Annotated in this window: 109 protein-coding genes and 6 pseudogenes (1 of these 115 cut by a window edge); 62 read left to right on the top strand and 53 right to left on the bottom strand. The window is 69.8% G+C overall.

Annotated elements, in window-relative coordinates:
- Window positions 1-455 (top strand): EamA family transporter (locus C4V41_RS12695; RefSeq protein ID WP_160150290.1); only part of this gene is annotated, 455 nt, incomplete at its 5' end.
- Complete coding sequence (locus C4V41_RS12700; protein WP_103956027.1) at window positions 443-1,423, top strand: aldo/keto reductase; 981 nt, start codon at window positions 443-445, stop codon at window positions 1,421-1,423. The genes C4V41_RS12695 and C4V41_RS12700, both read left to right, overlap by 13 nt.
- Before the next feature lie 275 nt (window positions 1,424-1,698).
- Here the strand turns inward: C4V41_RS12700 and C4V41_RS12705 are convergent, their stop codons facing one another.
- The 4 genes from C4V41_RS12705 to glgX all read right to left on the bottom strand — a co-directional run bounded on the left by C4V41_RS12705 (window position 1,699) and on the right by glgX (window position 8,902).
- A complete protein-coding gene (locus C4V41_RS12705; RefSeq protein ID WP_103956028.1) occupies window positions 1,699-2,679 on the bottom strand; it encodes a hypothetical protein in 981 nt (326 codons plus the stop codon).
- A gap of 305 nt (window positions 2,680-2,984) precedes the next feature.
- Complete coding sequence (gene treZ, locus C4V41_RS12710) at window positions 2,985-4,694, bottom strand: malto-oligosyltrehalose trehalohydrolase (protein ID WP_103956029.1); 1,710 nt, start codon at window positions 4,692-4,694, stop codon at window positions 2,985-2,987.
- The gene (treY, locus tag C4V41_RS12715) at window positions 4,684-6,816 is read right to left on the bottom strand and encodes a malto-oligosyltrehalose synthase (RefSeq protein WP_103956030.1); all 2,133 of its coding nucleotides are present in this window, start codon (window positions 6,814-6,816) and stop codon (window positions 4,684-4,686) included. Before treY ends, treZ begins: the two co-directional genes overlap by 11 nt.
- The gene (glgX, locus tag C4V41_RS12720; protein ID WP_103956031.1) at window positions 6,809-8,902 is read right to left on the bottom strand and encodes a glycogen debranching protein GlgX; all 2,094 of its coding nucleotides are present in this window, start codon (window positions 8,900-8,902) and stop codon (window positions 6,809-6,811) included. Before glgX ends, treY begins: the two co-directional genes overlap by 8 nt.
- A gap of 206 nt (window positions 8,903-9,108) precedes the next feature.
- Here glgX and mscL point away from each other — a divergent pair, with 206 nt between their 5' ends.
- From mscL to pip, 3 genes are read left to right on the top strand one after another with little or no spacing between them, the layout of a single operon-like run.
- Window positions 9,109-9,528 (top strand): large conductance mechanosensitive channel protein MscL, encoded by a 420-nt coding sequence (gene mscL, locus C4V41_RS12725; RefSeq protein WP_103956032.1) that lies wholly within the window; start codon window positions 9,109-9,111, stop codon window positions 9,526-9,528.
- A gap of 41 nt (window positions 9,529-9,569) precedes the next feature.
- Window positions 9,570-10,145 carry a hypothetical protein gene (locus C4V41_RS12730; protein ID WP_235030088.1) on the top strand — a complete coding sequence of 192 codons (576 nt, stop codon included), beginning with the start codon at window positions 9,570-9,572 and terminating at the stop codon, window positions 10,143-10,145.
- Window positions 10,142-11,107, top strand: a complete 966-nt coding sequence (gene pip / locus C4V41_RS12735) for a prolyl aminopeptidase (RefSeq protein ID WP_103956033.1) — start codon at window positions 10,142-10,144, stop codon at window positions 11,105-11,107. The genes C4V41_RS12730 and pip overlap by 4 nt, the downstream gene beginning before the upstream one ends.
- On the opposite strand, the gene C4V41_RS12740 is transcribed toward pip, so the two are convergent.
- Window positions 11,038-11,682 carry a phosphatase PAP2 family protein gene (locus C4V41_RS12740; protein WP_103956034.1) on the bottom strand — a complete coding sequence of 215 codons (645 nt, stop codon included), beginning with the start codon at window positions 11,680-11,682 and terminating at the stop codon, window positions 11,038-11,040. The two genes, pip and C4V41_RS12740, sit on opposite strands and share 70 nt — an antisense overlap.
- 153 nt (window positions 11,683-11,835) lie before the next feature.
- Here C4V41_RS12740 and C4V41_RS12745 point away from each other — a divergent pair, with 153 nt between their 5' ends.
- Entirely contained in the window at window positions 11,836-12,630 is a 795-nt protein-coding gene (locus tag C4V41_RS12745) for a universal stress protein (RefSeq protein ID WP_235030089.1), read from the top strand.
- Between the two features lie 11 nt (window positions 12,631-12,641).
- On the opposite strand, the gene C4V41_RS12750 is transcribed toward C4V41_RS12745, so the two are convergent.
- Window positions 12,642-13,760 carry a glycosyltransferase gene (locus C4V41_RS12750; RefSeq protein ID WP_103956035.1) on the bottom strand — a complete coding sequence of 373 codons (1,119 nt, stop codon included), beginning with the start codon at window positions 13,758-13,760 and terminating at the stop codon, window positions 12,642-12,644.
- On the bottom strand, window positions 13,757-14,731 hold the full coding sequence (locus tag C4V41_RS12755) for a glucosyl-3-phosphoglycerate synthase (protein WP_200823930.1): 975 nt from the start codon (window positions 14,729-14,731) through the stop codon (window positions 13,757-13,759). Before C4V41_RS12755 ends, C4V41_RS12750 begins: the two co-directional genes overlap by 4 nt.
- 108 nt (window positions 14,732-14,839) lie before the next feature.
- Between C4V41_RS12755 and C4V41_RS12760 the strand changes: the two genes are divergently transcribed.
- The gene (locus C4V41_RS12760; protein ID WP_103956036.1) at window positions 14,840-15,781 is read left to right on the top strand and encodes a Gfo/Idh/MocA family protein; all 942 of its coding nucleotides are present in this window, start codon (window positions 14,840-14,842) and stop codon (window positions 15,779-15,781) included.
- Window positions 15,774-16,913 (top strand): zinc-dependent alcohol dehydrogenase, encoded by a 1,140-nt coding sequence (locus C4V41_RS12765; protein WP_103956037.1) that lies wholly within the window; start codon window positions 15,774-15,776, stop codon window positions 16,911-16,913. The genes C4V41_RS12760 and C4V41_RS12765 overlap by 8 nt, the downstream gene beginning before the upstream one ends.
- A 9-nt stretch (window positions 16,914-16,922) precedes the next feature.
- Here C4V41_RS12765 and C4V41_RS66065 read toward each other — a convergent pair.
- From C4V41_RS66065 to C4V41_RS12780, 3 genes and pseudogenes are all read right to left on the bottom strand, one after another.
- Window positions 16,923-18,167, bottom strand: a pseudogene (locus C4V41_RS66065) (MGH1-like glycoside hydrolase domain-containing protein); the annotation flags it as partial.
- Window positions 18,098-18,883, bottom strand: coding sequence for a sugar phosphate isomerase/epimerase family protein (locus tag C4V41_RS12775; RefSeq protein ID WP_103956038.1), 786 nt, complete (start codon window positions 18,881-18,883; stop codon window positions 18,098-18,100). The gene C4V41_RS12775 and the pseudogene C4V41_RS66065, both read right to left, overlap by 70 nt.
- On the bottom strand, window positions 18,880-19,914 hold the full coding sequence (locus C4V41_RS12780) for a zinc-binding dehydrogenase (protein WP_103956039.1): 1,035 nt from the start codon (window positions 19,912-19,914) through the stop codon (window positions 18,880-18,882). The genes C4V41_RS12775 and C4V41_RS12780 overlap by 4 nt, the downstream gene beginning before the upstream one ends.
- A gap of 113 nt (window positions 19,915-20,027) precedes the next feature.
- Between C4V41_RS12780 and C4V41_RS12785 the strand changes: the two genes are divergently transcribed.
- The 5 genes from C4V41_RS12785 (at window position 20,028) to C4V41_RS12805 (ending at window position 25,304) form a co-directional block, all read left to right on the top strand.
- The gene (locus tag C4V41_RS12785) at window positions 20,028-20,915 is read left to right on the top strand and encodes a sugar phosphate isomerase/epimerase family protein (protein WP_103956040.1); all 888 of its coding nucleotides are present in this window, start codon (window positions 20,028-20,030) and stop codon (window positions 20,913-20,915) included.
- A 31-nt stretch (window positions 20,916-20,946) separates the two neighbouring features.
- A complete protein-coding gene (locus C4V41_RS12790) occupies window positions 20,947-22,317 on the top strand; it encodes an ABC transporter substrate-binding protein (protein WP_103956041.1) in 1,371 nt (456 codons plus the stop codon).
- A gap of 88 nt (window positions 22,318-22,405) precedes the next feature.
- A complete protein-coding gene (locus C4V41_RS12795) occupies window positions 22,406-23,320 on the top strand; it encodes a carbohydrate ABC transporter permease (RefSeq protein WP_103956042.1) in 915 nt (304 codons plus the stop codon).
- Window positions 23,307-24,152: a carbohydrate ABC transporter permease gene (locus C4V41_RS12800; protein WP_235030090.1), complete on the top strand. Its 846-nt coding sequence runs from the start codon at window positions 23,307-23,309 to the stop codon at window positions 24,150-24,152. Before C4V41_RS12795 ends, C4V41_RS12800 begins: the two co-directional genes overlap by 14 nt.
- A gap of 3 nt (window positions 24,153-24,155) precedes the next feature.
- On the top strand, window positions 24,156-25,304 hold the full coding sequence (locus C4V41_RS12805) for an ROK family transcriptional regulator (RefSeq protein WP_103956043.1): 1,149 nt from the start codon (window positions 24,156-24,158) through the stop codon (window positions 25,302-25,304).
- Between the two features lie 4 nt (window positions 25,305-25,308).
- Here the strand turns inward: C4V41_RS12805 and C4V41_RS12810 are convergent, their stop codons facing one another.
- Window positions 25,309-26,055: a helical backbone metal receptor gene (locus C4V41_RS12810; RefSeq protein ID WP_103956044.1), complete on the bottom strand. Its 747-nt coding sequence runs from the start codon at window positions 26,053-26,055 to the stop codon at window positions 25,309-25,311.
- 86 nt (window positions 26,056-26,141) lie between these two features.
- On the opposite strand from C4V41_RS12810, the gene C4V41_RS12815 reads away from it, so the two are divergent.
- The gene (locus C4V41_RS12815; protein ID WP_103956045.1) at window positions 26,142-26,966 is read left to right on the top strand and encodes an SAM-dependent methyltransferase; all 825 of its coding nucleotides are present in this window, start codon (window positions 26,142-26,144) and stop codon (window positions 26,964-26,966) included.
- On the opposite strand, the gene tpx is transcribed toward C4V41_RS12815, so the two are convergent.
- Both tpx and icmF read right to left on the bottom strand, forming a co-directional pair.
- Complete coding sequence (gene tpx / locus C4V41_RS12820; RefSeq protein ID WP_103956046.1) at window positions 26,959-27,459, bottom strand: thiol peroxidase; 501 nt, start codon at window positions 27,457-27,459, stop codon at window positions 26,959-26,961. The two genes, C4V41_RS12815 and tpx, sit on opposite strands and share 8 nt — an antisense overlap.
- A gap of 59 nt (window positions 27,460-27,518) precedes the next feature.
- A complete protein-coding gene (icmF, locus tag C4V41_RS12825; protein WP_103956047.1) occupies window positions 27,519-30,707 on the bottom strand; it encodes a fused isobutyryl-CoA mutase/GTPase IcmF in 3,189 nt (1,062 codons plus the stop codon).
- Window positions 30,708-30,811: 104 nt separating this feature from the next.
- Between icmF and C4V41_RS12830 the strand changes: the two genes are divergently transcribed.
- Window positions 30,812-31,861 (top strand): glucose 1-dehydrogenase, encoded by a 1,050-nt coding sequence (locus C4V41_RS12830; RefSeq protein WP_103956537.1) that lies wholly within the window; start codon window positions 30,812-30,814, stop codon window positions 31,859-31,861.
- A 1-nt stretch (window position 31,862) separates the two neighbouring features.
- Here C4V41_RS12830 and C4V41_RS12835 read toward each other — a convergent pair whose 3' ends face one another.
- Together C4V41_RS12835 and C4V41_RS12840 are read right to left on the bottom strand one after the other, a co-directional pair.
- Window positions 31,863-32,708, bottom strand: coding sequence for a CHAP domain-containing protein (locus C4V41_RS12835; RefSeq protein WP_103956048.1), 846 nt, complete (start codon window positions 32,706-32,708; stop codon window positions 31,863-31,865).
- Between the two features lie 181 nt (window positions 32,709-32,889).
- Entirely contained in the window at window positions 32,890-33,660 is a 771-nt protein-coding gene (locus C4V41_RS12840) for a PP2C family protein-serine/threonine phosphatase (RefSeq protein WP_103956049.1), read from the bottom strand.
- Window positions 33,661-33,736: 76 nt separating this feature from the next.
- On the opposite strand from C4V41_RS12840, the gene C4V41_RS12845 reads away from it, so the two are divergent.
- Together C4V41_RS12845 and C4V41_RS12850 are read left to right on the top strand one after the other, a co-directional pair.
- A complete protein-coding gene (locus C4V41_RS12845) occupies window positions 33,737-35,587 on the top strand; it encodes an HsdM family class I SAM-dependent methyltransferase (RefSeq protein ID WP_103956050.1) in 1,851 nt (616 codons plus the stop codon).
- 38 nt (window positions 35,588-35,625) lie between these two features.
- Window positions 35,626-36,516: a serine/threonine-protein kinase gene (locus C4V41_RS12850; protein WP_103956051.1), complete on the top strand. Its 891-nt coding sequence runs from the start codon at window positions 35,626-35,628 to the stop codon at window positions 36,514-36,516.
- Window positions 36,517-36,789: 273 nt separating this feature from the next.
- On the opposite strand, the gene C4V41_RS12855 is transcribed toward C4V41_RS12850, so the two are convergent.
- Window positions 36,790-37,758 carry an alpha/beta hydrolase-fold protein gene (locus C4V41_RS12855; protein WP_103956052.1) on the bottom strand — a complete coding sequence of 323 codons (969 nt, stop codon included), beginning with the start codon at window positions 37,756-37,758 and terminating at the stop codon, window positions 36,790-36,792.
- 198 nt (window positions 37,759-37,956) lie between these two features.
- Between C4V41_RS12855 and C4V41_RS12860 the strand changes: the two genes are divergently transcribed.
- Genes C4V41_RS12860 through C4V41_RS12885 form a run of 6 tightly spaced genes read left to right on the top strand, consistent with a single transcriptional unit; the run spans window position 37,957 to window position 44,293 of the window.
- On the top strand, window positions 37,957-39,258 hold the full coding sequence (locus C4V41_RS12860) for an ABC transporter substrate-binding protein (RefSeq protein WP_103956053.1): 1,302 nt from the start codon (window positions 37,957-37,959) through the stop codon (window positions 39,256-39,258).
- A complete protein-coding gene (locus C4V41_RS12865; protein ID WP_103956054.1) occupies window positions 39,255-40,217 on the top strand; it encodes a carbohydrate ABC transporter permease in 963 nt (320 codons plus the stop codon). The genes C4V41_RS12860 and C4V41_RS12865 overlap by 4 nt, the downstream gene beginning before the upstream one ends.
- Entirely contained in the window at window positions 40,214-41,017 is an 804-nt protein-coding gene (locus C4V41_RS12870; protein ID WP_103956055.1) for a carbohydrate ABC transporter permease, read from the top strand. Before C4V41_RS12865 ends, C4V41_RS12870 begins: the two co-directional genes overlap by 4 nt.
- Window positions 41,014-42,384 carry a GH1 family beta-glucosidase gene (locus C4V41_RS12875; protein ID WP_103956056.1) on the top strand — a complete coding sequence of 457 codons (1,371 nt, stop codon included), beginning with the start codon at window positions 41,014-41,016 and terminating at the stop codon, window positions 42,382-42,384. The genes C4V41_RS12870 and C4V41_RS12875 overlap by 4 nt, the downstream gene beginning before the upstream one ends.
- 32 nt (window positions 42,385-42,416) lie before the next feature.
- Entirely contained in the window at window positions 42,417-43,412 is a 996-nt protein-coding gene (locus tag C4V41_RS12880; protein ID WP_103956057.1) for a LacI family DNA-binding transcriptional regulator, read from the top strand.
- The gene (locus tag C4V41_RS12885; protein ID WP_103956058.1) at window positions 43,409-44,293 is read left to right on the top strand and encodes a phosphotransferase; all 885 of its coding nucleotides are present in this window, start codon (window positions 43,409-43,411) and stop codon (window positions 44,291-44,293) included. Before C4V41_RS12880 ends, C4V41_RS12885 begins: the two co-directional genes overlap by 4 nt.
- Here C4V41_RS12885 and C4V41_RS12890 read toward each other — a convergent pair.
- Window positions 44,290-44,826, bottom strand: a complete 537-nt coding sequence (locus C4V41_RS12890) for a carboxymuconolactone decarboxylase family protein (RefSeq protein WP_103956059.1) — start codon at window positions 44,824-44,826, stop codon at window positions 44,290-44,292. The two genes, C4V41_RS12885 and C4V41_RS12890, sit on opposite strands and share 4 nt — an antisense overlap.
- A 52-nt stretch (window positions 44,827-44,878) precedes the next feature.
- Between C4V41_RS12890 and C4V41_RS12895 the strand changes: the two genes are divergently transcribed.
- The 3 genes and pseudogenes from C4V41_RS12895 to C4V41_RS62870 all read left to right on the top strand — a co-directional run bounded on the left by C4V41_RS12895 (window position 44,879) and on the right by C4V41_RS62870 (window position 46,631).
- The gene (locus C4V41_RS12895; protein WP_160150258.1) at window positions 44,879-45,346 is read left to right on the top strand and encodes a GNAT family N-acetyltransferase; all 468 of its coding nucleotides are present in this window, start codon (window positions 44,879-44,881) and stop codon (window positions 45,344-45,346) included.
- A gap of 24 nt (window positions 45,347-45,370) precedes the next feature.
- A pseudogene (locus C4V41_RS66070) lies at window positions 45,371-45,799 on the top strand (hypothetical protein); the annotation flags it as partial.
- A 112-nt stretch (window positions 45,800-45,911) separates the two neighbouring features.
- Entirely contained in the window at window positions 45,912-46,631 is a 720-nt protein-coding gene (locus tag C4V41_RS62870) for a nitrilase-related carbon-nitrogen hydrolase (protein WP_200823933.1), read from the top strand.
- Here C4V41_RS62870 and C4V41_RS12905 read toward each other — a convergent pair.
- The 5 genes from C4V41_RS12905 to C4V41_RS12925 all read right to left on the bottom strand — a co-directional run bounded on the left by C4V41_RS12905 (window position 46,578) and on the right by C4V41_RS12925 (window position 52,332).
- Window positions 46,578-48,092, bottom strand: coding sequence for a glycoside hydrolase family 13 protein (locus C4V41_RS12905; protein ID WP_103956061.1), 1,515 nt, complete (start codon window positions 48,090-48,092; stop codon window positions 46,578-46,580). The genes C4V41_RS62870 and C4V41_RS12905 overlap by 54 nt on opposite strands.
- 3 nt (window positions 48,093-48,095) lie before the next feature.
- Window positions 48,096-49,028, bottom strand: coding sequence for a carbohydrate ABC transporter permease (locus C4V41_RS12910; protein WP_235030091.1), 933 nt, complete (start codon window positions 49,026-49,028; stop codon window positions 48,096-48,098).
- Complete coding sequence (locus tag C4V41_RS12915) at window positions 49,025-49,891, bottom strand: carbohydrate ABC transporter permease (protein ID WP_103956062.1); 867 nt, start codon at window positions 49,889-49,891, stop codon at window positions 49,025-49,027. Before C4V41_RS12915 ends, C4V41_RS12910 begins: the two co-directional genes overlap by 4 nt.
- 5 nt (window positions 49,892-49,896) lie before the next feature.
- Window positions 49,897-51,216: an ABC transporter substrate-binding protein gene (locus C4V41_RS12920; RefSeq protein WP_235030092.1), complete on the bottom strand. Its 1,320-nt coding sequence runs from the start codon at window positions 51,214-51,216 to the stop codon at window positions 49,897-49,899.
- A gap of 126 nt (window positions 51,217-51,342) precedes the next feature.
- A complete protein-coding gene (locus tag C4V41_RS12925) occupies window positions 51,343-52,332 on the bottom strand; it encodes a LacI family DNA-binding transcriptional regulator (RefSeq protein WP_103956064.1) in 990 nt (329 codons plus the stop codon).
- A gap of 238 nt (window positions 52,333-52,570) precedes the next feature.
- On the opposite strand from C4V41_RS12925, the gene C4V41_RS12930 reads away from it, so the two are divergent.
- Window positions 52,571-55,828: a discoidin domain-containing protein gene (locus C4V41_RS12930; protein ID WP_200823934.1), complete on the top strand. Its 3,258-nt coding sequence runs from the start codon at window positions 52,571-52,573 to the stop codon at window positions 55,826-55,828.
- A gap of 39 nt (window positions 55,829-55,867) precedes the next feature.
- On the opposite strand, the gene C4V41_RS12935 is transcribed toward C4V41_RS12930, so the two are convergent.
- The gene (locus C4V41_RS12935; protein ID WP_103956066.1) at window positions 55,868-56,740 is read right to left on the bottom strand and encodes a PfkB family carbohydrate kinase; all 873 of its coding nucleotides are present in this window, start codon (window positions 56,738-56,740) and stop codon (window positions 55,868-55,870) included.
- A 188-nt stretch (window positions 56,741-56,928) separates the two neighbouring features.
- Here C4V41_RS12935 and C4V41_RS12940 point away from each other — a divergent pair, with 188 nt between their 5' ends.
- The 3 genes from C4V41_RS12940 (at window position 56,929) to C4V41_RS12950 (ending at window position 59,230) form a co-directional block, all read left to right on the top strand.
- Window positions 56,929-57,663 carry a hypothetical protein gene (locus tag C4V41_RS12940; protein WP_103956067.1) on the top strand — a complete coding sequence of 245 codons (735 nt, stop codon included), beginning with the start codon at window positions 56,929-56,931 and terminating at the stop codon, window positions 57,661-57,663.
- 141 nt (window positions 57,664-57,804) lie between these two features.
- A complete protein-coding gene (locus C4V41_RS12945; RefSeq protein ID WP_160150259.1) occupies window positions 57,805-58,509 on the top strand; it encodes a DUF4344 domain-containing metallopeptidase in 705 nt (234 codons plus the stop codon).
- 16 nt (window positions 58,510-58,525) lie between these two features.
- The gene (locus C4V41_RS12950; protein ID WP_103956069.1) at window positions 58,526-59,230 is read left to right on the top strand and encodes a maleylpyruvate isomerase family mycothiol-dependent enzyme; all 705 of its coding nucleotides are present in this window, start codon (window positions 58,526-58,528) and stop codon (window positions 59,228-59,230) included.
- Window positions 59,231-59,261: 31 nt separating this feature from the next.
- Here the strand turns inward: C4V41_RS12950 and C4V41_RS12955 are convergent, their stop codons facing one another.
- Window positions 59,262-59,501 (bottom strand): DUF3040 domain-containing protein, encoded by a 240-nt coding sequence (locus C4V41_RS12955; RefSeq protein ID WP_103956070.1) that lies wholly within the window; start codon window positions 59,499-59,501, stop codon window positions 59,262-59,264.
- A gap of 124 nt (window positions 59,502-59,625) precedes the next feature.
- On the opposite strand from C4V41_RS12955, the gene C4V41_RS12960 reads away from it, so the two are divergent.
- Window positions 59,626-60,297: a TetR/AcrR family transcriptional regulator gene (locus C4V41_RS12960; protein WP_103956071.1), complete on the top strand. Its 672-nt coding sequence runs from the start codon at window positions 59,626-59,628 to the stop codon at window positions 60,295-60,297.
- Here the strand turns inward: C4V41_RS12960 and C4V41_RS12965 are convergent.
- The 5 genes and pseudogenes from C4V41_RS12965 to C4V41_RS66080 all read right to left on the bottom strand — a co-directional run.
- Entirely contained in the window at window positions 60,294-61,241 is a 948-nt protein-coding gene (locus C4V41_RS12965; protein WP_103956072.1) for a DUF1152 domain-containing protein, read from the bottom strand. The genes C4V41_RS12960 and C4V41_RS12965 overlap by 4 nt on opposite strands.
- Window positions 61,242-61,244: 3 nt before the next feature.
- Window positions 61,245-61,490 (bottom strand): type B 50S ribosomal protein L31, encoded by a 246-nt coding sequence (locus C4V41_RS12970; RefSeq protein WP_103956073.1) that lies wholly within the window; start codon window positions 61,488-61,490, stop codon window positions 61,245-61,247.
- A gap of 28 nt (window positions 61,491-61,518) precedes the next feature.
- Entirely contained in the window at window positions 61,519-61,734 is a 216-nt protein-coding gene (locus tag C4V41_RS65295; protein ID WP_268808589.1) for an SDR family oxidoreductase, read from the bottom strand.
- Window positions 61,735-61,740: 6 nt separating this feature from the next.
- Window positions 61,741-61,788 (bottom strand): annotated as a pseudogene (locus C4V41_RS66075) (hypothetical protein); the annotation flags it as partial.
- Window positions 61,789-61,855: 67 nt separating this feature from the next.
- Window positions 61,856-62,248 (bottom strand): annotated as a pseudogene (locus C4V41_RS66080) (SDR family NAD(P)-dependent oxidoreductase); the annotation flags it as partial.
- 48 nt (window positions 62,249-62,296) lie between these two features.
- Here C4V41_RS66080 and C4V41_RS12980 point away from each other — a divergent pair.
- The 3 genes from C4V41_RS12980 to C4V41_RS12990 all read left to right on the top strand — a co-directional run bounded on the left by C4V41_RS12980 (window position 62,297) and on the right by C4V41_RS12990 (window position 65,721).
- The gene (locus C4V41_RS12980; RefSeq protein ID WP_235030093.1) at window positions 62,297-63,505 is read left to right on the top strand and encodes an MFS transporter; all 1,209 of its coding nucleotides are present in this window, start codon (window positions 62,297-62,299) and stop codon (window positions 63,503-63,505) included.
- Window positions 63,506-63,654: 149 nt separating this feature from the next.
- Window positions 63,655-65,466, top strand: coding sequence for a DNA helicase RecQ (gene recQ, locus C4V41_RS12985; protein WP_103956074.1), 1,812 nt, complete (start codon window positions 63,655-63,657; stop codon window positions 65,464-65,466).
- 54 nt (window positions 65,467-65,520) lie between these two features.
- Window positions 65,521-65,721, top strand: coding sequence for a hypothetical protein (locus tag C4V41_RS12990; protein ID WP_103956075.1), 201 nt, complete (start codon window positions 65,521-65,523; stop codon window positions 65,719-65,721).
- Here the strand turns inward: C4V41_RS12990 and C4V41_RS64145 are convergent.
- Window positions 65,718-66,140 (bottom strand): DinB family protein, encoded by a 423-nt coding sequence (locus tag C4V41_RS64145; RefSeq protein WP_146103635.1) that lies wholly within the window; start codon window positions 66,138-66,140, stop codon window positions 65,718-65,720. The two genes, C4V41_RS12990 and C4V41_RS64145, sit on opposite strands and share 4 nt — an antisense overlap.
- Window positions 66,141-67,200: 1,060 nt before the next feature.
- On the opposite strand from C4V41_RS64145, the gene C4V41_RS13005 reads away from it, so the two are divergent.
- Window positions 67,201-68,835, top strand: coding sequence for a CocE/NonD family hydrolase (locus C4V41_RS13005; protein WP_103956078.1), 1,635 nt, complete (start codon window positions 67,201-67,203; stop codon window positions 68,833-68,835).
- 451 nt (window positions 68,836-69,286) lie between these two features.
- Window positions 69,287-69,595 carry a hypothetical protein gene (locus C4V41_RS13010; RefSeq protein WP_146103636.1) on the top strand — a complete coding sequence of 103 codons (309 nt, stop codon included), beginning with the start codon at window positions 69,287-69,289 and terminating at the stop codon, window positions 69,593-69,595.
- A gap of 351 nt (window positions 69,596-69,946) precedes the next feature.
- Here the strand turns inward: C4V41_RS13010 and C4V41_RS13015 are convergent, their stop codons facing one another.
- A complete protein-coding gene (locus tag C4V41_RS13015) occupies window positions 69,947-70,753 on the bottom strand; it encodes an alpha/beta hydrolase (RefSeq protein ID WP_103956080.1) in 807 nt (268 codons plus the stop codon).
- A 118-nt stretch (window positions 70,754-70,871) separates the two neighbouring features.
- Between C4V41_RS13015 and C4V41_RS13020 the strand changes: the two genes are divergently transcribed.
- From C4V41_RS13020 to C4V41_RS13035, 4 genes are all read left to right on the top strand, one after another.
- Window positions 70,872-71,360, top strand: coding sequence for a methylated-DNA--[protein]-cysteine S-methyltransferase (locus tag C4V41_RS13020; RefSeq protein WP_103956081.1), 489 nt, complete (start codon window positions 70,872-70,874; stop codon window positions 71,358-71,360).
- Between the two features lie 241 nt (window positions 71,361-71,601).
- Window positions 71,602-72,204: a 2OG-Fe(II) oxygenase gene (locus C4V41_RS13025; protein ID WP_200823936.1), complete on the top strand. Its 603-nt coding sequence runs from the start codon at window positions 71,602-71,604 to the stop codon at window positions 72,202-72,204.
- Window positions 72,201-72,926 (top strand): Ada metal-binding domain-containing protein, encoded by a 726-nt coding sequence (locus C4V41_RS65305; protein WP_268808591.1) that lies wholly within the window; start codon window positions 72,201-72,203, stop codon window positions 72,924-72,926. Before C4V41_RS13025 ends, C4V41_RS65305 begins: the two co-directional genes overlap by 4 nt.
- Window positions 72,923-73,552 (top strand): alpha-ketoglutarate-dependent dioxygenase AlkB family protein, encoded by a 630-nt coding sequence (locus tag C4V41_RS13035; protein ID WP_235030095.1) that lies wholly within the window; start codon window positions 72,923-72,925, stop codon window positions 73,550-73,552. Before C4V41_RS65305 ends, C4V41_RS13035 begins: the two co-directional genes overlap by 4 nt.
- Here C4V41_RS13035 and C4V41_RS13040 read toward each other — a convergent pair.
- The 3 genes from C4V41_RS13040 to C4V41_RS13050 are packed head-to-tail and all read right to left on the bottom strand — an operon-like array spanning window position 73,544 to window position 76,510.
- The gene (locus C4V41_RS13040) at window positions 73,544-74,218 is read right to left on the bottom strand and encodes a helix-turn-helix domain-containing protein (protein WP_235030096.1); all 675 of its coding nucleotides are present in this window, start codon (window positions 74,216-74,218) and stop codon (window positions 73,544-73,546) included. The genes C4V41_RS13035 and C4V41_RS13040 overlap by 9 nt on opposite strands.
- 34 nt (window positions 74,219-74,252) lie before the next feature.
- On the bottom strand, window positions 74,253-75,284 hold the full coding sequence (locus C4V41_RS13045; RefSeq protein WP_103956083.1) for an alpha/beta hydrolase: 1,032 nt from the start codon (window positions 75,282-75,284) through the stop codon (window positions 74,253-74,255).
- Between the two features lie 11 nt (window positions 75,285-75,295).
- Window positions 75,296-76,510 carry an amidohydrolase family protein gene (locus C4V41_RS13050; RefSeq protein ID WP_103956084.1) on the bottom strand — a complete coding sequence of 405 codons (1,215 nt, stop codon included), beginning with the start codon at window positions 76,508-76,510 and terminating at the stop codon, window positions 75,296-75,298.
- Between the two features lie 103 nt (window positions 76,511-76,613).
- On the opposite strand from C4V41_RS13050, the gene C4V41_RS13055 reads away from it, so the two are divergent.
- Window positions 76,614-77,060, top strand: coding sequence for an SRPBCC family protein (locus tag C4V41_RS13055; RefSeq protein ID WP_103956085.1), 447 nt, complete (start codon window positions 76,614-76,616; stop codon window positions 77,058-77,060).
- A gap of 3 nt (window positions 77,061-77,063) precedes the next feature.
- Here the strand turns inward: C4V41_RS13055 and C4V41_RS13060 are convergent, their stop codons facing one another.
- Window positions 77,064-80,249 (bottom strand): BTAD domain-containing putative transcriptional regulator, encoded by a 3,186-nt coding sequence (locus C4V41_RS13060; protein ID WP_103956086.1) that lies wholly within the window; start codon window positions 80,247-80,249, stop codon window positions 77,064-77,066.
- A gap of 35 nt (window positions 80,250-80,284) precedes the next feature.
- Entirely contained in the window at window positions 80,285-80,638 is a 354-nt protein-coding gene (locus C4V41_RS13065) for a nucleotide pyrophosphohydrolase (protein ID WP_103956087.1), read from the bottom strand.
- A gap of 40 nt (window positions 80,639-80,678) precedes the next feature.
- Here C4V41_RS13065 and C4V41_RS13070 point away from each other — a divergent pair, with 40 nt between their 5' ends.
- The 4 genes from C4V41_RS13070 (at window position 80,679) to C4V41_RS13085 (ending at window position 84,418) form a co-directional block, all read left to right on the top strand.
- The gene (locus C4V41_RS13070; protein ID WP_200823938.1) at window positions 80,679-81,119 is read left to right on the top strand and encodes a MarR family winged helix-turn-helix transcriptional regulator; all 441 of its coding nucleotides are present in this window, start codon (window positions 80,679-80,681) and stop codon (window positions 81,117-81,119) included.
- A gap of 132 nt (window positions 81,120-81,251) precedes the next feature.
- Window positions 81,252-82,700: a serine/threonine-protein kinase gene (locus C4V41_RS13075; RefSeq protein ID WP_200823939.1), complete on the top strand. Its 1,449-nt coding sequence runs from the start codon at window positions 81,252-81,254 to the stop codon at window positions 82,698-82,700.
- Window positions 82,701-82,790: 90 nt separating this feature from the next.
- Window positions 82,791-83,756: a sensor histidine kinase gene (locus C4V41_RS13080; RefSeq protein WP_160150260.1), complete on the top strand. Its 966-nt coding sequence runs from the start codon at window positions 82,791-82,793 to the stop codon at window positions 83,754-83,756.
- Window positions 83,753-84,418, top strand: a complete 666-nt coding sequence (locus C4V41_RS13085; protein WP_103956090.1) for a response regulator — start codon at window positions 83,753-83,755, stop codon at window positions 84,416-84,418. The genes C4V41_RS13080 and C4V41_RS13085 overlap by 4 nt, the downstream gene beginning before the upstream one ends.
- Before the next feature lie 75 nt (window positions 84,419-84,493).
- Here C4V41_RS13085 and C4V41_RS66085 read toward each other — a convergent pair.
- The 5 genes and pseudogenes from C4V41_RS66085 to C4V41_RS13110 all read right to left on the bottom strand — a co-directional run.
- A pseudogene (locus C4V41_RS66085) lies at window positions 84,494-85,042 on the bottom strand (phosphatase PAP2 family protein); the annotation flags it as partial.
- Window positions 85,043-85,171: 129 nt separating this feature from the next.
- Window positions 85,172-85,693, bottom strand: coding sequence for a hypothetical protein (locus C4V41_RS13095; protein ID WP_103956091.1), 522 nt, complete (start codon window positions 85,691-85,693; stop codon window positions 85,172-85,174).
- Window positions 85,694-85,816: 123 nt separating this feature from the next.
- On the bottom strand, window positions 85,817-86,431 hold the full coding sequence (locus C4V41_RS13100; protein ID WP_103956092.1) for an MSMEG_1061 family FMN-dependent PPOX-type flavoprotein: 615 nt from the start codon (window positions 86,429-86,431) through the stop codon (window positions 85,817-85,819).
- Window positions 86,428-87,057, bottom strand: coding sequence for a TetR/AcrR family transcriptional regulator C-terminal domain-containing protein (locus C4V41_RS13105; RefSeq protein ID WP_103956093.1), 630 nt, complete (start codon window positions 87,055-87,057; stop codon window positions 86,428-86,430). The genes C4V41_RS13100 and C4V41_RS13105 overlap by 4 nt, the downstream gene beginning before the upstream one ends.
- A 62-nt stretch (window positions 87,058-87,119) precedes the next feature.
- Window positions 87,120-88,088 (bottom strand): helix-turn-helix transcriptional regulator, encoded by a 969-nt coding sequence (locus C4V41_RS13110; RefSeq protein ID WP_103956094.1) that lies wholly within the window; start codon window positions 88,086-88,088, stop codon window positions 87,120-87,122.
- Between the two features lie 60 nt (window positions 88,089-88,148).
- Between C4V41_RS13110 and C4V41_RS13115 the strand changes: the two genes are divergently transcribed.
- The 3 genes from C4V41_RS13115 to C4V41_RS13125 all read left to right on the top strand — a co-directional run bounded on the left by C4V41_RS13115 (window position 88,149) and on the right by C4V41_RS13125 (window position 90,360).
- On the top strand, window positions 88,149-88,736 hold the full coding sequence (locus tag C4V41_RS13115) for a DinB family protein (protein ID WP_103956095.1): 588 nt from the start codon (window positions 88,149-88,151) through the stop codon (window positions 88,734-88,736).
- Window positions 88,733-89,194, top strand: a complete 462-nt coding sequence (locus tag C4V41_RS13120; RefSeq protein ID WP_103956096.1) for a VOC family protein — start codon at window positions 88,733-88,735, stop codon at window positions 89,192-89,194. Before C4V41_RS13115 ends, C4V41_RS13120 begins: the two co-directional genes overlap by 4 nt.
- Before the next feature lie 212 nt (window positions 89,195-89,406).
- Complete coding sequence (locus C4V41_RS13125) at window positions 89,407-90,360, top strand: GNAT family N-acetyltransferase (RefSeq protein WP_103956542.1); 954 nt, start codon at window positions 89,407-89,409, stop codon at window positions 90,358-90,360.
- Window positions 90,361-90,446: 86 nt separating this feature from the next.
- On the opposite strand, the gene C4V41_RS13130 is transcribed toward C4V41_RS13125, so the two are convergent.
- The 3 genes from C4V41_RS13130 to C4V41_RS13140 all read right to left on the bottom strand — a co-directional run bounded on the left by C4V41_RS13130 (window position 90,447) and on the right by C4V41_RS13140 (window position 93,083).
- On the bottom strand, window positions 90,447-91,343 hold the full coding sequence (locus C4V41_RS13130) for an RNA polymerase sigma-70 factor (RefSeq protein ID WP_103956097.1): 897 nt from the start codon (window positions 91,341-91,343) through the stop codon (window positions 90,447-90,449).
- Between the two features lie 100 nt (window positions 91,344-91,443).
- Entirely contained in the window at window positions 91,444-92,622 is a 1,179-nt protein-coding gene (locus tag C4V41_RS13135) for an NAD(P)/FAD-dependent oxidoreductase (protein ID WP_235030097.1), read from the bottom strand.
- A gap of 134 nt (window positions 92,623-92,756) precedes the next feature.
- Window positions 92,757-93,083 carry a rhodanese-like domain-containing protein gene (locus tag C4V41_RS13140; protein ID WP_103956099.1) on the bottom strand — a complete coding sequence of 109 codons (327 nt, stop codon included), beginning with the start codon at window positions 93,081-93,083 and terminating at the stop codon, window positions 92,757-92,759.
- 119 nt (window positions 93,084-93,202) lie between these two features.
- On the opposite strand from C4V41_RS13140, the gene C4V41_RS13145 reads away from it, so the two are divergent.
- Both C4V41_RS13145 and C4V41_RS66090 read left to right on the top strand, forming a co-directional pair.
- The gene (locus C4V41_RS13145; RefSeq protein WP_103956100.1) at window positions 93,203-94,429 is read left to right on the top strand and encodes a GNAT family N-acetyltransferase; all 1,227 of its coding nucleotides are present in this window, start codon (window positions 93,203-93,205) and stop codon (window positions 94,427-94,429) included.
- 185 nt (window positions 94,430-94,614) lie between these two features.
- A pseudogene (locus C4V41_RS66090) lies at window positions 94,615-95,067 on the top strand (SMI1/KNR4 family protein); the annotation flags it as partial.
- A 690-nt stretch (window positions 95,068-95,757) separates the two neighbouring features.
- Here C4V41_RS66090 and pafA read toward each other — a convergent pair.
- Window positions 95,758-97,116 carry a Pup--protein ligase gene (gene pafA, locus C4V41_RS13155; RefSeq protein ID WP_103956102.1) on the bottom strand — a complete coding sequence of 453 codons (1,359 nt, stop codon included), beginning with the start codon at window positions 97,114-97,116 and terminating at the stop codon, window positions 95,758-95,760.
- 291 nt (window positions 97,117-97,407) lie between these two features.
- Between pafA and C4V41_RS13160 the strand changes: the two genes are divergently transcribed.
- From C4V41_RS13160 to C4V41_RS13165, 3 genes are all read left to right on the top strand, one after another.
- Window positions 97,408-98,301: a hypothetical protein gene (locus C4V41_RS13160; protein WP_146103638.1), complete on the top strand. Its 894-nt coding sequence runs from the start codon at window positions 97,408-97,410 to the stop codon at window positions 98,299-98,301.
- A gap of 85 nt (window positions 98,302-98,386) precedes the next feature.
- On the top strand, window positions 98,387-98,557 hold the full coding sequence (locus C4V41_RS61785) for a hypothetical protein (RefSeq protein ID WP_160150261.1): 171 nt from the start codon (window positions 98,387-98,389) through the stop codon (window positions 98,555-98,557).
- A 61-nt stretch (window positions 98,558-98,618) separates the two neighbouring features.
- Complete coding sequence (locus tag C4V41_RS13165) at window positions 98,619-99,095, top strand: DUF6461 domain-containing protein (protein ID WP_103956104.1); 477 nt, start codon at window positions 98,619-98,621, stop codon at window positions 99,093-99,095.
- 15 nt (window positions 99,096-99,110) lie between these two features.
- Here the strand turns inward: C4V41_RS13165 and C4V41_RS13170 are convergent, their stop codons facing one another.
- The 6 genes from C4V41_RS13170 to C4V41_RS62880 form a co-directional block, all read right to left on the bottom strand.
- Window positions 99,111-99,398 carry a hypothetical protein gene (locus C4V41_RS13170; protein ID WP_103956105.1) on the bottom strand — a complete coding sequence of 96 codons (288 nt, stop codon included), beginning with the start codon at window positions 99,396-99,398 and terminating at the stop codon, window positions 99,111-99,113.
- A complete protein-coding gene (locus C4V41_RS13175; RefSeq protein ID WP_103956106.1) occupies window positions 99,395-99,868 on the bottom strand; it encodes a response regulator transcription factor in 474 nt (157 codons plus the stop codon). Before C4V41_RS13175 ends, C4V41_RS13170 begins: the two co-directional genes overlap by 4 nt.
- Window positions 99,869-99,938: 70 nt before the next feature.
- The gene (locus C4V41_RS61790) at window positions 99,939-100,088 is read right to left on the bottom strand and encodes a hypothetical protein (protein ID WP_160150262.1); all 150 of its coding nucleotides are present in this window, start codon (window positions 100,086-100,088) and stop codon (window positions 99,939-99,941) included.
- A 244-nt stretch (window positions 100,089-100,332) separates the two neighbouring features.
- Window positions 100,333-101,235 carry a hypothetical protein gene (locus tag C4V41_RS13185; RefSeq protein WP_103956107.1) on the bottom strand — a complete coding sequence of 301 codons (903 nt, stop codon included), beginning with the start codon at window positions 101,233-101,235 and terminating at the stop codon, window positions 100,333-100,335.
- Entirely contained in the window at window positions 101,232-101,777 is a 546-nt protein-coding gene (locus C4V41_RS13190; protein ID WP_103956108.1) for an RNA polymerase sigma factor, read from the bottom strand. The genes C4V41_RS13185 and C4V41_RS13190 overlap by 4 nt, the downstream gene beginning before the upstream one ends.
- A gap of 179 nt (window positions 101,778-101,956) precedes the next feature.
- Window positions 101,957-102,124: a hypothetical protein gene (locus C4V41_RS62880; RefSeq protein WP_200823940.1), complete on the bottom strand. Its 168-nt coding sequence runs from the start codon at window positions 102,122-102,124 to the stop codon at window positions 101,957-101,959.
- Between C4V41_RS62880 and C4V41_RS13200 the strand changes: the two genes are divergently transcribed.
- The 5 genes from C4V41_RS13200 to C4V41_RS13225 all read left to right on the top strand — a co-directional run bounded on the left by C4V41_RS13200 (window position 102,105) and on the right by C4V41_RS13225 (window position 105,558).
- The gene (locus C4V41_RS13200; protein WP_103956109.1) at window positions 102,105-102,587 is read left to right on the top strand and encodes a DUF6879 family protein; all 483 of its coding nucleotides are present in this window, start codon (window positions 102,105-102,107) and stop codon (window positions 102,585-102,587) included. The genes C4V41_RS62880 and C4V41_RS13200 overlap by 20 nt on opposite strands.
- Window positions 102,588-102,632: 45 nt before the next feature.
- Window positions 102,633-103,499 carry a helix-turn-helix domain-containing protein gene (locus tag C4V41_RS13205; RefSeq protein ID WP_103956110.1) on the top strand — a complete coding sequence of 289 codons (867 nt, stop codon included), beginning with the start codon at window positions 102,633-102,635 and terminating at the stop codon, window positions 103,497-103,499.
- A gap of 320 nt (window positions 103,500-103,819) precedes the next feature.
- On the top strand, window positions 103,820-104,242 hold the full coding sequence (locus C4V41_RS13210) for a hypothetical protein (protein WP_146103639.1): 423 nt from the start codon (window positions 103,820-103,822) through the stop codon (window positions 104,240-104,242).
- On the top strand, window positions 104,239-104,535 hold the full coding sequence (locus C4V41_RS13215) for a hypothetical protein (RefSeq protein ID WP_146103640.1): 297 nt from the start codon (window positions 104,239-104,241) through the stop codon (window positions 104,533-104,535). The genes C4V41_RS13210 and C4V41_RS13215 overlap by 4 nt, the downstream gene beginning before the upstream one ends.
- A 705-nt stretch (window positions 104,536-105,240) precedes the next feature.
- A complete protein-coding gene (locus tag C4V41_RS13225) occupies window positions 105,241-105,558 on the top strand; it encodes a hypothetical protein (RefSeq protein ID WP_103956114.1) in 318 nt (105 codons plus the stop codon).
- On the opposite strand, the gene C4V41_RS61795 is transcribed toward C4V41_RS13225, so the two are convergent.
- Both C4V41_RS61795 and C4V41_RS13230 read right to left on the bottom strand, forming a co-directional pair.
- Window positions 105,559-105,705, bottom strand: a complete 147-nt coding sequence (locus tag C4V41_RS61795) for a hypothetical protein (RefSeq protein WP_160150263.1) — start codon at window positions 105,703-105,705, stop codon at window positions 105,559-105,561.
- A gap of 346 nt (window positions 105,706-106,051) precedes the next feature.
- A complete protein-coding gene (locus C4V41_RS13230; protein ID WP_103956115.1) occupies window positions 106,052-107,062 on the bottom strand; it encodes a LacI family DNA-binding transcriptional regulator in 1,011 nt (336 codons plus the stop codon).
- A 143-nt stretch (window positions 107,063-107,205) separates the two neighbouring features.
- Here C4V41_RS13230 and C4V41_RS13235 point away from each other — a divergent pair, with 143 nt between their 5' ends.
- The 4 genes in view from C4V41_RS13235 to C4V41_RS13250 are tightly spaced (at most 7 nt apart) and all read left to right on the top strand, a layout consistent with a single transcriptional unit that may run on beyond the window.
- On the top strand, window positions 107,206-108,489 hold the full coding sequence (locus C4V41_RS13235; protein WP_235030099.1) for an extracellular solute-binding protein: 1,284 nt from the start codon (window positions 107,206-107,208) through the stop codon (window positions 108,487-108,489).
- Window positions 108,486-109,442: a carbohydrate ABC transporter permease gene (locus tag C4V41_RS13240; protein ID WP_103956116.1), complete on the top strand. Its 957-nt coding sequence runs from the start codon at window positions 108,486-108,488 to the stop codon at window positions 109,440-109,442. The genes C4V41_RS13235 and C4V41_RS13240 overlap by 4 nt, the downstream gene beginning before the upstream one ends.
- Window positions 109,442-110,266: a carbohydrate ABC transporter permease gene (locus tag C4V41_RS13245; RefSeq protein ID WP_103956117.1), complete on the top strand. Its 825-nt coding sequence runs from the start codon at window positions 109,442-109,444 to the stop codon at window positions 110,264-110,266. The genes C4V41_RS13240 and C4V41_RS13245 overlap by 1 nt, the downstream gene beginning before the upstream one ends.
- Before the next feature lie 7 nt (window positions 110,267-110,273).
- Window positions 110,274-111,502: the 5' portion of a glycoside hydrolase family 5 protein gene (locus tag C4V41_RS13250; protein WP_103956118.1), read on the top strand. Its footprint extends 139 nt past the window's final position; only the first 1,229 of its 1,368 coding nucleotides appear in the window; its start codon is at window positions 110,274-110,276; its stop codon lies off the right edge, out of view.

A 111,502-nucleotide genomic window follows, 5' to 3' on the forward strand; every position in this document is an offset into this window, starting at 1 on the left:
ATGCCCACGATGCCCACGATGCACACGATGCCCACGATGCCCACGATGGCCGTGACACCCTAGGCGGCCGAGGTGGGCTCGATCGCATCGATGGCATCGACGGGCTGGCTGTGGCCATGCTTGTGGCCTGTGTGTTCGTCGTACCGGTCGGGGTCTGGCAGGTCGCCCCTGCGGTGATCGACCCGGTCACGCTCGCTGCGGGGGCCGGGGTCGGGATCTGTTCGTCGGTGATCCCGTACGTGTGCGACCAGCTCGCCATGGCACGTATGGCGCGCGCCACGTACGCGCTGCTGGTGGCATTGCTGCCCGCCACGGCCACGGTGATCGGTGTCGTGGTGCTGCGGCAGTTGCCCTCACTCTCCGAACTCGCCGGTATCGGGCTGGTGGTGCTCGCGGTCGGGCTCCATCGCTCGCAAGAAGGCTCACAGAAAGGCATGAAGCAATGCGATATGTGAACTTGGGCTCGTCCGGGCTGCGGGTCTCCCGGATCTGCCTGGGCATGATGACGTACGGCGATCCGGGTTCCTCGGCGTGGATGCTGCGCGAGGACGCCGCCGAGCCGATCGTCCGGCGTGCCGTCGAGGCCGGGGTGACGTTCTTCGACACCGCCGATATGTACTCGAAGGGTGCGAGCGAGGAGATCACTGGACGACTGCTCGCCAAGCTCTTCGGTCGCCGCGACGACTACGTTCTCGCCACGAAGGTCTACTTCCCGATGGGGCCGGGCCCGAACGACCGTGGGCTGGGCCGCAAACATGTGATGGCCGCCATCGACGCCTCCCTCACCCGGCTCGGAACCGATCATGTCGATCTGTACCAGATCCACCGCTGGGACCCCGAGACGCCGATCGAGGAGACCATGGAGGCCCTGCACGACGTGGTACGGGCCGGCAAGGCGCGGTATGTCGGAGCCTCCAGCATGTACGCCTGGCAGTTCGCCAAGGCGCAGCACATCGCTCAGGCGGCCGGTTGGACCAGGTTCGTGTCGATGCAGAACCACTACAACCTGGTGTACCGGGAGGAGGAGCGGGAGATGCTGCCGCTCTGCCTGGACCAGGGGGTGGGCGTCATCCCGTGGAGCCCTCTGGCGCGCGGCCTGCTCACCGGCAGCCGCCACCGCGACGGCCGGCACCGTACGGTCCGCTCCGGCAGCGACTCCCTGGCCGACACCATGTACGAGGACACTGACTTCGATGTCGTGGATGTGGTGTGCGCGATCGCCGAAGAACGCGGTCTGCCGCCGGCGCAGATCGCGCTCGCGTGGCTGCTCGGGCGAGCCGGGGTGAGCGCGCCGATCGTCGGGGCGAGCAAGGTGGGTCAGTTGGAGGACGCGGTGGCGGCGGTGGGGGTCACGCTGAGCGAAGAGGAAACGACCCGCCTGGAGGCCCCATACCGGCCGCACCCGGTAATCGGACACTTCTGACCGCGCCCGGGTCCGAAATTGGAGTGGGTTCGAGGCCGGGCTGGGACTGAGTTCAGAGCTGAGGCCAGCTTCGGGCTAGGTTCGGGGCTGGGGCCGGATTCAAGGCCAGGCTCGGGACGCAGGTCGGGACCAAGGCCCGGAGCCGGGGACCCTGAAGCCCGAAACCCCGGGGGCCAAAACCCGGGGCCCAAAGTCCGCAGGCCCGAGGTCCGCAAGCCCGAGGTCCCGGGGTGGGGCTGGAAGCTGAGGTCCGGGGGTTCGGGGTGGGGTGGTTGTTAGGCGGCGAGGGCTCGGGCTGGGTCCAGGGGGCGGCTTTCGGCCAGGGTGAGTGGGGTTTGGTCGACTGCTTGGGTTGCGCACAGCCAGTCGTTGAGGGAGCCGGTGAAGCCCGATGGTGGGCCGACCTTGAGGCAGGTGATCTGGCCTGTGCCTGGGGCGGGGCCTACCTTGAGGCGGCGGATGCTGCCTGTGCGGCCCAGGTCGCCCGTGTCCGTGTCGTATGGAGTCAGGTGGACGCCGAAGGGGAGGCCGCCGTCGGGCTGGTCCGAGGGCTGGATCTGGAGGTAGTCGTCGATCTTGCGTTCGGTGGCTTCCGGGTGGGTGGCGAGGTAGGAGAGGTGATCCGTCACCAGGCGGGTGGCCACTGTGCGCAGGAGGTTCGTGGCGCACAGGTTGTGGGCGCAGGCGGCGCCGTCGAGGGTGATCTCCGGGAGGGCGAAGCGGTGCAGGCCGCGGGAGGTTACGCGGAGGCAGGCGCACACGCCCGTGTCGGCCGGGTCCCAGGGTGGGCAGGTGGCGGCGTCGTGGACCTGGACGTCCCAGGCCAGCCAGTCGTCGGTGAGGCGGAAGTCCGCGGGCTCCCCGGCGCATCTGCCGCAGGTGAGGATGGTCGCGGCGGTCATGGGGTCGATCAGGAGGCCGTCGCACTCCCTGGCTAGTGCCCTGGCCGTGGCGCGGGTCAGTTGGACGGCGGCTGGGAGGCGGTGCGGGGGTGCGGTGGAGGAGATCACGATGTGTTGCTTCGTACGGCGTAGGCGGCGTCTCTCGTCGTCCGTGAGGGTGGTGCCGGGTTGTTTCCAGGGGGTGGGGTGGTGGGTGGCGGTCAGCAGGCCCTTGTCGGCCGCGCTGATCACGGCCTTTCTGTACGGGCCACCGACGCGCCAGGGCACGAACGAGTCGAGGTCGAAGGGGAGATGTTCCATGGCGACGATGAAGAGGGTGGTGAGGGTGGCGGGCAAAGGGATGGTGATCTTCATGGGAAAGTGCCTCCAAGTGAGTCGTCAGGTTGAGCAGTCCTGAGGGAGGCACTCAGGATGTGTGATGGTGCGGGTTGCTGGAGGGGTGGAACGGGGTTCTGTGGATGGGGAGAGGGAGGGGGCGTCCCTCTGTGGATAACTGCTCGACGGGTAACCGCCCCCTGGGCAACAGCCTGTGGAGGATGTCCTTGGGCAGGCAGTTACCTATAGACCACGGCCGGGAAACCGACCGGGAAGATGCCGGTCGGGCAGAGCGGCAGACGGCCGTGAGGGTGCTGGTCGGGCAGGGGTGTGAGGGTGGTTGGTCAGGTGGGGCGGCAGATGGCCATGGATTGGGCCGGGAGGCGGAGGCCGTCCTCGACCGCCGTTACCGGATCGTCCGAGGCCAGGAGGACCGTTCCCGGCGACAGTGGCAGCGTCACCGACTCCAGCGAGAAGTTCACCGTCACCGCCAGCGTCCCCCGCCACACCAGCAGCCACTTCCCCAGCGGATCCACCTCCACCCGCACCCGGTCCAGGCGCGGGTCCGACAGTTCGGGCAGGGCCTTGCGGAGGGCGATCAGGTCGCGGTACCAGCACAGCAGTGACCAGTGCGCCTCATCCTTCAGCTCGCTCCAGTCCAGCTTCGAGCGTACGAAGGTCTCCTCCTCCGACGGATTCGGCGCCTCCCATACGTACCCGAACCCGTCGAACTCCCGCTCCCGCCGCACCCCCTCGCTCTCCCGCAGCTCCGTCTCCACGTGATCGGAGAAGAACAGGAACGGCGTCCGCGCCCCCCACTCCTCCCCCATGAACAACATCGGCGTGAACGCCGAGGTCAGCAGCAACCCGGCGCCCAGTTTGAGTGAGACGATCGGGAGCCGGTCGCCCGCCGGGCGGTTGCCGATCTGGTCGTGGTTCTGCAGGCAGGCCACCAGCCGGTGGCCGGGCACCCCGGCGAACGAGCGCCCGTGCCGGCGGCCGCGGAAGCTGGAGTAGGTGCCGTCGTGCAGCACGCCGTTGGTCAGCACCTTGGCCAGCGCGGTGAGCTGCGCGAAGTCCTGGTAGTAGCCGTGGCTCTCGCCGCTGACGGCGCAGTGCAGAGCATGGTGTACGTCGTCGTCCCACTGCGCGGTCATGCCCAGCCCGCCGGCGTCGAGAGGACGTACCATGCGCGGGTCGTTGAGGTCGGACTCGGCGATCAGGGACAGCGGCCGCCCGACCGAGCACGCCAGCGCGTCGACCTCCTCCGACAGCTCGGCCAGCAGGTGGGTGGCGCGCTTGTCGTGCAGCGCGTGCACGGCGTCCAGCCGCAGCCCATCGATGTGGAAGTCGCGCAGCCACTGCACGGCGTTGCCGATGAAGTACCGCCGCACCTCGTCGGAGTCCGGTCCGTCCAAATTGACGGCATCGCCCCAATAACTGCCCTTAAATCCGGAAAAATAGGGGCCGAACGGGTGCAGGAAGTTCCCCGACGGCCCCAGATGGTTGTAGACCACGTCCAGGATGACCCCGATCCCGGCCCGATGACACGCGTCCACGAACGACTTGAGCCCGTCAGGCCCTCCATAAGTCTCGTTCACCGCGTACAGATCGACCCCGTCATACCCCCAGTTCCGCCCCCCGGGCACCGGCGCGACCGGCATGACCTCCACGAAGTCGACGCACAGCTCGACCAGGTGCGGCAGCCGCTCGATGGCCGCCGCGAACGTCCCCTCCGTCGTGAACGTCCCCACGTGCAGCTCGTAGATCACGCCCCCACGCAGGTCCCGCCCCTTCCAGTCGTGGTCCGACCAGGTGAAACGAGCGTGCTCGTACACCATGCTGGGCCCGAAGACCCCCTCGGGCTGCCGCCGCGACCGCGGATCCGGGTACGGCCCGTCGCCGTCGACCACGTACGCGTACGAGGAGCCGTGCCCGGCCCCCTCCACCTCGCCCGACCACCAGCCCCCCTCGCCGGGCGACATCGCCCGCCGCTCCCCCGAGACGAGTACCTCGACGAGCGTGGCCTTCGGTGCCCAGACCTCAAAGATCATGTCGCTCCAGGAGTGAGACCGGATACTGACCGAGCAGGTGCGCGAGCGGGATCCGCCCGGTGTGGGAGGCACCGGTGATCAGGTCGCGCCAGGTCCCCGAAGGCAGGGTGAGCGTCGTGCCGCCCCACCCGGAGGCGGCCAGCCGCACGGGCAGCCGGGTCGCGACGGCGACCGCCTGCGGCCGCTCCCCGCGGGCGAAGGCGATCACGTGCTCCGCCGCCTCCCCTTCCGCGGCCAGCGGCGTGTACGGCGCCGCGCCCCCGAGCCGTCGCCGCAGCCGCAGCGCCTGGGTCGTCACCAGCAGCTTGGCCGCGTCCCATGAGGTCTCGGGCTTGCGCGGGTAGGTCACGGGCCGGCGGTTGTCCGGGTCGACCAGCGAGAAGTCCGTGGTCTCGTTCCCCTGGTAGACGTCCGGCACCCCCGGCATCATGAGCTGCACGAGCTTGGCCCCGAGCGAGTTCGACTGCGCGAAGGGGTCGATCCGCTCGGTGAACCCGCCGATCGGCAGCCGCACGGCGGCCGCCGCGAACTCCCGCAACCGCCGCTCATAGGACGGATCCGGATTTATCCAAGAAATGGCGGTCTTAGCCTCCCGAGCGGCCTTCAACAGATAGTCCGTGAACCGCTCGGCCGAGATCGGCCACGCCGCCATCAGGTTCTGCCAGGCCAGGTAGTCGAGGTGCGGATCGAAGCTCACCTGCGCCGACCACTCCGCCACCGCCGCCGCCCACTCCCCGGGGATCTCCGACAGCACCGACAGCCGCGCCCGCACGTCCTCGGAGCGCTTGGTGTCGTGCGTGGACAGCGTGGTCATCGTGTACGGTGCCATCTCCGCGCAGAACTCGTGGAACTCCGCCACCCCCACCCCGAACACGTCCGGCTCCCCGCCCACCTCGTTGAGGCACGCCAGTGGGAACCACCGGTACAGCGCCGTGTCCTCGACCCCCTTGGCCATCACGGGCCCGCAGGTCTGCTGGAAACGCACGATCGTCTCGGCGGAGCCGTACAGGACCTTGCGGACCAGCGGCTGCACGTCCGGCGAGCAGGACTCGGCGGCCAGCTCGACGATCTCCACCGACTCGGGCGGCGGCCGCTCCCCCGGCACCACGTACGCGCGATAGACCGGCATCGCGGCGAGCAGCTCCCGCACGGCCTCGGGAGACCACGAGGCGGCCCTGGCCAGCCGGTCCACCTCGGCCCCGAAGAACAGGTCGAGCACCTCCCGCTTGGCCTGCGCCATCACCGGCCGGTAGTCGGACGGCTGCCCCGTCATGTCCGCAAAAATCTGGATCAGTGGTTGCTTGCCGGCCGGATCCACGAACAGGCCGTTGACCCGGTTGAGCACCTCATAACCGCTGGTCCCGTCGCACGCCCAGTCGCCCGGCAACCGCTCGGAACCGATGAGGATCTTCTCCACCACCGTCCACGCGCCCCCCGTGCGGTCGCGCAGCCGGTCAAGGTAGCCGCGCGGATCGGCGAGCCCGTCGGGATGATCGACCCGCAGCCCGTCGACCAGCCCCTCGTCGAGCAGCCAGAAGATCACCTCGTGCGTGGCGAACAGCACCGCCGGATCCTCGACCCGCAACCCGATCAGCGACGACACGTCGAAGAAGCGCCGGTAGCCGGGCCCCTTACGCCAGTCGACCAGCCGATAGTGCCCGGGATGAGGGTAGGCGTGCTCGTGGTAGCGCAGCACGTCGCCGTCGACCACCGGCTCGGTGTCGTCGCCCAGCACGGGCAGCGCCACCTTCCCGTCGGCGGACCAGTCGATGTCGAACCAGCTCGCGTACGGCGAGTCGGGCCCCTCCTTCAGCACCGACCAGAACTGCGCGTTCACCGTGTTCATGTGGTTGGGCACGATGTCCACCACGATGCCCAGATCCTGGGCGGCGAGCTGCTGGGCCATCTCCCTGAACCCCGTGGCCCCGCCGAACTCCTCCCTGATCCTGGAGTGGTCGGTGACGTCGTAGCCGTGCCACGACCCGGGCGTGGCCTGCAGGATCGGCGAGAGGTAGACGTGGCTCACGCCGAGGTCGCGCAGGTAGCCGGCGATCTCGGCCACCTGGGCGAAGCCGAAGTCCGGGGTGAGCTGCACCCGGTAGGTCGAGATGGGCCTAGACACGGCGCAGCACCCGTACGCTGCGGCCCGGCACCGCGATGGCTTCGCCCGCCTTGCACATCCGCGCGTCGAGCCTGATCGGCATCGCCGTGTCGATCTCCGTGTGCCACATCTCGCCGTAGTCCTGGGGGATCGTGAACTTGATCGTCTCGTAGTGGGCGTTGAACAGCAGCAGGAACGAGTCGTCCCTGATCGGCCGGCCGCGCCGGTCGGGCTCGGTGATGGCGTCGCCGTTGAGGAAGACGGCCAGCGACTTGGCGTATCCCACGTTCCAGTCGCCGTCGTTCATCTCCTCCCCGGACGGGGTGAGCCAGGCGATGTCGTTCAGCCCGCGTACCGGCTTGCCGTAGAAGAAGCGCCTGCGCCGGAAGACCGGATGTCGTTTGCGCAGCTCGGCCAGGCTCTGGGTGAACTCCAGCAGCAGCCAGTTCTCCCGGACGTCCGACCAGTCCACCCAGGTCAGGTCGTTGTCCTGGCAGTAGCCGTTGTTGTTGCCCCGCTGGGTGCGGCCCAGCTCGTCGCCGTGCGAGAGCATCGGCACGCCCTGCGACAGGAACAGCGTGGTGAGGAAGTTGCGTTTCTGCTGCTCGCGCAGCGACTCGATGGCGATGCCCGCCGGGCCCTCCTCGCCGCAGTTCCAGGACCTGTTGTCGTCGGTGCCGTCGCGGTTGCTCTCCTTGTTGGCCTCGTTGTGCTTGCCGTTGTACGAGACCAGGTCCTGCAGGGTGAACCCGTCGTGGCAGGTCACGAAGTTGATCGAGGCGGCGGGACGGCGGCTGTCGTCCTTGTACAGGTCGCTCGACCCGGTGAACCTGGACCCGAACTCGGGCAGCGTCGCCGCCTGCCCCCGCCACAGGTCGCGGATCGTGTCGCGGTAGCGCCCGTTCCACTCCGTCCACCGCGACGGGAAGTTCCCGACCTGGTAGCCGCCAGGACCCACGTCCCACGGCTCGGCGATCAGCTTGACCTGCGACAACACCGGGTCCTGCTGCACCAGGTCGAAGAACGCGCTCAGCCGGTCGACCTCGTGCAGCTCACGCGCGAGCGTCGAGGCCAGGTCGAACCGGAACCCGTCCACGTGCATCTCGATGACCCAGTAGCGGAGCGAGTCCATGATCATCTGAAGGACGTGCGGGGAGCGCATGAGCAGGCTGTTGCCGGTGCCCGTGGTGTCCACGTAGTAGCGCTTGTCGTTCTCGACCAGCCGGTAGTAGTTGACGTTGTCGATGCCCCTGAACCCGAGCGTCGGCCCCAGGTGGTTGCCCTCGGCGGTGTGGTTGTAGACGACGTCGAGGATGACCTCGATGCCCGCCTCGTGCAGCGAGCGCACCATCGCCTTGAACTCCAGCACCTGCCCGCCGCGCTGCCCCTGACTGGAGTAGCGGTTGTGCGGCGCGAAGAACCCGATCGAGTTGTAGCCCCAGTAGTTGGACAGGCCGCGCTGCTCCAGGATGTGGTCGGTGACGAACTGGTGCACCGGCATCAGCTCCAGCGCCGTCACACCCAGCCTGGTGAGGTGGTCGAGGATCTCGGGGTGGCCGAGCGCCGCGTACGTGCCGCGCAGGTGCTCCGGGATCTTGGGGTGGCCGATCGTCAGCCCCCGCACGTGGGCCTCGTAGATCACGGTGTCGTGGTACGGCGTCGCGGGCGGCCGGTCATGCCCCCAGCCGAAGAACGGGTTGATCACGATCGAGCGCGGGACGTAGGGGGCTGAGTCGTGATCGTTCCTGGTGTCCGGATGGCCGAAGCGGTAGCCGTATACCGCCTCGTTCCAGTTCACACCCCCTTCGATGGCCATCGCGTACGGGTCGAGCAGCAGCTTGGCCGGGTTGCTCCGCATCCCGTGCGCGGGATCGTAGGCCCCGTGGACGCGGTAGCCGTAGCGCTGACCCGGGTTGATCCCCGGCAGGTAGCCGTGCCAGATGAACCCGTCCACCTCCGTCAGCGGCACCCGCGTCTCGACGCTCTTGTCATCGAACAGGCACAGCTCGACCAGGTCGGCGACCTCGGTGTAGAGCGAGAAGTTGGTGCCGGCGCCGTCATAGGTCGCCCCGAGCGGATAGGGGTCTCCCGGCCAGACTTCGATCATCGAGGCTCCCTTGCGGTCTCTCCCCATGTTCTGTTCCCCCGCCTCACCCGACAAGCCCGAGCCCTGTCGATCACTCTGTTCATTCCCTGGCGGCCCTGGTCAAACAGGGTGAACCGCCCCCGGCGGCGCGGTACCGGAGGCGATCCACGCATTCAGCATGCTCCTGATCCGTTTGCGGGCGCCGTTCCGGGCTACATGCGGTTGTCATGGGTGGTTTCAAGCAGTTCTTACTCCGGGGCAACATCGTCGAACTGGCCGTGGCGGTGATCATCGGTGCCACGTTCAGCGGCCTGATCCAGGCGCTGGTCACCGACCTCATCACGCCGCTGATCGGCGCGATCACCGGCGGGCGGCAGCCGGACTTCGCCCAATACTCGTTCACGATCAACGGCAGCCGCTTCAAGTACGGCGACTTCCTCAACCATCTGCTCAGCTTCCTGATCGTCTCGGCCGTGGTCTACTGGCTGGTCGTGACGCCGATGACCCGGCTGATCAGCCTGTTCGAACGGGACAAGGCGACTACCACGAAGCAGTGCCCCGAATGCCTGTCCGACATTCCCACCGAGGCGCGCCGGTGCGCGAACTGCACCGTCGAGCTGGTGCCGAATTCGGAAAAACCCAGGTAGTAGCGTGCGCGGCAGCGGTACGGGTCCGTCAAGATGGACCGATGAGCGTTGAGTTGATGGTCTGGGACGAGCCGGTGCCGATCAGCGGGGACCAGGCGCGCGCGACGTACCTGGCGGTCAAGCGGACCGAGCCGGGCGGCGACGACCTGCCCGACGTCGCCAAGGAGCTGCCGGGGGAGGTCACGCTCTATCCGGGCCACGTGCTGGTCACGATGGACCTCGACACGATGGACGAGACCTCCGCGCAGGTGTTCACCATCGCCAGGGCCCACGGCCTCGTCTGTTACGACCCCCAGCGCGACCTGGTGCACAACGTCGCTCCGCTGGGGGTCTACGAGGGCATGCAGCTCCACACGGGCGACGGCCTGATCGTCAACGACCCCGACCTGGGCCTGGTCCACGACGTGCTGGCCACGCTGTCGCCGCAGAACCCGTTCGCGGCCCTGGTCAACTTCGGCCGCCACTTCCTGCAGGTGTCGCCCGGCTACGAGCTGGAATACAAGGAGGGCGCGCTGGTCAGAGCCATGGTGCCGGAGCTGGCGGAGGTGCGGCGGAGCTTCCACGAGTACGCCACGGGTGAGCGCGCGTTCCTGAACCGCTATGAATGGGGTTCATGAAAACCCTGTATCCGCCCATCGACCCCTATGACTCCGGCCTGCTCGACGTGGGTGACGGAAACCGGATCTACTACGAGGTCTGTGGCAACCCCGACGGCAAGCCGGCCGTCATGCTGCACGGCGGTCCCGGCGGCGGGTGCAGCGCCAAGCACCGCCGCCAGTGGAACCCCGAGCTCTACCGCATCGTCCTGTTCGACCAGCGCAACTGCGGCCGGAGCCTGCCGCACGCCTCCGACCCCGCCACCGACCTGAGCGCCAACACCACCTGGCACCTGGTGGCCGACATGGAGCGGCTGCGCGAGCACCTGGGCATCGACCGGTGGCAGGTGTTCGGGGGGTCGTGGGGCAGCGCGCTGGCGCTCGCGTACGCGCAGACGCACCCGGACCGGACGACCGAGCTGGTGCTGCGCGGCATCTTCACGCTGCGGCCCCAGGAGCTGCGCTGGTTCTACCAGGAGGGCACCGCGCAGCTCTTCCCTGACCTGTGGGAGCGCTACATCGCCCCGATCCCGGAGGAGGAGCGCGGCGACCTGATCGCGGCCTTCCGCAGGCGGCTGGAGGGGCCGGACGACGACGCCCGGCTGGCGGCGGCCAGGGCGTGGGCCCAGTGGGAGGGCGGCACGGTCACGCTGCGGCCCGATCCCGCGCTGGTCGCGGAGTTCGGTGAGGAGAAGATGGCCATCTCCTTCGCCAGGATCGAGAACCACTACTTCACCCATAGCGGCTGGTTCGAGCCCGAGCAGCTCATCAGGGACGTGGACAAGATCCGGCACATCCCGGCGGTGATCGTGCAGGGCCGCTACGACGTCTGTACGCCCATGGCCACGGCCTGGGCCCTGCACAAGGCGTGGCCCGAGGCCGAGTTCCACGTGGTGGACGACGCCGGGCACGCCTACTCCGAGCCGGGGATCCTGGACCGGCTCATTGGGGCGACAGACGGCTGGGGTGGATCCGCGGCGTAGCGAGGAGATCCACCTCGGCCCGCCGAGCGGAGCTCGGCCAAATAGGCACGGGCGAGGCGCACGGCAGGGGTGACGGCGCCCACCACCAGCAGGGCGAACAGCGGGGCGAGCGCCGTACCGAGGAGGAAGCCCGCGGCCACGTCGTGCGGGTAGTGCACGCCGACGAACACCCGCGAGAACGCCATGACCAGCGCCAGCGGGAACACCACCCAGGCCAGCGAGCGCCAGACCAGCACCAGCGTGGCCGCCGCGCCCGCCGCGATCACCGAGTGGTTGCTGGGAAAAGACCAGTCCTCCGGGGGCGGGCAGACGGCGATCGTCGTGATCCCGCCCCGGCACGGCCGGTCCTCCCTGATGAGGAGCTTGACGACCTCGCTCACGACGTACGCCATCACGATGCCGGCCGGCCCCGCGATCACCAGCGCCAAATCGCGGGCCGGCGCCCGCCACGCTCGCAGCCCGGCCACCACGAAGAGCGCCGCGAACACGAATAACCCCGCGTCCGTGCCCACTTCGGCGAAGGTGTGCAGCCAACCGGGCGTGGCCAGGGCAAAGCCGACGATGTCCTGATACAAGGGTGTCCAATCGATGAATGTGCGATGGACACGACCTTACGAACAGAAGTCGTCAAGTGCCCCCATGATAGGGCGAAAAGTCGTGAAATCCTCGGAACCCGCGGGCCGCGGGTGTCCGCGTATGAGCAGCTCGGAGCGGGTAAGAGGGCATGCGTGATCGGTGCGCACGTGATCGTCGGCTACAACAGTGCCCCGGGCGGGCGCGACGCCCTCGCCCTGGGCGCCGCGATCACGCGCGTGACCGGCGGCGAGCTCACGGTGGCCACCATCTACCCGCCGGGCAGCCCCGGCCTGGCCGTGGAGGCGCAGGCCAACCTGGCGCACGCGGGCGAGGAGCTGGGGGCGGCGCCGGCCGAATATCTCACGTTCGAGAGCCGGGGCACCGGGCGCGGGCTGTCGCTCCTGGCCGGCCGGATCAGGGCCGACCTGATCGTGGTCGGCTCGGCGACCGGCGGGCAGAGCGGGCGCATCACGATCGGCTCCACCTCCGACCACCTGCTGCACCTGGCGTCGGAGGCGGTCATGCTGGCGCCGGCGCACTACGAGCCGCCTGAGAAGCCGGCCCGGCTCACGCTGGCCTACGTGCATCGGCCGGAGTGCGACGCGGCGGTCGAGCGGGTGGCGCAGGCGACGCTGCGGCTGGGCGTGCCGCTCCGGCTGATCACGCTCGACCTGCGCACGGACGACCAGGGCAAACTTAGAGACGATCTCGCGCTGGCCGTCCGGCTGGCCTGGGAGACGACCGGGATCGAGGCGGAGTCGGAGGTGGCCGAGGGCCACGACGCGGCGGCCGCCCTGGCGGACGTCGAATGGCTCCCGGGAGAGCTACTGGTGTGCGCGGCCAGCGAGGACGCCCAGCCGCACCGGGTGTTCCTCGGCGAGCTGGCCATGAAGGTGCTCCGGGCGTCCTCCTGCCCCGTCACGGTGCTCCCCCGGGGCTTCTCCTGAGCGGCCAGCGGCTAACGGCTTCCGGCGACCTTCTCGTACAGCTCCAGGTAGCGCTCGGCCATGACTGCGGGTGAGAAGCGGCGGCGGGCCTCGCGGCGGCACTCCTCCGGGTCGATCTCGTCGGTCCGCAGGACGTACTCCGCCAGCTCCTCCTCGGTGTCGGCGAGGAAGCCCGTGCGGCCGTGTTCGATGATCTCCGGCAGGCAGCCGCGCCGCAGGCCCACGGGCGGCACGCCGAGTGCCAGGGCTTCGACCACGGCGGTGCCGCCGGGCTCGTCCCACTGGATGGGGAAGAGGGCGGCGCGGGCCGTGGCGTACAGGCGGTCTCTCTCTTCGCCGCCCACCGCCCCGACCCACCTGACCAGCTCGCCGTCCAGATAGCGGGACACCTGGTCCAGGTGGTAGCGCACGTCCGGGTGGCTGTGCAGCGGATGGTAGGGGTTCTGGGCCACGTCGTCCAGCTCGACGACGGTGTTGCGGCCGCTCACCGGGCCGGCCAGCACCAGCGGCAGGCCGAGCTTCTGGCAGATCCTGGCCGCCACGTGCTGGCCCTTGAACCCGCAGATCCGGCCCATCACCACCAGATGCTCACCGCGTTCCGGCCGCAGGTCGCGGTCGGCGAGCGGGGTGGCCAGGTGGACGGCGCCGAGCGCGGCCGCGCGCAGGGCCGCGGGAGCGCGGGCGAGCTGCGACTCCGAGACGCCGTTGACCGCGACCGACGGCGGGAAAGCCCCGTAGAAGGCCGGATGTTTGTGCAGGTCCCAGTGCAGGGTGTGCAGGACGGGCGGCCCGCCGCAGGCCGACAGCACCGCCGGGCCAACCACCTCGACGTGGTCGTGCACGAGGTCGATGTCGTCGCGGTCGCGCAGCTCGGCCACGACTCTGGCGAGGTGGGCGTGCGTGATGCCCATGACCTGGTTGTACGGCTTCTGCAGCTCCGAGAACTGACCCTCGTCATAAACGCTGATCAGCTCGTCCACCTCCAGCGTGCTGGCGCCGACGGAGGCCAGCACGACCTGTACGCCACGCTCGCGCAGCGCGGGCACCAGCGTGGCCACCACGTTCTCGATCCCGCCGTAGCCGGCGGGCGGGACCGTGAGCCACGGCCCCGCGTTCACCAGGACTTTCATGCCAGATCCTCCTGAAGCACAAGGGAGGCGAGCGGAGGTCGCTCCGCCACGGCCACGTCCACCAGGCCCGCCTGACCTTCCAGCCCGAACTGCAGCAGCGTGTGCGCCGGCGGCTCCGACGCCAGCACGCGGCCCTGGCGTTCCAGGCGGGACCAGGCGGTGTGCATGATCTGCCCGGCCATCCGGCCGAGCGCGGTCATCGACTGGTGGGTGTGGGTGCGATGGCCGAGGTCCACCTGGGCCATCGCGTCCAGCCCGACGAGCTGGAGCAGGTCGACGAGGAGCCCGAACTCCACGCCGTACTCGGTGGCGAAAGGCAACTGTTCGAGGATCTCCCGCCGGGCGGCGTACTCACCGCCGAGCGGCTGGGCGAAGCCGGCCAGTTCCGGCCAGAACATATTGAGCAGCGGCCTGGCCACCAGCTCGGTCACACGTCCACCGCCGCCTTGCTGGGTGGAGCCGTCCGCGCCGATGTACGGCCGTTCGTAGGTCGCCTTGACGAAGTGGATGTCGCTGTCCACCAGGAGCGGGCCCACCAGCCCCGACACGTAGTGCGCGCCGAAACTGCGCAGGTCGGCGTCGATGAACACGACGATGTCGCCGCCGGAGGCCGCCACTCCCTTCCAGAGCGCCTCCCCCTTGCCCGTCAGCGGCGGAAGGTGCGGCAGCACCTGGTTCTGGGCCACCACCCGGGCGCCGGCCTCGCGTGCCCGTTCGGCGGTGGCGTCGGTGGAGTTGGAGTCGACGACGAGGATCTCATCGACGAGCGGGGTCCGCTCGACGAGGTCCCTGCGGATCACAGAGACGATATCGCCCACCGTGCTCTCCTCGTCACGAGCAGGCAGAATCACGCTTATCGTGCGATTTCCCTTGGCCATCATTAACGCGTCCACCGGCCACTCGGCTGCGGTGCTCGAGTGCGGGCCGTACCATTCCTGGACCCTGGCCAAGGCGTGCACATCTCTCTCCATGCAGTCAGCCCCGATCTCATGAGGTCACGGCTTCTGCCCGATCTATAGGCGTTCGAACATGTTTGTTTGATTACGCCCAGACGTGGCATATGCCGGGTTGTGTCCCCAATGACCCGTATCGGCATCGTAGGTGCCGGAAATGTCGCCGCTCGCCATGCAGACGTCCTGTCCGGGTTCCCCGATGTCACGATCGCTGGAATCGCCGACACCGATCCCCACAAGGCCGAGGCTCTGGCCTCGAAGCATGGCACCCCCGCCTATGGCGGCCATGCAGACCTGCTCAATGCCGGCGGTCTGGATGCTGTCTACGTCTGTGTGCCTCCTTTCGCGCACGGTAACCCGGAACATGATGTTCTGTCGTGCAATCTCCCGATTTTTGTGGAAAAACCACTTTCACTCGACCTCCAAACGGCAGAAATGATCGCGACCGAAATCGAGCGGAGATCTCTGCCCTCCGCGGTAGGTCATCATTGGCGTTATCTGGACATCGTCGAACAGGCCCGTGACCTGCTCGCCGACCGTCCCGTACGCCTCGCGCTCGGCCACTGGCTCGACAAGGTGCCCCCGGTCGGCTGGTGGCTCGACCGGGGCCTGTCGGGCGGCCAGATCGTCGAGCAGGCGGTCCACGTCCTGGACCTGGCGCGGCTCCTGGTGGGCGAGGTGTCCATGGTGCACGCGGTGCCCGCGGGGCAGCCGGTGGACGGCGAGATCGACCGGGCCACCGCGGCCATCATGAGTTTCGCCGACGGCGCCGCCGGGGTGCTGGCCACCTCCTGCCTGCTCCCCCAGAAGCACCGGGTGGGCCTTGAGGTGTGCGCCGACGGCATCGCGCTGGAGCTCAGCGAGACGCGGCTGCTGGTGGACGGCGAGCGCGTGATCGAGGACGACGGGCGGGCGAAGACACGGGTGGACCGGGAATTCGTCAACGCGGTGCAGGGCAAACCGGCCGATGTGCGCGTACCGTACCGGGAGGCGCTGCGCACCCACCGCCTGGCCCTGGCGCTGGCGCGGTCCGCGGCCGAGGGAAAGCCGGTGATGCTCCATGAGTGACCTGCTCAGCATCGAGGCGCCGGGCGAGGTGCGCCTGGTCGAGGAGAAGCTGCCCGACCTGCCCGAGGGCGGGTTCATGGTGGAGACCGTCTACAGCGGGATCTCCGCGGGCACCGAGCTGACCTACGTCAAAGGCGACAATCCCTACCTGAGCTCGACCTGGGATCCGGCGCTGGGGTTGTTCATGGAGGGCACGCCCTCGGTCGAATATCCGGTGCGCGGCATCGGCTACATGCAGGTCGGCCGGGTGGTCGAGACGCGGACCCAGGCGGTCGCGGAGGGCACGCTCGTGGCGATGGCGTACGGGCACCGCACGGCGTACGTGGCGGACCCGATGAAGGACCGGTTCGTCGAGCTGCCGGAAGACCTCGACCCGCTGCTCGGCATCTACGTCGCCCACATGGGCCCGATCTGCGCCAACGGCCTGCTGCACGCCGCCCACGACCTGCACGGCCCGGCCGTGCGGCAACTGGGCGACGGCGTGCGCGGCCGGCGGGTCGTGGTCGTGGGCGCCGGCGTGGTCGGGCTGCTGACCTCGTGCTTCGCCCTGTCGGCGGGCGCGGCCGAGGTCGTCGTCGTGGACGAGACCCCGGCCAGGCTCGCGATCGCGGCGGCGCTCGGCGCGGACGTGCTGAACGCCCGCGACAACACTGGCAACAACACTGGCAACGACGCCGGCGACGACCCCGCTGTGACGCTGAAGCGCCGCTGGCGCCACGCGCCGAACGACCGCGGCGCCGACGTGGTGTTCCAGTGCCGTGGCCAGAGCCGGGCGCTGGCGCTCGGGCTACGCCTGCTGCGCCCCCAGGGCACGCTGGTCGACCTGGCCTTCTACACGAAGGGCGCCGACGAGGTGCGGCTCGGCGAGGAGTTCCACCACAACGGGCTGACCCTGCGCTGCGCCCAGATCGGCCGGGTGCCGCGCGGCCTGGCGCACGCCTGGGACCGCGAACGGCTCTCGCACGAGACCATCACCCTGCTCAGGGAGCACGGCGGGCGGCTACGCGAGCACGTGATCACCGACGTGGTCGGTTTTCGCGACGCCCCCGAGCTCCTGGCCGACCTCGCGGCCAGACGCCGGCAGACCGTTCAGGCCGTGCTCGGCGACGACGTCGAGGATGAGGGCGGCTGACCAGCTGAAGTCGCGGCAGCCGTGCCCGCGCAGCGCGAAGGGGTCGAAGTATTCGCGGAATCCGGCCTGCGACACCGCGCCGATCATCGCGTCGGCGAGCGTCGCCGCCAGGTCGGGGCGGCGCTCCTTGAGCCCCTGCCAGACGAGCCAGGTCAGGTTGGTCCAGCTCGGGCCGCGCCAGTAGCGGGCCGCGTCGAACTCGGGCGCGTCCGGGGCGTAGCTGGGCAGCACGGCGTCCTTGACGGCGAACCGGTCGACCGCGGTCGTGATGAGCGCGTCGGCGACCCCGGCGGGCAGCTCGGGCAGCATGAGCGGCGTCAGCCCGGCGGCGCTGCTCGACCTGATCAGGCCGCCGGTGCGCACGTCGCGGGCCTGGAAGAGGGCGCCGTCGAAGAGGTGCTCGACCATGGCCTGGGTGATCGCGGCGGCCTCGCGCTCGTGCGGCTCGGGGTCCAGGCCGCACACGTCGGCGATCTTGGCCAGCGTCGACTCGGCGACCCCGTACGCGGTGTTGAACAGCGGATCCTCGATCTGGAACGCGCCGGGCACCTGGTAGCCGGAGTCGCGGTAGGCCCGCGCGAGCCCGACGTAGCGCTCGTAGTCGCGGTCGGTGGGCCGCTCGTCGGCGCTGACGGTGTCGAGGTCACGGCGGATGAAGCCGGCCACGCCCGTCTCGACGGCCTGCAGCGGCAGGTCCCAGGCCGGGCTGTTGTCCATGCCCGACTCCCAGGGGTGCACGATCGAGATCAGGCCCTCGGGGGAACGCCTGGCCGCGCGCAGGAAGTCCTGCTGGGCCACCAGCCGGGGGTAGATCCGGCGCAGGAACGCCGGGTCGGGCTCGACCAGGTGCGTCTTCCAGGCGGCCAGCGCGTGCACCGGCGGCTGGACGATGCCGGAGGTGGCCGACCCGGACGGCGCCCGCGCCGCCCAGAACTCGGGGCCGGGGAAGTAGGCGCCCTCGGCCACCCGGGGGTTGAACACGATGTGCGGCACCCTGCCGTCGCGCCACTGGGCGCCGAACAGGGACAGCAGCTCCGACCTGGCCCTTCGCGGCGACCATCGGGCGTGGCCGATGGCGATGAAGGCGGAGTCCCAGCTCCACTGGTGCGGGTAGAGGCGACGGGAGGGAACCGTGTAACTGCCGTCCCAGTTGTTCACCAGAACACGCACGGCGTCGCGGAGGATCATAGATATTTCCTGACAAAGGCTGCGGTTTGGGGGAGAACGATCTCGGCCTCGCCGCGCAGGCGGCATTCGAGGGCCAGGTAGCCGTCGAAGCCGACGGCGTCGAGGGTGGCGAGCTGCGCGCCCCAGTCGAGGTGACCGGTGCCCGGCTGGTTCCTGTTGGACTCGCTGATCTGCATGTGCGCGATATAGGGGGCCGCGTCGGCCAGCGCGCGGCAGGGGTCGTCCTCCTCGATGTTCATGTGGTAGGTGTCGCCGACGATCCTGATCGCGTCGGAGGCGCAGTAGGAGACGGCCTCGGCGAGCGTGTTGACCATGTGGTTCTCGTAGCGGTTGAGCGGCTCCAGCATGATCAGCACGCCGTTGCGGTGCGCGTGCTCGCCCAGGATGCCCAGCGCCTCGGCCAGCACCTCGCGGTCCTCCTCGGGGCTGCGCGGCGGCTCGAACGGCGGCAGCCTGCGCGAGAACTGTCCCCAGGAGGCGGGGGTCATGACGCCGATGCCGCCCAGCTCGCCGATCACCGTGAGCTGCGACCTGAGCTGCTGGATGGCGTCCTTGCGCTTGGCCGGGTCGAAGTCGCCGATGAAGTGCGGCATGTCCACGCAGACCGTCGGCATGACCACGCCGTCGGCCAGGGCGCGCTTGAGCTCGGTCAGGCGGCCCGCGAAGTGGAAATCGCCCTTGCCGCGCAGCTCGATGGCGTCGAACCCCGAATCGACCGCGAACGCGTACTTCTCCTGCAGCGTGCGGCCGGGCAGAAGCTGCTCCTGTACGGCGAGCTTCACTGTGACTCCTCAAATTGGAAGACGAGCTGGAGCACCTCGGACTGGTGCTTGTCGAGCAGGTCGAACGCCTCGGCGGCCCGGTCGACCGGCATGACGTGGGTGATGAGGTCGGCGGCGTCGATCTCGCCGCGGTGCACGAGCTCCATGAACGTGCGCTGCAGGCGCTCGACGTCCCAGCGGTGCGCCAGCCAGGAGGCGACGCCGCCGATCTGGGAGGAGACGAGCTGGACCTGGTTGTGGTGGAACTCCTCGCCCAGCCGCAGCCCGATGCCGTCGCCCTGGTAGAACCCGGCGGCCACGACCCGGCCGCCCTTGCGGACGCTCCTGATCGCCTCGTGCAGGCCGAGATGGCTGCCGCTGAGCTCGATGACGGTGTCGGCGCCGTCGACGCGCTTGCGCATGAACTCGGCCACCGAGCCCGAGGCGACGTCGAACGTCTCGGCCGCGCCGAACCTCCTGGCCAGCTCCAGCCGGTCGGGGATGGCGTCGGTGGCGACCACGCGGGCGCCGCTGAGCACGGCCAGCCGGGTGGCGAGCAGCCCGATGACGCCCTGGCCGAAGACCGCGACCTGGTCGCCCAGGTGCACGTCGGCGGCGTGGACGGCGTTGAGCGCGATGGCGCCCACCCGGGCGAACACGCCGGTCACCGGGTCGGCGCCGGGCGGCAGGACGTGGCCGACGAGCTTGTCCGCCGGGACGACGGCCTCGGCGCGGTGGCCCCAGATGCCCCACACCAGGCTGCCGATCGGCGGATCGGCCACATCGGGCGCGGCCTCCACCACCTCGCCGACCTCTTGGTAGCCCCAGCCGCTCAGTGGGTAGGAGTGCGTCTGGCCCTCGACGAAGAGGCGACGCTCGGTGTCCCACTTGCGGGTGAGATAGGGATTGGTGCCGCGGTAGGCGGTGAGTTCGGTGCCGGCGGAGACTCCCGAATAGAGAGTCTTGACCCGCACGGAGCCCGGCACGAGATCGGCGGGCGACTCCAGGCTCACGCGGACATTGCCTGGCTCTTCGAAGGTGATGACGCGCATTCCCCACACTTACGCTTTTTGATCAAACAAAAGTCAAAGATTTAGTGCTTGTTTGCACACCATAGTTGCGCTCGTAACACTCTTAAGTCTACGACTTCCGTCGGAGGTGACTGATGAAATTGGGGTTTCTGACAGCGTGTCTTCCGGAAAGCGACCTTACCGACATTGCAGACTGGGCCGCCAGCCACGGGTTCGAGGCTCTGGAGGTGGCCGGCTGGCCCTCAACGGATGACCGAAATCACATCAGAGTAGATCGTTTCGACGAAGCCGAATGCGATCGAGTCAGGCGAATCCTCACGGAGACCGGACTGACGCTTTCCTCGATCGCCTACTACGAGAACAATCTGCACCCTGAGCAAGGGGCGGAGGTGAACGCCCACGTCAGGCGCTGCGTCGACGCCGCCGCCGCGCTCGGCTGCCCCACGGTGGGCACGTTCGTGGGCCGCGACCCGGGGCGGCCGGTGCGCGACAACCTCAAGCTGGCCGAAGACGTGTTCGGACCGCTGGTCGAGTACGCCGCCCGCCACGGCGTCGAGATCGTCATCGAGAACTGCGTGATGAAGAGCTGGCATCCCGACGGCTACCCGGGCAACCTCGCCTACTCCCCCGAGCTGTGGGAATGGATGTTCGGCCTCGGGCTCAAGCTCAACTACGACCCCTCGCACCTGGTGGCGCTCGGGGCCGATCCGGTGGCGGCGCTGAGGCCGTACGTCGCGAACATCGCTCACGTCCAGGCCAAGGACACCGAGCTGCTGCCGGGCAAGATCGACCGGTACGGCTTCTACGGTCCCATCAGCGGTGAGAAGGGCTGGTACCGCTTCCGCGTGCCGGGGCTCGGCGGGGTCGACTGGACCCGGGTGATCGACGTGCTCTACGAGGGCGGCTACGACGGAGTGGTCTCTGTGGAGCATGAGGATCCGGTGTGGAGCGGCAGCACGGAGAGGGTACAGACCGGTCTCGGAATCGCCTACCGCACGTTGCGGCATCTCGTGCGGGGGTAAGGGCGGCATATCCCCAACAGAGGAGCGTGCTATGCCGACGAAGGTAACCGCCGTCCTCTCCGCCACACTGCTGGCCGCCGTCTCTCTGGCGGCCTGCGGTGACGGCGGTGGCGAACAGCCGTCAGCGAACGAGATCACCGTCTGGACCGAGGAGAACCTCGAAGACCGGATGGCCGTGCAGAACACGATCGTCGCCGAGTTCACCCAGAAGACCGGGATCAAGGTGAGGCTGGTCGGCGTCGCCGAAGACCAGTTCAGCCAGACCATCACCGCCGCGGCCGCCGCCGACGACCTGCCCGACGTCATCGGGGCGCTGCCGCTGGCCTCCATCCGCGAGCTGGAGGCCAACGAACTGCTCGACACCGAGACCCCGGGCAAGATCGTCGATCAGCTCGGCCGGGACACCTTCTCGGCGCGCGCGCTGGAGCTCGACACCTCGGACGGCAAGCTGCTCGCCGTGCCGAGCGACGGGTGGGCGCAGCTGATCCTCTACCGTAAGGACCTGTTCGACAAGGCCGGGCTGGCGCCGCCGGACACGTACGAGGCGCTGGAGGCGGCGGCCGCGAAGCTCAACACGGGCGGGGTCGCGGGCATCACGCTGGCGATCGCGCCGAAAGACTCGTTCACCGCGCAGAGCTTCGAGCACGTCGCGCTGGCGAACGGGTGCCAGCTCGTGGACAACGCGGGCAACGTCGCCCTCGACTCGCCGCAGTGCGTCCGCGCGTTCGAGTTCTACGCGAAGCTGGCCAAGGACTACTCCGTCAAGGGCAAGCAGGACGTCGACTCCACCCGGGCCACCTACTTCGCGGGGAAGGCGGCCATGATGATCTGGTCGTCGTTCATCCTCGACGAGATGGCGGGGCTGCGTAAGGACGCGTCGCCGAGCTGCCAGCAGTGCCGCGCGAACCCCGAGTGGCTGGCCGAGAACACCGGGGTGGTCACGGCGCTGAAGGGGCCCGACGGGAGCGCGCCCGCGCAGTACGGCGAGATCGTCTCCTGGGCGATCACCCGTGACGCCGCCAAGGACCCGGCCTCGAAGTTCGTCTCCTTCATGATGAACGAGGGCTACGAGCGCTGGATCGGGATGGCGCCCGAGGGCAAGTTCCCCGCCCGCAAGGGCTTCGAGGACAAGTGGGACAAGCTGCCCGCCGGGGTGGACACCAAGAAGCCGCTGGCCGACGTCTACCCGGCCGACGTGCTGGCGGCCCTGCGCAAGAGCCCCGACACGTTCGGCCGCTGGGGCATCCCGCAGGGGCAGGGCAAGCTGGTCGGCGCCACGATGGGCGAGCTGCCCGTGCCGAAGGCGCTCAGCTCGGTGGCCGACGGCTCCATGACCCCGCAGGCCGCCGCCGCCCAGGCCAAGGCCGACGTGGAGTCCATCAAGCGCGGGATCAGGCAGTGAGGCGAGGGAGTGCCGCCGCCTGGAGGAGCGCGGCGACCAGAGTGCGGGAGGGCATCCGGCGACCGAGCCCGCCTCACGGAGTGAGGCCATGAGACGCGGCCGGACGCTACGGGAGCAGGAGGGGCGCGCCGGGCTCGCGCTCATCTCGCCCACGCTGATCATCACGCTGGTCGTGGTGGTGCTGCCGCTGCTCTGGGCGATCATGCTGGCGTTCCAGGACGCGCGGCTGATCAACATCCGGCGGGTGGGCGTCTTCGGGCACTACACGCTGGAGAACTTCACGTACGTGATGTCCGAGCCGGGCTTTTGGACCTCGCTGGTCAACACGCTCGTCTACACCGTCGCGGGGACGGCGTTGTCGATCGTGATCGGCCTGGTCACCGCGCTGGCGCTGCGCGACAGGTTCAGGGGGCGGACCCTGGTCAGGGCCGCGATCCTGATCCCGTACGTGGCGCCGGTCGTGGCCGTGGCCTTCCTGTGGGAGACGATGCTCAACCCGCAGTACGGCATCGTCAACACCTGGCTGAGCGAGCCCATCGCGTTCCTCACCCAGGCCAGGGGCGAGTTCCTGGGCATCCAGGTGCCGGTGGCGCTGCTCACGGTGATCGCGTTCGAGGCGTGGCGGTATTTCCCGTTCGCGTTCCTGTTCATCCTGGCCAGGCTGCAGGCGCTGCCGGCCGAGCTGGACGAGGCCGCGGTGGTGGACGGCGCCACGCCGTCCCAGCGCTTCCGGTACGTGATCATGCCCCAGCTCTGGCGCATCATCGCGCTGCTGTCGGTGCTGCGGTTCGTGTTCACCTTCACCAAGTTCGACGACGTCTACCTGCTGACCGGCGGCGGGGCCGGCACCGAGGTGGTCAGCGTGCGGGTCTACAACTTCCTGACCTCGCGCGACGACATCGGGGCCTCGGCGGCGCAGGCGATCGTGCTGGCGATCTTCCTGGTCGTGTTCCTCGCCATCTACCTGCGCTTCTTCGCCGGAGGTGAACGTGAGCAGAGATAGGTTCGAGCGCGGCCTGCTCAGGGTGCTCAAGCCGCTGGTGATCGCGTTCCTCTTCCTGATCACCGCGTTCCCGTTCTTCTACATGGTGATGCTGTCGGTACGCGACATCCAGGAGCTCATCCTGGAACCGGGCTCGCTCTGGCCGCGCAGCTTCACCCTGGACACCTACGTGAACGTCCTGACCAGGCAGGGCTTCCTGACCTTCCTCAAGAACAGCGCGATCATCGCGGTCGCCTCGGTGGCGGTCACGCTGCTGATCTCGATCCCGGGCGCCTACGCGGTGGCCCGGCTGCGCTTCTTCGGGCGGCGGCAGGTGCACTTCCTGTTCCTCGCGGTGTACCTGTTCCCGGCGATCGTGCTGGCCATCCCGCTGTTCGTGCTGTTCACCATGATCGGGCTGCGCGGATCGCTGGTCGGGCTCATCCTCGTCTATATCGCGCAAACCGTGCCCGTCACGGTATACATGCTCCGCAACTACTTCGAGACCGTGCCGCAGAGCGTGGAGGAGGCGGCCGCGATCGATGGGTGCACGAGGTTGTCGACCATCTGGCGCGTGGTGCTGCCGCTGTCCAAGCCCGCGCTGATGGCCACCGGCCTCTACGCGTTCATGATCGCGTGGAACGAGTTCCTGTTCGCCCTGCTCTTCCTGGTGGAGAGGCGGGAGAGCTGGACCGTTTCCCTGGGGCTCTCTCAGCTTGCGGGGAGCATAGAGATCCCGACGACCGTCCTCATGGCAGGATCGGTGGTGCTCACGCTGCCCATCGTGATCGTGTTCTTCGCCAGCGAGCGACTGCTGACGGAGGGCCTCACCGCAGGAGCGGAGAAGGGATGAACCATGCTGACGGCAGGGCAGATCCTCCAGCTCATCCGCAATGGCTCCTGCCGTACGCGTAAGGAACTCATCGAGTACACCGGCCTGTCCCGGTCGACGATCACCGACCGGGTCGACCGGCTCATCATGGCCGGCTACATCCACGAGTCCGGCGTCGGCACCTCCGGGGGCGGGCGGCCGCCCTCGGTGCTCGACGTCGACGCCGCCAAGCGCCTGATGCTGGTGGCCGACCTGGGCGCCACCCACGCCAGGGTGGCGCTCACCGACCTGGCCGCCCGGCCGATGGCCGAGGAGCACACCGAGATGCGCATCGAGCTCGGGCCCGACGCCGTGCTGTCGTGGGTGCGGGAGGCGTTCCAGCGGCTGCTGGACCGCGTCGGGCGGCCCGCGAGCGAGGTGTGCGGGATCGGCCTGGACCTGCCCGGCTCGGTCGACCACACCACCGGCCGGGTGATCCGGTCGTTCCTGATGCCGGGGTGGGACGACCATCCGGTGGGCGAGGCGATCGGGGCCACGTTCGACGTGCCGATCCTGGTGGAGAACGACGCCAACGCGATGGCGCTGGGCGAGTGGTGGTCGCTGTGGCGGCACACGGACTCGCTGGTCCTGATCAAGGTGTCCACCGGGATAGGGACCGGGATCGTACTCGATGGGCAGATTTATCGCGGTGTTGAGGAGGCCGCCGGAAATATCGGGCATGTGCGGTTGCGGGAGACCGACGACCGCGTCTGTACGTGCGGCTCACGCGGCTGCGTGGCCTCCCTCGCCAGCGGCCACGCCCTGGCCCACGACCTCGGCCAGTCCTACAGCCGCGACGTGGTCCGCCTCGTCCAGGCCGGCGACCCCGAGGCCATCGCCCGCACCCAGGAGGCCGGGCGCACGCTGGGCATCGTGCTGGCCACGGCGGTCAGCCTGCTCAATCCGGGCGTGCTGGTGCTGGCCGGGGACATGGCGGAGACCAGGGAGCACTATCTGACGGGCATCAGGGAGATCGTCTATCGGCGCAGTCTGCCGTACACGACCAGGAACCTGGAGATCGTCAACAGCTCGCTGGGTGACCGGGCGGGGATCGTGGGCATGGCGGTGATCGTCATGGAGCACGTCCTTTCTCCCTCGTCGGTGGACGCCGCGCTCGCGGCCGCGGTGGGCTGACCGCTCAGCCCAGCGCGCGCCGCAGCTCGTCGCGCGCCGTCACGAGCGAGGGGCCGTACCAGGTGAGCAGGCGCCCGCTGACCAGGGCGCAGGGCAGGCCGGGGAAGGACTCGGGGCCGTCGGTCGCGCTGAACGCGTAGGGCTCGTCGGGCAGGACCACGAGGTCGGACCGCCGGCCGGTCAGCTCGCCGAGCGGGATCTTGGGGTAGCGCTCGACGTGGCCGGCGTACAGGTTGTCGACGCCGAGATGTCTCAGCGCGTCGCCGGTGAAGGTGTCGCGGCCCACGACCATCCACGGCCGCCGCCAGATCGGGATGACGGCCGTCCGCCGCGGGCCCGCGTAGGGCGTCTGCCACGCCTCCCGCGCCACCGCCAGCCAGCCGGGCGGTTCGGTACGGCACGCGTGCTCGAACATCCGCTCCAGCGACACGAACGCCTCCGCCAGCGTCTCGATCCGGGTCACCCAGACCGCGACCCCGGCCTCCCGCAGCGCCTCGATGTCGGGCGCGCGGTTCTCCTCGGCGTTGGCCAGCACGACGTCGGGCCGCAGCCGCAGGATCGCGTCAAGGTCGGGGTTCTTGGTGCCCCTGACCCTGGCCACGTCGAGGCCGGCCGGGTGCGAGCACCAGTCGGTCGCCCCGGCCAGCGCGTCGGGCACGGTCGCCGCCACCGACTCCGTCAGCGACGGCACCAGGGACACGATCCGCCGCACGGTCTCGGGAATTCGTACGCGCACACCGGTGTCGTCCACACCAACAGGCTAACCATGATCGAATGTCGGTACGGGTCCGTAGAATCCGAGCAAAGATCGTTTACTTGTGATCGGGGGATGGACGGTTGGAGCGAGATTCGTCAGGCTTCGATCCGCACACACCCAACGTGGCCCGGCTCTACGACTACTTCCTGGGCGGCAAAGACCACTTCCCGGCCGACCGGGAGGCCGCGGAGCGGATCCTGCGGGTGGCCCCCGAGATCCGCGCCGCGGCCCGGGCCAACCGGGCGTTCCTGGGCCGGGCGGTGCGCCGGCTGGCCGAGGCCGGCGTCACGCAGTTCCTCGACCTCGGCACCGGCCTGCCGGCCTGGAACAACGTGCACGAGGTGGCCGCGAAGGTGACGCCGCACGCCAGGGTCGTCTATGTCGACCGCGACCCCGTCGTGCTGGTGCACGCCAGGGCGATGCCGCCCGGTCCTGGCACCACCACCGTGGTCGAGGGCGACCTGCGCAAGCCCGAGGCGATCCTGCGCGACCCCGACGTGATGCGGGCGCTCGACTTCGGCCGCCCGGTCGCGGTGCTGCTGGTGGCGGTCATGCACTACGTCACCGAGTCAGAGCGCCCCGACGAGATCGTCGCGGCCCTGCGCGAGGCGCTGGCGCCGGGCAGCTACCTGGTCATGTCCCACGGCACCAGCGACGCCCGCGCGGCCTTCGTGCGGCAGAGCACCCACATCTACCAGCGGGCCAGCCTGCCGCTCACGCTCCGCGGCCGTGACCGGATCATGGAGTTGTTCGAGGGGTTCGAGCTGGTCGACCCGGGTCTCGTCTGGTTGCCGGAGTGGCGTCCCGAGCAGGCCGACCTGATCGACTTCCCCGGCGGCCCCGAGTCGTCGCTGGCCCTGTGCGGCGTGGGCCGGCTCGGGGCCGGGCGGAGAAGACCTACTTGAGCGCCGAGAGCGCGCCCTCGTAGTCGGGCTCCTGGGTGATCTCCGGCACCAGCTCGGCGTGGACGACCTTGTTGTCGCCGTCGAGCACGACCACCGCGCGCGCGGCCAGCCCCGCCAGCGGGCCCGACTCCTGCGCCACCCCATAGTCGGCGAGGAACTCACGGCCGCGCATGAGCGAGAGCGTGGTCACGTTGTCGAGCCCCTCGGCGCCGCAGAAGCGCTTCTGCGCGAACGGCAGGTCGGCGGAGACACAGACCACCGCCACGTCGGGGTGCTCGCCGGCGATCTGGTTGAAGCGGCGCACCGAGGCCGCGCAGACGCCGGTGTCGACGCTCGGGAAGATGTTCAGCACCTTGGTCTGCCCGCCGAAGTCCTCCAGCGTGCGCTCGGCCAGGTCACCGCCCACGAGACGGAACGCGGGCGCGGTGTCGCCGAGCTTCGGGAAGGTGCCGCCCACGGTGATCGGGTTGCCCTTGAAGGTGACGTCGGACATGGAAGCCTCCTGTTAAGCGATGTGCCCAAAGCGCGATCCTATCGACGCGGGCCAACCGCTCAGACGTTGCGTCTGTACTGGCCTCCCGCTTCGAACAGGGCATCGGTGATCTGCCCCAGCGAGCACACGCGCGCCGCCTCCATCAGCACCTCGAACGCGTTGCCCGGCGACATCGCCACGTCACGCAGTCTGGCCAGCTCGGCGGGGGCCTCTGAGCGGTTGCGCTCGTGGAAGGCGCGCAGGCGGTCGAGCTGCGACTGCTTCTCCGCCTCGGTGCCCCTGGCCAGCTCCAGCTTGTGCGGGTCGGCCTCGTCGTCGCCGCGCGGATTTCGGAAGGTGTTCACGCCGACGATGGGCAGCGAGCCGTCGTGCTTGCGCATCTCGTACAGCATGGACTCGTCCTGGATCTTGCCGCGCTGGTAGCCGGTCTCCATCGCGCCGAGGACGCCGCCCCGGTCCGACAGCCGCTCGAACTCGGCCAGCACCGCCTCCTCCACCAGGTCGGTGAGCTCCTCGACGATGAACGAGCCCTGCAGCGGGTTCTCGTTCCTGGCCAGGCCCCATTCGCGGTTGATGATGAGCTGGATCGCCATCGCGCGGCGCACCGAGTCGGCCGACGGGGTGGTCACGGCCTCGTCGAAGGCGTTGGTGTGCAGGCTGTTGCAGTTGTCGTAGACGGCGATCAGGGCCTGGAGGGTGGTGCGGATGTCGTTGAAGTTCATCTCCTGGGCGTGCAGGGAGCGGCCCGAGGTCTGGACGTGGTACTTCAGCTTCTGGGAGCGCTCGCCGGCGGCGTAGCGCTCGCGCATCGCCACCGCCCAGATGCGGCGGGCGACCCGGCCGAGCACGCTGTACTCGGGGTCCATGCCGTTGGAGAAGAAGAACGACAGGTTCGGCGCGAAGTCGTCGATCTTCATGCCTCTGGCCAGGTACGCCTCCACGTACGTGAAGCCGTTGGCCAGCGTGAACGCGAGCTGGCTGATCGGATTGGCCCCGGCCTCGGCGATGTGGTAGCCGGAGATCGAGACCGAGTAGAAGTTGCGCACCCCGTTCCTGATGAACCACTCCTGGATGTCGGCCATCATCCGCAGGCTGAACTCGGTGGAGAAGATGCAGGTGTTCTGGCCCTGGTCCTCCTTGAGGATGTCGGCCTGGACCGTTCCCCTGACCGTGGCGAACGTCCTGGCGCGCAGGTCGCGGTCCTCCGTGCCGTCGGGGTCGCGGCCGTGCTCGGCGCGGAAGCGGTCTCTGGCCTGGTCGACGGCGGCGTTGAGGTAGAAGGCCAGGATCGTGGGGGCCGGGCCGTTGATCGTCATGGACACCGACGTGCCGGGCGCGGCCAGGTCGAACCCGTCGTAGAGCACCTTCATGTCGTCGAGCGTGGCGATGGAGACGCCCGAGGTGCCCACCTTGCCGTAGATGTCGGGGCGCGGGTCGGGGTCGTGGCCGTAGAGCGTCACCGAGTCGAACGCGGTCGACAGCCGGGTCGCGGGCTGGCCCTCCGACAGCAGCTTGAAGCGCCTGTTGGTGCGGAACGGGTCGCCCTCCCCGGCGAACATCCTGGTCGGGTCCTCGTCGTCGCGTTTGAACGGGAACACGCCGGCGGTGAACGGGAACATCCCCGGCAGGTTCTCGGCGCGCAGGAACCGCAGCAGGTCACCGTGGTCGCTGTAGCGGGGCAGGGCCACCCTCGGGATGCGGTTGCCGGACAGGGTCTCGCGCCAGAGCGGCGTGTGGATCTCCCGGTCACGGACCTTCACGACGAGCTCGTCGGCCGTGTAGCGCTCCTTGACGGCGGGCCAGGCGTCGAGCAGCGCGCGGCTCTCGGCGGACAGCTCCCCCTCGACGCGCTCGATCTCCCTCGCGCCTTCGTCGCTCAGCAGGTCGCGCACTGCGGTGAGCTGCTGGCGGCGGCGGGCGATCTCGGCCTGGGCGAGCGTCTCGGCGTGGTAGGCGCGCACCGTCTCGGCGATGTCGGCCAGGTAGCGGACACGGGCGGGCGGGACGATGGCGGCCGACGTCTTCGAGGTGCGGCCCTCGGCCGGGGCCAGCAGGCTGGGGCTCTCTCCCGTCGGCAGGAGGGGCTTGAGGTACTGGTAGAGGGCGGTGACGCCGGAGTCGTTGTAGCGGGCGGCGATGGTGCCGAAGACCGGCATGTCGCCGGGGGACGCGCCGAACGCCTCGCGGTTGCGTACGAGCTGGCGGCTGACGTCGCGCAGGGCGTCCTCCGCGCCGCGCCGCTCATACTTGTTGATCACCACGGCCTCGGCGAAGTCGAGCATGTCGATCTTCTCCAACTGGGAGGCCGCCCCGAACTCGGGCGTCATCACGTAGATGGGCACGTCCACGTGCGGGACGATCCCCGCGTCGCCCTGGCCGATGCCGGGCGTCTCCACGATCACCAGGTCGTAGCCCGCGGCGCGGCAGGCCGCGATCACGTCGTCGAGGCAGGCGGGCACCTCGTTGGCGGCGCCCCTGGTGGCCAGGGAGCGGAAGTAGGTCTGGGGGCTCAGGCTGTTCATCCTGATGCGGTCGCCGAGCAGCGCGCCGCCGCCGCGCCTGCGGGTGGGGTCGATGGCGATGATCGCGATGCGCAGCTTGTCGTCGTTGTCCACCCGGAAGCGGCGGACGAGCTCGTCGGTGAGCGAGGACTTGCCCGAGCCGCCGGTGCCCGTGATGCCGAGCACGGGCGCTCTCCTGCCGTCCGCCTTGAGGCCCGCCAGCAGGTCTTCGGGGGCGCGCCCCGACTCGATGAGCGTGATCGCGCGCGCCAGCGCGGCCTGGTCGCCCGACACCACGGCCTCGACCGGCGGCGGGCCGCCCAGCTCGACGTCGCAGTCCTCGATCAGCTTGTTGATCATGCCGGGGAGGCCGTACCGCTGGCCGTCCTCGGGCGAGAAGATGCGCGTGACGCCACGGGAGTGCAGCAGCTCGATCTCCTCGGGAACGATCACGCCCCCGCCGCCGCCGTACACCTTGACGTGCCCGGCGCCGCGCTCCCGCAGCAGCTCGACCAGGTAGGAGAAGAACTCCACGTGCCCGCCCTGGTAGGAGCTGATCGCCACGCCCTGCGCGTCCTCCTGGATGGCGGCGGTGACGATCTCGTCGACCGAGCGGTTGTGCCCGAGGTGCACGACCTCGGCCCCCTGGGACTGGAGGATGCGCCGCATGATGTTGATCGCCGCGTCGTGGCCGTCGAACAGGGCCGCGGCGGTCACGAATCGCACTGGGTGTACCGGGACGTGCACGCCTGATCACTCCTTCGTGGAGGCTTCACCTACGAAGATACTAGGACGTCCTACTATTTTGCGAGCGACGTCTGGGTAGGTGCACCCCAGAGGGGGTGGCCATGATGCGCGCGCTGACATTCGTGCCGGGAGGAAAGGGCACGCTCGACGTCGAGGAGGTGCCCGACCCGGAACCGGGCAAGGGCGAACTGCTCGTCCAGGGGCTCGCCCTCGGCATCTGCGGGACCGACAGAGAGTTGGACGCGGCCGACTACGGCTGGCCGCCGCCCGGCAAGGACCGGATGATCATCGGGCACGAGTCGCTGGGCCGGGTGCTGGAGACGCCGGAGGGCTCGGCGTTCTCACCCGGCGACCTGATCGTCGGCGTCGTACGGCGGCCCGACCCGGTGCCGTGCGGCGCCTGCGTGCGCGGCGAGTTCGACATGTGCCGCAACGGCCGCTACACCGAGCGGGGCATCAAGGAGCTCGACGGGTACGGCAGCGAGCGCTGGACCGTCGAGGCCGGTTACGCCATCCGGCTGGACCCGGCGCTGGAGAGCGTCGGCATGCTGGTCGAGCCCGCGGCGGTGGTGGCCAAGGCGTGGGAGCACATCGAACGGATCGGCGCGCGGGCCTGGTTCGAGCCGCACACGCTCCTGGTCACCGGGGCCGGCCCGGTCGGCCTGCTGGCGGCGCTGCTCGGGCGGCAGCGGGGCCTGGAGGTGCACGTGCTCGACCGGGCCGCGGGCGGGCTCAAGTCGAGCCTGGTGGAGGCCCTGGGCGCGACCTACCACTCGGGGACGTCGCTGGAGTCGTTCCGGGCGGCCGAGCCGGACATCATCATCGAGTGCACGGGGGCCGGGTCGCTCGTCATCGAGACCATGACCACCACGGCCGCCGCGGGCATCGTCTGCCTGTGCGGGCTCTCGGCCGGCGGGCTGACCCACCGCGTGGACGCCGGGGTGATCAACCGGGACATCGTGCTGGAGAACGACGTGGTCTTCGGCACCGTCAACGCCAACCAGCGGCACTTCAGGGCCGCCGCCGAGGCACTGGCGGAGGCCGACCGCGGCTGGCTCGAACGGCTCATCACCCGCCGGGTGCCGCTGTCGCGCGCGCTGGAGGCGTTCGAGCCGGCCGGCGACGTCAAGGTGGTGCTCGACCTCACGGCCTGACTCAGGTCGGCTCGTACGGCTTGCGCCTGGCGGGGGTCGAATGCCTGGTGGCCACGTGCCCGGAACCGGCGGGGACCCGGGTCCTGGCCGGCTGGCCCTCCTGGTGGAGCTTGGACTGCGGCTGGCGCTTGGCCTGTTGTTTGGCCTGTTGTTTGGCCTGTTGTTTGGCCGGGGGTTTGGCCTGCGGTTTCACCGGTGGCTTCGCTCCGGCGCGGGTGGGCCGGCGCCACGGGAAACGGCGGTGGGTGCCGCGGCGGCGGGACACGCGTAAGGAGAGCACGACCGTCATGAGCACCATGAAGGCCAGCAGGGCGGGCGGCGTGCCCAGGAAGTCCAGCGGCGAGGCGGGCGGGCCCTCGGCGCGCGGCGCGGAGACGAAGGGACGCTCGGCCGAACGGATCTCGGCGAGCTTCTCGACGTTGCCCTTGACCATGCGCGGGATGCCGTACCCGACGACCTTGTCCGTCTCCCGGGTCTTGCGCTTCAGCCAGACACGGTCGACGTTCGCCTCGATGGTGTGGATCTTCTTGCCCTCGACGCGCTCGACGACGCCGACGTGGTCGATGCCCTTGTAGTTCTTGCCGCCGCCCCAGTCGTAGAAGACCAGCGCTCCCGGCTCGGGCTCGCGCGTCCAGGCGCCCTGCTGGATGAACCAGGCGGCGTGGGACGGCGTCCAGGCGAACTCTCCGACATAGGTGGTGATGCCGGCCTTGTCCGCGGCCCAGGCGAGGAACATGTCACACCACGGCGCGTCGCGATACTGGGTGTCTTGGACGCGATCCGCGTACCACTGGCCGAACTTGGTGAACTGGCCGCTCTTCTCCTTATAGCCGAGTTCCTGCCGCACCGTTTTCAGCAGCTCATCCGCGATCGGGTCCAGGGTGACTCCTCCCAGAAATCCGACAAGCCACGATGGACTGTAGTAGCGCCATCGCGAAAATGCGCGGGTCGTCAGGAAAGTGTCTCGCTATGAACCGAAATTTCGGGTATGTGACTGGTGAGGCTGGTGGGGCTGCCTACTACTCTTGTTAGGACCCGGCGCCCACGCGGAACACGCTCACCTCGCCCGCGCCCGGCGCGACCACGTCGGCCACGATCACGGTCACGTTGTCGGGCGAGCCGCCCTCGTTGGCCAGATCGATGAGACGCTGGACGGCCGCCGCCGGGTCTGCCACCGTGGTCAGCACCTCGTGCAGGACCTCGGGCCCGAGCACGGTCGTGAGCCCGTCGGAGCAGAGGAGATAGCGATCATCAGGCTCGGCTTCGCGCAGCGCCATGTCGGGCTCGGCCCTGCCCTCGCTGCCCAGCACGCGCAGCACCATCGAACGCCGGGGGTGCACGGCGGCCTGATCCTCAGTTATCCGGCCTTCGTCCACCATCGACTGCACAAGTGTGTGATCCTTGGTCATCTGGTACAGCGCACCATCGCGAAGCAAGTATCCGCGGGAGTCACCGAGATGAGCCAGGGCGAACCGGTAGCCGTCCCACAGCATGGCGGTCACCGTGGTCCCCATCCCCCTGCGCGCGGGGTCGATGTCGGCCAGCTCGACCAGCCTGCGGGCCGCCTCGTGCACGGCGCCCTCCAGGGCCGCCTCCAGGTCGGAGCCCGTCTCGGGAAGCGTGGCATCCAGCTCGCGCATGACGGCGATCGCCGCCGAGCTCGCCAGCTCGCCGGCGGCGTGCCCACCCATTCCGTCGGCAACCACGAGCAGCCGGCCACTGGCATAGCCGGAATCCTCGTTCTGCTCCCTGCGGCGGCCCACGTCTGATCCGGCGGCATAGCGGATGTTGTGCTTCATACCCTGCAGTAAATCATTGGTTGAAAGACTTCACAAGCAGATGCGCTGAAGACTCTTGTGAACTACTCTGGGCACCATGAGCCACGACCCGACCGTCAACGCCGGGGACATCGCCCGGCTCGCCGGTGTCGGGCGTGCCGCGGTGAGCAACTGGCGCCGCCGCCACGACGACTTCCCCCAACCCATCGGCGGAACCGCGAACCAGCCGCTCTTCTCCCTGCGGCAGGTCGAGTCGTGGCTGCGACGCTATGGGAAGTCCTACCAGGTCTCCCTGGGAGATCGGGTGTGGCAACGCCTGAAAGCCGCGGGCGATTTGCGCCTGGGCGAGCTCGTGGCCCAGGCCGGAGCCCTGCTGACCAGGCCGGACACCTCTGGTCCCGGCGACTCGCCGGGGGCTGCCGGGTCTCTCGACCCTGAGCTGGCCGGGCTCGTGCTGGAGCTGGCCGGGGAGCTCGGGGCGCTGAGCGCGTACGAGTTCCTGTGCGAGCGCTACCTGGAGGCCCACTCCCGGCAGCTCTCCGTCACCCGTGAGGACGTCGCCGGGCTCATGGTCCGGCTGGTACGCGCCGACGGCGGGACGGTCCTCGACCCGGCCTGCGGCGTCGGCACCCTGCTCCTCTCCACCGCGGCACCGGGCGCGGCGCGCCCAGACGGCCAGGCTCCAGGACAGACGCCCGGCCAGACACCGGCCCCAGCGCAGGGCCGTACGCTCGGGCAGGAGCTCAGTGAGACCTCGGCCGCGATCACCGCCTCCAGGCTGCGGCTGCGCGGCGTCCAGGCCAGTGTCGTGGCCGGCGACTCCATGCGCCACGACGGCTTCGCGGGCGAGAAGGCCGACGCCGTGGTGTGCGACCCGCCGTTCAACGAGCGGGCCTGGGGTTACGAGGAGCTGACCGGCGACCCGCGCTGGGAATACGGCCTGCCGCCGCGCGGCGAGCCCGAGCTGGCCTGGGTGCAGCACTGCCTCACCCACGTCAAACCGCGCGGCCTGGTCGCCATCCTGATGCCCCCGGCCGCCGCCAGCCGCAAGGCGGGCCGCCGCATCCGGGCCAACCTGCTGCGCGCCGGCGCCCTGCGGGCGGTCGTGGCGCTGCCCGGCTCCGACCTGTGGCTGCTGCGCCGCCCGGCGGCCGGCGAGCGACCGCCCTCCGACGTGCTGATCCTCGACGCGACGGCCGACCTGAGCGTGGTGGAGCCGGCCTGGCAGGCATACCTGGAGGACAGTTCCGAGCAGACCGTACGGATCATCGACCTGCTGGCCGACGAGGTCGACATGACCCCGGCCCGGCACCAGCGGCGCGACGACGTGGGCCGGGCGTTCGCCGAGGCGCGCGACCGCTTCCTGGCGGCCGCCGCCGTGCCGCCCGACCTGAAGGTGCTGGAGCAGCCCCTCGACCAGCCCGCCACCACGCTGGGCGACCTGATCAAGGAGGGCCTGGTGGCGACGTCGCAGGCCCCGCCCAAGATGGCCGCCGAGGGCGGCGACATCCCGGTCCTGACCTCCGACGACGTGCTCACCGGCGGGGCGCCGTCCGGGTTCACCACCATGCAGCAGGGCCTGATCGCGATCCGGCCCGGCGACGTGGTGGCCTCCTACTCGGCCGTACGCGTGGTGGCCGAGGGCGGCGCGATGCTGGGCCCGCACCTGACCCTCTACCGGATGGACTCCCGCCGGCTCGACCCCGACTTCCTGGCCGGCTTCCTGCGGGCGGCGGGCGGGCGGGTGACGACCGGTTCCAGCAGGTTCGACGTACGCCGCACCCGGTTGCCGCGACTGACGCTGAAGGAGCAGAAGGCGTACGGCGAGGCGTTCAGGCAACTGGCCGTGCTCGAAGACGCCATCCGCGAAACCTCGGCTCTCGGACAGGCGCTGATCCGGCTTGGCCTCGACGGTCTCGCCGACGGGCACCTGCACCCGCAGTCCTGACGGTGTAGTTTTTTCCCGGAACGCGGCGGAGGGGGCACATGGTCATCGGTGACCGCTATGAGCTCGACGACCTCCCCCTCGGGCAGGGGGGCATGGGCGCCGTCTACGCGGGTCACGACCGCCACCTCGACCGCCGGGTCGCAGTGAAGCTGCTCAGGCTGCCCGGCGGGCACGATCACGAGATGGAGCGCCGGTTCATCCGCGAGGCGCGCATCCTGGCCAGGCTTGAGCATCCCGGCGCCCCTGTGCTCTACGACTTCGGCACCCATGACCAGCGGCTCTTCCAGGTGATGCAGTTCATCGAGGGCGTCACGGTGGCCGACCTGGTGCACGAGCACGGGCCGCTGCCGGTGCCGTGGGCGGCGGCGATCGCGGCCCAGGCGTGCGCCGTGCTGTCGGCGGCGCACGCTCTGGCGATCTGCCATCGCGACCTCAAGCCGACGAACCTGATGCTCTGCCCGGACGGCAGCGTGAAGGTGCTCGACTTCGGCCTGGCGATGCTGCGGGAGTCCGATGTCACCACGTTCACCAGGATCGGGCAGATTCTGGGGACGCCGGCGTACATGGCTCCCGAGCAGATCCAGCACGGCGTCGCCGAGCCGCGCAGCGACCTCTACTCCCTGGGCTGCGTCCTGCACGAGATGCTGACCGGCCGCCAGCTCTTCACCGGGCCCACCGACTACGTGGTCTTCGAGAAGCAGGTCAAGGAGCGGCCTCCGGCCATCCCGGGCCTGCCGGAGTCGCTGAGCGCGCTGCTGGCGCAGCTCCTGGAGAAACAGCCGGCCGACCGGCCGGCGGACGCCAACGAGCTGTACGAGCGGCTCGACCCGTTCGCGGTGGGCCTGCCCATGCTGCCCGGCTTCCTGGCGAAGGCGCCGAGCCCCGGCCGCATGTACGCCCGGATGGCGGGCCGCGCCCTCAGCGCCTGACCCACCTCGGGGCACCGGTGCACATGCTGTCGTCCCGCTCGTCCTTCACCACCCGTACTCCGGCACAGGTCCCTTTACTGGAAGAGGGCTGACCTGGCGGTCCATCGAAGATGTCCCGTCCACCCGCGCCAAGAGGGCTCAGCCCGCGCTCTCCCGAAGGACCTCAGCCTGCCCCTCGCCCCGCAAGGTCCCTCGCCGGCCGCGCCCCTCCCCGAAAGGACCTCAGCCGAGCCCTTCCTCGCCCTCGAAAGGCCCCCGCCGAAGTGCGGCGGGTCAGGGTGGTAAGCGGGCGTAGGTGGTGATCAGGCCGTCGGGGAGTTCGTTGCGCCAGCAGTAACGATCGTGCCCGCCCTCGAACTCCCGGTACGTGCCCGAGCCCCCGAGCACCTCCCGCATCCGGGCCGTCGGGCCGGCGAGGGCCCACTCCAGCGTCCCGACCTGCAGGTGCACCGGGGGCGGCCGCAACCGGGCCAGCTCACGAATCAGCCACTCCGGGTCGGGACCGCTGGGCCACCAGAACGAGCCCGACTGCGACACCGCCGCCACGAACCGGCCGGGGTGGCGGTGGGCGGCGTACACGGCGGTCAGCCCGCCCAGGCTCTGCCCGGCGATCACGGTCGGCCCGCCGTGCGGCAGCGCGTCCACGAACTCGTCGTTGCACGTCAGCCGCCGCACCCGGTCGGGCCCCGACTCCACCAGCCAGGCCGTGACGGGTGGCAGCGCGCCGGCCTCGATGAGGTTGTCGAGCATGACCGGCAGGTCGTCCACCCAGTGCTCGCCGTCCAGCACGACGAGGGTGCCGAGCGGCGGGCGTACCGGATCGTAGCGCCAGCCGATCGCGTGCCGGGACAGCTCGTGACGCGGCTCGCCCACGGCGGCGAGCCACGGGGACGGCGGGGAGGTCTCCGCGATCGAGTGGCCCTGCCAGACCTTGGGGTTGAGCGGGTCGGTGAGCTCCGCGCCGTCCACCGACAGCCGGTAGGAGGCGCGCCAGCCGTGCCGCACCCGATACGTACGGTGCCACACGTCACCGGTGCGCTCCATGACGGCGGCCTCGGCGTCCTGGGTGAGCTTGTTGGCCAGGACCCGCACCTCCTTCGCCGGCCCGCGCCAGTAGAACGTGACCGCGCGGTATTCGTCGTCCACCTCGGTCACCAGCGGCGAGACGGTCGCGTCGAGGACCGGGGTGGGCAGGGTCTGCGGGGGCGCGGGCCTGGGCACCCACGGGGGGAGATCGCGCATCAGGAGAACCCCCTGCTCTGTCGTCGTCGATAGTCAGCTTACGACCGAACTCGCGATGACCTCACCAGCCGTGAACGCGCTCTCTCGTACAACCGGATCGTTATTTAACCTCCGTTGACAGAGGCATGTGAGCCCCGCGACTCTCGTGAGAGAGCGCTCTCTCACTCACCCCCTAGCACCGACCCAGGAGGGTTTCCCATGACCCCTCGCATCCGGCGACTCGGCCTGCCCGTGCTCACCGCGTCCGTTCTCGCTCTGGCGACGGCGTGCGGCGGTGGTGGCGGCGGCGGAGGCACCGCGGCCGAGTCGAGCGCCAAGCCAGGAGAGAAGATCAAGCTGACCATCGGCCTGTTCGGCGACTTCGGCTTCAAGCCGCTCTACGAGGAGTACAAGAAGACGCATCCCGACATCGAGATCGTCGAGAACGTCACCCAGTTCAACGACCACCACAGCAACCTGGTCAAGCGGCTGGCCACGAACGCCGGCGCGGGGGACATCGAGGCGGTCGAGGTCGGCTACATCAGCACGTTCACCGCCCAGCCGGGCCGGTTCAACGACCTCAAGCAGTACGGGCTGGACAAGCGGCAGCCCGATTACCTCGACTGGAAGTGGCAGCAGGGCCTGAGCAAGGACGGCGCCCAGGTGCTCGGCCTCGGCACCGACGTGGGCGGGCTGGCCATGTGCTACCGCAAGGACCTGTTCAAGAAGGCCGGGCTGCCGACCGACAGGACCGAGGTGGCCGCGCTCTGGCCGACGTGGGACCAGTACATCGCGACCGGCAAGAAGTTCGCCGCGGCGAACGTGGCCGGCGCCAAGTTCGTGGACTCCCCCGGCGAGATCTTCCGCGCGATGGTCAACCAGGCGCCCATCGGCCTGTACGACGCCCAGGACACCATCATCGTGGACTCCAACGCCGACGTGAAGAAGGCCTGGGACCTGTCGAACCAGATCACCCAGGAGGGCCTGACCGCCAAGCTCGCGGCCTTCTCCCCGCCGTGGAACACCGGCTTCGCCAAGGGCTCGTTCGCCACGATCATCTGCCCGGCCTGGATGACCGGCTTCATCCAGGAGCAGGCCAAGGACGCCAGCGGCAAGTGGGACATCGCGACCGTGCCCGGCGGCTCGGGCAACAGCGGCGGCTCGCACCTGATGGTGCCCAAGCAGAGCAAGCACCCGAAGGAGGCGGCCGAGCTGATCGACTTCCTCACCTCCAAGGACAACCAGGCCAAGGTGTTCAAGGAGGAGGGCACGTTCCCGTCGATCCCGGCGCTCTACGACGACCCGTCGATCCAGAACTTCACCAAGCCGTTCTTCGGTGACGCCCCGATCGGCAAGATCTACTCCGAGGCGGCCAAGGCGCTCAAGCCGCAGCACCTCGGCCCGAAGGAGGCCGACGTGCGGGTGGCCATCGGCAACGGCCTCGGCCGGGTCGAGCAGGGCAAGCAGACGCCGGACGAGGCGTGGGCGCAGGTGCTCGAGGACGTCAAGAAGATCAAATGAGCACCCTTCCCCTCGCGGTCACGCGACGGCGTAGGCGCAGCGTGCGGCACACCCTCGACGTGAGGGTGTCGCCGTACGCCTACGTGGCCCCGTTCTTCCTGCTGTTCTGCGCCTTCGGGCTGTTCCCGCTGGCCTACACGGCCTGGGTGAGCCTGCACGAGTGGACGCTGCTGTCGGAGACGCAGACCTTCATCGGGCTGGACAACTTCTCGGCGCTGCTGTCCGACGCCTACTTCTGGAACGCGACGTTCAACACCCTGTCGATCGGCGTGCTCTCGACCGTGCCGCAGCTCGCGCTGGCCATCTGGCTGGCGCACCTGCTCAACCGGCGGCTGCGGTTCCAGACGTTGTTCCGGGTCGCGCTGCTGCTGCCCAACGTCACCAGCGTGGTGGCGGTCGTGGTCATCTTCAGCCAGCTCTTCGGCCGGGACTTCGGGATGATCAACTGGATGCTCTCGTGGGCGGGCGCCGGGAGCATCGACTGGGCGGCGGGCACCGCGACCTCGCACATCGCACTGTCGGTGATGATCATGTGGCGCTGGACCGGCTACAACGCGCTGATCTTCCTGGCCGCCATGCAGGCCGTACCGCGCGAACTGTACGAGGCCGCCACCCTCGACGGCGCGAGCAACTTCACCCAGCTCCGCCGGATCACCATGCCGATGATCCGGCCGACGATCATCTTCGTGGTCATCGTCTCGACGATCGGCGCGATGCAGATCATCGCCGAGCCCATGCTGTTCGGGCAGAGCAGCGGCGGCGGGGGCGGCATCGCCACCGGCGGGCCCGACCGGCAGTTCCAGACGCTGGCGCTGTTCGTCTACGAGCAGGGCTTCGCCAACTCGACGTTCGACTTCGGGTACGCCTCGGCGGCGTCCTGGCTGATGTTCGTGGCCGTGGTGGTCGTGGCCGGGATCAACTTCCTGATCACCCGCAGAGTGAAGGGCGGCCTGATATGAGGCTGCGCTACCTGACCCTGACCGCGGTGGCCTTCTTCTCCGCGTTCCCGCTCTACTACAGCGTCGTCGTGGCCTCCCGGCACAACTCGGCGCTGGCCGAGGTGCCGCCGCCGCTGCTGCCCGGCGGGAACTTCTTCGCCAACGTGGCCCGGGTCTTCGACACCGTCCCCTTCGGGCTCGCGCTGGCCAACTCGGTGATCGTGGCCGGGTCGATCGCGATCGCGGTGATGTTCTTCTCGACGCTGGCGGGGTTCGCCTTCGCCAAGCTGAAGTTCAGGGGCAGGAACGTCATGCTCGTGATCACCGTGGCCACCATGATGGTCCCGGCGCAGCTCGGCATCATCCCGCTCTACATGCTGATGGTGAAGCTGGAGTGGACCGGCACCAACTACGCGCTCATCGTGCCCGCGCTGGTCAACGCGTTCGGCGTGTTCTTCATGACGCAGTACCTGTCGCGCGCCCTGCCCACCGAACTGCTGGAGGCCGGGCGGGTGGACGGCTGCTCGACCTGGGGGCTGTTCTGGCACGTCGTGCTCCCGGCCGCGCGGCCCGCGGCGGCGGTGCTGGGCATGCTGACGTTCATGTCGGCCTGGAACGACTACTTCTGGCCGCTGGTCGTGCTCAACCCGGACAATCCGACTGTCCAGGTAGCGCTCTCGACCCTGGCCAGCGGGTACGTCAACGACTACGTGCTGGGGCTGGCCGGCACCGCGATCGGGACCCTGCCGCTCGTGGCCGTGTTCGCCCTGTTCGGCAAGCAAATCATCGGCGGAATCATGCAAGGAGCTGTTAAGGGATGATCTTTCCCGAGGACTTCGTCTGGGGCGCCGCCACGGCCTCGTACCAGATCGAGGGGGCGGTCAAGGAGGACGGGCGCGGCCAGTCGATCTGGGACACCTTCTCCCACACCCCCGGGAACGTGGCGGACGGCGACACCGGAGACGTGGCCTGCGACCACTATCACCGCTACCGGGACGACGTCGGGCTGATGCGCGAGCTGGGGCTGGCGGCCTACCGGTTCTCGGTGGCCTGGCCGCGCATCCAGCCGGACGGCGAGGGCTCGATCAACCCCCGTGGGCTGGCTTTCTACGACAGGCTCGTAGATGAACTGCTGACCGCCGAAATTTCGCCTTATGTCACGCTTTATCACTGGGATTTGCCGCAAGCGCTCGAAGAGCGCGGCGGCTGGGCCCACCGCGACACCGCCTACCGGTTCGCCGACTACGCCCAGGCCGTCCACGACCGGCTCGGCGACCGCGTCGCCGACTGGACGACGCTGAACGAGCCCTGGGTGTCGGCGTTCCTCGGCTACGGCAACGGCGTGCACGCGCCGGGCCGCCGCGACCCCGGCGACGCCCTGCGCTCGGCGCACCACCTGCTGCTCGGCCACGGGCTCGCGGCGCGGGCGCTGCGCTCGGGGGGCGCGGGGAGCATCATGTTCGTGGTCAACTCCGCGCCCGTGCTCACGCCCGCCCAGGTCAACGACCCGTCGGCGGTGCCGAGCGAGGCGGACGCGGCCGCCGTCCACCGCATTCACGCGCTGTTGACCAGGCAGTTCCTGGATCCGGTGGTGTACGGGACGTACCCGGAGGAAGTGCTCGCGGCGGCCGCCCGCAACGGCGGGACCGGCCACATCCAGGACGGCGACCTGGCGCTGATCAACGCGCCCATCGACCTGGTCGGCGTCAACTACTACAACCCCTGCGTCGTCGAGGCGGGCCCGGGGCTGCCGGCCGACGCGGCGTGGCCGGGCTCGGAGGACGTCAGGTTCGCCACGGCGGACGCGCCGACGACCGCGATGGGCTGGCCGATCGTGCCCGACGGCCTGTCCAGGCTCCTGGTACGGCTCTCGAAGGACTATCCGCAGGTCGGCCTCATGGTCACCGAGAACGGCGCGGCCTTCGACGACGTCGTCGAGAACGGGCGGGTGCACGACGACGACCGCGTGGCGTACCTGGACGGGCACCTGCGCGAGGTGCACCGGGCCATCGAGGCGGGCGCGGACCTGCGCGGCTACCTGGTGTGGTCGCTGCTGGACAACTTCGAGTGGGCGGAGGGCTACCGGCGGCGCTTCGGCATCGTCCACGTGGACTACGCGACACAGTCCAGGACTCCCAAGGACAGCGCGCTCTGGTACAGGGACGTGATCGGCCGAAACGGCCTGTAGATTTTTTCCGTGCTCTCCCTTCTGGTGCAGTCATGAGACGCCCGACGCTCGAGGCGGTCGCCGCCCGGGCCGGCGTCTCGCGCGCCACCGCCTCCCGGGTCGTCAACGGGCAGACGACGGTGGCGCCCGCCATCCGCGACGCCGTGCTGCGCGCGATCGACGAGCTGGGCTACGTGCCCAACTCGGCGGCGCGCAGCCTCGTCACCCAGCGCACCGACTCGGTCGCCCTGGTGGTCAGCGAGCCGGGGACGCGGGTCTTCTCCGAGGATCCGATGTTCTCCACCGCGATCAGGTCGGCCTCCGTAGAGCTGGAGGCGATCAACAAGCAGGTCGTGCTGATGCTCGCGTCCTCGCCCAAGAGCCATGCCCGGGTGGAGCGCTACATCGCGGGGGGCCACGTCGACGGCGTGATGCTGCTGTCCATGCACGGCGCCGACCCGCTGCCGTCCGCGCTGTCGCGGCTGCGGGTACCGGTGGTGTCCTACGGGCGGCCGGCCGTGCCGGTGAACATCCCGTTCGTCGACAACGACAACGTGGGCGGGGCCGAGGCCGGCGTCCGGCACCTGGTGGAGACGGGCCGCCGCCGGATCGCCACGATCGCCGGCCCACAGGACATGATCGCCGGCCAGGACCGGCTGGCCGGCTACCGCAACGTGCTGCGCGACTCCGACCGCCGCTCAATCGTCGCGGTGGGCGACTTCACGCGGGAGTCGGGCGCGGTCGCCATGCGCCAGCTTCTCGGCGACGACCCAGGGCTGGACGCCGTCTTCGTGGCCAACGACCTGATGGCGGTGGGGGCCCTGCAGTCGCTCCGGCAGTCGGGGCGGCGGGTGCCCGACGACGTGGCGGTGGTGGGCTTCGACGACATCGAGGCGGCCAAGTACACCGAGCCGCCGCTGACCACGCTCCGGCATCCGGTGGCCGACCAGGCGGCGGCCATGGTCCGGCTGCTGCTCAACCTGTTCGAGGGCGGCCCGACGGAGCCGATCATCCTGCCGACGGAGCTGGTGGTCCGGGAGTCGGCATGAGCCCACACTCGCCGGGCGCCGCCGTACGCGCCGTGCTCGCCGTCGCGGCCGAGCACGGACTGCCGGTCGATGATCCCGTCGTGCTCAACGACTCCTTCAATCTGCGTGTCCACCTGCGGCCCGCGCCGATCGTGGCGCGGGTGCCGACCGTTACCGCGCTCGCCCGTCCCCGGCCGGCCGAGGCGCTGGAGCGGGAGCTGAACGTCGTGTCGTTCCTGCACGGGGCCGGGGCGCCCGTGGTGCCGCCGAGCGACCTGCTGCCCGCCGGGCCGCACGTGCGGGACGGGGTGGCGGTGTCCTTCTGGGCGTACGCCGAACACGATCCCGCGCACGTGGTGACGCCGGACGTGGCGGGGCGGATGCTGGCGGAGCTGCACGAGGCGCTGCGTGCCTATCCCGGCGAGTTGCCGTACCTGGAGCCGGTGCTGAACGAGCCGGCGCGGCTGATGGAGTCGCTCGACGGCGTGCTCGACGGCGTGCTCGACGCCGGTGAACTTGCCCGGCTGCGGGAGGCGCACGCGGAGCTGGCCGAGCGGCTCTCGAAAGAGGCGGGCACGCAGGCCGTGCACGGTGACGCGCATCCGGGTAACCTGCTGGCCACCCCCGCCGGGCTGCTCTGGAACGACTTCGAGGAGACCATGGCCGCGCCCGTGGGGTGGGATCTGGCGTGCCTGCTCCGTTCGAGGATGCTGGACGGGCGGGCGGCCGTGCGGGCGTACGGGGCCGATCCGGGCGAACTGCGGACGTTCCTGGCGGCGCGCGGCCTGCAGGGGACGGTGTGGGTGCTGGTGCGGACGCTGCGCTTTCCTGAGGAGGCCGCCTCGGCGCGGGCGGCGCTGGAGGCCTGGCTACGCGATCCCAGCGGCGAGCGCCGCGCCTAACGGGGCGGCACGCGGAAGACGCGGAGCTGCAGGGCCAGCGTCGTGTAGTAACCGACCAGGGTGGTCAGCTCGAACACCTCCCGCTCCCCCAGCAGCGCGTACTCCTCGTCGTCCAGGTCACTCTTGGTCACCAGCGCCCGGGCCACGGCCAGTACCGCCGCTTCCCCGGGGTCTGGCAGTGTGAGGGGGTCTCCGTCGCGCAGGGCGCGTAGCTGCTCGTCGGTGAAGCCCAGGTCGCGGGCGATCGGCTCGTGGGCCGCCTGCTCGAAGGCGCTGTCCTGGTGCCCGGCCACGACCAGGATCGCCAGCTCCCGCGCCCGGTCGGTGAGCGAGGAGCGGTAGCGGAGGGCGGCCCCGAGCTCCTGCAGCGGGTCGCCGACGGGCGGGCTGAGCAGCATCGCGTTGAACGGGCCCGTGAGCCCGCCCGCCGGATCCACCATGAACCCGCCGCGCGGCCCTTGCGTGATCGTGTCGTAGAGCGCCCGGCCCTCCGGGTCGAGCTCGTGCGGGGGCGTTCTGCGCAGCCGTGCCATTGGGGGATCGTAACGGGCGCCGGGTGGATGTTTCCTGGAAGGTATGACGGAGATGTCCACGAGACGGCTGGAGTTACGACCGGCCGGGTTGAGCGACCTGGGCGTGCTCGTCCAGCACTGGAACGACCCCCAGGTCAGGCGGTACCTCTTCGATGACCGTGAGGTCAGTCCCAAGCTGGCCGAGACGCTGCTGCGCGACAGCGAGGCCGACTTCGCGCGGCACGGCTACGGGCTGTGGAAGGTGGTCAAGGACGACGTGCTCATCGGGGTGTGCGGGCTGCGGCGGCGCGGTGAGGAGCGGGTCGAGATCCTCTACAGCCTCGATCCCGGGCACTGGGGCGCCGGGCTGGCGGCCGAGGCGGCCGAGGCCGTGCTCGGGGCGGGGCGGCGGGCGCGGCTGACGGAGGTCCTGATCGAGACCGATGACGGCAACCTGGCCTCCCACCGGCTGGCCGATCGGCTCGGCGCGGTGTTCGAGGGCGCGGCGGACGGACGGCGGAGGTATACGTTGACACTGTAAACAATGCGCGTTTACGGTGTATACATGAAACGGGGAATATTCGCTCTGCTGGCTTCGGCGGTGCTGTTCTCTTTAGGCACCGGATTCGCGCCGATCCCGGCTCTGACGTGGGTCGCGCCCTTGCCGGTGCTGTGGGCGGCGACGTGGATGAGCGGGCGGGCGGCCTTCGGCGTGGCCTTTCCGGCCTACCTGCTGGGGCTGGCCGGGCAGTTCGTGTTCTTCCTGCGGACGCCGTCGGTGCCACTGCCGATCGGGCTGATGATCCTGGTGGGCAGTTCGGTGCTGTTCGGCCTGGTGGTGCTCCTCTTCCGGGCACTGGCCGGCAAGGGGCGGACGCTGGTGGCGGCGTTCGCGGCGCCTGCGGCCTGGGTGGGGGCCATGCACCTGGTGACGCTGGTCAACCCGAGCGGCATCATCTGGCCCCTCGCCACCAACCAGGCCGAGGTTCCGCTCGTCACCCAGATCGCCTCCGTGACCGGGGCGTGGGGTGTGGAGTTCCTGGTGCTGCTGGCGCCCTGCGCGGTGGCGGCGATGCCGGCGGGCGGGGCGTGGGTGCGTACGGACGGTGGTGCTGCCCGAGGGCACCTTCGGCACCTCCCCGAGCAGCCTGCCCGGCGTGATCGAGCCGCTCGCGCAAGCGGGGCGGCGGCATGGGGTCGACGTGGTCGTCGGGATCATTCACACGGCGCCGGGCCTCAAGTACAACTACTCGGTACGGCTCCCGGCGGACGGCTCGAAGCCCGCGTACTACACCAAATGGCACTTCTCACCCGGAGAGCCGTTCAGGAAGGGCGTGGACCTGGTGGTCGCGAAGGGGATCGGGCTCGCCAACTGCATGGACCTCAACTTCGCCGCCCCCAGCCGCGACTACGGGCGGGCGGGGGCGCGGCTGCTGGCCGTACCGGCGGCCGACGAGTTCGGCAACGGGTGGCAGCACAGCCGGATGGGGCTGCTGCGCGGCGTGGAGAGCGGGTTCTCGCTGGCCTGGTCGGCGCAGTGGGGCACGCCGATGATCTCCGACGCGTGGGGGCGGGTGCTGGCCTCGACCGACACGGAGGGGACGCGGGCCCCGTTCGTGGTGGCCGTCGCGGACGTGCCGGCGGGGCCCGCCGGACCCACCCTGTACGCCCGGTTCGGCGACTGGTTCGGGTGGGTGTGCGTCATAGGAGCGGCAGCGGCGCTGCTGATCAGGCGCCCCGAGCGGCAGCAGCTCCGCCCGGGGCGTGATCGGTCAGAGCTCGGTGAGCCAGACCGTGGTGTCGGAGGGCAGGCGGCCGTCCTCTAGCGGGCCGCTCGACAGCACGACCTTGCCGGCGGGCAGCGGCACCGGGTCCGTGCCCAGGTTGGTGACGCTGGTCAGGCCCGAGTCGCGGGTGAAGGCCAGGACCTGCTCCCCCAGCGGCAGCCAGGTGAGCGTGCCGTCCCCGAGCAGCTCCCTGCGCAGGCCCAGGGCCGTACGGTAGAGGTTGAGCATCGAGCCCAGGTCCGTGCGCTGGGCCTCGGCCGTCAGCTTGCGCCAGCTCTCCGGCTGCGGCAGCCACGGGGTTCCGGTGCCGAAGCCGAACGGGGGCTCGTCGCCCGACCACGGTAGCGGGATCCGGCAGCCGTCGCGGCCGGGGTTCGTGCCGCCCGAGCGGGCGTGCATCGGGTCCTGGCGCACCTCGTCCGGGAGGTCCTCCACCTCGGGCAGGCCCAGCTCCTCGCCCTGGTAGACGTAGACGGAACCGGGCAGCGCCATGGCCAGCAGGGCCGCGGCGCGGGCGCGGCGGTAGCCCAGCTCCAGGTCCGACGGGGTGCCGTGGAGGGCGCCGCCGTGGGCGAACGTGGTGTCGGCGCGGCCGTACCGGGTGACCGGCCGGGTGACGTCGTGGTTGGACAACACCCAGGTCGGCGGGGCGCCGATGGGGGTGTGGGTGGCCAGGGTGAGGTCGATGGACCTGCGCAGGTCGGCGGGGTCCCAGGCACACGACAGGAAGTCGAAGTTGAAGGCCGTGTGCATCTCGTCGGGGCGCAGGTAGAGCGCGAAACGCTCCTGGTCGGGGAGCCAGACCTCCCCGATCAGGACGCGCTCGCCGTACTCGCCGGCCACCTCGCGCCACCGGCGGTAGACGTCGTGGACCTCGTCGAGGTCTTCGTAACGGGTGTCCGACTTGAACAGCAGGGCGGCGGAGTCGATGCGGAAGCCGTCCACGCCGCGGTCGAACCAGAAGCGCAGCACGTCCTCGAACTCGCGGTGCACCTCCGGGTTGGCCCAGTTGAAGTCGGGCTGCTCGGGGGCGAACAGGTGCAGGTACCACTGGCCGTCGGGGACCTGGGTCCAGGCCGGGCCGCCGAAGATGGACTGCCAGTCGTTGAGGGGCTCGTCGGCGAACCAGAAGCGGTCACGCGCGGCGGGGTCGGCCAGCGCCTCCTTGAACCAGGCGCTCTCGGTGGAGCTGTGGTTCGGCACGACGTCGATGATGACCTTGATGTCGAGCTCGTGCGCCTCCTCGATGAACCGCTCCGCCTCGTCGAGCGTGCCGAAGACCGGCTCGATGCCCCGGTAGTCGGCCACGTCGTAGCCGCCGTCGGCCATCGGCGACGGATACCACGGGTTGAGCCAGATGGCGTCGATCCCCAGGTCCTTCAGGTACGGCAGGCGGGAGCGCAGACCGGCCAGATCGCCGGCGCCGTCACCGTTCCCGTCGGCGAAGCTACGCAGGTAGACCTGGTAGATCGCGGCCCCCCGCCACCACGTTTGCGACATGCGCTATCCCTTAATGCTTCCGGCGGTGAGGCCCGCCATGATGTGCCGTTGGAAGATGAAGAAAACGATGATCATGGGAATGCTGGTGATCAGCAGACCGCCCATGACCTGGTTCTGGGTGACGGCCCCGGCCGTCTGCGACAGGCCCACGCTGATCGTCATCTTGTCGCTGTCGGTCATGACGAGCAGCGGCCAGACGAAGTCCTTGAACGAGGTGACGATCGTGAAGATCGAGACCACGCCCAGGATGGGCCTGGAGATGGGCAGGACCACCGAGCGCAGGATCCGCACCGGCCCCGCCCCGTCGATCTGCGCGGCCTCGATCAGCTCCCGTGGGATCGAGTCGAAGAAGCGCTTGAGCAGGAAGATGTTGAAGCCGTTGGCCGCCGCGGGCAGCCACAGCGCCCACGGGTTGTTGAGCAGGCCCAGGTCGACGACCGTGACGTAGAGCGGGATCAGGATGACCATCGCCGGGATCATCAGCGTGGCCAGCATCATGCCGAGGATGACGTTGCCGAACATCGGGCGCAGCTTCGACAGCGCGTACGCCGCCGACACGTCCACGGCCATGCAGACGGCCCAGCCGCCCAGCGAGTAGTACGCGGTGTTCGCGAGCAACGTACCGATGTCGAACAGGTCCCACGCCTCGAAGAACGCGTCCGGCGCCGGATCGGCCGGCACGAGCGTCGGCGGCATCTGCGCGAGCTCCTCCGGCGTCTTGAGCGCGCCGGTGATCATCCAGTAGAGCGGGAAGACGAAGGCGAGCGTGAACACCACGAGGACCGTGACCAGCACGAGCCAGTAGATCCGCCGGCCCCACCTGCTGTTGAGCTGGTGCGGGGAGACGATCGTGCGGAACTGCACCTCGATCGGCTTCGGCGACCGCTTCCTGCCCCGCTTGCGCCCGGTCGCCGCGCGGGCTCCGACGGAGATCACGCCTTGTCCTCCCTGGTCAGCCGGAGCTGGAGGGCCGCGAAGACGAGCAGCACGATCATGAGCATCATGCCGAGCGCCCCGGCCGAGCCGTAGTCCTGGAGCGTGAACGCGTTCTGGAACATCAGGTACGCCACCGTGACCGTCGCGTTCTCCGGCCCGCCGCCGGTCAGCATGTACGGCTCGATGAACACCTGCATGGTCGCCACGATCTGCAACATGAGCATGAGCAGCAGGATCAGCCGCGTCTGCGGGATCGTGACGTGCCTGATCCGCTTCCAGATGCCGGCCCCGTCCAGCTCCGCCGCCTCGTACAGCTCCGGCGGGATGTTCTGCAGCGCGGCCAGGTAGATCAGCGTCGCGCTGCCCATGTTCATCCAGGTCGAGACGATGACCAGGGAGATCAGGGCGGTGGACGAGCTGTCCAGCCAGGCCAGCGGCGGCAGGCCGAGGACGTCGAGCACCTGGTTGAACAGCCCGGGCCCCGGATCGTAGAACCACCTGAACAGCAGCACCGCCACGATCGGCGGCAGCATGACCGGCAGGTAGACCACGAACCGCAGGTAGGCCCGGGCGTGGCGCAGCTCGTTCAGCACGAGCGCGACGACGAACGGCACGGCGTAGCCGCACACGAGCGCGAGGAGCGTGAACTCCAGGGTGTTCAGCCAGGCTTCGCCGAAGGCGGGGTCCAGGAACGCGGTCGCGAAGTTGTCCAGGCCCACCCAGGTCGGCTCGTTGATCAGGTCGGTCTTCTGGAAGCTCAGGATGAACTCCCTGACCATCGGATACCAGGCGAACACCGTGAAACAGGCCAGCGCCGCGCACAAGAACCCGTAGGCCGTCAGATTGCGCCTCAGAATCTGCATGCAGGTCAGCCCTTGGCCGCCAGCATCGAGTTGGCCTTGGTCTCGGCGTCCGCCAGGAGCTGGTCGATGCCGGCGTCCTTGCGGCTCAGCACGCCGGACATCGGCACGTCGAGGATGGCGTACAGCTCCTGCGCGTGCAGCGGCTCGGCCTTCGGCGGGATCGTGCCGGCGGCCTGGACGTAGGAGTCGTAGTTGGCGACCGGGAGGGAGGCGTTCTTCACGCGGTCGGCCTGGATGGCCTGGCCGGTGGCCGAGTCACCGAAGACGGCGTTGTCCGGCACGCCGACGGGGTTGCCGATGGCCTTTCCGCGGGCGAAGTCGAAGCGGCCCTTACCGACGGTGTTGAAGCGGAAGTCGATCCACTCCAGCGCGGCCTTCGCCTCCTCCGGGGTGGCCTTCGGGTTGATCATGAACGACTCGCCGCCGCTCAGCGACGCCTTGGCCTCGGGGAAGCCGGTGATGCCGTAGTCGGCGACGTTGCCCTTGAACTTGTTGACCACGTCGGTGACGACGTCGGGGGCGCCGAGCATCATGCCGACCTTGCCGCTGCCCATGGCGACCATGAGGGACTCCCAGCCGACCAGCAGCTTGGTGCCCATGCTGTTGTCCACCCAGCGCATGTCGTGCAGGTTCTGGAGCACGGCCTTGCCCTCGGGCGAGTTGAACGCGGCCTTCTTGCCGTCGGGGGCCAGGATGCTGCCGCCGCGGCCGTAGATCGACTGGGTGAAGTGCCAGCCACCGGTGTTACCGCCGGAGTATTCGCCGAAACCGACGTGTCCCTGGCCGAGCGCGGCGATCTTCTTGGCGGCCTCGCGCACCTCGGTCCAGGTCTTGGGCGGGGTGTCCGGGTCGAGCCCGGCCTTGGTGAACAGGGCGCGGTTGTAGACCAGGCCGACGCTGTAGTGGACGTTCGGCACGCCGTAGACCTTGCCGTCCTTGGTGACCAGTTCCTTGTGGTCGGCGCGCAGGTCGTTCCAGGTCTTGATGACGCCGGTGTGCTGGGTGATGTCCAGCGCCTGGCCCTTGGAGATCACGTCGTTGTAGTTGGTCACCGGCACCACGAAGGCCGTCTCCATCTGGCCGCCCGCCAGCTTGGGGCCGAACGTCTTGGGGTCGAAGCACGGCTGCTGGTCCGTGCTCTTGACCGTCACGCCGGGGTGCGCCTTCATGAACGCGGCCACGTCGTCGTCCCAGGCCTGGCGCTCCTTCGGCGCGGACTTCGCCGGCTGGCAGGCCACCGTGATCGTCACGGCCTTGGCGCCGCCGCTGGCGTTGGGGGTGGCCGGCTCGCCCGAGCCACAAGCCGAGGCCGTGAGCCCTAGCACGGTTACGAGCAAGAGTCCGGTGGATCTCTGCATGGTCTGACCCTTCTGATGCGAGGTGCCCACACCATAGGATCGCCGACCGAAGGACGCAATATTTCGACTTCATTTTGCAAGATAACGACTGAGTTACGCTCCCGCGCGCGCCGTGGAGGCCCGGACCACCAGCTCGGGCTCGAACAGCAGCTCGTCCGCCGGTACGACCGCCTTGTCGATCTGGGCGACCAGGAGATCGACGGCGGCGCGGCCCATGGCGTCGATGGGCTGGCGGACCGTGGTCAGGGGCGGGTCCGTGCAGTTCATCAGGGCCGAGTCGTCGAAACCGATCACCGAGATGTCGGCGGGGACGGTGCGGCCGGCCCGGCGGGCGGCGCGGACCGTGCCGAGGGCGAGCAGGTCGCTGGCGCAGATGACGCCGGTCACCCCGCGCCTGACCAGCCGGGCGGCGGCCGCGTGGCCGCCTTCGAGGGAGAACATCGTGTGCTCGACCAGCTCGGCGTCGCCGCCCTCGGCCTGGAACGTCTCCAGCTTGCGCCGTGAGGGCATGTGGTCCTTGGGCCCCAGCACCATGCCGATCCGCTCGTGGCCGAGCGCGCGCAGGTGGGCGATGGCCATCTCGGCAGCCACCACGTCGTCGCAGGACACCTGCGGGAAGTCGAGGTGTCGGACGGCCGCGTTGACCAGGACGGTGGGCAGTTTGCGCTCGTGCAGCAGCTCGTAGTGGCCGTGCGCGGCGTCGGCCTGGGCGTACAGGCCGCCGGCGAACACCACACCGCTGACCTGCTGCTGCAGGAGCAGATCGACGTAGTCGGCCTCCGAGACGCCGCCGACCGTGCGCGTACACAGCACCGAGGTGAAACCCTGCTGCGCCAGGGCGCCGCCGACCACTTCCGCGAAGGCGGGGAAGATCGGGTTCTGCAGCTCGGGCAGCACCAGGCCGACCAGCCGGGCCCGGTCGCCGCGTAGTTGGGTGGGGCGTTCGTAGCCGAGCACGTCGAGTGCCGTCAGCACGGCCTCGCGGGTCGCGTCGGACACCCCGGGCTTGCCGTTGAGCACGCGGCTCACGGTCGCCTCGCTCACCCCGACCTTCTTGGCCACCTCTGCGAGTCGTCGTGTCATGCGCAAACTATACGGCCTACAGCGCAAGCGCTTGCAATGGCTTACGTCGATCGGACGTCATCGCTTGCGCCGCGTCCCAGGCGGGCTTCCGGCCCTTTATTGCCGTCTGACCAGCGATAGCGGGCTTTTCGACCCAACATCCACCAGTCAGATGTTTGCGAAATATCGTCGAAATATTGCGGTCATCTGCTCGACATCCTATGGTTCGGCCATCCGTCTTCCCCGAAGGGCCACCCCCATGAGAGCTCTGCTTGCCGCCCTTACGTTACTCATCGGATTTCTGGTCGCGCCGCCCGCGCACGCCGCGGCCGACACCAACCTCGCGGCCGGCAAGGCCGCCACCGCGAGCAGCACCAACGACGTCTACCGCGCCGCCAACGTGACCGACGGCGACCAGGCCACCTATTGGGAGTCGGCCAACGACGCCTTCCCGCAGTGGGTCCAGGTCGATCTGGGTTCCAGCGCGAGCGTGAACAGGCTGGTGCTCAAGCTGCCCTCCGGGTGGCCGAGCCGGACCCAGACGCTGACCGTCCAAGGGAGCACGAACGGCTCCACCTTCTCGACGATCGCCTCGGCCACCTACACGTTCAACCCGGCCGCCACCATCACCTTCGGCGCGGTGACCGCGCGTTACGTCCGCGTGCAGATCACCGCCAACTCCGGCTGGCCGGCGGGCCAGCTCTCCGAGTTCGAGGTCTGGGGCAGCGGGCCGGACGACCCGAGCACCAACCTGGCTCTGGGCAAGGCCATGGTGGCCTCCTCACACACCCACACCTACGTGGCCGCCAACGCCAATGACAACAACGTCCAGACCTACTGGGAAGGCGCCGCCTACCCGAACACGCTGACCGCGCAACTCGGCGCGAACGCGGACCTGACCTCGATCACGCTGAAGCTGAACCCCGACGGCGCCTGGGCCCGGCGGACACAGACGATCCAGGTGCTCGGCCGTGAGCAGAACGCGAGCGGCTTCACGAATCTCGTCTCCCAGGCCGTCTACACCTTCGACCCGGCGACGGGGAACACGGTGACGATCCCGGTGACGGCCAAGGCCGCCGACGTGCGGCTGCAGATCACCGCCAATTCCGGCGCACCCGGTGGGCAGGTCGCCGAGTTCCAGATCTTCGGCACGCCCGCCGCCAACCCCGACCTGACCGTGTCGAACCTGACCTCCTCGCCCGCCGATCCCGTCGAGACCGACGCGGTGACGCTGTCGGCCACGGTCAGGAACACCGGCACCGCGGCCGCCACGGCGACCTCGGTGAACTTCTACGCCGGGACCACCAAGGCCGGCACCGCCGCCGTGGGCGCGCTGGCCGCCGGGGCCTCCGCCACCGTGACGGCGAACATCGGGGCCAGGGACGCGGGGACGTACCAGCTCGCGGCCAAGGTGGACGAGGACGGCAAGGTCGTCGAGCAGAACGAGGCCAACAACGGCACCACCGGCACCCTGACCGTCAGGCCGGTCGACACCGCCGACCTGATCGCCTCCCCCGTGGCCTGGGCGCCGGGCAATCCGGCGGCGGGCACCACGGTGACGTTCTCGGTCGCGATCAAGAACCAGGGCACCGTCGCCTCCAGCGGCGGCTCCCACGGCGTCACGCTCACCGTCACGAACGACTCGGGCACCGTCGTCAAGACGCTGACCGGCTCGACCGGCGGCGCGATCGCCGCCGGAGCCACCACCAGCCCGGTGAGCCTGGGGACGTGGACGGCGGCCAACGGCAAGTACACGGTCAAGACCGTGCTCGCCGACGACGCCAACGAGCTGCCCGTCAAGCGCGCCAACAACACCAGCACGCTGCCGCTGTTCGTGGGGCGTGGCGCGAACATGCCGTACGACACGTACGAGGCCGAGGACGCCGCGATCGGCGGCGGCGCGGCCCGCGTCGGACCGAGCAGGGAGATCGGCACCATCGCCGGCGAGGCGTCGGGACGCCGCGCGGTGACGCTCGGCCAGACCGGCGCCTACGTCGAGTTCACCACCAGGGCGCCCACGAACACCCTGGTCACCCGCTTCTCGATGCCCGACGCGGCGGGCGGTGGCGGCCTCAACTCCACCCTGAACGTCTACGTCGACGGCACCTTCCTCAAGACCATCAGCCTGACCTCCCGCTACGCCTGGCTCTACGGCCCCGAGGCAGGACCGAACAACTCCCCCGGCTCAGGACCGCCCCGGCACATCTACGACGAGGCGAACCTGCTGCTCGGCACCACCGTCCCCCAGGGCAGCAAGATCAGGCTGCAGAAGGACGCGGCCAACACCCTCACCTACGCGATCGACTTCGTGGACTTCGAGCAGGTCACGGCGGCCGCGAACCCGGATCCGGCGAAGTACGCCGTACCGGCCGGATTCTCGCACCAGGACGTGCAGAACGCGCTCGACAAGGCCCGCCTGGACGCCAATCTGACCGGCGTCTACCTGCCAGCGGGCGACTACCAGACGAGCGGTAAGTTCCAGGTGTACGGCAAGGCCGTCAAGATCGTCGGCGCCGGCCCCTGGTTCACCCGGTTCCACGCCCCCTCCGGGCAGCAGAACACCGACATCGGCTTCCGCGCCGACGCCACGGCCAACGGCTCGACGTTCGCGGGCTTCGCCTACTTCGGCAACTACGTCGAGCGCATCGACGGCCCCGGCAAGGTGTTCGACCTGTCGAACGTGGCGAACATGACCATCGACAACATCTGGGCCGAACACCAGATCTGCCTGCTGTGGGGCACGAACACCGACAACCTGACGATCAAGAACTCGCGCATCAGGAACGTGTTCGCCGACGGCCTGAACATGACCAACGGCAGCACCGGCAACCACGTCACCAACATCGAGACCAGGTCCACGGGCGACGACAGCTTCGCGCTGTTCTCGGCCATCGACAACAACTCGGGCGAGCAGTCCGGCAACGTCTTCGAGAACCTGACCTCGCTGCTGACGTGGCGGGCGGCGGGGCTGGCCGTGTACGGCGGGTACGACAACACCTTCAGGAACATCTACGTGGCGGACACGCTGGTGTACTCGGGGGTCACGATCAGCTCGCTGGACTTCGGGATCCCGATGCACGGCTTCGGCGCCAGCCCGCCGACGACCTTCGACAACATCTCGCTGGTCAGGGCCGGTGGGCATTTCTGGGGGCAGCAGACGTTCCCGGCGATGTGGCTGTTCTCCTCGTCGAAGGTGTTCCAGGGGATCCGGGTCAGCAACCTGGACATCGTGGACCCGACGTACAGCGGGATCATGTTCCAGACCGGCTACTCCAGCCCCGCGACACCGTTGAACCCGGTCAGGGACACGATCCTCACGAACGTGTCGATCAGCGGGGCGCAGAAGAGCGGTGACGCCTTCGACGCGAAGTCGGGGTTCGGGATCTGGGTGAACGAGCTGCCCGAGCCCGGTCAGGGGCCCGCGGTCGGGGCCGCGACCATCAACGGGCTGCGGTTCGCGAACAACCATCAGAACATCAAGAACACGACCTCGACCTTCACCCTGACCGTCAACTGACCTTCTGAAGGGGGAGGCGGGTGGTCGCCGGCCGTACCTCTAGAGTTCGGCTCTGGTGGGGAGGCCCTGCCAGTCGCTGACGCTGGTCACCGCGGCGGCGCTCAAGAGCGCCCCGCGGTGCAGGCGTTCCTGGGGGATGAGGCCGTCGAGCGCCGCGCTGATGTAGCCGGCCGCGAACGCCTCCCCCGCGCCCGCCGTGTCCACGACCGGCACCTGCCAGCCCTGTACGTCGTACCGCATCCGATCGGCCCGCACGCTGGCCCCCTTGACGCCGCGGTCCACCACGACCTCCCGCTCCGGCGTGAGCGCGGGCTTGACCAGGTCGAGCTCGTCCTGGCGGAGGAAGAGCAGGTGCGAGTCGCAGGCCAGCTCGCTGAGCACCTCCTCGGCCTCGCGTACCGACGGCCACAGCTCGGGGACGTACTCGACCGCGAACGACACCATCACCTCGGCGTTCCTGGCCGCGCTCACGGCGGCCCGCACGGCGTCGAGCGCGTCCCTGCCCAGCCCGGCGGTGATGCCGGTGACGTGGAGCATCTTCGAGGCGGCGATCCGGTCGATCGGTACGTTGCCCGGCGCCAGCATCGAGCCCGCCGAGCCGGCGCGGTAGTGCGTCATCTTGGGTTCGCGCGCGACGCGCGACTCCCGCAGGACCAGCCCGGTGTGCCAGCCCTCGGTCACGCGCACGTCCTCGACGTCCACGCCCTCACCCTTGAGTACGGTGAGCGCCCTGGCGCCCAGTTCGTCGGCGCCGAGCTTGCCCAGGTACGCGGCCTGGTGCCCGAGCCGGGCCAGGGCGATGGCCAGCGTGAACTCGGGCCCGCAGACGTCCAGCCTGGCCTCGGTCTCGTGCCTCACCCGGCCACTTGAGACGACACCCAACGGCTCACCGAGCGTGTAGACGTCCGTCATGGCCCAGACTGTAGCCGGTCAGATCACGACATAACCGATTTTTCGGTATAAGCCCTGGTTAAACACGTGATCAAATATTTTCTGTAACTTTTGCGAACCTTTCCATGTCTTCGTGGCTCAAAGTAGTAGAGGAGCGGGCACCCCGAGCCCGCTCTGAAGTCAATACGGGGAGAGGAATCAGCACCCTCATGAGAAAGATCGCAATTGGAATCATCTCCGCCTTCGTGGGCGGGGCCATGCTCGTGTCGGGCGCCGGCGCCGCTTCCGCGGACCGGACGGACACGCAGCTCAAGATTCGCGACATCACGCCGAACCCGGTCGTGGTGAAGGCCGGTTCCGAGACGACCGCGTACTTCGACATCGGCGCGAGCTCCGACGTCAAGAAGGTCGAGCTCAGCGTGGCCCCCGAAGAGGGCATGCGCACGATGCGGACCAAGGACGTCCGTGACCTCGAGGGCTGGCGTTTCGCCATCGGCTTCAACGAGAACGACGCGGCCGGCAAGTGGAAGGCCACGGCCGTCGCGTTCGACAGCGCCGGCAAGGAGATCGCCAAGGACTCCGCGTTCTTCGCGGTCGACGTCCAGAAGGGCAAGGCCGAGACGCGGATCTCCCGCTTCACCGCCGACCCCTACAAGGTCCGCAAGGGCAAGTCGATCTACTTCTCCGGTCGCCTCCAGGTTGACGAGGACGGCTGGGAGGGTGTCCGCGGTGAGCGCGTGAACATCTACCACCGCGCCAACGGCTCCAGCGGCTGGAAGTACGTCGCCGGTGCCAACACCAAGTGGGGCGGCAAGTTCTACGCCAAGGCTCGTGCCTACAAGAGCGGCACGTTCCGCGCCGTCTTCAGCGGCTCTGACGAGCTCGATGGCGCCACGAGCCGCACGGACTACGTGCGGGTCTACGGCTACGGCTGGCGTCGATAGTTTCTCTCGCGGAGGCCCGGTCCCTGGGGGGCCGGGCCTCCGGCATTTCCGGAATCTTTTTGCCTTCCGGAGGTTTATCGATCACGCAATCGCCGCAGGGTGATTCCCATTGCGATGATCGACCCCCGAAGGAGCACTCGTATGGCGCACCCCGTGATGGCCCTCGTCCTGAGCGTGACGAGCACACTGGGGGCGGCGCCGGCGCCAGAACTATCCGTCCGCTACGAGCGTGCCGGGTCGCCGAGCGCCGAGCAGGCCAGGGAGGCGCTGAAGGAGAGCAAGGTCCTGAAGACGCGGATCCGGCTGCCGGAGAGCATCGAGGTGGTCGCCCGCGACTGCGACGAGCCGACGGCCTCGTGGGACCACGACAAGCGCCAGATCACGATCTGCTACTCGATGGTCGGCAAAATCCGTACCACCATCAAGGGCCTGTCGGAGACCGAGGAGACGAGCACCAAGGCCGCGGCCACCCGCCTGGACGGCGCGCTGACCGTGCTCTTCCACCACGAGCTCGGCCACGCCCTGACCACGCTGAACGGCATGCAGGACAGTGACGAGCAGGCCGACCGGTTCGCCGCGCTGACGCTCGCGGCCGACGCCCCCAAGCGCGTGGTGGCCGCCGCCGAGGCCCGCCACCTGCTCGCCGGGCACATCGGTGGCGAGCACCTGTCCGGGCTCGAAGAGTCCGCCACGTTCGCCTGCCTGCTGTACGGCTCCGACCCCGGCAAGTACGCCCGGATCGTCAAGGGCGGCTGGGTTCCCGCCGAGCGGGCGCCGTCCTGCGCCGGCGAGTACGACCGGGTGAAGTCGGCCATCGGCTCCATGGCCGTGAAAGCCGGCACGTAGCGGGTAGCGTCCCGGTATGGCCGAGGATCTGCTGAGAGACTTCAACCCGTTCGACATCTTCGACGCCGAGGCCGACCGGCTCGACCGGTTCTTCTCGGGGCTCGACGAGGCCGGATGGCGGCGGCCGTCACGGGCCGGCGGCTGGTCGGTGCGCGACGTGCTGGCGCATCTGGCGGGCGAGGAGCTCTACAACCACGCCTGTCTCGACGGGACCGTACAGGAGCTGATGGGGCGCCTGGCCGACGAGGGCATCACCGGGTTCAACGACTTCAACGAGTGGTGTGTACGGCAGCGCCGCGACCTGCCGGTCGAAGAGGTGCTGGCCGAGTGGCGCGCCAAGAACGGCGAGACGCGCCGGCGCATGCGCGAGCTGGGCCCCGGCGGGCCGCTCGACACGATGGCCGGGCCCTATCCGGCGGGGCTGCAGACCTTCCACTACGACTCCGAGTACGCCACCCACGCCGACGACGTCGGGGCGCCCGTCTCCGAGAAGGAGGCCGAGGACCGGACGTTGTGGCGGGTGGCGGTGGGCCGGTTCGCGCTGGCCGAGCAGGACTCCAAGGTGCAGGTGGAGCGGACGGCCGACGAGATGTTCGTGGCCGTGGACGGGCTGACCGCCACGATGCCCTACCACGAGTTCGTCGAGGCCACCGTGGGCCGCCTGTCCGGTTCGCACGGGCTCGACCCGCGCATCGCCTCGTCATTGCGGTGCCTGGCCTGACGGCTCACGTCGTCAGGACGGCCAGCAGCACTCACGTCGTCAGGACGGCCAGCAGCAGGAGCACGATCACCAGGGCGCCGACCGAGAAGATCACCCAGACGTGCGCCAGCGCCCACATGCGAAACCGGTCGTTACAGGCCCGCGGGAAGACGTCTCCGCCGGACTCGATCCGGTTGATCGCGGCCACGCGCCTGGCCAGCTCGGGGTCCTCTCGTTCGAGGGCGCGCTCGATCTCAGCGAGTATGCGGCGTTCCCTTCCGGAGAGACTCATCCCACCACCACTTGCTCTCACGCCGGTGCCTGGCTTTTACCCACCGGTCGTCGTCGCATGCCACGCCCTTGACAACTCACCGTGACGCGATGTGCCGGAATGGGAACGCAGGGATACTGAGAGGATGTCCACCCCGCGACAGCGCTACCGCGAGCAGGTCAGGAGCGAGATCAAGCGGGCCGCGCTCGCTCAGGTCGGCTCCGGCGGGGCCGCGGCCCTGAGCCTCAACGCGGTGGCCAGACAGCTCGGCATGACGGGCCCGGCGATCTACAAGTATTTCGACGGCCGCGACGACCTGCTCACCGAGCTGATCCTCGACGGTTACGGCGAGGCGGCGGCGGCCGTCCGCGCGGGAGTGTCCGAGGGCGCGCCGCGCGAGCGGCTGCACGCGCTGGCCGGCGCCCTCGTCGGCTGGGCGCTGGCCCATCCGCACCTGTTCGAGCTGGTGACCGGCACTCCGTCGCCCGGCTACCGCGCGCCGCCGGAGAGCGTGCGGCGGGGCAGGGAGGTGCTCGGGCCGTTCTTACCGGTCTTCGGCCTGGGCCGGTGCGGGCCGGCCGCCGAACCGCTGCGGGAGCAGGTGCGGCGCTGGGTCGAGGAGACGCCGGAGGTGGCGGCGTGGGTGCGCGCGCACGCGCCCGGCGCCGACGCGGCGACGGCGCTGACCGGCACCATCCTGGCGTGGTCCCGCCTCCAGGGGATCCTGGCGCTGGAGGTCCACGGCCGGTTCGTCAATGTTGGGCCCGCGCTGGTCACCGCCGAGATGGACACGCTGGCCGACGCGATGAACCTCTAGTGCGGGAACGCCTTGGGCGGGCGGGGCGTGATCTCGTCGCGGAAGTCCTCGATGAGGCTGACGATCTGGCGCATGAGCACGGTGTTCTCCAGGCGGTCCAGATAGAGCGAGCGCTTGGCCAGGGCGTCGAGGTCCACGGCGAAATAGAGCGCCATGAGCGGGTTGATGAACAGCTCGCTGTTCCTGGTCCTGTCGGTGAAGCGCACGTCGCCGAACTCGCCGCGCACGGCGGCCGCGATCGAGCCGTTCACGATGCTGGGGTAGGCCGGCAGCTCCGCCTGCGCGTGGGCGACGGCGTCGAGGTAGAGGGCGCCCGCCTTCGTGACCCTGGAGACGGAGAACGCGCCCAGGTAGGCGCCCTCGCGTTCGAGCGCGGCGAGGTTCTCCAGCACCTGTACGTGGTTGACGCCGTGATAGGCGTCCACGCCGAACCCCAGGCAGGCCACGATCTTGTCCGGAATGTCGAGGCCGTGGACCGCGGCCAGGCTCGCCATGTCGTCGGCCGGGGTCCCGAGGCCGGCCTCGTCGCCGCGCATCAGGATGTCGGTGCCGCCGTCGACCAGCACGATCGTGTCGAGATCGAGGTACTCGGCGAGCTTGGCGTAGGCCGCGCGCAGGGGGCGGACACCGATCTTGGGGAAGGCGTACACGGTGGCGGGCTGGCCGTGTTTCGCGAGCCAGCGGGACAGGCAGCCTTCGGGGAAGTACCAGTCGCGGGCGGAGGTGTCGGGATGGATCTCGGCGACGTCCTCGGCCAGCCAGACGTCGAGGTCGAGGGCGTCGAGGTGGCTGAAGGACAGGTTGGCCAGGTGGACCTCTTTGCCCGCTTCTCTGAGGGTCAGGGCGAGAAATAATCCGGCGTACACGTCGGAGCCACCGCCCGCCCCGGCGACGAGAATCCGGTGGGAACGCTCGAGCCGGGCGGTCAGAGGGGTGCCTAACATGCGTCACATCTTTCCGTACCTCTGCTTGAAGCGCTCGACGCGTCCGGCCGTGTCGAGGATGCGGCCGCGGCCCGTGTAGAAGGGGTGGCTGGCGGACGAGACGTCCACGTCGATGACGGGGTAGGTCCTGCCGTCCTCCCATTCGACGGTGGCGGCGCCGCTCAGGGTCGAGCGGGTGAGGAAGGCGAAGCCGGCGCTCGGGTCGCGGAAGACGACCGGGCGGTACGCGGAGTGCAGGTTCTTCTTCATGGCCCGTGCAACCGTGTGACAACGGTTTTCATTCCCTGGCTTCCGGATCCATTCCGAGCACCGTGCGGCCGCCGTCCACGGGGATCGTGGCGCCGTTGACGAAGGCGGCGTCCTCGGACAGCAGGTGCGCCACGACGGAGGCCACCTCGGCGGGCGTGGCGACCCGGCCCAGGGGGTGCAGCCTGGCCAGTTCCTCGGTCAGCTCGTCCCGGTAGCGCTCGGTGGCCACCGAGCCCGGGGCCACGGCGTTGACGCGGATGCCGTGCCTGCCGTACTCGACCGCCAGCGCCCTGGTCAGCCCCTCGGTCCGCGGCCTTCGCCGTCGAGTAGGGCAACGCGCCCGGCACCGCCCTGGTGGCCTGGTGCGAGGTCACGTTGACGATCGCGCCCGGCGTACCGGCGGCCAGGAAGTGGCGTACGGCGACGGCGCAGCCCACCACCGCCAGGTCCAGGTTGGCCGCGATCAGGGCCCTGACCTCGGAGATCGGGGACGAGTGCACGGAGGCGTCGCGGAAGACGGCGGCGTTGTTGACCCAGCCCGCCAGCGGGGCCGCCTCCTGGGCCAGGTCGGCGGCCCAGGCGGCGACCTCCTCGTCGGCCGCGTCGCCGATCAGCGGGATGACCCTCGGGCCGGCCCAGTCGAGCGCGCGGGGGTCGCGCTCGATGACGACCACGGTGTCCTTTTCATGGAGAAGCCGTTCCACCACCGCCCTGCCGATGCCACGTCCGCCACCCGTCACCACGTACGAAACGCTCATGACCTGACGCTATGCCCGGAGTGACTTGTTTCACCGTATTGCCGGCTGGTGAACGGGAACGAAAGAGGGGTGATCGCCACCGCCGGATCGAAGCCGCCCGCGCGCATGATCGGTGCACTTGCCATCACCCAGACCGCCGGATATGGCGTGCTTTATTACGCGTTCTCGGTGTTCATCCCGCCGATGTCGCGCGACCTGCACGCCGGGGTCGCGCAGCTCACCGGGGCGATCACGCTGTCCGTGCTGGTGTCGGGCCTGGTGGCGCCGCTCGTCGGGCGCTGGCTGGACCGGCACGGCGGGCGAGGGCTGATGACGGTGGGGTCGGCGCTGGGCGCGCTCGCGGTGCTGGCCTGGTCGCAGGTGCGCTCGCTCGTACAGCTCTATCTGGTGTGCGGAGTGCTGGGCGTGGCGTCGGCGATGGTCCTGTACGAGGCCGCGTTCGCGGTGATCGTCGCCTGGTTCGACGCGGCGCGGCGGGCACGGGCGCTGCTGGCGGTGACGGTGGTGGCGGGGTTCGCCTCCAGCATCTTCCTGCCGCTGACCGGGTTCCTGGCCGAGGCCTATGGGTGGCGGCAGGCGCTGGTCATCCTGGCCATCGGGTACGCGCTGACCGCCGTCCCGCTGCACGGGCTGGCCGTGCGGAGCCGGGCGGCGCCGCCGCACACCGACCGGCGGGAGATCGTCGGGGCGGCGGTGCGCGAACGGCCGTTCTGGCTGCTGGCGGCCGCCTTCCTGACCCAGACGGGCGCGGTGGCGGTCATGGGGGTGCTGCTGGTCACGTACCTGATCGTGCTCGGACATCCGCCGGTGTTCGCGGCCGGCGTGGCGGGGCTGCTGGGCGTGCTGTCGGTGACCGGGCGGCTGGTCACCACCGGGCTGCAGACGCGGTGGCCGGTGGCGGTGATCACGGCGGTCATGTTCGGGCTGCAGGGGCTGGCGGCGGTGCTGCTGCCGCTGGTCGGGCGGAGCGTGGCGGGGGCGGTCGTGGCCGTGGTGCTGTTCGGGCTGGGGTTCGGGGTGGCCACGATCGCCCGTCCCGCGCTGCTGGCCGACCGGTACGGCACCGCCGCGTACGCGTCGCTGAGCGGGGCGCTCGCACTGCCCATCACCGTCGCCAAGGCCATCGCGCCGCTGCTGGCGGCCGGGGTGGCGCAACTGGCCGGGTATCCGGCGGTGATGGGGGCGGTGGCGGCGGCGTGCGGGCTCGGGGCGGTGGCGCTGATCTTCTATCGGCGTACGGAGGGGGCCGTGGCTTGAGTACGGTAGTGGCTGGTTCCACGACCTCTCCGCCGTCGGCGGACGTGACCGGCTTTGAGGCCGCTGGCTTCGGGGCCACTGGCTTTGGGGCCGCTCCGCCATCGGCGGAACTGACGAACGGTCAACCCACGAACACGTAAGGTAGCCGCATGGATACCCCCACCGAGGTTCTGCACCGCGTGTTCGGCTACGACTCGTTCCGGGAGGGTCAGCAAGAGATCATCGATCACGTGGTGGGCGGGGGCGACGCGCTCGTCCTGATGCCCACCGGCGGCGGCAAGTCTCTCTGCTACCAGATCCCCGCCCTGGTGCGCCGTGGCGTGGGGGTGGTCATCTCCCCGCTGATCGCGCTGATGCAGGACCAGGTCGACGCGCTGCGGGCGCTCGGCGTGCGGGCGGGGTTCCTCAACTCCACGCAGGACTTCGACGAGCGGCAGCTCGTGGAGTCGGAGTTCCTGGCCGGCGAGCTCGACCTGCTCTACCTCGCCCCCGAGCGGCTGCGGGTGGACGCCACGCTGCGGCTGCTGGCCAAGGGCGACATCTCGGTGTTCGCCATCGACGAGGCCCACTGCGTGGCGCAGTGGGGCCACGACTTCCGACCCGACTACCTGGAGCTGTCGCGGCTGCACGAGCTCTGGCCCGACGTGCCGCGCATCGCGCTGACCGCCACCGCCACCCCCGCCACGCACGCCGAGATCTCCTCCAGGCTCGGCCTCGAACAGGCCCGACACTTCGTGGCCAGCTTCGACCGGCCCAACATCCACTACCGCATCACGGCGAAGAACGAGCCGAAGCGGCAGCTCCTGGAGTTCCTGCGGAGCGAGCACGACGGCGACTCCGGCATCGTCTACTGCCTGTCGCGGTCGTCGGTGGAGAAGATCGCGGAGTTCCTGGTGGACAACGGGATCGCGGCGGTGCCCTACCACGCGGGCCTCGACGCCCGCACCCGCGCCCTGCACCAGTCCCGCTTCCTGCGCGAAGACGGGCTGATCGTGGTCGCCACGATCGCGTTCGGCATGGGCATCGACAAGCCCGACGTGCGGTTCGTGGCCCATCTCGACCTGCCCAAGTCGCTGGAGGGCTACTACCAGGAGACCGGGCGGGCGGGGCGCGACGGGCTGCCCGCCAGCGCGTGGATGGCCTACGGGCTCAACGACGTGGTGCAACACCGGCGCATGGCCATGGAGGGCGACGAGGCGCACCGCCGCCGCCAAGTGCTGCACCTCGACGCGATGCTGGCGCTGTGCGAGACCGTGACCTGCCGCCGGATCATGCTGCTCGACTACTTCGGGCAGAAGGACTCCCAGCCGTGCGGAAACTGCGACACCTGCCAGACGCCGCCCGAGTCGTGGGACGGCACCGTTCCCGCCCAGAAGGTGCTGTCGGCCGTGCTGCGACTGGCGCGCGAGCGGCGGCAGAAGTTCGGAGTCGGGCAGGTGGTGGACATCCTGCTCGGCAAGAAGACCGCCAAGGTGCTGCAGCACGGGCACGAGACGCTGACGGTGTTCGGGGTGGGCGACGACCTGGGCAACGCGGAGTGGCACGGCATCGTGCGGCAACTGCTGGCGCAGGGGCTGCTGGCGGTGGAGACCGACTACGGGGCGCTGGTGCTGACCGACGACAGCGCGGGGGTGCTGCGCGGGCAGCGCGAGGTGCTGCTGCGCCGCGACACGCTGCGCCCGGCCCGGGCCAAGACCTCCTCCTCCGCCAAGGCCGCCGCCCAGGTCGAGCTGCCCGCCGAGGCCGCTCCCGTCTTCGAACGGCTGCGGGCGTGGCGGGGAGCCACCGCCAAGGAGCAGGGCGTCCCGGCCTACGTCATCTTCCACGACGCGACGCTGCGCGAGATCGCCACCCGGGCGCCCACGTCACTGGCCGAGCTGAGCCAGGTGAACGGGGTGGGCGAGAACAAGCTGGCCAAATACGGCGAACAGGTCCTGGAAACACTCCGCGAGGCCCCCTGACCGGCGTTCCCGTAGCCCGCGATCGGCCCGGCGATCCATACGGTGATCTATGCGGTGATCTATATGGTGCTCGACGTGGTGATGGCGACGGCCGCACGAAGAACGGTCGTCGCCACCACGTGGGTCGGCCTGGGCCGCTGGCGCGCCGCCTCGCGGACCTGGCCGGACGGGCTCCCCGTGAAGTGGTCCGAGATGTCGTACAGGATGATCGTACGGCGTTCCGGCGGGAAATGCGGGGTGAGCGGGGCCCTTTAGTTGCAGACGAACCAGTCCGGCCGCCGGCCCAGGTAAGCCAGCAGGTGATCCTGCGCGGGCGCATACGCCGGCACCGCCACCGGACGCCCGAACCTGGACGGGCGGTCGTGGGGGGTGATGAGCAGCAGGGCCAGGTCCAGCAACTCCTCGGCCATGGGCGCCGGAATCGGCCGCCGCTCACCACAGGCCGTGGCCACGTCCCAGCCATGCACGGCGATCTCGATCGCACCGACGGCGGCCACCATGGGGCTCGTCAGGTGGCGATCACCAATGGCTATCGGCCCACCGGCGAGCACAGCCGCCCACCGACCCAGCACCTCGGCCGCACCGTCCCGCAACAGAAGCGCCGGATTCCCAACACCGGCATCCAGGGGCACCCGTTGATACGGAACAGCCCCTTGCCCCGACGTGCGCCGCAAGACGCCTCTTCGATCCACGCCCCGACCCGAAACACCCCCCAAGTCAGCGTGCTGACCCACAACGCTTCCTCGATCCACGCCCCGACCTGAAACGTCCCCCAGGTCAGCGTGCTGACCCACAACGCTTCCTCGATCCACGCCCCGATCCGAAACAGCACCCCGGCTACCGGGCTGACACGCCGCAGACCCTCGGTTCATGCCGTGTCCCGGCCCGGCCCCCGGATCGGCCCCCGGATCGGCAGACCCCCGATCCATGTCACGCCCCGGAACGGCCTCTTCACTGGCGGCCTTGTGCACGCCGGACCCGCAATCCTGACCGGCGGCCTGGCTCGCGGCGCGCCCCCGATCCACGCCATAGCCCAGCACTGGCGCTTGGTCGGTGGTGTGGTGGATCTTGGGGGTGGCGTATCGAGGTGGGATGGGTGGTGGTGAGGGTGGGTGGATGTGGCCGGTGGCGGCTTCGTTCAGCGTGTGGAGGGAGTCGTCCAGGTGCTCCAGTAGCTGTTGGAGGTTCCAGCCCGCGCATGGTGTGGCGCGGCAGAGGGCGGCCGGGGTCACCAGTCGCAGGCTGCCCAGCGTGTAGTTGATCGCCCGTTCCAACAGCGCAACACCTGCCGCCAAAGCCTGTCCCTGCTCGCTCATGTCGCCTCCTCAAGATTGCAGACCCGGGAAACCGTCGAAACTCATCGGCCCGGAGCGCTCACTGGGCGAGTCGTACGCTCGTCCCGGAGTCCCGGAGTCCCGGAGTCTCGGAGGGCTGGTCGTACGCTCGGCCCAGGCCCCAGGTGGGGCTGGTCGTACGCTCAGCCGAAGCCCTGGCGGGCGGGCGCGACGAGCTCCCCGGGCCCCGGGCGGGGATAGGCCGGCGGGGGCGGGTCGGGCGGGGGTGGGTCGGGTGCTCGGCCCGGAGTCCTGGCCGAGCGGGGCGTACGTTCGGTCCGGAATTCTGAGCGCGTGGGTCGTACGCTCAGCCCGGAACCTCGGCAGGGCGGGCGTACGCTCGGCCCGGAGCCCTGGCGGGGCGGGTCGTACGCTTGGGGGCGGAGCGAAAGGATCTGTCATGGGCGTGCTCAGCAGACTGTTCGACCGTTTCCTCGACCTTCCCCCGGCCTCGACGCCCGACGTCGAGGTCACCCGTGACCTGCCCGTGCCGATGCCCGACGGCGTCGTGTTGCTCGCCGACCGTTATCGGCCGCGTGGTGCGGGGCCGTTGCCGGTGGTGCTGATGCGTACCCCGTACGGGAAGCACAAGTTCGATGCCAAGGGCACCGCTCGGGTCCTGGCCAGGCGGGGGATGCAGGTCGTGGTGCAGAACGCCAGAGGGACGTTCGGCTCCGGCGGCCGGTTCTCGGCCTTTCATCAGGAAAAGGACGATGGCCTGGCCACGGCCGCGTGGTTGCGGGAGCAGGGCTGGTGCGACGGGCGGCTGGCGATGGCGGGGGCGAGCTACGTCGGGTACACGCAGTGGGCGGTCGGGCCCTATCTCGATCCGCCGCTGGAGGCCATGTGCCTGGGGGTGACGGCCAGTGAGTTCAGGACGACGTTCTATCCGGGCGGGGTTTTCGCGCTGCACAATCTGCTGACGTGGGCGGCGCTGATCGGTACGCAGGAGGAGGCGCGCTGGGGCGGTCTGCTGCCCGATCCGCGCCGGGAGCGCTCGGTACGCCGGGCGATGGCTCACGTGCCCATCGGCACCTCCGACATGGCCGCGATCGGCAGGCGGGTGCCGTTCTTGCGGGAGGCGGCCGCGCACACCGACGCGGACGACGCGTTCTGGACCGAGACCGACAACAGCGCCGCCGCCGTCAGGATGACGACCCCGACCAGCATGGTCACCGGCTGGTGGGATCTGCTCCTGCCCGCGCAGCTCCGCGACTTCGCCGCGCTGCGCGAGGCCGGGCGGCGCAGCCGGATCCTGATCGGGCCATGGGGGCACGACCTGGGGGCGCTGCGGGCGCTGCTCAGCGACGAGGTGTCGTGGTTGTCGGCCCACCTGCTCGGCGACACCGCCCAGCTCCAACGCCCACCGGTACGGCTGCACCTGCAGCGGGCCAACCGGTGGCTCGACTTCGACCGGTGGCCGCCCGAGCAGTCCAGGCCGACGCCGCTCCACCTGCTGCCGCATCGCGGGCTCGGCTGGGACGTGCCGCCGGGTGAGGGTGGCGGGCCCGACCGGTTCGAGTACGATCCGGCGCGGCCTACGCGGTCGCGGGGCGGTCCGCTTCTGGACATGCGTGTGTCGAAGCAGCGCGACAATCGCGACATCGAGCCTCGTTCCGACGTGCTGGTGTACACGGGGGCGCCGCTCCCCCGCGATCTCGACCTGATCGGGCCCGTCTCGGCCACCGTGTACGTGCGGACCGACACCGGGTACGCCGACCTCTTCGTCCGGGTGTGCGACGTGGACGCTTCCGGGGTCTCACGGAACGTCACGGACGGGATTCTGCGGCTGCCTTCCGGAGGTGAAGGGGTGGTGCGGGCCGAGGTCGAGCTGCATCCGACGGGGTATCGGTTCCTGCGGGGGCATCGGCTGCGGGTGCAGGTGGCGGGCGGGGCGTTTCCTCGGTTCGCGCGTAACCATGGGACTGGGGATCCGGTGGAGTCGGCTGTACGGACGCGGGTTACGCGGTTCGAGATCTTCCATGACGCGGAGCACCCGTCGGCCGTTACGTTGCCGGTGTTCGGCGGTCATTAGGCGGCTGGAACCTTTTGCCCTGGGGTCGAGTAGTGGGAGGTGGAAGAAGAGGAAGGTCCGGGGTTGAGGAGGTCTGATGGGGCTGTCGGTGTTGGGGGCGGCTGCTTCGGGGGTGGCCGCTTGGCGGGCGACTGCTCGGCGGGGAGCCGGTTCGAGGATGGCCGGTTCGACGGTGGCCGGTTCGACGGTGGCCTTGGGAGTGGCCGTTTTGGGGGTGGTGCTGGTGGCGGGGTGCGGGGGTTCCGTGGCGTCGCAGTCCGGCTCTGCTCAGGGTTCCGGACCGGCGGGACCGGTTGGGTCGGCCGGGCCTGTGGGCACGGACGGGGCCGTGGGAAGTCCGGGGGCGAGCCGTGGGTCTGCGGTGCCGGAGGTCGCGCCGACTCCGAGCCCGGTCGTTGCGCGGGAAGGGTGTCGTGGCAGCCGCATCCTGATGGGGGCGGGATTTCCCGAGGTGCAAGGGACGGCTCGGGATGCCGAGTTGTGGGGGCTGTTGTTCATCGCCGAGCCCCCGCTCGCCAGTGGCAGGGAGGTCAAGATCGTGTGGCGGATGACCGGGGAAGGGCCGTTGAAGGTGAAGGGCACCCTCCCCGATGGCACCGCCGCCAAGCTGGTCTGGGGTCCCGAGATGCACGGCGGGTCGAGTTGGCGGCGGCCCGGGCAGGAGTGGGGCACCGGGCTCAGGTTCCCGAAGCCCGGATGCTGGAAGATCGAGCTCACCCGCACCCGAGGTTCGGGCCACGTCTGGTTGCCTGTCAAGTAAGGCGCGGCCGATAGAGTGCCCGGTCAGGTGAGGGCACGATCGACCGGGTGCCCGTCAGGTCGGTCCGGTGACCGTCCCGTCAGGTCGGTCCGATGGTCGGCCGTCGGTTGAGGGCACCGTCCATCGGGTGCGCGTCGCGTTAGGTGGCGGCCCGCTGGGCACCCGCCGCATGAGGGTCCGGTCCGTTCGGTGCACGTCACGTGAGGGCGCGGCCCGCTGGGCACCCGCCGCATGAGGGCGCGGTCCGTTCGGTGCACGTCACGTGAAGGGGCGGTCCGTTCGGTGCACGTCACGTGAAGGGGCGGTCCGTTCGGTGCACGTCACGTGAAGGGGCGGTCTGTGGGGTGGTCGTCAGGTGAGGGTGCGGTCGATGAAGGTCGTTACGTCGTCGAGAACCTCGTCCTTGTTGGTCTCGTTGAAGACCTCGTGCCTGGCCCCCGCGTAGATCCGCTCCGCGAAGTCCGTGCCCTTGACGGTTTCGATGCCGGCACGGCTGCCGGGCAGGGGGACGAGTTGGTCGTCGTCGCCGTGCACCCACAGCGTGGGCAGTGCTCCGAAGGTGCCGCTCTTGGCGATCGTGGTCAGTGTCGTCGCGAACGCCTCCAGAGTGGTGCGCTTGAACGGGCCGTGCCAGACCAGCGGGTCGGCGGCGTACGCGGTGCCGATCGAGAGGTCGCGGGAGAGCGTGGCCGGGTCGATGGGTACGTCCGGCGGCACCTCGTACGCCAGAAGCGCCGGCACCACCGCCCATTCGCCGATCACCGGCCCGGACAGGACGAGGGCGGCCAGGCCGGAGCCGTAGCGCTGGGCGTAGCGGGCCGCGATCATGCCGCCCATCGAGTGGCCGATCACCACGACCGGTACCCCCGGGTGCTCGGCCCTGGCGCGCTCCTCGACGGCGTGTACGTCGGTCACCACGTCTTCGAAGTCCTCGACGAGCACCCGGTCGCCCTCGGACTTGCCGTGGCCCATGTGGTCAAGGCCGTAGACGGCGGCGCCGTGGCGGACGAGGCGGTCGGCGACGTACTCGTACCGGCCGATGTGCTCCCCATAGCCGTGCACCAGGACGGCGAGGTAGCGGGGCCGGTCATGGGGCCATTCGCGGGCCACATTGCGTCCCCTGGTTCCGGTGAAGGTGTGCTCGCGCGACTCCGCCATGCTCACTCCTAGCTCGAAATTGCGGTGAGCGTACGCCGTCCCTGCCTGATCGTCCAATTGGTGGCCGCGATGTCCGAAAATCGCTGACTTTCGGGGAGGCGGCGGTGTTGTAGAAGGTATGGACATCTACACCACGATCGACAGCCCGCTGGGTGAGATCCTGTTCGCCGGCGACGGCTCTGCGCTGACGCGCGTGTCGTTCGACGTGGCCGCCGTACGGGCGGGGTGGCGGCGTGAGCCGGCCGCGTTCGCCGAGGCCGAGCGGCAGTTGGGCGAGTACTTCGCGGGCGAGCGCACCTCCTTCGACCTGCCCGTCGCCGCGCGTGGCACCGCGTTCCAGGAGCGGGTGTGGGCGGCGATGGCGACGATTCCGTACGGCACCACGACCTCCTATGGCACGCTGGCCGCCCGCGTGGGCGCGCCCGCCGACCGGATCCGGGCGGTCGGAGCGGCCGTCGGGGCGAACCCGCTGCTCGTCGTCCTGCCCTGCCACCGCGTGGTGGCCGCCAACGGCGCCCTGACCGGGTACGCGGGCGGCCTCGAACGCAAGCGTGAGCTGCTCACGCTCGAAGGCGTGCTGCAGCCGCAGCTCTGGAGCACGTCATGAAGGCCGACCAGATGGCGCTGATCACCAGCGCCGACCAGGCGGCGCCGATCGCCAAGGCCGACCAGGCGCTGCTGAACACGGAGACCGACCGGGCGACGCTGGACACGGAGGCCGACCGGGCGCTGCTGAACACGGCGGGCGGCCAGGTGGCGCCGATCGCGAGCGCCGACTGGAGGAAGCTGGCCGCCGAGCTCGACGCGTACGGGTGTGCGCTGACCCCGCAGGTCCTCACGCCCGAGGAGTGCGGGGAGGTCTCCGGCCTGTACGACGACGTCCGCTTCTTCCGCTCCACCATCGACATGGAGCGCTACCGGTTCGGCTCCGGGCAGTACCGGTACTTCGACCACCCCATTCCACCCTGGTCCAGCGGCTGCGGGCGGCGTTCTACCCGCGACTGCTGCCGATCGCCCGTGACTGGGCGGCCCGGCTGGGGCAGCCCGCGCCCTGGCCGGACGACTTCGGTGAGTGGCTGGACATGTGTCACCAAGCCGGGCAGACCCGGCCGACGCCCATCCTGCTGCGGTACCGGGAGAACGACTGGAACGCCCTGCACCGCGACCTGTACGGGGATCTGGTGTTCCCGCTGCAGGTCGTGATCGGGCTGGACCGGCCGGGCGAGGACTACACCGGGGGCGAGTTCCTGCTGGTGGAGCAGCGGCCCCGGGCGCAGTCGCGGGGCACGGTGACGCTGCTGCCGCAGGGCCACGGACTGATCTTCACCACCCGCGACCGGCCGGTACGGTCGTCGCGGGGCTGGTCGGCCTCGCCGGTGCGGCATGGCGTGAGCACTGTACGGTCCGGGCTGCGGCACACGCTGGGGCTCGTCTTCCACGACGCCAAGTGAGGTACACGCTGATCGGCCCCGATGGCCGCCCGTATCCGAGCCCTGTGCCCGGCACGCTGGGCGGACATCGCGGGGCCCGGCTGTACGGGCGGCTCGACTGCCCGTCGGCGCTGCGGGCCATCGCCGGTGGGGGATATGTCAGGAATCGGGCGTTCTTCGCAGACGCCGCCACGGCGATGGCCGCCGGGTACCGGCCATGCGCCGTCTGCCTGACGGAGGAATACCGGAGGTGGAGGAAGCACCGGGAGCGGCGGGCGGCGCCTGGTGAGCCCGCCCGGGAGATACCCGCCGTCATCCAGCCCGGCGCCATTGAGCTGGCGCGGGTGGTGGAGTTGCTTCGAGGGGCGCAAACGGTGGTCGTCGGGCATGGGCGTGGGGCCGGAGGGGTGGTGGAGGCGTTTCAGGAGGTCTGGGAAGGGACTGTGCTGGCGGTGGTGAGCTGGCCGGAGGTGGCGGCCTCGTGGTTGCGGCAGGCCAGGCGGTTCGTCGCCGGCGAGCCCGATGCCTGGGTGGTGGCCGGGGCGGCGCGGGGGTGGGCCGGGATGAGTGAGCGGTTGCGGCGCAGCACCGACTGGGATCCGTCCCGTACGGTCGGGTTCGCGGACACGGCCGGCGCCGTGACGATGGCGCCGCCTGGGACACTGGAGGGCATGCGCGGCGCCGACCATGACGGGAATGTGTGGCGAATCGGTCGTAACGTGATATTTCGGGAAGAGTCGTGATCAGGGAGATCGCCCCCGGCGCGGTGCACGTGCCCGGCTGGCTCACCATCGACGAACAACGGCACCTCGTCCAAGCGTGCCGCGCCTGGGCCACGGGCCCGGTGCCGATCCGGCACACCGTCCTGCCCAGAGGCGGCGTCATGTCGGTGCGGACCGTCTGCCTGGGCTGGCACTGGCAGCCGTACAAGTACACCCGCCACGCCCACGACGTGAACGGCCGCCAGGTCGCGGACTTCCCCGAATGGCTGGGCGACCTCGGCCGCCGCGCCCTGGAAGAAGCCTATGGCCGCCCCAGCGAGGCGTACGCCCCCGACACCGCCCTCATCAACTTCTACGACGGCCAGGCCAAGATGGGCATGCACCAGGACAAGGACGAGAAGTCCGACGCCCCGGTGGTCTCGCTCAGCATCGGCGACACCTGCCTGTTCCGCTTCGGCAACACCGAGACGCGCGGACGGCCGTACACCGACGTCCAGCTCGCCTCGGGCGACCTGTTCGTGTTCGGCGGGCCGTCGCGCTTCGCCTATCACGGCGTGCCGAAGGTCTACCCGGGCACCGGCGACCCGGCGACCGGCCTGGCCTCCGGCCGCCTCAACCTGACGCTGCGGGTCACCGGCCTAGCGTGAGTAGCCGAACTCGTCGTCGGAGAGCGTGCGCCGCAGCGTCCGCAGGACCTTGGCGGGGTCATCCCCCGGTCCCTGTACGTAGTAAGGCTTGCCCAGCAGCCCGAAGGTGACCGACGAGCCGCCCTCCCACTTGCCCAGCAGGTCGGACCCCGCCCCGAACTGCGCGTCCGGCTCGAACCCGAGCGTGCGCGCGTAGTCGATCGACCCGAAGACCAGCTCCCTGGCCAGCTCGATCGGCGCCTCCTGCCAGCCCGGATATTCGCCGAAGAAGTATTCGCGGAACCGCAGCAGGTCGCGGTCGTTGATCACGTCGGGGCCGATGGCGTTCTTCACGCCCATGCAGTAGACGTCGGCGAGGAAGCCGCACGCCTGCAGCCGGTCCCAGGAGTGCCGCCGGGCGACGAGCACGGACACCATGCCGCCCACGCCCGACTCGGGCGCCTCGTCCACCCAGCCGTGCGCCCTGTCGAGGCCCAGCCCCTCGCTCCAGCCCACGTTGATCCAGCAGCCGACGACCTCGGCCTCGCCGGTGGTGCCGGCGCTCTCCTCGGCGATGGCCCGCACGAGCGGCGCCACGACCGAGGGCGACACCTTGAGCGCGCGGGCGATCTCCTTGGGAGAGCGGCCCTGCAGGCGCAGCTCGCGTACCTGCTCTTTCAAGTCCATTGCGGCAGCCTAGCCGTCCACGGCACCAGGCGGCTCAGGTGAGACGGCGGGCCAGCCAGGCGAGGGCGAGCGGGTAGCGGTATTCGATGGCGCCGTGACCCGCGTCGAAGAGCTCGAAATAGACCCGCTCCTCCGGTACGCCCGCCGCCTCCACCGCCCGATGGAACGCCACGGCGCCGAAATCGAGGAAGTATTCGTCCCGGTTTCCGGCGTCCACCCAGATGCCGCGCATGGAGCGCAGCGCCTCGGCGTAGCGGGGCTCACGCGCCATGACGACGGGGTCGCAGGCCAGCCACCGCTCCCACACCTCGGGCACGACCGCGCCGGTGTCGTCGAAGGGAATCCGTACGGTGCCGTCCGCGTCGGCGGAGTAGGCGGACGCGTAGGCGTACATCTCCAGCAGCTCCAGGTCCCCCTCCTTGGTGCCGGCGAGCCGGCCACGGAAGTCGGCGAGGAACTTGTCGTACGAGCCGTCGTACATGTCGCGCAACCTGCGCGCCAGCTCCGGGAACGACCGCCGCGACGCGACCTCGAACAGCGCGTCACCGGCGTGCGTGGCCAGCGCCCCGAACACGTCGGGCGCCAGCATGGCGGTCACCATGGCCCCGTAGCCGCCGCTGGACTTGCCGGTGATCGCGCGGTGGTCGCGGTCGGCGATCGTGCGGTAGTGCTCGTCCACCCACGGCACGACCTCGTCGCGCAGGTAGGAGTGGTACGGCCCGGTGGCGGGCGAGTCGAGGAACTGGCTGCCGCCGAACGAGGTCCACGCGTCCACGTACACGACGATGGCGGGCGGCACGTCGCCGCCGGCGAACAGGGCGTCGGCCAGCTCGGGGTACGGCTGGCGGAACGGCGCCCGGTTCAGCCACATGGCGACGTGGCCGGTGTAGCCGAGCAGCACGTAGATGGCGGGGTAGCGGCGGCCGGGCTCGTCGTCGTAACCCGGCGGGACGTACACCATCAGCGGCCGCTCGTGCGGGTCGCCCAGCGGGTTGCCGCGCAGCAGCGTGCTGTCGACGACGCGGTGGTCGAGGCGGCCGGCCAGCTCGGCGGACCAGGGCAGCATAGAGGTCTCCTTCAGCCAACGGACGAGGTCACTGTGTCGACGCCCGTCTGTCCGACGGAGCGCCCTGAGACCAGCACGAGCACGAGGTCGCGCAGGTCGGCGATGCGTTCGAGGGGGTCGCCCCTGACGGCGATGAGGTCGGCCCGCTTGCCGGGATCGAGGCTGCCGGCGACCTGGCCCAGCCCGCAGGCGTCGGCGGCGAGCACGGTGGCCAGTTCGATGATCTCCGCGTTGCCGTAACCGGCCATCGCGAACACCTCCAGGCCCCCGACGTAGCCGTCGGTCCTGTTGGCCACCCCCTCCGAGGCGAACCCGGCGTCGGTGCCCGCGATGAGCCGGACCCCGGCCTCCCGCATGGACGTGATCGACCGCAGCCAGTCGTCGACCATCGACGGTCCGTACGCGTCGCGCAGCCGCCAGTACACGCCGTGGACGGTCGGGCAGACGTAGATGCCGCTGGCCGCCACCACGTCGGCCAGCGCGGGGTCGTAGTCGTGGCCGGACGCGGTGAAGAACGTGCAGTGCTCGATGGTGGTGACGCGTGCCTCGACGGCGCTGCGGATCGACGCGTGCGCGTGGGCGTGCGCGGCGACGCCCTTGCCGCGCAGGGCGGCCTCCTCGACGACGACGCGCAACTGCCGGGTGTCGTACTGAGGCTCCCAGCTCGGCGGCGCGCTCGGCGTCATCAGCCCGCCCGAGGCCATCACCTTCAGGCAGTCGGCGCCCGCGCGCAGATTTTCCCTGGCCACACGGCGGATGGCGGGCTCGTCGTCGGCCTCGCCGCCCATGTACCAGCAGTGGCCGCCGGTGATGGTGATCGGCCTGGTCGCGGCCACGATGTGCGGCCCGACGGCCAGGCCCTCCTCGATCGCGTCGCGCAGCGCCAGGTCGAGGAAATTGCGCGCGCCGAGGTCACGGGCGGTGGTGACGCCGGCGGAGACGAGCTTGCGGGCGTTCTCGGCCATCCGCAGCAGCAGGCGGTGGTCGCTCTCGGGGCTGCGCCGGGTGACGGGGTCGACCTGGGCGTCGAAGCCGAGGTGGACGTGCGCGTCGACCAGGCCGGGCAGCACCGTACAGCCGGGCAGGTCGAGGACCTCGCCCGCCTCCCCGGCGCTGCCGCGCGGCCCCACGGAGACGATCGTGGCGCCGTCGATGAGGACCTCACCGTCCTTGATCGACTCGCCGGGGCGGCCGGTGAGCACCTGGGCGGCGCGGATGATCCTCATGCGATCCACACTGCCACGCCCCTTAAGGCCCCGAGAAGGGGATCGTAAGCGCCTCCGGAGACCTTGGAGACATCGCAGCGCCGAGCCCCGGAGGATCGAGACGATGACCCAGACCGCCGAATACCACCTCACCCGCCACTTCGACGCGCCCCGCGAGCTGGTGTGGGCCGCCTGGACCGAGCCGGAGCGGTTCTCCCGCTGGTTCGGCCCCACGACGCTGGCCACCCCGGTGGGCCGGATCACGCTGGACGCCCATCCCGGCGGGGTGTGGCGGGCGACGTTCGTGGGCGAGGAGGGGTTCGAGGTGACGCTCGACGGGACGTACCGGGAGGTGGCGGCGCCGGGGCGGCTGGTGTTCACGACCGGCGACCCCGACGACCCGGGCGACGGGCCGGCGTCCGTCGTGACGATCGGCCTCACCGAGGTGGACGGCGGGACGGAGATGCACTTCCACCAGTACGGCGTCAACACCGACCAGGAGCACGCCGAGGGCGCCAAGGAGGGCTGGATGGAGTTCTTCGACCGGCTGGCCGAGCACGTCGCGGCCTAGCCCCTACGACAGCAGGTCCTGGGCGTCGTCCAGCTTGCGTGCGGCGCCCAGCGCGTACGCGGCCGCGTACGCCTCCTCCCCCAGCGCCGCGCGCGTCCGGGTGGCGGCGCGCTCGATGTCCTCCAGCTCCGACGGCCCGGCGGGCAGCTCGTGGTGCTTCCTGGCCGCGCCCGCCAGCCCCAGCAGGGTGGCCGACAGCTCGGTCGGGCCCGCGGCGGCGGCCGCGGCCTCCACGGCGCCGATCGCGGTCCGGGGGTCGCCGATCTTGAGCCCGGCGGCCAGCGCCTCGGTGTGCAGCTCCATGGCCGTGGCCAGGTCGCCGCGCAGCTCCAGCAGGTAGCCGAGTTCGAGGAGGGTGTCGGGCAGGTGCAGCGCCGGCTCGTCGTCAGGGTCCCGCGACACGCCTTCGAGGAGGTGACGCAGGTGCGGCTCGGCCAGGTCGAGCCGTCCCGACCGGCGCGCGGCGTAGGCCAGGCCCATTTCGGACATGGTCGCGCCCTTCATGTAGCCCTGCGCCGTGGCCAGCTTCAGCGCCCGTTCGCACAGCTCGATGGCGCGGTCGTACTCGCGGCTCTGCATCGCGACCCAGCCCAGCCAGGCGATGTGCGTGGCGACCTCGGGCCACAGCCCCAGGTCCTCGGCCATCCGCAGGCCCTCGCCGAACAGCCGGTTGGCGCGTTCGGCGTCGTTCGTCATCTCGGCCAGGGACGCCTGCCACTCGGTGGCGCGCAGCAGCCCCCACTTGTCGCCCAGCTCGGTGAACAGCCGGGCGCTCTCCCCGGAGATCCGCTCCAGCGCCTCGATGTCGCGCAGGGTGAAGGCATCCATGGCCTGCCGGGTGAGCGCGACGGCGATGCCCCACTTGTCGCCGAGTTCCCTGAACGTGCCCAGCGCCTGCTCCGTCAGCGCCTGCCCGGTCGGCATGTCCTGGACGTGCAGCCCGATGAACAGCTCGGCCCTGGCGCGCTCCCCCGGGTCCTGGATGGCCGCCAGCACGGGCTTCCAGTCGACCTGCTCGCCCGCCATGAGCCGGAAACCGGCCAGCCAGCCCGCCGCCTTGGCCCTGACGTCGCCGGTGCCCTCAGCGGCCGGCACCGCCAGCGCGGCCGCCAGTGCCCGGCTGCCCTCGGCCAGTCTGCCGCGCAGGAACCAGTACCAGGCCAGCGCGTTGACCAGCCGCGCCGCGCCGTCCGCGTCGTCGTGCGCGACCGCCGTGTCGAGCGCCGCCCGGAGGTTGGCGGCCTCCGCGTCCAGGCGCAGCAGCCAGTCCCGCTGGTCGTGCCCGTAGAGCTCCGGCTCAGCCTGTACGGCCAGGGCCAGGTAGTGGCGCAGGTGCGCGAGGCGTACCCGATCGAGCTCCCCCGCGTCGGACATCCGGGCCCGGCAGTACTCCGACACCGACTCCAGCAGCCGGTAGCGAACCCCGGCGGCGCCGTCCACGACCACCACCAGCGAACGGTCGACGAGACGGGCCAGCAGATCGAGCACGTCCTCGTTCTCGTCCCCGTTCTCGTCCTCGGCGCAGACCGACTCGGCGGCCTCCAGCGTGCAGCCGTCGGCGTGCGCGGCCAGGCGGCGCAGGACCACGCGTTCCTCGTCGGTCAGCAGCTCCCAGCTCCAGTCGATCACCGCGGTGAGCGTCTGCTGGCGGGCCGGAGCGCCGCGCTGCCCGGAGGCCAGCAGCCGGAACCGGTCGTCCAGCCGGGCCACCACGCCCTTCACGCCGAGCGCGCGTACGCGGGTCGCGGCCAGCTCCAGCGCCAGCGGGATGCCGTCGAGCCGGCGGCAGAGCTGCGCGACGGCCTGCGCGTTGCCCGCGTCGAGCGCGAAGCCGCGGGCGGAGGCGGCGGCCCTGGTCACGAAGAGCCGGACGGCGTCGGATCGCGCCATGACGGCCAGGTCGGCGCTGGCGGGCACGTCGAGGGGCGGCACGCTCCACAGCACCTCGCCGGCCACGGCCAGCGGTTCCCGGCTCGTGGCCAGGATGCGCAGGTCGGGGCAGGCGCGCAGGAGCACTTCCGCCAGCTCGGCGACCTGCTCGACGACGTGCTCACAGTTGTCCAGCACGAGCAGCGCGCGCCGGGACCGGAGCGCGTCCGCCAGCCGCCCGGTCAGGGCATCGGCCACGTGGCACCCGTCCAGGACGTGGGCCGGCTGATCACCGGTGTCCTCCCTGATGTCCAGGGCGGCCATGACGGCCTCGGCCGGGGAGCGGGACGCCTGGTCCAGCGCGACCAGCCAGGCCCCGTCCGCGAACTCCTCCACCAGCCGGTTCGCGGTCTCCAGCGCCAGCCGGGTCTTCCCGACGCCGCCGCTGCCGGTGAGCGTCACCAGCCGCTCCTCCGTCACCAGCCCGCACACCTCGCCCAGCGCCTCGTCGCGGCCGATCAGCTTGCTGAGCGAGGCGGGCAGGTTCGTCGCGGGGCGTTCCGCGGGCACGCTGAGCGCCGGGTCCTGCCCGAGGATCGCCTGGTGGAGCGCGGTCAGCTCGGGGCCGGGGTCGAGGCCGAGCTCTTCGGCCAGCTTCTCGCGCAGCTCGCCGAAGCCGGCCAGCGCCTCGCTCTGCCGCCCGGCCCGGTAGAGGGCGCGCATGTGGACGGCGCGCAGCCGTTCCCTGAGCGGGTGGCGGGCCACCAGGTCGCCCAGCTCGCCCACGAGCAGGCCGTGCTCGCCCAGCTCCAGCCGGGCCTCGGCGTGCTGTTCGAGCGCGGACAGCCGCTGCTCCTCCAGACGCAGGATGGCCGACCTCGTGTACTCCTCGTCGGCGAAGTCCGCGTACGCGGGCCCGCGCCACAGCGCGAGCGCGTCGGCCAGCAGCCCCGCCCTGGTCCTGGCGCTGTCGGTGGCCTCCGCCCGCGAGAGCAGGCCGGCGAAGCGCACCGCGTCCATGGCGCCGTCGTCGCAGCGCAGCAGGTAGCCGGGGGCGCGGGAGACGACGAGGTTCTTGCCGCCGGACTCGGCGTCCTCGAACGCCTTGCGCAACTGGGAGACGCGCACCTGGAGGGCGCCCGCCGGGTTGTTCGGCGGTTCCTCGCTCCACAGGTCGTCGACCAGGCGGTCCACGGAGACGGGATGGCCCTCGTGGACGAGCAGGTTCGCGAGCAACGCCCGGACCTTGAGGCCCGGGATCGTGACGGTGTCCCCGGCGTCCGTCCAGACCGCCAGCGGGCCCAGCACCCCAAATCGCATGTTCGTCACCTTATGCGCATGAGGGTCCCGGCGGCTCAGCTCGCGGGCGGGGCCTTCCTGGCCGAGCCGCGGTAGAGGTCGGCGTCGTAGCGGCGGTCGTTGTCGTCGAGCTTGGCCCGGGCCGCCGCCACCAGGTCGACGCCGAGGACGTCCGCCAGGCGTACCAGGTAGAGGGTGACGTCGCCCAGTTCGGTACGGATCCTGGCGAGCGTCTCAGGGTCGGGATCGCCGGACTCCTCCGCCGTCAGCCACTGGAACTCCGCCACCAGCTCCCCGACCTCGCCCGCCAGCGCCATCGCCAGGTTCTTCGGGGTGTGGAACCGCTCCCACTCCCTGACCTTCGCGAACTCGCGCAGCCGCGCGGCGAGTTGCTCCAACTCCGTCGTCACGCCACAGGACCCTACCGATAGCGCCTGTATGTTGCTGAAGATGAATGGGGTCGAACTGTTCCTGCTGGGCCGGGCACTGATGAAGATCGGCGAGGAGGCCATGCCGACCGAGGGCATCGGCGAGCACTCCACGAGCCTGCGTACCGTCCTGATCGTCGCAAGCGATCTGCGCGGCCACCCCGACACCACCGTGGGCGAGATCGCCACCCGCACCGGGCTGCCGCAGAGCGCCGTGTCCGCCGCCATCGCGCGCCTGCGCACCGCCGGTGCGGTGATCACCGAGACCGACCCCCGCGATCGGCGGCGCACGATCATCCGGGAGGCGCCCGAGGTGTCGGAGCGGGTGACGCGCGTGCGCGACACCCCGATCGACGAGGCGTTGGCCGCCGCGCTGGGCACGGACGATCCCCAGCGGGTACGCGAGACCGTGGCGGCCCTGGAGGAGCTGGCGGAACGGCTGGTACCTGGCCTGCGACGATAATCCATCAAATTTGATTGATTATCGTCGCCTGCTCGGCGTCGGCGCGGTGCACGACCGCCTCCAGCGCCATGGTGGTCCATTCAGAGATTCAAACATATGATCGAGCGTCCCGCACCGTGTACGCTTCCGCGCGTGTCCGACTTATCGGTCCCCGGCTACGAGATCAAGGGCGTGCTCGGCCAGGGCGGCTTCGGTGTGGTCTACCTCGCCCTGCAGTCGGCGGTCGGCCGCGAGGTCGCGCTCAAGGTGGACAACAGGGTGCTGCTGTCCGACCGCGACCGGCGGCGTTTCCTGCGCGAGGTCACGGCGGCCGGTGCCCTCTCCGCCCATCCGCACGTGGTGCCCGTCTATGACGCGGGGCTGCTGCCGGACGGGCGGCCGTACATGGTGCTCGAACTGTGTCCCGGCGGCTCGCTGGCCGGGCGGGTGCTGTCCCCGATCGAGGCCCGCGACGTCGGGGTGCGCATCGCCGACGCGCTGGCCGCCGCCCACGCGCAGGGAGTGCTGCACCGCGACGTCAAACCGGGCAACATCCTGCTCAACCGGTACGGCCAGGTGGCCCTGTCCGACTTCGGCCTGGCGACCATGCCGGCCTCGGGGCCCGAGGCGTCGGTCACGCGTGAGTCGCTGACCCCCTCCTACGCGCCGCCCGAGGCGTTCGAGCTGGCCGAGCCCACGCCGGCCGGGGACGTGTACGCGCTCGCGGCCACCGTCTACGCGCTGCTGTCCGGCCGTCCGCCGCGCTTCCCGGAGAGCGGGGTGCCGAACGTGGCGATGATCCTCGCCCTCCATCGGCTTCCGGTGCCCGACATTCCCGGCGTGCCACCCCAGTTGACCGCCGTCCTCCGCCAGGCTCTGGCCACCGGCCTTCGCGAGCGTACGCCCAGCGCGGCGGCCCTGCGCGACGCCCTGGCCGCCGTGCCGCTCGATCCCACCTCCAGCCGTCCCGCCGCCCCCTTCGCCCCGTCCCTGCCCGCCCCGGTCACCAGGCCCTCCGCGTCGCACGGGGTCAACAAGGCACTCGTGTCGGTCATCGCCGCCCTGTCGCTGGTGATCCTGGGCGGTGGCGGGCTGATCGTGTACCGGCAGATCGTCCAGGCGCCGGTGACCGGGGAAGCCGGGCCCACGGTCTCGGCGGAGCCCGAGAAGGCGTCGGTGTTCGCCGGGCTGGACACGTACACGGAGAATTGCCCGGCCGCGAAGGTGCGCGACGGCGGGGCGGCCTGCGTGCGGGAGTCGGAGTGCTGGGGCGGCCTGGTCATCACCGCGGGCGACACCAAGGCCAGGCGGCTGGGGTGCGAGGAGACGCACTCGTGGGAGACGTTCGCGGTCGCCCCGATTCCGAAGGACGCGCAGACGTACGTGCAGCAGGACCTGGCCAGGCATCCGACGATCAAGCGGGTCTGCAACCGCAGGGTCCTGCTGGCCAGCCGGATCGGCACGGCCAAGACGATCGCGGCCGCCCGCTGGACGGCGGACGTCATGCCGCCGTCGCAGGCCCAGTTCGAGGACGGCGTCCGCTACTACCGCTGCATCGCCCACCTGACGGGCCAGGAACCCCGCCGTTCCTTCTTCCACTGACCGCTTTTTGGTCTTTCGGCCGAGGCGGCAGGGCCGGGAGCGCCTCTATCGTGCGGATCCGTGAGATCTGTGTCGATAGGAATGGCCGTGGTGAGCGTCCTTTTCGTGCCATGGTGGGCCGTCGTGGGGCTCGGAGCGGTGACGCTGGCGTGGTTCGCGGTGCGGGAGCGGGCCGAACGCCTGGCGGTCGTGCGGGAGCGCCGTCGCATAGCCCAGGACATGCACGACGAGCTGGGCCACGACCTCAACCTGATCGCCCTCGCGGCCGGCGCCCTGAAACTCGCCCCTGACCTGCCGGAGTCGCACCGGGCGAGCGCCCAGGACCTGCGGGCGCGAGCGGGGCACGCGGTCGACCGGCTCGGCGAGATCGTCGGCGTGCTCCACGAGCCCGCCTCCGTCGAGAGCCTGGTCGAGGCCGCGTCGGCGGCCGGCCTGCCGGTCACTCTGCGTGTGGACGGCACGCCGAAGGATGCCGGACGGACCGTGTACCGGGTGGTTCAGGAGGGGTTGACCAACGCCGCCAAGCACGCCCCCGGCGCCCCCGTGACCGTCCGCATCAGCCACACGCCGGCCGAGACGCACGTCGTGGTCGAGAACGGCCCGGCGCCCAGGTCGCTCCGGACCGGGGGTGGCCGGGGGCTCACCGGTCTGGACGAGCGGGTCCGGCGGGCGGGCGGCACGCTGACCTGCGGACCTTCCGGGGCCGGTTTCACCGTCGAGGCCCGGCTTCCCCACCGTCCGAACCGGAGCGCCGCTCGTATCCTCGCGGTCGCACTCGTGGCCGCCGCGCTGACCGGCGGCGGCCTGCGGGTCTGGGAGGTGCTGGCGACCCAGGGGGCGGTGCTGGCCGCCGACGAGTACGCCGCCCTTCGTCCCGGGCAGATCCGTACGAACCTGGCGCTTCCCTCCCGGCAGGCCGCCCATCGATCGTCCCGCCCGGGATGCGAGTACTACGCGATGACCTCCAACCCCTTTCACGACCGTTACGGCGACACCTACCGCCTGTGCTTCGACGCGGGCCGCCTGGTGTCGGCGGACGCGCTGGTGGCCAGATGATCCGGGTCCTGGTGGCCGACGACGAGCCGATGGTACGGACGGGCGTACGGGCGATTTTGTCCACCGCGCCCGACATCGACGTCGTCGCCGAGGCCGCCCGCTGCGACGAGGCCGTGCGACAGGCCCGTACCCATCTGCCGCATGTCGCCGTCCTCGACATCCGCATGCCGGGCGGCGACGGCATCGAGGCGGCGGCGGAGATCCGCAGGACCGTCCCCGGCACGGCGGTGGTGATGCTGACGACGTTCGGGCAGGACGACTACATCCTGCGGGCGCTCGGCGACGGCGGGGCCACCGGATTCCTCATCAAATCGGGCGAACCCGAGGAGCTGATCGCGGGTGTCCGCGCGGTGGCCGGTGGGGCGGCGTACCTGTCACCGAAGGTCGCGGCCCGGGTCGTCGCGCATCTCGCGTCGGGCGCGGGCGCCGCGGCGAGCCGCCGCGCCGCCGCCCGCGGGCGGCTGGACACGCTGACCACCAGGGAACGGGAGGTCCTGATCCACCTCGCCGCCGGGCTGTCCAACCGCCAGATCGGACGGCGGCTGGACCTGGCCGAGGGTACGGTCAAGGCGCACGTCAGCTCGATTCTGACCCGCCTGGGCGTCGGCAACCGGGCGGCCGCGGCGGTGACCGCTCATGAGGCGGGCCTCGGACAACCGTGAGACCGGCGGGGCGAGCACCAGCAGCACCGCCACCGTCACGCATCCCCCGAGAGCCCCGCCCGCCAGCACGTCATGCGGATAGTGCACCCCGCCCAGCACCCGCAGCAGCCCCGCCGCCACGGCCAGGGACACCGCCGGCACGGCCAGCCGGGGCCGCAGCACCGCGAGCCCGAACCCCAGCCCGGCGGCCAGGGTGGCGTGATTGCTCGGAAACGCCCAGTCCCCCGGCGGCGGGCAGTCCGCCATCGCCACGATCACCCGGCACGGCCGCTCCTCGTCCACCACCAGCTTCAGCCCTTCGCTGAGCGCGTAGGCGGCCACGGTCCCCACCCCGATCATCACGGCCCCCGAGATCCCGGCCGCGTCCCGCCGCCGCAGTGCGTTCAGGGCGACGCCGGCGAGCACCGCCCCGAGCACCACCAGCGGCCCGTCGGAGGCGACCTCGATCCACGGTGCCGCCGCCACCTGGACGGCCCACCGGTAGACGTCGGCCGACGTGCCGCTCACGACCCGTACCGGATCCGCGTCCCCCAGCCCGCCTGGGGCGAGCCAACCCACGACGATCGCGGCGGCACCGAGCAGGACGGCCGCGGTGAGCAACCGCGGCCAGAAGTCGATTCGCATGAGGAGCGACCCTAGAAACGGCCGCCCGCACGCGCCCTGGCCGAACGTCAGGTCCCGGCCTAAGCGAACGTCAGGGTTGACAGGAAAGCCGCCCGCCCTGGCGGGGCGGACGGCTCTGCGGCGCTCTCATCAGGCGATGACCAGGATGATCAGCACCAGGACGGCGGAACCCATCACGACGGCGTGCCGGATGTTCTGGAGGACCGGCAGCACCCAGGTCGGGAAGCCCTTCTCGGCCGCCGTGAGGAAGGCCGGCACGTCGATGCTCCGCAGCACGGGGTCGCCCTTGCGCTCGAAGGCCCGGGTCACGGACTTGGCGGCGGTGAGCTGGCTCCACAGGATCAGGACGTTGCCGGCCAGGACGAGCGGCATGAAGATCCAGGACAGGGTCTGGCCCCAGGCGTTGCCGGTCAGGTTCAGCACGGCGAGCACGATCATGATCAGCGCGACCGTGCCGGGCACGATCGACTCGTGGCCGCTGGCGTCGAACTTGATGTTGTTCTCCTCCATGACCGTGGTGGGCACGCCCTGCCGCCTCAGCTCCGCCTCGGCGTGCGCCTTGGCGCTGGCTCCGTAGCGGTGGCGCACCAGGGGAATGCTGATGAAGGCGAGGGCGACGAGCACCTGCAGGACTGCGGCGAAAGTGAACATGGCGGGGGTCTCCTCATCCGGAAGGCCCTTCTGCCGGGCGCTTCCCTTCTCGATGAGGAAGACGATGCCTGCCTGCGCTGATACGGACCTTAGACGGCGCTACCAGGCGCTGTCAGCACCGTCTCAGTAGGGGTCGCGGGCCGCCCGGTCGAGTACGGCGCCGAACACCGCGGCCGGGATCCTCAGCCCCGACTGACCACGGGCGATCTGCCCCGCGGTGGGCACCTTTCCGCTCTCCGGCCAGCTCGCCGTGTCCCACAGCGACGAGCGGGCGAAGGCCCGGCTGCAGTGCAGGAACAGCTCCTCGACGTGCACCTCCACGCCCAGCGGCGGCGTCACGCCCCGCATGGTCAGCCGCTCCAGATAAGGGGCTTCGGCGACGATCCGGGCGCGGCCGTTGACCCGCACGGTGTCCCCAGAACCGGGCACCAGGAACAACATGCCGACGTGCGGGCGCTGCAGGATGTTCTCCAGGCTGTCCAGCCGGCGGTTGCCCTTCCGGTCGGCGAACGCCAGGGTGCGGTCGTCGAGCACCAGGACGCTTCCCGGCGGGTCGCCGCGGGGTGAGACGTCGCAGGTGCCGTCCTCCGCCGAGGTCGCCAGCAGGAAGAAAGGGCTCAGCTCGATGAAGCGGCGCGACTCGGCGTCGATGTGGTCGATGCCCTTGTCCGCGATGACACGTAACGGCGGTTTCACGTATTGGCGTAGCTCCGCGACCGTGCCGATGGTCTTCGTCATGTTCTCTCCGTTCGTTGCGCCTGGGCCGCCGCGAGTCGCACGCGTACGCCGTCGAGCAGCAGCTCCAGGCCGTACGCGAACCGCTCCTCGGGGTCGGCCTCGATCACGCCGGACAGCGCGCGGTGCGGCTCCGTGTCGGGCAGGCCGGCTCCGCGCTGCTCCCAGTCACCGGCGGCGAGCTGGGCCTGCTCCTCGATCGTGTGACCGACCACGTAGTAGAGCGCCGCGAAGATCACCCAACCGGCCCGGTCGAGCGGGAAGCCCGCGTCGGTGAGGATGCGCACGGCCTGCTCACCGCCGCGCACGGTGTTCGGCTCCACCACGTACGTGCCGGCGACCACACGCGCGCCGTCACGGTGGGCCAGCATGGCGCGGCGCAGGCGGTGGGCGATCTCCGCCAGCCGCGCGTCCCAGGGGCCCGGGGCGAGCGGCGTTTCGATGACCTGGCCGGCGATCCGGTCGGCCATGGCGCCGAGCAGCGCTTCCTTGTTCTTGAAGTGCCAGTAGATGCCGCCGGCCTGCACTCCGAGCCGGGCGCCCAGCTTGCGCATGGTCAGCCCGTCGAGGCCGTCGGTGTCGAGCAGCGCCAGGGCCCCGGTCACCACGTCGGCACGTTTCAACTGCATGAGTGGAGTGTCACAGCAAACCTGAACACCGTTCAACCTGAACGGCGTTCAGGTGAGCTATGTCACAGTGCCCTCGCCCCTGCCGACCGGAGTCTCTCCGCCAGCTCGCGGCTGCGTCTGCCCAGCTCCGGCGGGTCGAGGATCTCGAAGTCGTGCCCCAGCATGAGCACGTGCAGGAGCACCCGGTCGAGGTTGTCGGCGCCGCTGATCACCTCACAGCGCTCGCTCCCCCGCTCTCGTACGACCGCCGCCGACGCCGAAACCTGAGTCCGCACCATGGCGGCCGGCGCGTGCACGAGGAAGCGCGCCTGGTGCGGGTAGACCCGGCTGGCGACGCTCTCCTGCACGTACGCCGCCGCGTCGGGCGCCGCGCGCGGCCGGAAGCGCCAGGTCCGTGCGGACACCTCCGTCATCCGATCGACGCGGAAGTTGCGCCAGTCGTCGCGATCGAGGTCGTACGCGAGCAGGTACCAGCGCCGGTCGGAGGCCACCAGGCGGTACGGCTCGACCCGCCGCCGCCTCACCTCGCCACCGGACGGATAGCCGAAGCCGGCCTCGACCTCGTCGCGGCAGGCTCTGGCCAGCGTCATCAGCACCTCGGAGTCGACCGGCGTGCGACCCCCGCCGAAGGACTCCACCGAGCCGGACAGCGCGCGCACCTCGGACCGCAGCCGGGTGGGCAGCACCCGGTCGAGTTTGGTCAGCGCCCGCAGCGCGGCGTCACCGCCTCTTTCCACCCCGGCTCCGGCGAGCAGCGAGAGCGCGGTGGCGATCGCCTCCTCGTCGTCGAACAGCAGCGGCGGCAGGTCCTGCCCCGGGCCGAGCTGGTAGCCGCCGCCGACGCCCTGGCTGGCGTGCACCGGGTAGCCGAGCGTACGCAACCGTTCGACGTCACGTCGCACCGTGCGCGCCGTGACGCCGAGCCGGTCGGCCAGCTCGGGGCCGGTCCAGACCTGGCGCTGCTGCAGCAGCCCGAGCAGGGTGAGCACCCGTTCCGTCGTCCCCCGCTCGTCACCGCTTGGCCCGTCCATGTCCTCCACCTTGCCAGATAGCGGACCGCCCCTGTCCGCTATGGGGGTAAGAGTGGCTTCATGGACGCAGACGAACTCGACTGGAACCGGACCCTGCGCGAGCAGATGGAGTTCCACTGGAACCACCAGCTCCGCGCCCGGCTCGACGGCCTCACCGACGACGAGTACTTCTGGTCGCCCGTGCCGGACGCCTGGAGCGTGCGGCCGCGCGGCGACTCGACGGCGCCGATACAGGCCGGTGCCGGGGACTTCGCGATCGACTACGCCTTCCCGGAGCCGGTCCCGGTGCCCTTCACCACGATCGCCTGGCGGCTCGGCCACGTCATCGTCGGCGTGCTCGCCGCGCGCAACGCGGGGCACTTCGGGGCGCCGGCGGCGTCGTACGAGAGCTGGGAGTACGCCGGCGACGCCGCCACCGCGCTCGACCAGCTCGAAACCCAGCTCGACGTCTGGCTGGCCGGGGTACGCGGCCTCAGCGACGTCGCGCTCCGTACCCCGGTCGGCTCGAAGGAGCCGTATCCCGAGGCGCCCATGGCCGATCTGGTCCTGCACATCCACCGCGAACTGATCCACCACCTGTCCGAGGTCTGCCTGCTGCGCGACCTCTACCTGCACACGCACCTCGCCACTGATGGAGCCGCCCGATGAGCCGCCACGTCCAGATCACCTTCGACGCCCACGACCCGCAGGCACTGTCGGTCTTCTGGCGCGACGCCCTGGGCTACGTGATCCCGGGCCCGCCCGGCGTCGACCTGCCGGAGGGCGCCGACCCCGTGGCCGCGTGGAACGAGTTCCTGGAGCGGATCGGCGTACCGGAGGAGGAGCGCAACACGAGATCGGCCCTCGAAGACCCGGACGGACAGGGCCCGCGGCTGTTCTTCCAGCGGGTGCCTGAGGACAAGGTCGCCAAGAACCGCGTCCATCTCGACGTCCGCGCGGCTCCCGGGCTGCAAGGGGAGGAGCGGATGGCGGCGCTGGAGGCCGAGTGCGACCGGCTGGTCGCGCTGGGGGCGAAGCGCGAACGCCGCTTCGAGCCGGACCCGCCGATGAGCGGCGGCTTCATCGTGATGACCGACCCCGAGGGGAACGAGTTCTGCCTGGACTGACCCTGGACTGACCCGGCCCGGCCGTGGCCGCCCGCATGAGGGAGGCCACGGCCGGCCATCTCGACCGCCTCGATGACCTGTCCCCCGTCATCGAGGCCCGCGTCGCGTCACTCGCAATGCGGCACCGCGATGTCCGTCGCACCTTCTGCTCCGCGATGGGCGGCCAGAAAACGGTTCGACGGCTTTGCGGAGCCCTGACACAGTGGCGCACCATGACGAACTTCGAGCCCTTGACCGCCGCGGACGTGCGGCTCATGCAGGGTCTGGCGCAGCGCGTCACCGCCACCCGCCCGGACCTGGTGAACAGCGACGCGTCGTTCGGCGAGCTGGCCTGGAACTGGGGCAAAGGGCATGCCGCCTATGGCGCGAGCTGGGGGCGCCGGTTGTGGTTCTCCGGCGGGGAGTTGGTGGCGTGGGGCTGGGCCCATCTTCCGCACCAGGTGAGGTGGAACGACGGGTCGGTGAAGGACGTCACCGGCGCCTATCTGGCGTATCAGGTCCATCCCGACCACGCCGGGCTGGTCGACGAGGTGATCGACTGGTACGACGCCACCGCGGCGGGCCTTGAGCGTACGGTGCTGCCGGGCGCCGCCGACGAGTTCGCCCTGAAGCGGTGGGCGGCGCACGGCTATGAAATGGACGCGGCCGAGCTCGGCGACACCGGATCCTGGACCCAGCTCAACGAGCGGGACCTCACCGACGTGGAACAACCGGTTCTGCCGGACGGGTTCCGGTTCCGCACCGCCGACGAGGCCGGGCCGGAGGCCGCGGTCCAGGCCCATGTGAACGCCTGGACTCCCTCGCCGTACACGGCCGAGGCCTACCAGGGCGTCCGGCGGACGGCGGGCTACCGCGGCGACCTGCACGTTCTGGTGGAGGCGCCGGACGGAACGATGGCCTCCTCGACGATCATGTGGCTCGACGAGGTGAACAAGACCGCCGAGTTCGAACCGGTCGGGACGCATCCGGGCTACCGGCGCCGGGGGCTGGGCCGGGCGATGCTGCTGCACGGGATGCGGCTGGCGCGGGCGGCCGGGGCCACGCACATGACGGTCGTCTGCCTGGGTGCGCCCGGGCATCCCGGCGCGCGCGGGTTGTACTACGGCGTCGGGTTCCGGGAGTTGTCGCGGGACGTGCCGCTCATCAAGACCGCGACGGCCGGCTGAGGTACCGAGGAGCGCGGCGGATGCCTTCCGTTCGTGGGAGCCTCAAATGGTCATTGCGGAACTCCTTTGGTCGGGTGAGTCCCGTGTCAACGGGAGGTGAGGAAGGTTTCGGACTCGACGCGCGTGAGCTTTTCGGGGTTGCGGACGTAGTAGAGGCCGGTGACACGGGCGTTCTCCACGCGGAAGGCCAGCACTCCGTCGATCACGCCGTCCAGGCGCAGGATGAGCCCGGGGTTGCCGTTGACCGTCGTGGGCTCACTGGTGAAGGTGCCGCCGGCCTTGTCGAGACTGCCGGCCATGTAACGGAGCACCTTGTCGGCGCCGGTGACCGGCCGCGCGGCCGCCAGCTTGAGGCCGCCGCCGTCGCTGACGAAAACGACGTCCGGGGCGAGTACGTCGAGCAGCCCCTGCAGGTCTCCGGTCATGAGCGCGACCTGGAACGAACGCAGAGCCGCCCGGGCCTCGGCCGGGGAAGCCGGTGTGCGCGGCCGGCGCGCGTCGACGTGCCGGCGGGCGCGGTAGGCGAGCTGGCGTACGGCGGCGGGGCTCTTGCCGATCGCGGCCGCGATGTCGTCGTAGCCGATGTCGAAGACCTCGCGCAGCACGAAGACGGCGCGTTCGGCAGGTGAGAGGGTTTCGAGGATGAACATGAGTGCCAGCGACAGGTGCTCGGACAGTTCGACGTCCTCGGCCACGTCCGGCGCGGTGAGCAGGGGCTCGGGCAGCCAGGGGCCGACATATGCCTCCTTGCGCCGTTTGAGGGTGCGCAGCCTGTTGAGTGCTTGCCTGGTCGTGATCCGCACCAGGTAGGCGCGCTGGTCCCGCACCTGCGCCAGGTCGACTTTGACCCACCGCAGCCAGGTCTCCTGGAGGACGTCCTCGGCGTCCGCCGCCGATCCGAGCATCTCGTAGGCGACGGTGAACAGCAGGTCGCGGTGGGCGACGAAGGCCTCGGTCGCGGGGCCGGTGACGTGGTCGTTCATGTCGTACGCTTCGCTCTCTCGCGATCTGCCGCACATGCCGGAAGCAGGCCGTGGAAATGTACCCAGTCCGAAGACGGGCTCGCCGGCGGCAGCCTGGCGGCTAGGTCGTGCGGTGCCGCGGCTGAGGCGGTTCCTGACGAGCGGTGCCGTCACCAGGGGATGCGGGGGCACCGGCCTTGCGTGCCCCCGACGCCAACTGATCGAGGGGGAACCGGCAGGCGAACTCCTTGACCTTGGCACCGAGCCGCCCGCTGATGTGGAGCGCGTTCGCCCTGTCGTTCAGGTAGGAGAACTGGGTGACGCCCTCGTCGCGGCCGAGGCTGATGCACTGCCCGGCGAACAGCAGCCGGACGGGAGCGGGCGTTCTCCCCGCGATCCGGCGCAGGATCGTGGCCGCGGCCCCCGCGCCCAGTTGCACGGCGGCCTGGCAACTCATCCGAAAGGGCCGGTCCATCATCGCCGCCGCGTCCCCGGCGGCGACGATGCGCATGTCGTCCACGCTGGTCAGCGTCGCGTCGGTGAGCAGGCGGCCTTCGGTGTCGGTGCGCAGCCCGCTGCGGGCGGCCAGGTCCGGGACCCGGAATCCCGCCGTCCAGATCGTCACCGCGCTGGGCAGCTCACGGCCGTCGCCGAGCCGTACGGCATCGTGTGTCACTGCCGTCACCCGCGCGCGGGGGCCTTCGAGGACGGTCACACCCAGCTCGGCGAGCCGGCGGGCGACCGGGTGGCGGCCCCGGGCGTGCAGGTAGGGGCCGAGCACGCGGCCGCAGACCAGGGTGACCTGGCGGCCCAGCTCCGCCAGCTCGGCGGCGGTCTCTATGCCGGTCGGGCCGGCTCCGACCACGGTCACCGGAGCCGTGGCGGGCGTCGCGTCCAGCGCCGAGCGCAGCCGTTGCGCCCCCTCCAGGTCCGACACCGAATGAGCGAACTCCGCCGCTCCGGGCACGCCAGGATCGGCGGCGCCGCTGCCCACCGCGTAGACGAGGTAGTCGTACGTGACCGAGCCGCCGCCCGCCAGCGACACCCGGCGCTCGGCGGCGTCGATCCGGGTCGCGGCGTCGACCACCAGCCGGACGTTCCCGCCCAGAACCTCACCGAAGCCCTCGACCGCGTCGTCAGAGCCGGTCACGAGCTGGTGCAGGCGGATCCGCTCGACGAAGTCGGGCCGCCGATTGACCAGGGTCACCGACACGCCATCGCGCCGGGCCAGGCGATTGGCCGCCATCACGCCCCCGTACCCGCCGCCGACCACGACCACCTCGACGTTGCCGTTCATCATGTCTCCCTCGCGTTTGGACTCGGCATGGAGACACCGGCCGCGCATCCGATGTAACGGCCCGCGGATGAGACGTAGCGCACATCGGACGCTTCCCGCTAAGGAGGTCGTACGCCGGCCGTGAGCCGGACCACCTGTCAGGCGAGCACCCCGGACTCGACCGGCAGCCCGGCGGCCACCCAGTCCTCGATGCCCTCGACGTACCGGCGCACGTTCGTGTAGCCGAGCGCGATCAGGCGACCGGCCACGGCCTTGCTGTTGTTGCAGGACGGGTTGGTGCAGTAGGTGACGATGGCGGCGTCCTTGTCGGGCAGCAGGATGGCCGCGCGCTCGGCGACCTCGCTCTCGACCAGCGAGAGCGCGCCGGGCAGGTGCTGCTGCGCGTAGTACTGGCCGCCGAGCGTGTCGAGCACGACGACGTCGCCCAGAGCGGCGTGCAGCTCGTCTCGTGTGATGGTGATCATGGTTGCCCTCTCCTCAAAGTGGACTGTGGTCCGATTAGTTCCGAACTTAGCGGACCGCAGTCCGCTTCGTCAACGAAATTCGTTGGACAGGGCGCCCGCGCGTTGGAATAGTCCGGCAGGTGACCGTGCCGGACGCCACTTCCGTCGTTTCGCTGCCCGGGGGCCTTGTCCTGAGGCAAGCGCGCCCCGCGGACCTCGACCAGATCGGGGCCCTGCTCACCGAGCGCATGTCTTCGGCCGACGCCGTCGACCATCGGCTCGTCGTCACCGATCCCGACGCCGGCTGGGGCTCGTGCGCCGTGGTGACCGACGGCGACCGCGTCGTCTCCACCGCGACCCTCCTCGACGAGGAGTTGCGCATCGGCGGCCTGCGGCTTCCGGCCGGTCAGGTCGAACTGGTCGCCACCGACCGCGAGTACGAAGGCCGCGGCCTGGTGCGGGCGCTCATGCGATGGGCCCACGACCGGTCGGCCGCGCGGGGTCATGTCGTGCAGGTGATGATCGGTATCACGTACTTCTATCGCCGGTTCGGGTACGAGTACGCCATCGACATCCAGCCGGCGCTGCCCCTGCGCACCCTTCCGCCAGCGGACGACCCGACGGCGCTGCGGCCCGCCCGGCCCTCGGACCTCCCCGCCCTGACGGCTCTGCAGGACGCCGCGCAGAGCGGTTTCGACGTGACCATGCCGCACTCCGTACCCTGCTGGAGATGGTTGCTGGCCCACGAGGCGAGCACCGTCTGGGCGGTCGAGCGCGCGGGGGCCGTCGTCGCGAGCGGCCGCACGCTGCCGCCCGACGACGAGGAGATCCTTCTGGCGGAGGGCGCGGCGGCCGACGAGGCCGCCGCGGCCGACCTGCTCCGTGGCGTCGCCGCCCTTGTGCCCGGCGGGCAGGTACGCGGCGCCGGGCGTCTCGGGACGGTATGGCGAGACCTTCTCCGCGACGAAGAGCGGCCCCCGGCCGAGCAGTACTACGTGCGCATCCCCGACCCGGCGGCGCTGCTGGACCGGCTCCGGCCCGTGCTCTGGAACCGCCTGGTCACGGCCGGGATCGACCATGGCGGTCGCGACCTGGTGATCTCCACCTTCGGGGCCCACCACCGGATCCCGGTCCACGCCGACGGCCTCGGCGAGGTCTCCACCGGTGGCCCGATGCAGGCGCCCGCGTCCATGGGAGGCGCCGGGGTCGCGCCCGACTACCTGCCCGCGCTGCTGTTCGGCCCGCACGGCATCGACGGCCTGTCCCGCATCCGCCCCGACGTCTATTGCGGTCCGGAAAAGGAGCTGTACCAGGCCCTCTTCCCGCCGCTCACCGCCGACCTGCTCACGTACTACCTGCCGTACTGAGGCGGGATTCGAGTGACGGAACGGTTGGAGCGCCGCTAGGTTGCGGTGGCATGGCGTTCCTTTATGTGATCGATGAGGACTTCGTTCCACCGGATCGGGGTGACGAGCAGGAAGGGCCTGAGTCGGCGCTTCCCGCCGGTGACCCGGCCGAGGCCGTGCGGCTCTTCCACCACTACCGGCGGTTGATGGCGTGGATCCTCGGATACGAGGAGGAACTCCCCGCTCCCGCGAGCGAGGATGACCTCGCCGCGGTGGAGGAGAGGCTCGGCATCGTGCTGCCTCCAGACCTTCGGGCGCTGTACGGCATCGCCGACGGTGACGGTGACCTCATCAACCCGCTGTTCGACCGGCACGAGTGGCTCCCTCTTTCCGAGATCGGCGAACAGGATGACGAGTGGCTCCACATCTCGCAGGAATGGCAGTACGAACCCTGGCGCCGGACGGTGTTCGACACCCGGCCCCCGGGCACCGTCCGGAGGTCGCCGCTGCGGCCGGGCTGGATCCGGTTCGCGTTCGACACCGGCGGCAACTGGCTCGCCGTGGACCTGGATCCCGGGCCGAACGGTCGTCCCGGGCAGGTCATCAAGGTCGGCGTCGACTACACGGACCGGCCGACGTACGTCACCGACTCGGTGACCACGTTCCTGCGCCGCCTGGTGGAAGCGCTGGAACGCGGTGACCACGTCCGTCACGACGAGAGTCTGTGGATCGACGCGGACCTGCCGGATCTGCCGTCCGACGAGGACGCCATGTACAGCGGCGGCCGGCCCACCCTCGCGCGGGCGGGTGTGCAGGACGTCCGGGTGACCGACGTGCAGGATTGCGCGTTCCTCGCCGCGATGCCCAACGTGTGTTCGCTGACGCTGTCGAGCAAGGGTTCGCCCGATCTGACCCCGCTTGGCGGCCGTTCGGTGGAGTATCTGAACCTCGATGTGGACTCGCCCGACCTGACGGCGCCGGCCAGGAACCGGGAGCTGCGTTCCCTGTCGGTCACCTGCGTGCGGCCCGTCGAGCTGGCTCCGCTCCGTACGCTGCCGAACCTGTGGGCGCTGGACATCGCGGCCGCGGCCGTCGCCGACCTCGCCACGGTGACCGAGCTGAAGGGATTGCGGTATCTGGAGGTGACCCAGGACCAGTGGCGGGCGCTGTCGAAACTCGACGACCTGCCGCCGCTGGCCGTCGTCGGCATCCACCCCCACCGCCCCGAACGCGAATGGCCGCTGTCGACGAACTGGGTCACCATTCACGACGAGCCGCCTTCACCGGCTGCTTGAACCGGTGGCTCCGCTCGGTTTCGGCGTAGTAAACAGGCTGACGGTGGTGTGCGGTCACATGTCGGCGATGAGCCTGTCCACCCGCTCGTCGACGCTCCGGAACGGGTCCTTGCACAGCACCGTGCGCTGGGCCTGGTCGTTCAGCTTCAGGTGCACCCAGTCGACCGTGTAGTCGCGGCGCTTCTCCTGCGCCTTGCGGATGAACTCGCCGCGCAGCCGCGCCCGGGTCGTCTGCGGCGGCACCGACTTCGCCTCGAAGATCTTGATGTCGGACGTCACCCGCTCCACCGCCCCACGCCGCTGCAACAGATAGAACAGCCCACGCTTGCGGTGCACGTCGTGGTAGGCCAGATCCAGCTGCGCCACCCGCGGCGACGACAACGGCAGGTCGTACTTCTTCCGATACCGCTCGATCAACTGAAACTTCGTCACCCAGTCGATCTCCCGCGACACCAGGTCAAGATTCCCGGTCTCGACCGCCCGCAACGTCCGCTCCCACAACTCCAGCACCCGGTGGACGATCGGATCCCCACCGCGCCGGTCGACCAAGTCCTTGGCCTTGCCCAGATACTCCTGCTGGATCTCCAGGCCCGACGCCTCGCGCCCGTTGGCCAGCCGCACCCTGCGCCGGCCCGTCATGTCGTGGGAGATCTCCCGGATCGCCCGGATCGGATTCTCCAGGCTCAGGTCACGCATCACGACCCCGGCCTCCACCATGCGCAGCACCAGGTCGGTCGCGCCGACCTTCAGCAACGTCGTGGTCTCACTCATGTTGGAGTCGCCCACGATCACGTGCAGGCGGCGGAACCTCTCGGCGTCGGAGAGCGGCTCGTCGCGCGTGTTGATGATCGGCCGCGACCGGGTGGTGGCGCTGGACACGCCCTCCCAGATGTGCTCCGCGCGCTGCGACACGCAGTAGACCGCCCCGCGCGGCGTCTGCAGCACCTTGCCCGCCCCGCAGATGAGCTGGCGGGTCACCAGGAACGGGATCAGCATGTCGGTCAGCCGCCCGAACTCGCCGTGCCGGTCCACCGAATAGTTCTCATGGCAGCCGTAGGAGTTGCCGGCCGAGTCGGTGTTGTTCTTGAACAGGTAGACGTCCCCGGCGATGGCCTCCTCGCGCAGCCGCTTCTCGGCGTCGACCAGCAGGCCCTCCAGGATGCGTTCGCCCGCCTTGTCGTGGGTGACCAGCTCGATCACGTTGTCACACTCGGGTGTGGCGTACTCGGGATGGCTGCCCACGTCCAGATAGAGACGCGCGCCGTTGCGCAGGAACACGTTGCTCGACCGGCCCCAGGACACGACCTGCCGGAACAGGTATCGGGCCACTTCGTCCGGGGATAGCCTGCGCTGTCCTCGGTACGTGAACGTGACGCCGTACTCGTTCTCCAGGCCGAGGATGCGACGATCCATTACCTCACACTATTCTCCGCACGCCCGCGATGGGGAAGATCTTGACCGCGAGGCTGGCACACCCGGTCGGATCCGATGGTCGCTCCCACAACCCGTGGACGACGGCGACCGCATTGTCACCCGGCATGCAGACGAAAGAAGCACGACAGTCTGACGACAGCCCATCTGCCTATGGTTTCCCTGATTTCTCTTACCGAGCGCCTGAGAAAAGGAACACATCAAGCAGCTATCCACGCTACGACCGTTCAACGAAAGGTCTCCATGAGAAAGTTACTCTCGGCGGTGGCCGCCATGGCGATCGCCCTCGTAGTGCTGCCACCCGGCACGGGATCAGCGGGAACCAGCCGCCCAGTGTCCCCGGAATGCGGCAGCACAAGTGATCAGCAGACGGCGATCCGCGAACTCGTCCAGCGTACGAACGACCGGCTGAAGGTCAGCGTCAAGGCCGAGGACTACGAGGTTCAGTCCGACGGCACGAATTGTGTCGTCAAGCCCCGCGGCAGCGGGCCGGTGACCACCGAGGTGGTGACCGACTCCGCCGGCCGCAAGACGATTACGGCGAAAGCCAAGCTCGAAGCCGCCCCGGCCATAAAGGCCGGCGGAAACGCAACGATTCAACAGGACGCGCAGTGGTGGCAGCCCACCTGCTACGCCGCGTATGAAGACGCGGCCCGTGTCGGCATCATGAACCCCATCTGCTTCCAGTGGGGAAGCATGAACTATACGGGCGCGACCCGGTGGAACTACGTGGCCCGCATGTACGCGACCTGCGCCGCGAGAAAGGGCGGACCCGACTTCTGGCAGGTCTATACCTGCTCTGTGGGGACCAGACCCCAGGACACTTCGCCGCCGCTGGTGCTGAACGACTACAGCCCACGGAGCACGCAGACGCTGAGTGGCTGCCAGAACGTGCCTCTCAACATCACAGCCGGACCGGTTTCGACGGGCGTTTTCGTGAACACCTGCGACAAACTGGCCCTCATAAAGGAGCCCTCGGCCAATCGGCCGGAGATGGAGGTGGCCTGGCAGGGCAGAGCGTACTGGGCCGAGGACAAGCGGGAAACCGGATTCCTCCTGGGCATGGGCAGCCCCATTGGGCAATCGCCCCAGATGTGGGCCGTCTGGAGCATGGGCGTAGGCCCCTGCTCCCTCCCCCCGCAGCCCCCGCCGTGGTGCGCCATGTGAGCGGCTTGACCTGATGGGCCCGTGGATTTCCGCGGGCCCATCGCGGCATCCATTGACCAGCCCGGGCAGCATAGACTGCCACGCCATGACAACCGACGCGCGATTCTGGCCCAAGATCGATGTGCTTGGTGGCGTGGCGGACGAAGAATCGTCATCTCGGCTCGAAGCGGAGCTCAGGGCCTGCGACGATCAAGCTCTCGAAGAGTTCGCGGACACCCTTCACGACAAGCCGCACTCTCTCACCAACTGCCGTTGAGATTTCTCTGAGGCCGAGTTTCTGATCAACGCCGTTTCGGTGTGGATACTCTGTTCCCAGGTTGCGTTCCCAGCGGGGGCCGCCCGAACGCGACGCCTACCCCGTGTTCGTCGACCGGTGCGGCTCTGCCACCGTCCTGTTCGAGTGGAACCACCTCGGGACGAACCCCGCCGTGCTCCAACGGCTCAGCGAGGGAGCGCGCGTCTACAGCGCCTGGTGGAACGTCAACGCCAACAGCCTGCTGAGCTTCGCGGTCGGAGGCGAGCTCGTCCTGGCGATCGACGCGCTCTTCCCCGGGCTCCAGGAACACCATGCGGGCCTGGGCCGGTGGCCCGAGCTGCAGGCGATGACGGACTTCTTCGCCGCACCCATGCCCGAGGACCCCGACGAGGACGATCTCGGTGATCGCGCCGGCTGCGACTGGAGGGCCGCCTGCTTCGCGGTCATCGACCGCACCACCGGCGCGCGGCTGACCGGCGAGTGGCTGGAGCGGCCGCATCCTTATGTGACGGTACGGGTGCCCGACGCGACTCGCTGACCCCTGCCCTGGCCATCAGGGAAGATCCGGTCGCTGGCCACGCAGTTCCTCCAGCGCGGCCGCGACCTCCCGAACCTGCTCAGGCTGCCGCGTACCCCAATCAGAGACACCGTCGAACCATCGGTTCCAGACGGACCGGACGGCGTCAGCGGTGATCTCCTCCCGACCGCCGCACACGAGCGCGGTGAGATCACCCACCTCGGGGTCGTATTCGTCGTCAGGAGCACCCATGCCCAGCAGGCCCTCGGGATCGTACCGATTGATCAAGGCACGGACGGCGGCGGCCACCTGATCTTCAGTCATGACGTCCTCCGGAGGGCGAGGCGGGCCTGGTGGGCGGGCAGGCCCGCCTGCGTACGTTTGGCCAGGCCGAGTTTGTCGAGCAATCGTGAGACGTAGCTCTTGACCGTGGTCTCCGGCAGGAACAGCCGCGCCGCGATCTCGCCGTTCGTCAGCCCCTCACCGAGGCAGCCGAGCACATCGCGCTCCCGCTCGCTCAGCGCGCCGGCATTCTCCTGCGCGGCTCTGATGTGGTCGTCGGACCTGACACGCGAGACGAGGTGGCGGGCGGCGGCCGGTGACAGCACGGTGTGCCCCTGGGCCGCCACTTTGACGAGGCCGAGCACGCCCGGCATCCGGATGTCGATCAGGACGCCGCCGGGAGCCGTACGCAGCACCTCCTCCACCACCTCGATCTCGCCTGCCGAGGTGAGGATCATCTGGAGGTGACGGCGGACCATGGGATCGTCGTCGGCCACGAGCACCTTGATCATGTCGCCTCCCGTCCCTGCCCGCCCACTACGAACATCCTGCCCGATCTCCGTGGGGACAGAGGCGGGGAGATCATGGGCAGTTGAACAGGTCGCATCGGGGCACGGACGTGGTGGCGGTGCTGCCCGGGCGCTCGCCGATCAGGTGAGCGCCCGGTTTGCCGCCCTGCCGGCGCGGCCACGCCCTGCCGCTCGACGCGGTCAGGATTCGTCGCGAACTCATGGCCGGAACCTAGGCCGCGTCAGGCCACGTTTGCCCTCTTGACGATCCTGCGTACCCCGCTCGTCGCTGGTGTTGCGGTTGCGCCAGGCGATGTAACGGCGGAGCAAGCTGCCCTGCTCGCGGTGGCTATCGTGGTCGGTGCCGTTAGGGTGAACTCGCGCACCCGGACCGGACCGGCGCCCCGTCGGCCGCCCAGAAGCATGCCGTGTGACGCACCTCTTTGAGACTGGCGAGGCCCCGGTGCTCAGTTCGCGTACTCGAGGCCCGTCTGACGCTCGGCGGTGACCTCCAGGCCGACCACACCCTCACGCACAGGTATGACCCTGAAGACGATCCAGTCGCCGCCCACCTGATCCGCGGCCAGCGGTTCGACCGTGTACCCGCCCTCATCGACCACGACGCGGCGGAACTCCGCACTCAGGCCGCGCTTGCCGACCTCGCCCAGCACATCGTCGACGGTCCGGCCGCTCACCTTGACGCCGGCCAGCGGCTCTCCGGGACGGGTGGCCGACTGCTGGTTGTTCTCGTAGGATTCCCCCGGCTTGGCTTGCCTGCCCAGCTCAAAGTGCACCGCATTGGGCGTGCCCTTGATCGCCGCCGGGACGGTCACCACCATGAAGCAGCCGCTGTCGGTCAGATCGCAGTCCGCCGGCTCCTTGCGGGCCCCGATGGGCGCGTTCGCCGGGGTGAGGCCGCCCCCCAGGCTCACGATCTCGCCGACCGCGCTGGGCGAGACCGGAATCACCCTGAGCTCCACGTTGAGGCCGAGGGAGCGGAACGCCTCGGAGAACTTCCGCTCGTCCGCGTAGGGGTCCTTGATCCGGGCGACGTAGGTGTCGGCCTCCTCGTGGATCTCCACCGCGGAGTTGGCGTAGGAGGTCGCGACGCCGCCGAGCAGGCTCGGCCCGAGGACGACGCCGAGAGCGAGGACGGCGGAGGCGGCGAGCCCGAGCAGCGCGCGACGCCCTAGGCCACGCCTGCGCGGGTGTCGTAGGAGCGCCGCCACCGTCGTCGTGTCCCGATCCTGGGCGATGATGTCGGCGAACAGCGCCTGCGCGCGGGCACCGCCAGCACGCCCGCCTGGTTCGTCCGGACTGATCCGGGCCAGCGGCCTCAGGAGTTCGTTGATCTCGTCGATGCCCCTCATAGTGATCTCCCCGTGGGAACGACCGCGTCGGTCGGCGTGAATCGAACGTCGGCTGCTTCGAGCGCCCGGGACAGGCGTCTGCGCGCGCGGTGGAGCCGGATACGGACGGCGTTGCGGGAGAGCCCCAGCATCGTGGCGATCTCCCTGCGGTCCAGGCCCTCCCACGCGACCAGCGCGAGCAACTCGCGGTCGCCCTCGGGAAGCGTCGCGAACGCCTGGGCGATCGCGTTCCTCTCGACGCTGTGGTCGGCGAGATCACCGTAGAGGTCGGCCATCTCCGCGTCGAGGTCCCGGTGCCGCGCCTGGCGCCGCAGCGCGCTGCGGCGGTGGTCGGCCAGCACGTTGCGGGCCACCCCGTAGACCCAGAGCTTCGCCTGCGCGCCCGGGGGCAGTTCGTCGATCTTGCGCCAGACGATGACGAAGGTCTCGGCGACCACGTCGGCCGCGTCCTGCGGCGAGTCACAGCGGCGTCCGGCGTAGGCGGTGATCTGGTCGTAGGTCGCCCGGTAGACCGCTTCGAACCTGTGAGTGTCATCTGACACAGGCGGTTCCCATCGTGACGTCCTCCACTTCCGGTACTGATACGAACGCTCTCTTCATGGGTGGAGGCGCCCCGATCATTTCGCCCGGAACCGGAAAATCTCGCGTGGCCTCGCCGCTCTCCTGTCCAGAGTGGCTCGCGGAGACCGGCGAAGCTGGCCTCCCGGGCCGTCGGGCGTGATCACTTCAGAATGCGGGCATGGCTGAGCGAGTTCGCGTTCGCGAGATCGATGACGACGAAGGAAACCGGCTGCTGCGCATCGTACGGCGCGGCACTGGCTCGATGAAGATCTTCGGACCCAGCGAGAGAAGGGCCGACGTTCGCTGAACTGCTTTCAGGCTGCACCACGTCGGCCGTTCACCTTGAGATCCACGACGCTCATATGACGTCTGATCCGGGGTTCATCGCGTTCCAAGCGGGACGCGACTTCATCGACCACGACCAGGCCCGCGCCTGGATCGACGTCATAGCACCTGCCGTCGCGCGTGGCGTAGCGGTCAGACGCGCCCGCATCGTCTCGGAACCCGTAAGCGACTACATCAGGTACATGCATGCGGTCGCTCCAGCGTTCCAACTGGCAGCCGGAGAACAACTGCGCTGGCTGCCCCGGTATCTCTCATCAGCGCTGGCGCTACCCGGAAACCCGTACTGGGTGTTCGACGGGCGCTTGGTCAGATTCTCCGTATTCGACGGAGCCGGAGAAGTGGCAGGGCATCAGTTCAGCGAAGATCCCGGCGTGATCGAGCTGTGCACGACCGCGTTCGAGGCGGTTTGGGATCTCGCCATCCCGCACGACGAATATCGCCTGTGAGATGCCCGTGCCGAGTGGCCGCACCGACTCTGCACACTGGTAGTCGTGCCATCGTCATCCTCTTCTAGCGCCCAGCAAGCCAGGCTGGCGCTTGCCGGTCTGCTTCGCGAAATGCGTGAAGACGCGGGGCTGACCGGTGATGAGCTGGCCGAAGCCGCCGGATGGCATGGCAAATCCAAGGTGTCCAAGATCGAGAGTGGAACACGGCCTATCTCCGCCGATGACCTTCGGGTCTGGTGTCGCGCCTGTGGAGTGTCGCCGGAGCGCACGAACGAGTTGCTTGCCGCGCGACGCGAAGCAGCCGGAATGTGGACCGACTCACGCCGAATCAATCGAGCCGGACTGCGAGCGGCTCAAAAGGGCGTGCGGCCCATCTTCGACCGCAGCACTTCAGTGCGTTCGTACCAGCCGCGAATGATCCCTGGGCTACTCCAGACAGCGGACTATGCGACGGCGGTTCTCAAGGCTGTTCAGCAGCGCCACAGCGTCCAGGCCGACGACGTGGCGGCGGCCGTCGAAGAACGCCTGGCGAGACAATCCATCCTCAGGCAGCCGGGAAGAACCTTCGCGTTCCTGCTGGAGGAGGCGGCTCTCAGATACCAGCTCTACGACAGGGAAATACTTGAGTCCCAGCTTGTGCACCTTGAGGAGGTAACCCGCCTGCCGTCCGTGTCACTCGGGATCATCCCGTTGCAAGCGGCGCGGGCGCATTCTCCTCATGCCGCACCGGTGGAGGGGTTCACCATGTTCGATGACGGGATGATCAGCGTGGAACTGGTTTCCGGCCATCTTCAGCTCACACAAAAGTGGGAGATCGCGCTCTACGCGGAACGCTTTGCGGCTCTTGCGAACATCGCGGTGTACGGACCTCAGGCTCGCCGGATGATTGCAGCCGCCAGGGGTGCCAAGTAAGAAGGGGGCAACAAGTGGCAACATCATTGCTCCTGGTCAACGCCTGCTTCTAGCTTCGATGTATGCCCGGACAGGCCGTCCCCTCCCACGTGTGTACCAGCGTGGCGCGGTTAGCCGACACCCCCACCCCCGATCTAGACATTCCGGCATGGCCTCTTTCCGGGCGCTTCGAGGCACATGCCCGCGCGGCTTCACCGATCTGGGCCTGGGCGAAGGGTCGGCCCCATGCGGACTGGGCCGGCGGCGTACCTCGAAGCAACGCAGGAAACGGACTGCTGGAGTGCCGGCCCAACACCGAACCCAGCTCAGGAGGCTCCATCATGGTCAACGCCGAGACGTCAACGGTGCGCGGAGTAGGCCCTTGGGTTGCAACGCACGCACCGGAGATCAATAACGCTGTCGCCGTGCGGCGGGCCGTCAAGGGCGGGGTGGTCCAGGTCTGCGAACTGGCGAACCCTGAGCACATCGCCACCATAACGGCTACGGCGTGGGCGAACTTCTGCGCAAAAGTACGCGACTACGAATACCAGCCGGAAGCGTACGGCGACATCGCAATCTTCAGGGTCGCGGAAACGGGCACCAGTCCAAAGCCGATCATCACCACCATGACGAACTACCAGGTGTTCACGCATGCTATCCGGGAAGGACGTTTTGACAGGCTTCCGCCCGTCGACATCGGCCTATCGGTCGGCAAATGGATGACCGCCACAAATGTCGTCCGTCCTATCGGAGAGCCTCAATGAGCGAAGAAGAGCCCACTAGAAGACCCACAGTGATCGTACCTCACATCGCGTGGGTTCGTCGTTCCGACAACATGGAATACGGGATGATGGGCAGCATCAAAGCGTTCTCGATCCACTTCTTTCTGAACCGCTACAACCTGAATCCGCGCTTGCCCGGATGTACCGGCATCGCCATGCAGGGCGGGGAATTCATGACGGCGGACGACGCGCGCGAAGCTGCCGAAGAAATCCGCAACGAATGGCGGAAGTCACTTGCGGCACCCTACGAAGGGCAACTCAAGGAAGCCTCATAGACGACCCGACCAGAGCAGGCAGACGAACCCCTCGCACTTGACACTGAGGATGCGCCGTTCGCGGTTCCTCCATTCGCCCCCGGGGTAGACCCGACGGGCTACATGATGTGGAAGCGTCTACCGGCTCATCTTGTTGGCCGACCGAAGGGGTGGGCGCAGGCGCAGCCTGCGCCCAAGGGAAGAACGGCTGAGCTCCCTGGCGCGAAGCGCCCCCTTGCGATGACCTTGCGTGCCGAAGGCGAGCCCAGGGGAACAGCCCGAGCGATCAGCGAGGACCGTCCGGGGTGGGAAGAGTTCGTCCTTGGCGGCCAGGTCTACTCCGCGACGGTGATGCCTACGCCATCTCAATCGATGTGGCGGCAGGCGTGGCGGGACGGGCTGGCGCGCGGCGCCCGCTACCTGGCCGACGCCCCCTCCTGAGGGCTGGTCCCCCGATCAGGTGCAGCGGCTCCTCGACGAGGCGTGCACGACGGTCGGCCAGTCGCGCATCATCGGCAGGTGATCTATCGCGCACGGTCGAGGACCGGCGGCAAGACCCGACAGGGTCGGCACCACGCATCCGGCGTTGATCAGCACCGCAAGGATGACTAGCCTGGTCGCCGAACCGCCGAAAGGCGGGGCCGGGGTGATCGCGTCACGCGGGAAGGGCCCCGGCCACGACGGATTGCTCGACCACATCGCCATGGAGTTTGGGACCGACTAACGATGAGCGCGGAAGAGGATTTCAAGCAGGTCGGTGCCGAGCTGGCCGACCTGGGTGTACACATCTCCAGGATGATGGGGAGTCCCGCGCTGAAAGATCAGGCAGGGAAGATGTTCGCGAGCCTGCAGCGCGACGGCGCGATGGTGTTCCGGCTGGTCAGGGATACCCCCGAACACACGGCCGCGCTCAAGCTGCCTGGGGCGTCTCTGTTCGACCCCTCGGGGAAGGGCCGGGCGATAAAGGACTGGGTGGTCGTGCCCCACTCCTCGGTCGAGACATGGACGGATCTGGCCGAGGTAGCCCTCAGTCGTCCACGCTGATCAGTAGGCCACGTCGACGGTGTGGCGGTGGGTGCCTGCGTCGAGCGGGACACGGAACACTGCGTCGGTGAGGTCAGCGCGGGCCATGGTGGAGCCCACCGCATCGTCGACCCGCGTACGGTAGTCGCCGCGCGCTGAAATGCGCACCTTTCGACTCCCTCCATCCGCCCTTGGGTTCCGGCGGCTCATATGATCTCGAAGCGGCTACCAGCCCACCTTGCTTGACCGCCTGAAGGGGTGGGCGCAGGCGCAGCCTGCGCCCCGCGGAAGGACGGCTGAGCGGAGCGAAGTCCTTCAGGGGTCGGGGCCCCGGCCCGACTGGAATGAACGGCTGAGCTTCCTGGGCACAGGCGGAGCCTGCGCCCCAGGGAAGAACGGCTGAGGTCCCTGGCGCGAAGCGCCCCCTTGCGATGACCTTGCGTGCCGAAGGCACACCCCAAGGAAACAGGACCATTCGGGGCGCACCGGGTAACCAGCCCACGGGTGGGCGCGCCTAGCGAGGGGTGGCGGTGCTTTCTCTCACTATGAGGTCTGTGGCCAGCTCGACACGCTTCGTCTCCGGGACCTCGCCGTGGCCCATTGCCAGCACCGTACGCGTGGCCAAAGCCGCCATCTCCTGCAGTGGCTGGCGGACCGTGGTCAGCGGGGGCCAGGCCGACTTCGCCAAAGGCAGGTCGTCGAAGCCCACCACCGACAAATCCTCAGGCACGCGCAACCCCCGCTGCCGAGCCGCCTCGAAGACGCCGAAGGCCATCAGGTCGCTGCCCGCGAAGATGGCGGTGGGCGGGTCGGGCAGGGACAGGAGGGCGTGGCCCTGATCGTGGCCCGAGTCCACCAGGAACGTGCCGCGCCTGATCAGTTCCGGCACCACCGGTACGCCGGCCGTCTCCAGCGCCGCCCGATATCCGTCGATTCTGGCCTGGCTGCACAGCATGTCCGCGGGCCCGCTGATCATGCCGATCCGCCGATGGCCGAGCTCCAGGAGATGCCGGGTCGCGGCCAGGCCGCCGTTCCAGTTGGTCGCCCCCACCGAGACCACCCCGGGAGCGGGCTCCCCCTCCGGGTCCACCACCGCGAACGGCAGTGAGCGTGCGCTGAGCTGGGCCTGGATGCCGATGGACAGTTGCGAGGCCACTATCACCACGCCGTCCGTCCGCCGGGCGGCCAGGCGCTCCAGCCAGTCGCGGCCGGGGCCCGCGTGCGTGTGCAGGACCGAGATGACGACGCTGGCCCCGGCCTCGTGGGCGGCGCTCTCCGCGCCGCGGACGATCTCCATGGCCCAGGGTGACTCGATCTCCGCGAAGACCAGGTCCACCAGGCCGGCCGGGGTGTCGTCCTGGCTGATGCGCCGTTGGTAGCCGTGCTCCTGCAGGAGGCGTTCCACCCGATGGCGGGTCGCCGGAGCGACCTCCGGGCGCCCGTTGATGACCTTCGAGACCGTCGGTATGGAGACCCCGGCCTCCTCCGCGATCAATGCGATCGTCACCCGCCGCTTCGCTGACACAAATCGGGAGTGTATCCGAAAGTTTCGGTTTGGGATCGCTCCCACCCGAGGTGTTGACGCTTTACCTGGCATTTACCTACGATCCAGGCGACGAAAGTATCGGGGGGTTCACGAAAGTTTCGCCGACTTGAGGAAGGGACCCCATGAAACGCAGTCTGGTGTTAATCGCGGCCGCCGTGCTCGTGGCCGGTTGTGGCGGCGGTGGTGGGGGAACCGAGGCTCCTCAGCAGAGCGGCGGCTCTCCCGCCAAGGTCACGCTCGAATGGTGGCACCTGTCGACCGCCGAGCCGCTCAAGTCGCTCTGGGCGCAGCGCGCCAAGGAGTTCGAGGCCAAGAACCCGAACGTCACGATCAAGGCCACCGTCCTCGAGAACGACGCCTACAAGGCCAAGCTCACCACGATCACGCAGTCCGGCAACGCGCCCGACCTGTTCGCCACGTGGGGCGGCGGCGTGCTCAGGCAGCAGATCGACGCGGGCCTGGTCAAGGACATCTCCGCCGACGTCGGCGACGTCCTGCCCACGTTCACGCCGGCGGCGCTGAGCGCGTACCAGTTCGAAGGAAAGACGTACGGGCTCCCCACGGACATCGGCCTGGTGGGTTTCTGGTACAACAAGAAACTTTTCACCAAGGCCGGCATCACCGAGCCCCCGGCGACGTGGGCGGCGTTCCTGGAGGACGTCAAGAAGCTGAAGGCGGCGGGTGTCACCCCGATCGCCCTGGCCGGCAAGGAGAAGTGGCCGGGCCACTACTACTGGGCCTATCTCGCCATGCGCATCGCCGGCCTCGACGCGCTCAAGCAGGCGGCCACCGACCACGATTTCACCAAGCCCGACTTCGTGGCGGCCGGCGAGCAGGTGAAGGCGCTGGCCGACCTCCAGCCGTTCCAGAAGGGCTTCCTCGGCGCGGCCTACTCGACCCCGGACGGCCAGTCGGCCACGGTCAGCAACGGCAAGGCGGCCATGGAGCTGATGGGCCAGTGGGCGCCGAGCGTGCAGAAGGACTCGGGCAAGGGCCTCGGCGACGACCTCGGCTTCTTCCCCTTCCCGGCCGTCGAGGGCGGCAAGGGCCAGGCCGGTGACGCGTTCGGCGGCGGTGGCGGGCTGGCCGTGGGCGCGGACGCGCCGAAGGAGGCCATCGACTTCGTGAAGTTCATGACCGAGATGGGCAACCACTCCAAGGCCGTCGAGTCCGGTGGCGTGCTGCCGGTGCTCAAGGGCGAGGAGAGCGCGGTCAAGGACGCCAACCTCAAGCAGGTGGCGACCCTGCTGGCGGGGGCGAGCGGCTACCAGCTCTACCTCGACCAGGCCTACCCGCCGGCCGTCGGCCAGCAGGTCAACGACAGTGTGGCCGAGCTGATCGCCGGTACGAAGACGCCGCAAGAGGTCGGCGCCGACATCAGCGAAGTGGCCAAGAGCGAAGGATGACGACGCTCACGAGAGGGCCGGAGGCGCTCAGGCTTCCGGCCCCCGCCCCTGCCGCCCGGCGTCGCGGACGCTGGCTGACCATCGTGCTGTTCCTGCTGCCGGCCCTGGTGTTGTTCCTGCTGCTGGTCGTGGCGCCGATGCTGGTGGCGCTCTACTCCAGCGTGTTCAGGTGGAACGGCTTCGGCGGCCTGCCGAGCAACTTCATCGGGCTGGACAACTTCACCCGGCTGTTCGGCAGCGAGATCTTCGCCCAGGACATGGCGCACCTGCTGGCGCTCGTCGCACTTTCGATCTTCGTGCAGCTGCCGTTCTCGCTGGCCATCGCCATGCTGCTGAACCAGCGCATGCGCGGCCGGGCGCTCTATCGGGTGCTGTTCTTCGCCCCGTACGTGCTGTCCGAGGTCATCACCGGCGTGCTGTTCTCGCTGATCCTCTCGCCCGAGTCGGGCATGGCGAACCAACTGCTGTCGGTGGTCGGGTTCGAGTCGGAGTGGCTGGCCGACCCCGCCACCGTGATGCCGTCGCTGTTCCTGGTCATGACCTGGAAGTATTTCGGCTTCCACATGATGATCTATCTCGCCGGGCGCCAGAACATCCCGAACGAGCTGATCGAGGCCGCCCAGATCGATGGGGCCACGGGCTGGAAGACGTTCCGGTACGTCACGCTGCCGCTGCTCGGCCCGACGATCCGGATCAGCATCTTCCTGTCCGTCATCTACACGATCCAGCTCTTCGACCTCGTCTGGATCCTCACCGGCGGCGGCCCCTCGCACTCCTCCGAGACGATGGCGGTCACCATGATGGACTGGGGCTTCAAACGTACCCAGGTCGGCTACGCCAGCGCGATCAGCGTCGTGATGTTCGCGCTCAGCCTCGTCTTCGCCCTCGTCTACCAGCGGTTCGTGATGCGCCGCGACCTTGAGGGCGCGACCACCTCGATCGGAGGCCGGTGATGAACCGTACGAAGAACACCGTGCCGCTGCACGTGATCGCGTGGGTGGTCGGCGCGTTCATGGTCATTCCGGTCGTGTACGCCCTGCTCGGCGGCTTCAAGAGCAACAGTGAGCTGTCGGAGAACCCGTTCGGCCTGCCCAAGACCTGGATGACGGCCAACTACACCGACGTGCTGGGCTCCGGCTCGTTCTGGCTGCAGGTCTGGAACAGCACGTTCATCGCGGTCGTCACGACCGTCCTCACCGTGGCGCTGTCGGCACTGGCGGGGTTCGTGTTCGCCAGGTTCGCCTTCCGCGGCCGGGAGCTGTTCTTCACATTGTTCACCGCCGGGCTGATGTTCCCGTTCGCGGTGGCCATTCTGCCCATCTTCGTCCTGCTGCGTACGCTCGGCCTGCTGGACAATCCGCTCGGCGTCATCCTCACCCAGGCCGCCTTCGGCCTGCCGTTGACGATCATCATCCTGCGCGGCTTCTTCCGCAGCATCCCGGGCGAGATCGAGGAGGCGGCCACGATCGACGGGTGCACGCCGTTCGGGTTCTTCTGGCGGATCCTGCTGCCGATGGCCCGGCCCGCCATCGCCACCGTCTCGGTCCTCGCCATCGTGGGGAGCTGGAACAACTTCATGCTCCCGCTGGTGGTCTTCAGCGAGGAGGCGAGCTGGACGCTGCCGCTGGGCATCCAGCAGTTCCAGGGCCAGTACGCCTCCGACACCGCCCGCATCCTGGCCTATCTCATCCTGGCCATGGTGCCCGCGCTCGGTTTCTACGCCATAGCAGAACGTCACCTGGTCGGTGGGCTCACCGCGGGTGCGACGAAGGGGTGATCGCCGCATGCTGCACGTGTCCGGAACCCATCTCGTCACGGACGACCACGAGCCGGTACGACTGCGGGGGGTGGGTCTCGGGGGCTGGCTGAACATGGAGAACTTCATCACCGGCTACCCCGCCAACGAGAGCTCCATGCGGTACGCCGTGCGCGCCGTCATCGGTGACGAGCGCGCCGAGCTGTTCTTCGACCGGCTGCTGGCCTCGTTCTTCACCGAGCAGGACGCGGCCCTGCTGGCCGGGCTGGGCATGAACTGCGTACGCATCCCCGTCAACTACCACCACTGGGAGTCGGACGACCGGCCCCTGGAGATCGACCCGCGCGGCTTCCGCCACCTGGACCGGGTGATCGGCCTGCTGGGTGCGCACGGCATCTACAGCGTGATCGACCTGCACGCCCTGCCCGGCGCCCAGAACCAGCACTGGCACTCCGACAATCCCACGCACGTGGCCGCGTTCTGGCAGCACCGGCACTTCCAGGACCGGGCGGTGCGCCTGTGGGAGGTCATCGCGGACCACTACCGCGACCATCCGTGGGTGGCCGGGTACAACCCGGTCAACGAGCCGGCCGACCTGACGGGCAAGGTCATCGGCCCCTTCTACGACCGCCTGGTCAAGGCCGTCCGGGCGGCCGACCCGGGCCACGTCCTGTTCCTGGACGGCAACACCTACTCCACCGATTTCTCGATATTTCGGGAGGTGTATGAGAACACGGTCTTCGTCATGCACGACTATGCCCTGGCCGGGTTCGCCCACGGCGGCCCCTATCCCGGGTACACCCGCGGCGAATGGTGCGACAAGAACCAGCTGGAGGCCCAGTTCGCCACGCGGTCCCGCTTCCAGCGCGAGACGGGCACGCCGCTGTGGGTGGGCGAGTTCGGGCCCGTCTACACCGGCGACCCGGCCATGGACCGGCAGCGCTACCAGGTCCTGCGCGACCAGCTCGCGATCTACGACGCCCAGGACGTGGGCTGGTCGCTGTGGACGTACAAGGACGTGGGGTTGCAGGGGCTGGTGCACGCCGCGGGGCCGTACGTGGACCGGTTCGGCGCCTTCATCGCCAAGAAGCGGCGGCTCGGGGCCGATCGGTGGGGCTCGACCATGGAGGAGTCGGCCGACGTGCTCGCTCCTCTGCACGCGCTGGTGGAGACCGAGTTCCCGGACTGGCGGCCGTACCCGTGGGGTGCCCGCTACCAGGCCGACGACCTGATCAGGCACATCCTCATCGCCCAGGC

This window comes from Nonomuraea solani, assembly GCF_900108335.1.
Taxonomy (GTDB): domain Bacteria; phylum Actinomycetota; class Actinomycetes; order Streptosporangiales; family Streptosporangiaceae; genus Nonomuraea; species Nonomuraea solani.

Coding starts and splice junctions, on each gene's coding strand:
- C4V41_RS12885 (WP_103956058.1), top strand. CDS start 43,409: ATGAGCCCACACTCGCCGGGCGCCGCCGTACGCGCCGTGCTCGCCGTC.
- C4V41_RS12880 (WP_103956057.1), top strand. CDS start 42,417: ATGAGACGCCCGACGCTCGAGGCGGTCGCCGCCCGGGCCGGCGTCTCG.
- glgX (WP_103956031.1), bottom strand. CDS start 8,902: ATGATCGAAGTCTGGCCGGGAGACCCCTATCCGCTCGGGGCGACCTAT.
- C4V41_RS61790 (WP_160150262.1), bottom strand. CDS start 100,088: ATGAGTTCGCGACGAATCCTGACCGCGTCGAGCGGCAGGGCGTGGCCG.
- C4V41_RS13070 (WP_200823938.1), top strand. CDS start 80,679: ATGAATGGGGTCGAACTGTTCCTGCTGGGCCGGGCACTGATGAAGATC.
- C4V41_RS12905 (WP_103956061.1), bottom strand. CDS start 48,092: ATGTCGCAAACGTGGTGGCGGGGGGCCGCGATCTACCAGGTCTACCTG.
- C4V41_RS12795 (WP_103956042.1), top strand. CDS start 22,406: ATGAGACGCGGCCGGACGCTACGGGAGCAGGAGGGGCGCGCCGGGCTC.
- C4V41_RS12945 (WP_160150259.1), top strand. CDS start 57,805: ATGGCGCACCCCGTGATGGCCCTCGTCCTGAGCGTGACGAGCACACTG.
- C4V41_RS12850 (WP_103956051.1), top strand. CDS start 35,626: ATGGTCATCGGTGACCGCTATGAGCTCGACGACCTCCCCCTCGGGCAG.
- tpx (WP_103956046.1), bottom strand. CDS start 27,459: ATGTCCGACGTCACCTTCAAGGGCAACCCGATCACCGTGGGCGGCACC.
- C4V41_RS13215 (WP_146103640.1), top strand. CDS start 104,239: ATGAGCGAAGAAGAGCCCACTAGAAGACCCACAGTGATCGTACCTCAC.
- C4V41_RS12805 (WP_103956043.1), top strand. CDS start 24,156: ATGCTGACGGCAGGGCAGATCCTCCAGCTCATCCGCAATGGCTCCTGC.
- C4V41_RS13245 (WP_103956117.1), top strand. CDS start 109,442: ATGAACCGTACGAAGAACACCGTGCCGCTGCACGTGATCGCGTGGGTG.
- C4V41_RS61785 (WP_160150261.1), top strand. CDS start 98,387: ATGACAACCGACGCGCGATTCTGGCCCAAGATCGATGTGCTTGGTGGC.
- C4V41_RS12760 (WP_103956036.1), top strand. CDS start 14,840: ATGACCCGTATCGGCATCGTAGGTGCCGGAAATGTCGCCGCTCGCCAT.
- C4V41_RS12790 (WP_103956041.1), top strand. CDS start 20,947: ATGCCGACGAAGGTAACCGCCGTCCTCTCCGCCACACTGCTGGCCGCC.
- C4V41_RS12750 (WP_103956035.1), bottom strand. CDS start 13,760: ATGAAAGTCCTGGTGAACGCGGGGCCGTGGCTCACGGTCCCGCCCGCC.
- C4V41_RS13040 (WP_235030096.1), bottom strand. CDS start 74,218: ATGGACTTGAAAGAGCAGGTACGCGAGCTGCGCCTGCAGGGCCGCTCT.
- C4V41_RS12785 (WP_103956040.1), top strand. CDS start 20,028: ATGAAATTGGGGTTTCTGACAGCGTGTCTTCCGGAAAGCGACCTTACC.
- treZ (WP_103956029.1), bottom strand. CDS start 4,694: ATGATCTTTGAGGTCTGGGCACCGAAGGCCACGCTCGTCGAGGTACTC.
- C4V41_RS13130 (WP_103956097.1), bottom strand. CDS start 91,343: ATGAACGACCACGTCACCGGCCCCGCGACCGAGGCCTTCGTCGCCCAC.
- C4V41_RS13120 (WP_103956096.1), top strand. CDS start 88,733: ATGAGCCGCCACGTCCAGATCACCTTCGACGCCCACGACCCGCAGGCA.
- C4V41_RS13085 (WP_103956090.1), top strand. CDS start 83,753: ATGATCCGGGTCCTGGTGGCCGACGACGAGCCGATGGTACGGACGGGC.
- C4V41_RS13110 (WP_103956094.1), bottom strand. CDS start 88,088: ATGGACGGGCCAAGCGGTGACGAGCGGGGGACGACGGAACGGGTGCTC.
- C4V41_RS13175 (WP_103956106.1), bottom strand. CDS start 99,868: ATGATCAAGGTGCTCGTGGCCGACGACGATCCCATGGTCCGCCGTCAC.
- C4V41_RS13140 (WP_103956099.1), bottom strand. CDS start 93,083: ATGATCACCATCACACGAGACGAGCTGCACGCCGCTCTGGGCGACGTC.
- C4V41_RS12700 (WP_103956027.1), top strand. CDS start 443: ATGCGATATGTGAACTTGGGCTCGTCCGGGCTGCGGGTCTCCCGGATC.
- C4V41_RS12840 (WP_103956049.1), bottom strand. CDS start 33,660: ATGAAGCACAACATCCGCTATGCCGCCGGATCAGACGTGGGCCGCCGC.
- C4V41_RS13160 (WP_146103638.1), top strand. CDS start 97,408: ATGGCGATCGCCCTCGTAGTGCTGCCACCCGGCACGGGATCAGCGGGA.
- C4V41_RS13050 (WP_103956084.1), bottom strand. CDS start 76,510: ATGAGGATCATCCGCGCCGCCCAGGTGCTCACCGGCCGCCCCGGCGAG.
- C4V41_RS13185 (WP_103956107.1), bottom strand. CDS start 101,235: ATGAGGGGCATCGACGAGATCAACGAACTCCTGAGGCCGCTGGCCCGG.
- C4V41_RS12895 (WP_160150258.1), top strand. CDS start 44,879: ATGTCCACGAGACGGCTGGAGTTACGACCGGCCGGGTTGAGCGACCTG.
- C4V41_RS12730 (WP_235030088.1), top strand. CDS start 9,570: ATGAGCGTTGAGTTGATGGTCTGGGACGAGCCGGTGCCGATCAGCGGG.
- C4V41_RS12925 (WP_103956064.1), bottom strand. CDS start 52,332: ATGACACGACGACTCGCAGAGGTGGCCAAGAAGGTCGGGGTGAGCGAG.
- C4V41_RS13100 (WP_103956092.1), bottom strand. CDS start 86,431: ATGACGAAGACCATCGGCACGGTCGCGGAGCTACGCCAATACGTGAAA.
- C4V41_RS12940 (WP_103956067.1), top strand. CDS start 56,929: ATGAGAAAGATCGCAATTGGAATCATCTCCGCCTTCGTGGGCGGGGCC.
- C4V41_RS12860 (WP_103956053.1), top strand. CDS start 37,957: ATGACCCCTCGCATCCGGCGACTCGGCCTGCCCGTGCTCACCGCGTCC.
- C4V41_RS13225 (WP_103956114.1), top strand. CDS start 105,241: ATGAGCGCGGAAGAGGATTTCAAGCAGGTCGGTGCCGAGCTGGCCGAC.
- C4V41_RS12865 (WP_103956054.1), top strand. CDS start 39,255: ATGAGCACCCTTCCCCTCGCGGTCACGCGACGGCGTAGGCGCAGCGTG.
- C4V41_RS13055 (WP_103956085.1), top strand. CDS start 76,614: ATGACCCAGACCGCCGAATACCACCTCACCCGCCACTTCGACGCGCCC.
- C4V41_RS13235 (WP_235030099.1), top strand. CDS start 107,206: ATGAAACGCAGTCTGGTGTTAATCGCGGCCGCCGTGCTCGTGGCCGGT.
- C4V41_RS13095 (WP_103956091.1), bottom strand. CDS start 85,693: ATGTTCACTTTCGCCGCAGTCCTGCAGGTGCTCGTCGCCCTCGCCTTC.
- C4V41_RS12845 (WP_103956050.1), top strand. CDS start 33,737: ATGAGCCACGACCCGACCGTCAACGCCGGGGACATCGCCCGGCTCGCC.
- C4V41_RS12950 (WP_103956069.1), top strand. CDS start 58,526: ATGGCCGAGGATCTGCTGAGAGACTTCAACCCGTTCGACATCTTCGAC.
- C4V41_RS12755 (WP_200823930.1), bottom strand. CDS start 14,731: ATGGAGAGAGATGTGCACGCCTTGGCCAGGGTCCAGGAATGGTACGGC.
- C4V41_RS13105 (WP_103956093.1), bottom strand. CDS start 87,057: ATGCAGTTGAAACGTGCCGACGTGGTGACCGGGGCCCTGGCGCTGCTC.
- C4V41_RS13135 (WP_235030097.1), bottom strand. CDS start 92,622: ATGATGAACGGCAACGTCGAGGTGGTCGTGGTCGGCGGCGGGTACGGG.
- C4V41_RS13210 (WP_146103639.1), top strand. CDS start 103,820: ATGGTCAACGCCGAGACGTCAACGGTGCGCGGAGTAGGCCCTTGGGTT.
- C4V41_RS13020 (WP_103956081.1), top strand. CDS start 70,872: ATGGACATCTACACCACGATCGACAGCCCGCTGGGTGAGATCCTGTTC.
- C4V41_RS12960 (WP_103956071.1), top strand. CDS start 59,626: ATGTCCACCCCGCGACAGCGCTACCGCGAGCAGGTCAGGAGCGAGATC.
- C4V41_RS12780 (WP_103956039.1), bottom strand. CDS start 19,914: ATGCGCGTCATCACCTTCGAAGAGCCAGGCAATGTCCGCGTGAGCCTG.
- C4V41_RS12930 (WP_200823934.1), top strand. CDS start 52,571: ATGAGAGCTCTGCTTGCCGCCCTTACGTTACTCATCGGATTTCTGGTC.
- C4V41_RS13060 (WP_103956086.1), bottom strand. CDS start 80,249: ATGCGATTTGGGGTGCTGGGCCCGCTGGCGGTCTGGACGGACGCCGGG.
- C4V41_RS13240 (WP_103956116.1), top strand. CDS start 108,486: ATGACGACGCTCACGAGAGGGCCGGAGGCGCTCAGGCTTCCGGCCCCC.
- mscL (WP_103956032.1), top strand. CDS start 9,109: ATGGGTGGTTTCAAGCAGTTCTTACTCCGGGGCAACATCGTCGAACTG.
- C4V41_RS12855 (WP_103956052.1), bottom strand. CDS start 37,758: ATGCGCGATCTCCCCCCGTGGGTGCCCAGGCCCGCGCCCCCGCAGACC.
- recQ (WP_103956074.1), top strand. CDS start 63,655: ATGGATACCCCCACCGAGGTTCTGCACCGCGTGTTCGGCTACGACTCG.
- C4V41_RS12955 (WP_103956070.1), bottom strand. CDS start 59,501: ATGAGTCTCTCCGGAAGGGAACGCCGCATACTCGCTGAGATCGAGCGC.
- C4V41_RS13005 (WP_103956078.1), top strand. CDS start 67,201: ATGGGCGTGCTCAGCAGACTGTTCGACCGTTTCCTCGACCTTCCCCCG.
- C4V41_RS13125 (WP_103956542.1), top strand. CDS start 89,407: ATGACGAACTTCGAGCCCTTGACCGCCGCGGACGTGCGGCTCATGCAG.
- C4V41_RS12875 (WP_103956056.1), top strand. CDS start 41,014: ATGATCTTTCCCGAGGACTTCGTCTGGGGCGCCGCCACGGCCTCGTAC.
- C4V41_RS13115 (WP_103956095.1), top strand. CDS start 88,149: ATGGACGCAGACGAACTCGACTGGAACCGGACCCTGCGCGAGCAGATG.
- C4V41_RS12965 (WP_103956072.1), bottom strand. CDS start 61,241: ATGTTAGGCACCCCTCTGACCGCCCGGCTCGAGCGTTCCCACCGGATT.
- C4V41_RS12935 (WP_103956066.1), bottom strand. CDS start 56,740: ATGACGGACGTCTACACGCTCGGTGAGCCGTTGGGTGTCGTCTCAAGT.
- C4V41_RS12970 (WP_103956073.1), bottom strand. CDS start 61,490: ATGAAGAAGAACCTGCACTCCGCGTACCGCCCGGTCGTCTTCCGCGAC.
- pip (WP_103956033.1), top strand. CDS start 10,142: ATGAAAACCCTGTATCCGCCCATCGACCCCTATGACTCCGGCCTGCTC.
- C4V41_RS12830 (WP_103956537.1), top strand. CDS start 30,812: ATGCGCGCGCTGACATTCGTGCCGGGAGGAAAGGGCACGCTCGACGTC.
- C4V41_RS13015 (WP_103956080.1), bottom strand. CDS start 70,753: ATGGCGGAGTCGCGCGAGCACACCTTCACCGGAACCAGGGGACGCAAT.
- C4V41_RS12915 (WP_103956062.1), bottom strand. CDS start 49,891: ATGCAGATTCTGAGGCGCAATCTGACGGCCTACGGGTTCTTGTGCGCG.
- C4V41_RS12765 (WP_103956037.1), top strand. CDS start 15,774: ATGAGTGACCTGCTCAGCATCGAGGCGCCGGGCGAGGTGCGCCTGGTC.
- C4V41_RS13170 (WP_103956105.1), bottom strand. CDS start 99,398: ATGACTGAAGATCAGGTGGCCGCCGCCGTCCGTGCCTTGATCAATCGG.
- C4V41_RS12870 (WP_103956055.1), top strand. CDS start 40,214: ATGAGGCTGCGCTACCTGACCCTGACCGCGGTGGCCTTCTTCTCCGCG.
- C4V41_RS12890 (WP_103956059.1), bottom strand. CDS start 44,826: ATGGCACGGCTGCGCAGAACGCCCCCGCACGAGCTCGACCCGGAGGGC.
- pafA (WP_103956102.1), bottom strand. CDS start 97,116: ATGGATCGTCGCATCCTCGGCCTGGAGAACGAGTACGGCGTCACGTTC.
- C4V41_RS12705 (WP_103956028.1), bottom strand. CDS start 2,679: ATGAAGATCACCATCCCTTTGCCCGCCACCCTCACCACCCTCTTCATC.
- C4V41_RS13045 (WP_103956083.1), bottom strand. CDS start 75,284: ATGCTGCCCTGGTCCGCCGAGCTGGCCGGCCGCCTCGACCACCGCGTC.